At 73.2% G+C, this 112,120-nt stretch carries 103 protein-coding genes, 1 tRNA gene and 1 pseudogene (2 of these 105 only partly in view); 53 read left to right on the top strand and 52 right to left on the bottom strand.

The features are described from left to right. The 3 genes from ACFYMU_RS01315 to ACFYMU_RS01305 form a co-directional block, all read right to left on the bottom strand. Positions 1-27: the beginning of a DUF4232 domain-containing protein gene (locus ACFYMU_RS01315; protein ID WP_388366464.1), read on the bottom strand. The gene continues 504 nt to the left of window position 1, outside the view; 27 of the gene's 531 nt are visible here — the first part of the coding sequence; the start codon lies at positions 25-27; its stop codon lies off the left edge, out of view. Between the two features lie 72 nt (positions 28-99). Further along, the gene (locus tag ACFYMU_RS01310; protein WP_388366945.1) at positions 100-981 is read right to left on the bottom strand and encodes a universal stress protein; all 882 of its coding nucleotides are present in this window, start codon (positions 979-981) and stop codon (positions 100-102) included. Positions 982-1,116: 135 nt separating this feature from the next. Continuing rightward, entirely contained in the window at positions 1,117-2,004 is an 888-nt protein-coding gene (locus ACFYMU_RS01305; RefSeq protein ID WP_388366462.1) for a universal stress protein, read from the bottom strand. A 327-nt stretch (positions 2,005-2,331) separates the two neighbouring features. Between ACFYMU_RS01305 and ACFYMU_RS01300 the strand changes: the two genes are divergently transcribed. The 8 genes from ACFYMU_RS01300 (at position 2,332) to ACFYMU_RS01265 (ending at position 9,709) form a co-directional block, all read left to right on the top strand. Beyond that, on the top strand, positions 2,332-3,159 hold the full coding sequence (locus tag ACFYMU_RS01300; RefSeq protein ID WP_388366460.1) for a hypothetical protein: 828 nt from the start codon (positions 2,332-2,334) through the stop codon (positions 3,157-3,159). A 580-nt stretch (positions 3,160-3,739) separates the two neighbouring features. Further along, positions 3,740-4,396 carry a response regulator transcription factor gene (locus ACFYMU_RS01295; RefSeq protein ID WP_388366458.1) on the top strand — a complete coding sequence of 219 codons (657 nt, stop codon included), beginning with the start codon at positions 3,740-3,742 and terminating at the stop codon, positions 4,394-4,396. Next, entirely contained in the window at positions 4,393-5,763 is a 1,371-nt protein-coding gene (locus ACFYMU_RS01290; RefSeq protein WP_388366456.1) for a sensor histidine kinase, read from the top strand. Before ACFYMU_RS01295 ends, ACFYMU_RS01290 begins: the two co-directional genes overlap by 4 nt. 212 nt (positions 5,764-5,975) lie before the next feature. Beyond that, positions 5,976-6,407, top strand: coding sequence for a hypothetical protein (locus ACFYMU_RS01285; RefSeq protein WP_388366454.1), 432 nt, complete (start codon positions 5,976-5,978; stop codon positions 6,405-6,407). Continuing rightward, positions 6,404-7,420, top strand: a complete 1,017-nt coding sequence (locus ACFYMU_RS01280; RefSeq protein WP_388366452.1) for an FAD:protein FMN transferase — start codon at positions 6,404-6,406, stop codon at positions 7,418-7,420. The genes ACFYMU_RS01285 and ACFYMU_RS01280 overlap by 4 nt, the downstream gene beginning before the upstream one ends. Then, the gene (locus ACFYMU_RS01275; RefSeq protein ID WP_388366450.1) at positions 7,417-8,124 is read left to right on the top strand and encodes a ferric reductase-like transmembrane domain-containing protein; all 708 of its coding nucleotides are present in this window, start codon (positions 7,417-7,419) and stop codon (positions 8,122-8,124) included. Before ACFYMU_RS01280 ends, ACFYMU_RS01275 begins: the two co-directional genes overlap by 4 nt. After that, positions 8,121-9,464, top strand: coding sequence for an NADH-ubiquinone oxidoreductase-F iron-sulfur binding region domain-containing protein (locus ACFYMU_RS01270; RefSeq protein ID WP_388366449.1), 1,344 nt, complete (start codon positions 8,121-8,123; stop codon positions 9,462-9,464). The genes ACFYMU_RS01275 and ACFYMU_RS01270 overlap by 4 nt, the downstream gene beginning before the upstream one ends. After that, positions 9,461-9,709, top strand: coding sequence for a ferredoxin (locus tag ACFYMU_RS01265; RefSeq protein ID WP_388366448.1), 249 nt, complete (start codon positions 9,461-9,463; stop codon positions 9,707-9,709). Before ACFYMU_RS01270 ends, ACFYMU_RS01265 begins: the two co-directional genes overlap by 4 nt. Before the next feature lie 33 nt (positions 9,710-9,742). Here the strand turns inward: ACFYMU_RS01265 and ACFYMU_RS01260 are convergent, their stop codons facing one another. Next, on the bottom strand, positions 9,743-11,578 hold the full coding sequence (locus ACFYMU_RS01260) for a hypothetical protein (RefSeq protein ID WP_388366446.1): 1,836 nt from the start codon (positions 11,576-11,578) through the stop codon (positions 9,743-9,745). A 148-nt stretch (positions 11,579-11,726) separates the two neighbouring features. Between ACFYMU_RS01260 and ACFYMU_RS01255 the strand changes: the two genes are divergently transcribed. After that, a complete protein-coding gene (locus ACFYMU_RS01255; RefSeq protein WP_388366445.1) occupies positions 11,727-12,971 on the top strand; it encodes a protein kinase in 1,245 nt (414 codons plus the stop codon). Between the two features lie 116 nt (positions 12,972-13,087). Beyond that, on the top strand, positions 13,088-13,768 hold the full coding sequence (locus ACFYMU_RS01250) for a DUF6445 family protein (RefSeq protein ID WP_388366443.1): 681 nt from the start codon (positions 13,088-13,090) through the stop codon (positions 13,766-13,768). A 61-nt stretch (positions 13,769-13,829) separates the two neighbouring features. Here the strand turns inward: ACFYMU_RS01250 and ACFYMU_RS01245 are convergent, their stop codons facing one another. Together ACFYMU_RS01245 and ACFYMU_RS01240 are read right to left on the bottom strand one after the other, a co-directional pair. Next, positions 13,830-14,585, bottom strand: a complete 756-nt coding sequence (locus tag ACFYMU_RS01245) for a TIGR03943 family putative permease subunit (protein ID WP_388366441.1) — start codon at positions 14,583-14,585, stop codon at positions 13,830-13,832. Then, positions 14,582-15,607, bottom strand: a complete 1,026-nt coding sequence (locus ACFYMU_RS01240; RefSeq protein WP_388366440.1) for a permease — start codon at positions 15,605-15,607, stop codon at positions 14,582-14,584. Before ACFYMU_RS01240 ends, ACFYMU_RS01245 begins: the two co-directional genes overlap by 4 nt. Before the next feature lie 220 nt (positions 15,608-15,827). On the opposite strand from ACFYMU_RS01240, the gene ACFYMU_RS01235 reads away from it, so the two are divergent. The 7 genes from ACFYMU_RS01235 (at position 15,828) to ACFYMU_RS01205 (ending at position 25,948) form a co-directional block, all read left to right on the top strand. Next, positions 15,828-16,799 (top strand): ATP-binding protein, encoded by a 972-nt coding sequence (locus ACFYMU_RS01235; protein WP_388366438.1) that lies wholly within the window; start codon positions 15,828-15,830, stop codon positions 16,797-16,799. Positions 16,800-16,834: 35 nt separating this feature from the next. Next, positions 16,835-17,227 carry an SCO5389 family protein gene (locus ACFYMU_RS01230; protein WP_388366436.1) on the top strand — a complete coding sequence of 131 codons (393 nt, stop codon included), beginning with the start codon at positions 16,835-16,837 and terminating at the stop codon, positions 17,225-17,227. Between the two features lie 136 nt (positions 17,228-17,363). After that, positions 17,364-18,107 carry a DUF4142 domain-containing protein gene (locus ACFYMU_RS01225; protein ID WP_388366434.1) on the top strand — a complete coding sequence of 248 codons (744 nt, stop codon included), beginning with the start codon at positions 17,364-17,366 and terminating at the stop codon, positions 18,105-18,107. Between the two features lie 489 nt (positions 18,108-18,596). Continuing rightward, positions 18,597-20,642 (top strand): NAD(+) synthase, encoded by a 2,046-nt coding sequence (locus ACFYMU_RS01220; protein ID WP_388366432.1) that lies wholly within the window; start codon positions 18,597-18,599, stop codon positions 20,640-20,642. A gap of 621 nt (positions 20,643-21,263) precedes the next feature. After that, positions 21,264-22,424, top strand: coding sequence for a serine hydrolase domain-containing protein (locus ACFYMU_RS01215; protein WP_388366430.1), 1,161 nt, complete (start codon positions 21,264-21,266; stop codon positions 22,422-22,424). Then, complete coding sequence (locus ACFYMU_RS01210) at positions 22,421-24,019, top strand: alpha/beta fold hydrolase (protein ID WP_388366428.1); 1,599 nt, start codon at positions 22,421-22,423, stop codon at positions 24,017-24,019. Before ACFYMU_RS01215 ends, ACFYMU_RS01210 begins: the two co-directional genes overlap by 4 nt. An 84-nt stretch (positions 24,020-24,103) precedes the next feature. Then, positions 24,104-25,948, top strand: a complete 1,845-nt coding sequence (locus ACFYMU_RS01205; protein WP_388366426.1) for an alkyl/aryl-sulfatase — start codon at positions 24,104-24,106, stop codon at positions 25,946-25,948. 99 nt (positions 25,949-26,047) lie between these two features. Here the strand turns inward: ACFYMU_RS01205 and ACFYMU_RS01200 are convergent, their stop codons facing one another. Then, the gene (locus ACFYMU_RS01200) at positions 26,048-27,391 is read right to left on the bottom strand and encodes a tetratricopeptide repeat protein (RefSeq protein WP_388366424.1); all 1,344 of its coding nucleotides are present in this window, start codon (positions 27,389-27,391) and stop codon (positions 26,048-26,050) included. A 184-nt stretch (positions 27,392-27,575) separates the two neighbouring features. Here ACFYMU_RS01200 and ACFYMU_RS01195 point away from each other — a divergent pair, with 184 nt between their 5' ends. After that, positions 27,576-27,782 (top strand): hypothetical protein, encoded by a 207-nt coding sequence (locus tag ACFYMU_RS01195; protein WP_388366422.1) that lies wholly within the window; start codon positions 27,576-27,578, stop codon positions 27,780-27,782. Between the two features lie 106 nt (positions 27,783-27,888). On the opposite strand, the gene ACFYMU_RS01190 is transcribed toward ACFYMU_RS01195, so the two are convergent. The 3 genes from ACFYMU_RS01190 to ACFYMU_RS01180 form a co-directional block, all read right to left on the bottom strand. Further along, positions 27,889-29,094: a hypothetical protein gene (locus ACFYMU_RS01190; RefSeq protein ID WP_388366420.1), complete on the bottom strand. Its 1,206-nt coding sequence runs from the start codon at positions 29,092-29,094 to the stop codon at positions 27,889-27,891. 107 nt (positions 29,095-29,201) lie between these two features. After that, positions 29,202-30,323 carry a PP2C family protein-serine/threonine phosphatase gene (locus tag ACFYMU_RS01185; RefSeq protein ID WP_388366943.1) on the bottom strand — a complete coding sequence of 374 codons (1,122 nt, stop codon included), beginning with the start codon at positions 30,321-30,323 and terminating at the stop codon, positions 29,202-29,204. A gap of 277 nt (positions 30,324-30,600) precedes the next feature. After that, complete coding sequence (locus tag ACFYMU_RS01180) at positions 30,601-31,236, bottom strand: NAD(P)-dependent oxidoreductase (RefSeq protein WP_388366418.1); 636 nt, start codon at positions 31,234-31,236, stop codon at positions 30,601-30,603. A 106-nt stretch (positions 31,237-31,342) separates the two neighbouring features. On the opposite strand from ACFYMU_RS01180, the gene ACFYMU_RS01175 reads away from it, so the two are divergent. Together ACFYMU_RS01175 and ACFYMU_RS01170 are read left to right on the top strand one after the other, a co-directional pair. After that, positions 31,343-31,873, top strand: a complete 531-nt coding sequence (locus ACFYMU_RS01175) for a hypothetical protein (protein ID WP_388366416.1) — start codon at positions 31,343-31,345, stop codon at positions 31,871-31,873. A gap of 293 nt (positions 31,874-32,166) precedes the next feature. Next, the gene (locus ACFYMU_RS01170) at positions 32,167-33,066 is read left to right on the top strand and encodes a hypothetical protein (protein ID WP_388366414.1); all 900 of its coding nucleotides are present in this window, start codon (positions 32,167-32,169) and stop codon (positions 33,064-33,066) included. Here ACFYMU_RS01170 and ACFYMU_RS01165 read toward each other — a convergent pair. After that, complete coding sequence (locus ACFYMU_RS01165) at positions 32,981-34,321, bottom strand: PLP-dependent aminotransferase family protein (RefSeq protein WP_388366412.1); 1,341 nt, start codon at positions 34,319-34,321, stop codon at positions 32,981-32,983. The genes ACFYMU_RS01170 and ACFYMU_RS01165 overlap by 86 nt on opposite strands. A 115-nt stretch (positions 34,322-34,436) precedes the next feature. Between ACFYMU_RS01165 and ACFYMU_RS01160 the strand changes: the two genes are divergently transcribed. From ACFYMU_RS01160 to ACFYMU_RS01150, 3 genes are all read left to right on the top strand, one after another. Beyond that, positions 34,437-35,216, top strand: coding sequence for an alpha/beta fold hydrolase (locus ACFYMU_RS01160; protein ID WP_388366410.1), 780 nt, complete (start codon positions 34,437-34,439; stop codon positions 35,214-35,216). Between the two features lie 103 nt (positions 35,217-35,319). Continuing rightward, on the top strand, positions 35,320-35,739 hold the full coding sequence (locus ACFYMU_RS01155) for a hypothetical protein (protein WP_388366408.1): 420 nt from the start codon (positions 35,320-35,322) through the stop codon (positions 35,737-35,739). 133 nt (positions 35,740-35,872) lie between these two features. Next, the gene (locus ACFYMU_RS01150; protein WP_388366406.1) at positions 35,873-36,880 is read left to right on the top strand and encodes an endonuclease/exonuclease/phosphatase family protein; all 1,008 of its coding nucleotides are present in this window, start codon (positions 35,873-35,875) and stop codon (positions 36,878-36,880) included. Between the two features lie 120 nt (positions 36,881-37,000). Here ACFYMU_RS01150 and ACFYMU_RS01145 read toward each other — a convergent pair whose 3' ends face one another. Beyond that, a complete protein-coding gene (locus ACFYMU_RS01145; RefSeq protein WP_388366405.1) occupies positions 37,001-39,085 on the bottom strand; it encodes a PhoX family protein in 2,085 nt (694 codons plus the stop codon). Between the two features lie 312 nt (positions 39,086-39,397). On the opposite strand from ACFYMU_RS01145, the gene ACFYMU_RS01140 reads away from it, so the two are divergent. Next, a complete protein-coding gene (locus tag ACFYMU_RS01140; protein ID WP_388366403.1) occupies positions 39,398-41,335 on the top strand; it encodes a VWA domain-containing protein in 1,938 nt (645 codons plus the stop codon). Positions 41,336-41,522: 187 nt separating this feature from the next. Further along, a complete protein-coding gene (gene metG / locus ACFYMU_RS01135) occupies positions 41,523-43,238 on the top strand; it encodes a methionine--tRNA ligase (protein WP_388366401.1) in 1,716 nt (571 codons plus the stop codon). A 92-nt stretch (positions 43,239-43,330) separates the two neighbouring features. Here the strand turns inward: metG and ACFYMU_RS01130 are convergent, their stop codons facing one another. The 3 genes from ACFYMU_RS01130 to ACFYMU_RS01120 form a co-directional block, all read right to left on the bottom strand. After that, positions 43,331-43,951, bottom strand: a complete 621-nt coding sequence (locus tag ACFYMU_RS01130; RefSeq protein ID WP_388366399.1) for a hypothetical protein — start codon at positions 43,949-43,951, stop codon at positions 43,331-43,333. A gap of 85 nt (positions 43,952-44,036) precedes the next feature. Next, positions 44,037-44,246, bottom strand: coding sequence for a DUF397 domain-containing protein (locus tag ACFYMU_RS01125; protein ID WP_388366397.1), 210 nt, complete (start codon positions 44,244-44,246; stop codon positions 44,037-44,039). Further along, entirely contained in the window at positions 44,243-45,118 is an 876-nt protein-coding gene (locus ACFYMU_RS01120; protein ID WP_388366395.1) for a helix-turn-helix domain-containing protein, read from the bottom strand. Before ACFYMU_RS01120 ends, ACFYMU_RS01125 begins: the two co-directional genes overlap by 4 nt. Positions 45,119-45,276: 158 nt before the next feature. Between ACFYMU_RS01120 and ACFYMU_RS01115 the strand changes: the two genes are divergently transcribed. Beyond that, entirely contained in the window at positions 45,277-45,690 is a 414-nt protein-coding gene (locus ACFYMU_RS01115; protein ID WP_388366393.1) for an ATP-binding protein, read from the top strand. Next, entirely contained in the window at positions 45,690-45,872 is a 183-nt protein-coding gene (locus ACFYMU_RS01110; RefSeq protein WP_388366391.1) for a hypothetical protein, read from the top strand. Before ACFYMU_RS01115 ends, ACFYMU_RS01110 begins: the two co-directional genes overlap by 1 nt. A gap of 390 nt (positions 45,873-46,262) precedes the next feature. Here the strand turns inward: ACFYMU_RS01110 and ACFYMU_RS01105 are convergent, their stop codons facing one another. Continuing rightward, positions 46,263-46,997: a hypothetical protein gene (locus tag ACFYMU_RS01105; RefSeq protein WP_388366389.1), complete on the bottom strand. Its 735-nt coding sequence runs from the start codon at positions 46,995-46,997 to the stop codon at positions 46,263-46,265. A 457-nt stretch (positions 46,998-47,454) separates the two neighbouring features. Between ACFYMU_RS01105 and ACFYMU_RS01100 the strand changes: the two genes are divergently transcribed. The 3 genes from ACFYMU_RS01100 (at position 47,455) to ACFYMU_RS01090 (ending at position 49,970) form a co-directional block, all read left to right on the top strand. Then, on the top strand, positions 47,455-48,171 hold the full coding sequence (locus tag ACFYMU_RS01100) for a helix-turn-helix domain-containing protein (protein WP_388366387.1): 717 nt from the start codon (positions 47,455-47,457) through the stop codon (positions 48,169-48,171). Positions 48,172-48,220: 49 nt separating this feature from the next. Then, positions 48,221-48,832 (top strand): Uma2 family endonuclease, encoded by a 612-nt coding sequence (locus ACFYMU_RS01095; RefSeq protein ID WP_388366385.1) that lies wholly within the window; start codon positions 48,221-48,223, stop codon positions 48,830-48,832. A gap of 325 nt (positions 48,833-49,157) precedes the next feature. Further along, entirely contained in the window at positions 49,158-49,970 is an 813-nt protein-coding gene (locus tag ACFYMU_RS01090) for a class I SAM-dependent methyltransferase (protein WP_388366383.1), read from the top strand. 68 nt (positions 49,971-50,038) lie between these two features. Here ACFYMU_RS01090 and aspS read toward each other — a convergent pair whose 3' ends face one another. After that, a complete protein-coding gene (gene aspS / locus ACFYMU_RS01085) occupies positions 50,039-51,802 on the bottom strand; it encodes an aspartate--tRNA ligase (RefSeq protein ID WP_388366381.1) in 1,764 nt (587 codons plus the stop codon). Positions 51,803-52,040: 238 nt separating this feature from the next. Here aspS and ACFYMU_RS01080 point away from each other — a divergent pair, with 238 nt between their 5' ends. Next, positions 52,041-54,215: a SpoIIE family protein phosphatase gene (locus ACFYMU_RS01080; RefSeq protein ID WP_388366379.1), complete on the top strand. Its 2,175-nt coding sequence runs from the start codon at positions 52,041-52,043 to the stop codon at positions 54,213-54,215. Between the two features lie 105 nt (positions 54,216-54,320). Here the strand turns inward: ACFYMU_RS01080 and ACFYMU_RS01075 are convergent, their stop codons facing one another. From ACFYMU_RS01075 to ACFYMU_RS01065, 3 genes are all read right to left on the bottom strand, one after another. Then, positions 54,321-55,409 (bottom strand): AI-2E family transporter, encoded by a 1,089-nt coding sequence (locus ACFYMU_RS01075; RefSeq protein ID WP_388366377.1) that lies wholly within the window; start codon positions 55,407-55,409, stop codon positions 54,321-54,323. Between the two features lie 142 nt (positions 55,410-55,551). Then, on the bottom strand, positions 55,552-56,532 hold the full coding sequence (locus ACFYMU_RS01070; protein WP_388366376.1) for a pirin family protein: 981 nt from the start codon (positions 56,530-56,532) through the stop codon (positions 55,552-55,554). Positions 56,533-56,727: 195 nt separating this feature from the next. Beyond that, entirely contained in the window at positions 56,728-57,213 is a 486-nt protein-coding gene (locus ACFYMU_RS01065; protein ID WP_388366375.1) for an SseB family protein, read from the bottom strand. A gap of 140 nt (positions 57,214-57,353) precedes the next feature. On the opposite strand from ACFYMU_RS01065, the gene ACFYMU_RS01060 reads away from it, so the two are divergent. From ACFYMU_RS01060 to ACFYMU_RS01050, 3 genes are all read left to right on the top strand, one after another. Beyond that, complete coding sequence (locus ACFYMU_RS01060) at positions 57,354-59,195, top strand: acyl-CoA dehydrogenase (RefSeq protein WP_388366941.1); 1,842 nt, start codon at positions 57,354-57,356, stop codon at positions 59,193-59,195. Positions 59,196-59,291: 96 nt separating this feature from the next. Then, the gene (locus tag ACFYMU_RS01055) at positions 59,292-60,641 is read left to right on the top strand and encodes a M18 family aminopeptidase (protein WP_388366374.1); all 1,350 of its coding nucleotides are present in this window, start codon (positions 59,292-59,294) and stop codon (positions 60,639-60,641) included. A gap of 96 nt (positions 60,642-60,737) precedes the next feature. Continuing rightward, positions 60,738-60,983, top strand: a complete 246-nt coding sequence (locus ACFYMU_RS01050) for a DUF6458 family protein (RefSeq protein WP_388366372.1) — start codon at positions 60,738-60,740, stop codon at positions 60,981-60,983. A gap of 39 nt (positions 60,984-61,022) precedes the next feature. On the opposite strand, the gene ACFYMU_RS01045 is transcribed toward ACFYMU_RS01050, so the two are convergent. After that, positions 61,023-62,873 carry an NHL domain-containing thioredoxin family protein gene (locus tag ACFYMU_RS01045; protein WP_388366370.1) on the bottom strand — a complete coding sequence of 617 codons (1,851 nt, stop codon included), beginning with the start codon at positions 62,871-62,873 and terminating at the stop codon, positions 61,023-61,025. A 151-nt stretch (positions 62,874-63,024) separates the two neighbouring features. On the opposite strand from ACFYMU_RS01045, the gene ACFYMU_RS01040 reads away from it, so the two are divergent. Further along, positions 63,025-63,243, top strand: a complete 219-nt coding sequence (locus tag ACFYMU_RS01040) for a hypothetical protein (RefSeq protein WP_388366369.1) — start codon at positions 63,025-63,027, stop codon at positions 63,241-63,243. A gap of 125 nt (positions 63,244-63,368) precedes the next feature. On the opposite strand, the gene ACFYMU_RS01035 is transcribed toward ACFYMU_RS01040, so the two are convergent. Then, positions 63,369-63,824 (bottom strand): cupin domain-containing protein, encoded by a 456-nt coding sequence (locus tag ACFYMU_RS01035; protein WP_388366367.1) that lies wholly within the window; start codon positions 63,822-63,824, stop codon positions 63,369-63,371. A gap of 52 nt (positions 63,825-63,876) precedes the next feature. Here ACFYMU_RS01035 and ACFYMU_RS01030 point away from each other — a divergent pair, with 52 nt between their 5' ends. Further along, the gene (locus ACFYMU_RS01030; protein WP_388366365.1) at positions 63,877-64,875 is read left to right on the top strand and encodes a GlxA family transcriptional regulator; all 999 of its coding nucleotides are present in this window, start codon (positions 63,877-63,879) and stop codon (positions 64,873-64,875) included. After that, positions 64,872-65,366 (top strand): LURP-one-related/scramblase family protein, encoded by a 495-nt coding sequence (locus ACFYMU_RS01025; protein ID WP_388366363.1) that lies wholly within the window; start codon positions 64,872-64,874, stop codon positions 65,364-65,366. Before ACFYMU_RS01030 ends, ACFYMU_RS01025 begins: the two co-directional genes overlap by 4 nt. A 191-nt stretch (positions 65,367-65,557) precedes the next feature. Here the strand turns inward: ACFYMU_RS01025 and ACFYMU_RS01020 are convergent, their stop codons facing one another. After that, complete coding sequence (locus tag ACFYMU_RS01020) at positions 65,558-66,382, bottom strand: maleylpyruvate isomerase family mycothiol-dependent enzyme (RefSeq protein WP_388366362.1); 825 nt, start codon at positions 66,380-66,382, stop codon at positions 65,558-65,560. A 173-nt stretch (positions 66,383-66,555) separates the two neighbouring features. On the opposite strand from ACFYMU_RS01020, the gene ACFYMU_RS01015 reads away from it, so the two are divergent. Next, on the top strand, positions 66,556-67,350 hold the full coding sequence (locus ACFYMU_RS01015; RefSeq protein WP_388366360.1) for a carbon-nitrogen family hydrolase: 795 nt from the start codon (positions 66,556-66,558) through the stop codon (positions 67,348-67,350). A 317-nt stretch (positions 67,351-67,667) separates the two neighbouring features. On the opposite strand, the gene ACFYMU_RS01010 is transcribed toward ACFYMU_RS01015, so the two are convergent. Further along, a complete protein-coding gene (locus tag ACFYMU_RS01010; RefSeq protein WP_388366358.1) occupies positions 67,668-68,984 on the bottom strand; it encodes a nitrate/nitrite transporter in 1,317 nt (438 codons plus the stop codon). Further along, on the bottom strand, positions 68,981-69,676 hold the full coding sequence (locus ACFYMU_RS01005; protein WP_388366356.1) for a GntR family transcriptional regulator: 696 nt from the start codon (positions 69,674-69,676) through the stop codon (positions 68,981-68,983). Before ACFYMU_RS01005 ends, ACFYMU_RS01010 begins: the two co-directional genes overlap by 4 nt. Positions 69,677-69,882: 206 nt before the next feature. On the opposite strand from ACFYMU_RS01005, the gene ACFYMU_RS01000 reads away from it, so the two are divergent. Further along, on the top strand, positions 69,883-70,776 hold the full coding sequence (locus tag ACFYMU_RS01000; protein WP_388366354.1) for a D-alanyl-D-alanine carboxypeptidase family protein: 894 nt from the start codon (positions 69,883-69,885) through the stop codon (positions 70,774-70,776). An 84-nt stretch (positions 70,777-70,860) separates the two neighbouring features. Here the strand turns inward: ACFYMU_RS01000 and ACFYMU_RS00995 are convergent, their stop codons facing one another. The 3 genes from ACFYMU_RS00995 to pdhA (ACFYMU_RS00985) are packed head-to-tail and all read right to left on the bottom strand — an operon-like array spanning position 70,861 to position 74,444. Further along, complete coding sequence (locus ACFYMU_RS00995; protein ID WP_388366352.1) at positions 70,861-72,243, bottom strand: dihydrolipoamide acetyltransferase family protein; 1,383 nt, start codon at positions 72,241-72,243, stop codon at positions 70,861-70,863. A 10-nt stretch (positions 72,244-72,253) separates the two neighbouring features. Then, the gene (locus ACFYMU_RS00990) at positions 72,254-73,231 is read right to left on the bottom strand and encodes an alpha-ketoacid dehydrogenase subunit beta (RefSeq protein ID WP_388366350.1); all 978 of its coding nucleotides are present in this window, start codon (positions 73,229-73,231) and stop codon (positions 72,254-72,256) included. A gap of 1 nt (position 73,232) precedes the next feature. Continuing rightward, positions 73,233-74,444, bottom strand: coding sequence for a pyruvate dehydrogenase (acetyl-transferring) E1 component subunit alpha (gene pdhA / locus ACFYMU_RS00985; protein WP_388366349.1), 1,212 nt, complete (start codon positions 74,442-74,444; stop codon positions 73,233-73,235). A 577-nt stretch (positions 74,445-75,021) separates the two neighbouring features. Here pdhA (ACFYMU_RS00985) and ACFYMU_RS00980 point away from each other — a divergent pair. Continuing rightward, a complete protein-coding gene (locus ACFYMU_RS00980; protein ID WP_388366347.1) occupies positions 75,022-76,032 on the top strand; it encodes a phosphotransferase in 1,011 nt (336 codons plus the stop codon). Between the two features lie 9 nt (positions 76,033-76,041). Here the strand turns inward: ACFYMU_RS00980 and ACFYMU_RS00975 are convergent, their stop codons facing one another. Further along, complete coding sequence (locus tag ACFYMU_RS00975) at positions 76,042-77,586, bottom strand: protein kinase (protein ID WP_388366345.1); 1,545 nt, start codon at positions 77,584-77,586, stop codon at positions 76,042-76,044. 379 nt (positions 77,587-77,965) lie between these two features. Here ACFYMU_RS00975 and ACFYMU_RS00970 point away from each other — a divergent pair, with 379 nt between their 5' ends. Continuing rightward, positions 77,966-79,594, top strand: a complete 1,629-nt coding sequence (locus tag ACFYMU_RS00970; RefSeq protein WP_388366343.1) for a protein kinase — start codon at positions 77,966-77,968, stop codon at positions 79,592-79,594. Between the two features lie 71 nt (positions 79,595-79,665). On the opposite strand, the gene ACFYMU_RS00965 is transcribed toward ACFYMU_RS00970, so the two are convergent. Both ACFYMU_RS00965 and ACFYMU_RS00960 read right to left on the bottom strand, forming a co-directional pair. Then, the gene (locus ACFYMU_RS00965; RefSeq protein WP_388366341.1) at positions 79,666-80,211 is read right to left on the bottom strand and encodes a bacterial proteasome activator family protein; all 546 of its coding nucleotides are present in this window, start codon (positions 80,209-80,211) and stop codon (positions 79,666-79,668) included. A gap of 76 nt (positions 80,212-80,287) precedes the next feature. After that, positions 80,288-80,854 (bottom strand): PadR family transcriptional regulator, encoded by a 567-nt coding sequence (locus ACFYMU_RS00960; protein WP_388366339.1) that lies wholly within the window; start codon positions 80,852-80,854, stop codon positions 80,288-80,290. A gap of 1,078 nt (positions 80,855-81,932) precedes the next feature. Between ACFYMU_RS00960 and ACFYMU_RS00955 the strand changes: the two genes are divergently transcribed. After that, a complete protein-coding gene (locus tag ACFYMU_RS00955) occupies positions 81,933-82,220 on the top strand; it encodes a hypothetical protein (RefSeq protein WP_388366337.1) in 288 nt (95 codons plus the stop codon). A 61-nt stretch (positions 82,221-82,281) separates the two neighbouring features. Here the strand turns inward: ACFYMU_RS00955 and ACFYMU_RS00950 are convergent, their stop codons facing one another. The 7 genes from ACFYMU_RS00950 to pdhA (ACFYMU_RS00920) form a co-directional block, all read right to left on the bottom strand. Continuing rightward, complete coding sequence (locus tag ACFYMU_RS00950; protein WP_388366336.1) at positions 82,282-83,262, bottom strand: NAD(P)H-quinone oxidoreductase; 981 nt, start codon at positions 83,260-83,262, stop codon at positions 82,282-82,284. An 83-nt stretch (positions 83,263-83,345) separates the two neighbouring features. Beyond that, entirely contained in the window at positions 83,346-84,443 is a 1,098-nt protein-coding gene (locus ACFYMU_RS00945) for a potassium channel family protein (protein WP_388366334.1), read from the bottom strand. A gap of 35 nt (positions 84,444-84,478) precedes the next feature. Further along, positions 84,479-86,026 (bottom strand): molybdopterin molybdotransferase MoeA, encoded by a 1,548-nt coding sequence (locus ACFYMU_RS00940; RefSeq protein WP_388366332.1) that lies wholly within the window; start codon positions 86,024-86,026, stop codon positions 84,479-84,481. Beyond that, a complete protein-coding gene (locus ACFYMU_RS00935; protein ID WP_388366331.1) occupies positions 86,023-86,916 on the bottom strand; it encodes an NTP transferase domain-containing protein in 894 nt (297 codons plus the stop codon). The genes ACFYMU_RS00940 and ACFYMU_RS00935 overlap by 4 nt, the downstream gene beginning before the upstream one ends. Before the next feature lie 108 nt (positions 86,917-87,024). Then, positions 87,025-88,428 (bottom strand): dihydrolipoamide acetyltransferase family protein, encoded by a 1,404-nt coding sequence (locus ACFYMU_RS00930; RefSeq protein ID WP_388366329.1) that lies wholly within the window; start codon positions 88,426-88,428, stop codon positions 87,025-87,027. Further along, positions 88,428-89,432: an alpha-ketoacid dehydrogenase subunit beta gene (locus ACFYMU_RS00925; RefSeq protein WP_388366327.1), complete on the bottom strand. Its 1,005-nt coding sequence runs from the start codon at positions 89,430-89,432 to the stop codon at positions 88,428-88,430. Before ACFYMU_RS00925 ends, ACFYMU_RS00930 begins: the two co-directional genes overlap by 1 nt. Continuing rightward, on the bottom strand, positions 89,429-90,574 hold the full coding sequence (pdhA, locus tag ACFYMU_RS00920) for a pyruvate dehydrogenase (acetyl-transferring) E1 component subunit alpha (RefSeq protein ID WP_388366325.1): 1,146 nt from the start codon (positions 90,572-90,574) through the stop codon (positions 89,429-89,431). Before pdhA (ACFYMU_RS00920) ends, ACFYMU_RS00925 begins: the two co-directional genes overlap by 4 nt. 186 nt (positions 90,575-90,760) lie before the next feature. Between pdhA (ACFYMU_RS00920) and ACFYMU_RS00915 the strand changes: the two genes are divergently transcribed. After that, positions 90,761-91,246 (top strand): Lrp/AsnC family transcriptional regulator, encoded by a 486-nt coding sequence (locus ACFYMU_RS00915; RefSeq protein WP_388366939.1) that lies wholly within the window; start codon positions 90,761-90,763, stop codon positions 91,244-91,246. Between the two features lie 198 nt (positions 91,247-91,444). Here ACFYMU_RS00915 and ACFYMU_RS00910 read toward each other — a convergent pair whose 3' ends face one another. Beyond that, on the bottom strand, positions 91,445-92,035 hold the full coding sequence (locus ACFYMU_RS00910; protein ID WP_388366323.1) for a TetR/AcrR family transcriptional regulator: 591 nt from the start codon (positions 92,033-92,035) through the stop codon (positions 91,445-91,447). Then, on the bottom strand, positions 92,032-93,546 hold the full coding sequence (locus ACFYMU_RS00905; protein ID WP_388366322.1) for a 3-hydroxyacyl-CoA dehydrogenase: 1,515 nt from the start codon (positions 93,544-93,546) through the stop codon (positions 92,032-92,034). Before ACFYMU_RS00905 ends, ACFYMU_RS00910 begins: the two co-directional genes overlap by 4 nt. Before the next feature lie 226 nt (positions 93,547-93,772). Between ACFYMU_RS00905 and paaN the strand changes: the two genes are divergently transcribed. Continuing rightward, positions 93,773-95,464: a phenylacetic acid degradation protein PaaN gene (paaN, locus tag ACFYMU_RS00900; RefSeq protein ID WP_388366321.1), complete on the top strand. Its 1,692-nt coding sequence runs from the start codon at positions 93,773-93,775 to the stop codon at positions 95,462-95,464. 6 nt (positions 95,465-95,470) lie between these two features. Here the strand turns inward: paaN and ACFYMU_RS00895 are convergent, their stop codons facing one another. From ACFYMU_RS00895 to ACFYMU_RS00885, 3 genes are all read right to left on the bottom strand, one after another. Further along, positions 95,471-96,241: a TrmH family RNA methyltransferase gene (locus ACFYMU_RS00895; protein ID WP_388366319.1), complete on the bottom strand. Its 771-nt coding sequence runs from the start codon at positions 96,239-96,241 to the stop codon at positions 95,471-95,473. An 88-nt stretch (positions 96,242-96,329) separates the two neighbouring features. Continuing rightward, entirely contained in the window at positions 96,330-97,556 is a 1,227-nt protein-coding gene (locus tag ACFYMU_RS00890) for an HTTM domain-containing protein (protein WP_388366317.1), read from the bottom strand. After that, positions 97,556-98,434, bottom strand: a complete 879-nt coding sequence (locus ACFYMU_RS00885) for a DUF5819 family protein (protein WP_388366315.1) — start codon at positions 98,432-98,434, stop codon at positions 97,556-97,558. The genes ACFYMU_RS00890 and ACFYMU_RS00885 overlap by 1 nt, the downstream gene beginning before the upstream one ends. Positions 98,435-98,966: 532 nt before the next feature. On the opposite strand from ACFYMU_RS00885, the gene paaA reads away from it, so the two are divergent. The 6 genes from paaA (at position 98,967) to ACFYMU_RS00855 (ending at position 103,887) form a co-directional block, all read left to right on the top strand. Beyond that, on the top strand, positions 98,967-100,022 hold the full coding sequence (gene paaA / locus ACFYMU_RS00880) for a 1,2-phenylacetyl-CoA epoxidase subunit PaaA (RefSeq protein ID WP_388366313.1): 1,056 nt from the start codon (positions 98,967-98,969) through the stop codon (positions 100,020-100,022). Positions 100,023-100,024: 2 nt separating this feature from the next. Continuing rightward, entirely contained in the window at positions 100,025-100,312 is a 288-nt protein-coding gene (gene paaB, locus ACFYMU_RS00875) for a 1,2-phenylacetyl-CoA epoxidase subunit PaaB (protein ID WP_361654246.1), read from the top strand. After that, positions 100,309-101,028 (top strand): 1,2-phenylacetyl-CoA epoxidase subunit PaaC, encoded by a 720-nt coding sequence (gene paaC / locus ACFYMU_RS00870; RefSeq protein WP_388366310.1) that lies wholly within the window; start codon positions 100,309-100,311, stop codon positions 101,026-101,028. Before paaB ends, paaC begins: the two co-directional genes overlap by 4 nt. Further along, on the top strand, positions 101,022-101,564 hold the full coding sequence (gene paaD / locus ACFYMU_RS00865) for a 1,2-phenylacetyl-CoA epoxidase subunit PaaD (RefSeq protein WP_388366308.1): 543 nt from the start codon (positions 101,022-101,024) through the stop codon (positions 101,562-101,564). Before paaC ends, paaD begins: the two co-directional genes overlap by 7 nt. Continuing rightward, positions 101,564-102,628 carry a 2Fe-2S iron-sulfur cluster-binding protein gene (locus ACFYMU_RS00860; protein WP_388366306.1) on the top strand — a complete coding sequence of 355 codons (1,065 nt, stop codon included), beginning with the start codon at positions 101,564-101,566 and terminating at the stop codon, positions 102,626-102,628. The genes paaD and ACFYMU_RS00860 overlap by 1 nt, the downstream gene beginning before the upstream one ends. Positions 102,629-102,747: 119 nt before the next feature. Beyond that, positions 102,748-103,887, top strand: coding sequence for an acyl-CoA dehydrogenase family protein (locus tag ACFYMU_RS00855; RefSeq protein WP_388366304.1), 1,140 nt, complete (start codon positions 102,748-102,750; stop codon positions 103,885-103,887). 69 nt (positions 103,888-103,956) lie between these two features. On the opposite strand, the gene ACFYMU_RS00850 is transcribed toward ACFYMU_RS00855, so the two are convergent. The 5 genes from ACFYMU_RS00850 to ACFYMU_RS00830 form a co-directional block, all read right to left on the bottom strand. Continuing rightward, positions 103,957-104,286 carry a rhodanese-like domain-containing protein gene (locus ACFYMU_RS00850; RefSeq protein ID WP_388366938.1) on the bottom strand — a complete coding sequence of 110 codons (330 nt, stop codon included), beginning with the start codon at positions 104,284-104,286 and terminating at the stop codon, positions 103,957-103,959. 61 nt (positions 104,287-104,347) lie between these two features. Further along, positions 104,348-105,286: a hypothetical protein gene (locus tag ACFYMU_RS00845; RefSeq protein WP_388366302.1), complete on the bottom strand. Its 939-nt coding sequence runs from the start codon at positions 105,284-105,286 to the stop codon at positions 104,348-104,350. Positions 105,287-105,390: 104 nt separating this feature from the next. Further along, complete coding sequence (locus tag ACFYMU_RS00840) at positions 105,391-106,821, bottom strand: DUF2252 domain-containing protein (RefSeq protein ID WP_388366300.1); 1,431 nt, start codon at positions 106,819-106,821, stop codon at positions 105,391-105,393. Positions 106,822-107,063: 242 nt separating this feature from the next. Next, positions 107,064-107,567 (bottom strand): cysteine dioxygenase, encoded by a 504-nt coding sequence (locus tag ACFYMU_RS00835; RefSeq protein WP_388366298.1) that lies wholly within the window; start codon positions 107,565-107,567, stop codon positions 107,064-107,066. Positions 107,568-108,106: 539 nt separating this feature from the next. Beyond that, positions 108,107-108,691 (bottom strand): thioesterase domain-containing protein, encoded by a 585-nt coding sequence (locus ACFYMU_RS00830; RefSeq protein ID WP_388366296.1) that lies wholly within the window; start codon positions 108,689-108,691, stop codon positions 108,107-108,109. Positions 108,692-108,906: 215 nt separating this feature from the next. On the opposite strand from ACFYMU_RS00830, the pseudogene ACFYMU_RS00825 reads away from it, so the two are divergent. Continuing rightward, positions 108,907-109,184: pseudogene (locus ACFYMU_RS00825) on the top strand (TerD-family protein); the annotation flags it as partial. Between the two features lie 484 nt (positions 109,185-109,668). On the opposite strand, the gene ACFYMU_RS00820 reads toward ACFYMU_RS00825, so the two are convergent. The 3 genes from ACFYMU_RS00820 to ACFYMU_RS00810 are packed head-to-tail and all read right to left on the bottom strand — an operon-like array spanning position 109,669 to position 110,394. Further along, the gene (locus tag ACFYMU_RS00820; RefSeq protein WP_388366294.1) at positions 109,669-109,836 is read right to left on the bottom strand and encodes a hypothetical protein; all 168 of its coding nucleotides are present in this window, start codon (positions 109,834-109,836) and stop codon (positions 109,669-109,671) included. Between the two features lie 2 nt (positions 109,837-109,838). Continuing rightward, entirely contained in the window at positions 109,839-109,961 is a 123-nt protein-coding gene (locus ACFYMU_RS00815; RefSeq protein ID WP_388366293.1) for a hypothetical protein, read from the bottom strand. A gap of 28 nt (positions 109,962-109,989) precedes the next feature. Then, positions 109,990-110,394 (bottom strand): hypothetical protein, encoded by a 405-nt coding sequence (locus ACFYMU_RS00810; protein WP_388366291.1) that lies wholly within the window; start codon positions 110,392-110,394, stop codon positions 109,990-109,992. Between the two features lie 212 nt (positions 110,395-110,606). Here ACFYMU_RS00810 and ACFYMU_RS00805 point away from each other — a divergent pair, with 212 nt between their 5' ends. Then, on the top strand, positions 110,607-110,873 hold the full coding sequence (locus ACFYMU_RS00805; protein WP_388366290.1) for a hypothetical protein: 267 nt from the start codon (positions 110,607-110,609) through the stop codon (positions 110,871-110,873). A gap of 211 nt (positions 110,874-111,084) precedes the next feature. Here the strand turns inward: ACFYMU_RS00805 and ACFYMU_RS00800 are convergent. Further along, positions 111,085-111,171, bottom strand: a tRNA-Leu gene (locus ACFYMU_RS00800). A 503-nt stretch (positions 111,172-111,674) separates the two neighbouring features. On the opposite strand from ACFYMU_RS00800, the gene ACFYMU_RS00795 reads away from it, so the two are divergent. Next, positions 111,675-112,120 carry the 5' portion of an FhaA domain-containing protein gene (locus ACFYMU_RS00795; protein ID WP_388366288.1) on the top strand. Its footprint extends 400 nt past the window's final position, so only the first 446 of its 846 coding nucleotides appear in the window; it begins with the start codon at positions 111,675-111,677; the stop codon falls past the right edge of the window.

Here is a 112,120-nt window from a genome sequence, read left to right as displayed (position 1 = left end):
GGGTGCCGTCGCGGCGGTGCCGGTCACCGGCTCGGCGGCGTTCGGGCCCGGGATGTCCCGGGCCGTGTCTCGGCGGCACCGCCCCCTCGGAACCGGTGGTCACTCCGTGCCGCGGACCACCGTGACGGGGCAGTGGGCGTGGTGCAGGAGGGCCTGGCTGACGGAACCGAGCAGCAGGCCGGTGAAGCCGCCGCGGCCGCGCGCACCGGCCACGAGGAGCTGGGCCTCCCGGCTCGCGTCGATCAGGGCCGGCCGGATCCGGGAGCGCACCAGACGCGGCTCCACGGCGACCTGCGGGAAGCGCGCCCGCCAGGGCGACAGCGTCTCGTCCAGCAGCCGCTGCTCCGCCTCGCGGAGCTCGTCGATGTCCACGACCACCGAGCTCAGGGGGTCACCGGGGCCGTCATAGGCCCGCTCGCTCCAGGTGTTCCACACGTGCAACGCCAGCAGGGGCGCGGACCGCAGCGCGGCCTCGGCGAACGCGAACCCGACCGCCGCCTCGCCTGCGGGGGAGCCGTCGACCGCCAGCACCACCGGGCCGGCCGGCTCGGGGTGTTCGCGGACCACCATGAGGGGGCAGTGCCCGTGTGCGGCGAGATGCACCGCCGTCGAGCCCAGCAGCAGACCTCCGAAGCCCCCCAGGCCCCGGCTGCCGACCACGGCCAGCGCGGCCGTGCGCGACTCGATCTCCAGCACCATCAGCGGCTCGCCGACCACGACGGAGCGGCTGGTGACGACCTCGGGCGCGCAGGCGTACGCCCGGCGCTCGGCCTCGGCCAGCGTTCCCTCGACCATCGCCTCCAGGCCCTTCTCGCTGCGTGTCCACGGCGCCACCCCGGGCGGCACATGGGCGGCGGGCCAGCCGAAGGCGTGCACGATCCGCAGCTCGGCTTCCCGCAGCCGGGCCTCGCGGGCCGCGACCTCGACCGCTGCCAGACTGGACGCCGAGCCGTCGACACCCACGACCACCGGACCGCTCACTTCTGCCTCCACCAGTAGGTTCCTGTTCACGTCTGCCTGTGGTCCCCACCCTGTGGCCCGCGGCCCGGCACCGGCCAGGGGACCAGCAGGCCATGTCCGGGGCCACCCGGCCCTGCCTGCGGTGCGCCGCCGCGGTCAACGGTGCTCGTCCTCCCCGCGGACCACGGCGACCGGGCAGTGCGCGTGGTGCAGTACGGCCTGGCTCACGGACCCCAGCAGCAGGCCGGCGAACCCACCGCGGCCCCGGGCGCCCACCACCAGCAGCCGCGCCGCGCGGCTCGCCTCGATCAGGGCCTCACGGGTGGCGCCCCGCACCACCCGCTGCGTCACGGACACGTTCGGATAGCGCTCCCGCCGCCCGGCGAGCGTCTCGGCCAGCAGGCGCTCCTCGCCCTCGGCCAGCGCGCCCGGCTCGTTCGCGTAGGGCATCGACGCGTCCTGGGGCGGAGCCATGGGCGCGTTCCACGGGGTCCACGCGTGCAGGGCGTCGAGGCGGGCACCGTGGAGCGCGGCCTCGGCGAAGGCGAAGTCGACCGCCTTGTCGCCGGCCGCGGAGCCGTCCACGCCCACCACGATCGGGCCCGTCGCCTCCGGGTGCTCCCGCACCACCAGCACCGGGCAGCGGCCGTGCGCGGCCAGGTGCACCGCCGTCGACCCCACCAGCAGTCCGACGAAACCGCCCATGCCCCGGGACCCGACGACCACCAGCTCCGCCGCCCGCGACTGCTCCTCCAGCACCGTCAGCGGCTCACCGGTCACGACGCCACCGGTGACCTCCACCTCGGGCGCCACGGCCCTGGCACGTTCGACCGCCTCGGCGACCAGACGCTCGGTCATGTTCCGCAGCCCGCCCTCGGGCGGGCCCCACGACGACGGCCCCAGGGGCACGTGCAGCGCCGGCCACATGAACGCGTGGACCACCCGCAGCGCCGCGTCCCGCCGCCGTGCCTCCCCCGCCGCCACCTCGGCCGCGGCAAGGCTCGACGCCGAACCGTCCACCCCGACGACCACCAGACCGCCCATCGCGCCTCCTCGCGCCTCCTCGCGCCTTGTCGCGCCTTGTCGCGCCTTCTCGCTCGTCCCGGGCGTACCCGCCCTCCGGCCGGCGCGGCCGCACGGACCCGTCCCCACCCAGCGTCGGCCGCATCGGCGTGGCGCGCCACGCGACCGGGCGTCGCGAGGTCCGCGAGGAATCCGCGCAGGAGTGTCACAAGGGCTGCACACACCCTTGAGAAAGCCTCGTTAGCGTTGCTGGCCGCTAGCGTCGCCGGCCGCTCGATCCCACATGCGAACGTGACCGGACCCCGCGGCCGGGCGGGCCGACGGCATGTCAACTCAGGAAGACCAGTGATGGACTACTGCTCCTCATGTCGCCGCTATCTCAACGGCGCCCTGGTGTGTCCCGGATGCGGTGCCTACGCCCCGGACATCGCCCCGTCCGCCGTGGCGACGACGAGCGCGGGGGCGCAGTGGGAGTTCACGGCCCAGGACAAGTGGCAGGGCGGCCGTGTCCCTGCCGGGACGGCGGCCGGGGGTGGCGGTGAGGAGGCTCCCCGGGGCCCCGGCACCGAGGCGTCCGACGGGGGCACCGGTGCCCCGCCCGCGCCGCAGGGCCGGGCGGCCCGCCGACGCCAGTTGGCGCGGCTGAGGAAGAACCAGCGCCGGGCCGTGATCGCGACGGCCGTCGCACTCGTCGGGGGCGGACTGACCGTGGCCACGATGGGCCGCGACACCGCCGACCGGGCGCAGGCGGCCACGGCACCGCACGACACGAGCATGGGCGCCGCGGAGGAACAGGCGCTGGAGGACCCCGGCCCGCCGACGGCACCGCCCCGCACGCACCGGTCCGCGCACACCGCGCCCGCGCGCTCCACGCAGTCGCCCGCGGCCGGCGTCCCGCCCCGCGAGTCCGCCGTCCCGCACCGCACCGCCCCGGGCGGTGTCCGGCCGGCCGCGGCCGCCTCTCCCCGTGCCACGGCGACGTCCGTCCTGTCGCCCCAGGTCACCGCCCCGTCCGCGGGCGCCGCGGTGCCCGGCGACACCGCGACGGCGGCGCAGCAGGCCCCCGCGCCCGCTCCCACCGGCGGCACGAGCACCGGGACACCGTCGGCGAACCCCACGCCGGCGCCCACGTCCCCGTCGCAGATCTGTCTGCTCCACCTGGTCTGCCTCGGCTGACCGGGCCGCGCCCGGCCGCGCCCGGCCACGCCCGGCCACGCCGCCACGCCGCCACGCCGCCACGCCGCCACGCCGCCGCACGAGAAACGCCGCACGCGGCAGGAGGCACGCGGCAAGAGGCACAGCGGCCAGCGGCCAGCGGCCAGCGGCACACGCCACGGATACGGGGGCTGGGATGCGTCCGTCGGCCGAGAAGACGGCAGGCCGGACGGACGCACGGCCGCCGCGCCACCCGCGCAGCAACGGCCCCCGCCCATGGGCGGGCCCCTCTCACGGGCGCCCAGCCACTGTCCTGATCGGCGCCAGGAGTGGCATCCCGTGATCGACAGCCTTCCCGAACCACGACGGCCACCGGAAGGTGCCGATCGGCCCGTGCGTACGGGGCCTTCCGGCACCCCCTCGCCGCCTCCACGATGATCCGTCCGGCCCCCCGCACCAGGTGAGGGGACGAACGGCCCCTGCCGTCCGGCCCCGCGATCGGGGCAGGCTGAGGAGGAGAGTCGGGGCAGCGGACCGCACGGTCCGAAAGGCGGTCGCAGGCATGGCGGGGCAGGGCACGGGTTCGTCCGAGGAGACACGCGTGCTGGTCGTGGAGGACGACCGGGGCATCGCGGACTCGCTGGTGCGCGGACTGCGGCAGGCCGGGTACGCCGTCGAGGGCGTCCGCACCGGACGGGCGGCCCTGACGGCCGACACCCCCGATGTCGTCCTGCTCGACCTGGGGCTGCCCGACATGGACGGCGTCGAGGTGTGCCGGAGACTGCGCGCGCGGTCGGACGCGGCGATCATCGCGGTGACCGCGCGCGGCGAGGAGGCGGACCGGGTGGTGGCCCTGGACGAGGGCGCCGACGACTACCTGGTCAAGCCGTTCGGGCTGGCCGAACTGCTGGCGCGGATGCGGGCCGTGCTGCGGCGCAGGCGCCCGGCCGGGCCCGAGGTGCTGCGGCACGGGCCGCTGGTGCTCGACCTGCGGACCCGTCAGGTCTCCGTGGACGGCCGCCCGGTCACGCTGACGCCGAAGGAGTTCGGCATTCTGGAGTGCCTGGCCGCGGACCCGGGGCGGGTGGTGAGCCGGCAGCAGATCCTGGAACGCGCCTGGGACGCCCACTGGTACGGCCCCACGAAGGTGCTGGACGTGCATGTCGCGGCGCTGCGCCGCAAGCTCCGTGTGCCGGGCCTGGTCGAGACGGTCTACGGACACGGCTTCCGGCTCGGGGCGCCCCGGGAGCAGCCGTGAGCCGCCGGATCACCTGGACGCTCCTCGTTCTGACGACGGTGCTGCTGGTGCTGGCGGTGGTGCCGCTGGGCGTGTCGCTGACTGCCCGGGAGCGCGTGGCGTTCCGGGACAGCCAGCGGGCGGCCACCCGGGTGATCGCCGCGGCGGCCGAGGAGCACCTCTCCGACCACCGGCCGGCGACCGGCATGCGGCGGGAGATGGACGCCGCGGCCCGGGCGGGTGACTGCGTGGCCGTGTACGACGCCTCGGCGCGCCTGGTGGCGAGCACGGAGTGCACCGCGGCCCAGGGCGAGGAGGCGCGCGAACATGTCGCCGACGTGCTGTCCGGGCACGAGCCGGAGCCGCCGGAGCGCGAGGGACTGCTGCTGGCCGCGGAGCCGGCCGGCGAGGTCCGGCGGCCGGCGGGAGCCGTCGTCCTCGCCCGTTCCGCGGCCCCGCTCGACGCGCGGATCGCCGCGATCTGGGGCTGGTCCGCAGCGATCGGTGCCGCGGGGCTCGCCGCGTCGGTGCTGCTGTCCGTCCGCCTCGCCCGCTGGGTGAGCCGCCCCCTGTCCACGCTGGACGCCAGCGCCCGGCGGCTCGGTGAGGGCGCCCTCGACGAGCGGGCCGTCGTCGACGAAGGACCACCGGAGGTCCGCCGCCTGGCCGCCACGTTCAACGCCATGGCGGCCCGCACCGAGGCCCTGGTGCACGGTCACCGGGCCGTGATCGCCGACGTGTCCCACCAGTTGCGTACCCCGCTGGCGGCGCTGCGGCTGCGGCTCGACGTCCTCGCCGCGGGCGCCGAGGACGACACCGCGACGGAACTGGCCGCCGCCCAGGGGGAGATCGCGCGGCTGTCCCGGCTCGTCGACGGGCTGCTCGCGGTGGCGCGCGCCGAGCAGACGACGCCTCGCCCGACCGCCGTGCGGATCGACGACGTGGTGGCGGAGCGCGTGGCGGCCTGGTCGCCGGTGGCCGGGGAGCGGCATGTGCGTCTGACGGCGGACGCGGGTCCCGCCCTGTCCGCCTCGCTGGGCAGCGGTCATCTGGAGCAGATCCTCGACAACCTGATCGCCAACGCCCTGGACGCCGTCCCCGACGGCGGGAGCGTGACGATCGACCACCGGGCGCTCGGAGCCTCGGCCCTGGTGCGGGTCAGGGACGACGGTCCCGGGATGGACGCCGAGGCGAAGGCGGTGGCGTTCCGCCGGTTCGGCGATACGCGGGCCAGGGGCGCCGGCCTGGGCCTGGCCATCGTCCACCGGCTGGTCACCGTCAACGGCGGCACCGCACGCCTGGAGGACACCCCGGGCGGCGGGCTGACCGTCGTGCTGGAACTGCCGCTGCGGCAGGACGGCGGGCAGGGGCGGGCGGGCCGCCGGTGAACCGCTGAGGCCGGGCCCGGAACGGCGGGAGACCAGGAACGGCAAGGGAGCGGGAGCGTTAGGGAACCGGGAACGGCAGGCGGGGGCCGCCTCCCGGGCCGAGATCTTTACCGGTTCTGAAGAAGAGGTGAGCAGGATCCGGGGTGGCACGGGCACAGCCTGGAGGGGAACGCAGCCGAACCCGGGCCGCCGATCCACCAGGAGCCGCTGCCATGTCCTACCCGTCCTCCCCCTCGCCGTCCCCCGATTTCGGCCCGCCCGCCGCCCCGGCGCCCTCGGTGGACGCACGCGACCGCGGCGTACGGCGGCTTCGCGGCCTGACCCGGTGGATCACGGTCGCGGCGGTCGCCGGCGCCGCCGCGCTGGGCGCCGTCTACACCCATCTGCTGCCCGCGGGTTCGGCGTCACCCGCCGCCCCGGCCGGTCCGCCCGTGCCGAACCCCGCGGCACCGCCCGCCGCCTACGCGGACGACGACGAGCACGAGGAACACGGCGGTACGGGCGGCCACGAGGACGACGACGGCGACGAAGACGAGGGCACCGGCACCGGCACGGCCCCGGCCGCCCGGCCCGGCCTGCAGGCCCCGGCGCAGCCGCCCGCCCCCACGCGGCAGCAGCCCCACGCCACCACGGGGGCGTCATGACCGCCCCGGCCGGCGCGCCGTCCCGGGCACCCGCCGAGGTGGTCTTCCCGGCCCTGGGCACCACCGCGGTGCTGCTGGTGACCGACCCGCGGGGACTGCCGGCCGCGGAGGCCGTCCTGCGCGCCGAGCTGGCCGCCGTCGACAAGGCGTGCAGCCGCTTCCGGCCGGACTCCGAACTCAGCCGCGTGAACCTGGCCGCCGGCACCCCGGTGACGGTCGGCGAACGGTTCGCGGAGGCGCTCGAGGCCGCGCTCCGTGCCGCCCGCCTCACCGACGGCGCCGTCGACCCGACCGTCGGCCGGGCGATGAACGCGCTCGGCTACGACCGCACCTTCGCCTCCCTGCGCCCCGACGACGTCCGCCCCCTGCCGGTGGCCCGGCCCGCCCCCGGATGGCGCCGCATCGCCTGGGAACCGCGCACCGGGCGGCTGTGCCTGCCGCCGCACACACACCTCGACCTGGGCGCGACCGCGAAGGCCCTCGCCGCCGACCGCGCCGCCCGCTACGCCGCGGCCGCCGCAGGCTGCGGCGTCCTCGTCGGCCTCGGCGGCGATCTGGCGGTGGCCGGCCGGACGCCGGACGGCGGCTGGCGCATCGCCCTCGCCGACGACCACGCCCGGCCCGCCCCGGACGGCGGCCCCGCCGTGGCGGTGACCGGCGGTGGGCTCGCGACCTCCGGCGTCCGGGTGCGCACCTGGCGCCGGGCCGGGCGCACCCTGCACCACATCGTCGATCCGGCGACCGGCGAACCCGCCCCGCCCGTCTGGCGCACCGTCACCGTCGCGGCGGCCACCTGCGTGGACGCCAACGCGGCCGCCACGGCGGCGATCGTGCGGGGCGCAGGAGCCGTCGACTGGCTGCGCCGCACGGCGCTCCCCGCCCGGCTGGTGGACCTTCAGGGCAGCGTCGTACGCGTCGGCGGCTGGCCCCCCGACACCGCGACCGACACCGCGACCGACGCCGTCCCCGCCACGGGCCTCGACCGGCAGCCCACGCCCGGAGGCGCCCGATGACGACCACGGCTCCCCTGACGACCCTGGCCGCGGCCGGCAGCCCCCTGTGGTACGCCAGCCGCGCGGGCGGCACCGTCGCGCTGCTGCTGCTCACCGCCACCGTGGCGCTCGGCGTCGCCTCCGGGGGCCGGGCCGCGCCGCGCCGGGCCGGCCGCTTCGGGATCGGGCTGCTGCACCGCAACCTGTCCCTGCTCACGCTGGTGTTCCTCGCCGTGCACGTGGCCACCGCGGTGCTCGACCCGTTCGTCCATCTGGGGTGGGCGGTGTCCGTGGTCCCGTTCGGCGCCTCCTACCGTCCGCTCTGGCTCGGTCTCGGCACGGCCGCACTGGACCTGCTGCTGGCGGTCGCGGTCACCAGCGCGGTGCGGCTGCGGCTCGGGGCGCGCCGCTGGAAGGCCGTGCACTGGCTGTCCTACGCGGCCTGGCCGCTCGCCCTCTTCCACAGCGCCGGAACCGGCACCGACACCCGGCTGCCCCTCCAGCTGTGGCTCTACGCCGCATCCCTCGCCGCCGTCGTCGCGGCCGTGTGGTGGCGGCTGGCCACGGCCGGCCCGGGCCGGGTCGCCGGACGCCTCACCGCCGCCGTGGCCGCGGCGGCCGTACCGGTGCTGCTCACCGCCTTCCTCGCCACCGGGCCGCTGCAGCCCGGCTGGGCCCAGCGCGCCGCGACCACCGCGGCCGTGACGTTCGGAGGTGGACGATGAGCTTCCCCGCCCCGGCGTCCGCCGCGCCGCACCGCCGCGCGCCCGCTCCCGGCGACACCCCGACCCCCCGTCTGCTGGCCGGCTGGAGCGCCACCGGCCGGCCGGCCGCGCTGGAGGAGCACCTGGGCCGCTACGGGCCGCCCCCCGTCGCCGCGGCGACCGGCACCCGCACCTCCATGCCGCTGGTCCGCGCCGTGGAAGCGGCCGGGCTGACCGGCCGCGGCGGCGCCGGTTTCCCCACCGCCCGCAAGCTGTACGCGGTGGCGGAACGGCGGGGGCGCGCCGTGGTCGTCGTCAACGCCATGGAGAGCGAACCGGCCAGCCACAAGGACCGGTTCCTGCTCGCCGTCGCGCCCCATCTCGTCCTCGACGGCGCCGTGCTGGCCGCGGCCGCGGTCGGCGCCGACGTCGTCCACGTGTGCCTGCCGCGCGACCGCTCCGTCCAGCACCGGCAGTTGGACGCCGCGGTGGACGCCCGCCGGCGCGCCGGCCTCGACGGCGTCCCGGTGCGGCTGCACGCGCTTCCGCACTCCTACGTCTCCAGCGAGTCGACGTCGCTGGTGAGCTGGCTCAACGGAGGTCCGGCCCGTCCGCTGGGCAGCCCGCCGCGCAGCCATGAGCGCGGCGTCGCGCGGCGCCCCACACTGGTCCACAACGCCGAGACCCTGGCCCATCTGGCCCTCGTCGCCCGCTACGGCCCGGCCTGGTTCCGGCGGGCGGGCACCGCCGACGAGCCCGGCACCGTGCTCGTCACCGCCTCGGGCGCCGTCGGCGCGCCCGGTGTCCTGGAGGTCGCCCTCGGCACACCGCTCGGCACGGTCCTCGAACGCGCCGCAGGACCCACCGAGCCGCTGCGGGCGCTGCTGGTCGGCGGCTTCGCCGGCACCTGGCTCCCGGCGGAGCACCTGGACACCCCCCTGACCCGGCGCGACCTGGCGCCGCTGGGCGCGGCGCCCGGCGCCGGCGTGGTCGCCGCCCTGCCCGGCGGCGCCTGCGGGCTCGCCGAGACGGCCCGGATCCTCGGCTATCTGGCCGCGCACAGCGCCCGCCAGTGCGGCCCCTGCCGCCTCGGACTGCCCGCGGTGGCCGACGACTTCGGCGCGCTGGCCGCCGGGCGGGCCGACCGGGGGCTCCTGGCGCGGCTGCGCCACCGCACCGGTCTGCTGCCTGACCGGGGCGCCTGCCGCCATCCCGACGGCGCCGCCCGCCTCGCCGCATCGGCCCTGCGCTGCTTCGCCGACGACGTCGAGCACCATCTCGCCCACGGCGCCTGCGCCGCGGCCCGCCGGCCGCCCCTGCTCCCCGTACCACCCGCCACGCCCCCGGAGACATGGCGATGACCGACACCGACACCCGCACCCATCCCGGCGCCCACCCCCGCGGCCGCACCCTGCGCGTCGACCGCATCGCCTGCACGGGCCGCGGTCTGTGCGCCGAAGCCCTCCCCGAGCTCATCGACCTCGACGAGTGGGGCTATCCGATCCTCAAGGACACGGCCGTGCCCCCGCACCTGCGGGCTCACGCCCGCCGTGCCGTCGCCGCCTGCCCGGTGCTGGCCCTGCGCACGGACCGCGCCCGCCGCTGACCGAGGGCCCGGCGGCCACCGCCGGGTCCCGGCTCACAGGAACGCCGCGAGAACGACCATGACACCGAGCGCGAGCAGCAGCGGCCCCATCGGCAGCCCGCGCTCCCGCGACGGGCAGATCTCGGCGGGGCGCAGTTCCGGGTGCTTCCCGAGGGCGGTGATCTCGTCGGCCATCAGGGCGTACGAGGAAGGCCGCCGCCGCCGGCGTTCGAGCCACTGCACACCGAGTCCGCGCAGCTCCCAGGACTTCTCACCGGTGACCTGGATCCGGACGTCGCCCTCCCGGGTGCACACGACCGACCCCAGCCGCTCCCACGGCACGTGCCGCACCCGCCAGGCCCCGGCCAGCCACAGTCCCGAGCCGTCCACGGTGATCCGCCAGTTGAGCAGCGTGGCCGCCAGGTCGATCAGGGCGAGCAGGCCGAACAGCGGGGCGATGCTCCAGTCGAACCCCTCCGCCGCCACCGCGTCGGCCAGGAGCCGGACCCCGACCACCACGATCAGGGCGAAGGCCGCCCCGGCGACCCGGACGGCCGTGTCGGGGCCCCAGCGCTTCGGCCCGGCCGGAGGCCTGCGCGGCACGGCGGCCGGGTCGGCCGGGTCCCGGTCGGCGGACCCCGCGGGGATCGCCGGCAGAGGACCCCTGCCCGGCCGGGGCAGCCGTACCGGGGCGCAGGTGCGGATGAGCACCGGTACGCCGTCCGTCCGGGCCGTGCGGAAGCAGAGTTCCCCGCCCTCGTACGGGGCCCCGAACATGACGGCGTCGCGCACTCCCGTGTCGAGGAGGACCGGTTCGTCCTCGTCGTCGTGCGGATCCCCGAAGTCGGCGTACCAGGCGCCGGGTTCGTCCCCCGGGCCGAGCGCCGGCACGCAGACGCAGCTGAACAGCGGGGTGCCGGCCGCGGTGTCGTCGGCCGCGTACACCCAGGTGCGGCCGTCGTGGGCGACTCGTTCCCGTACCCGCAGGGCGGTCACGGGGGCATGGCGCAGGGCGGCCGAGCGGCGGCGGGCGAGGACGCCCACGGCCAGCAGCGAGAGCCCCGCAAGCCCGGTGGCCAGGGTCAGCAGCTGCCACCCGACGGGGTCGTAGGGCTCGGCGGCCAGCCGCCGCCATCCGCCGTCCTCCAGCACGGTCACGGTGGTTCCGGTGCCGTAGTCCTCGGAGTAGAAGGACGGGACCCGTACGGACCGCCCGTCCTCGGCGCGGACGCGCACCGACTCGTCGTCCCGGCCGGTCACCCTGGCCGTGACGCGGTCGGCCCCGGCCGCGTGCCGCTCGTCGGCGTGGACGTCGCGCAGGCCGAGCACGACCGCGCCCGCGGCCACGGCGCACAGGACCAGGCCGATGACGACGGGCAGCACCCCCCGGGTCGGCGGACCGGCCGGTGCCGGCAGCGGCCGCCGGGCGCCCGCGGCGCGCTCGGCGAGGAGGCGCTGCCGCCGCCGGGCGGTCAGCCGGCCGAGGGCCGCGGCCCAGCCGAGGGCGAGCGCCGCGAGCACCGCCAGGTTCGCGAGCCGCTCCGTCCCGCCGGCGGCCGGAAGTTCACCCGTCGCCACCATGGCCGCGAGAGCGGGCGCGGCGACCAGGACCAGCTCCGGCACGCGGGCGTACCAGTACAACAGTCCCAGGAAGAGACCCCATTGGGACATGCCGGACCAGTCGGGCCCGCAGGGGGCGGCGTCGCTGCACGCGGGAAGCGGTTCGGCCGCGACGGCCACGGCCACGGTGGCGGCCAGCGCCAGAACGGACCAGCCGGGCCGGGTCCAGGGGGCCGGCCGGCTCGCGGCCCATGCGGCGGCGTCGGCGGAGTCCCAGGCGGGGGCGTCCGCGACGGTGCCGGAAGGTATCGGAACGGGAGTGTCGGACACGCGAGGATTATGCGACCACGTCATCACTTCTCGTCCCTCTGGGGGGAGATGGTGATCGAACCGTGCCGCCGTACCAGTAGTCTGGGTGCGCCGCGGCATCCCACCATCATCCGCCCCGGCGGAGTCACGGCATGAGGATGAACAACAGGTGCTGATCGCGGGCCGGTACCAGCTGAACACCACCATCGGACGTGGCGCGATGGGCGAGGTCTGGCGTGCCTACGACCAGATGCTCGGCCGGCCCGTCGCCGTCAAACTGATGCTCGCCCAGGGCACCGACCCGACCGCGGAATCCCGTTTCCGCCTGGAGGCCCAGACCGCGGGCCGGCTCCATCACCCGCATGTCGTCGGCGTCCTCGACTTCGGGGAGCAGGACGGCCGGCTGTTCCTGGTGATGGAGCTGGTGGAGGGCGACAGCCTCGCCCGGGTGCTGTCCGACGACGGTCCGCTGCCCGCCGAACGGGTCGCGGCCATCGCCGCACAGGCGGCGGCCGGGCTCGCCGTCGCGCACGAGCAGGGCATCGTGCACCGGGACATCAAGCCGGGCAACCTCCTCCTGGACGCCAAGGGGGCAGTGAAGATCGGCGACTTCGGCATCGCCCGCTTCATGGACGACCCGTCGGGCGCGCTCACGGCGACCGGGCAGATCGTCGGTACGAGCCTGTACATCGCGCCCGAGCGGGCCCTGGGCAAGCCCGCGGGGCCGCCCAGCGACGTGTACTCGCTCGGCTGTGTGCTCTACCAACTCCTCACCGGGCAACCCCCGTTCCGGGCCGAGAGCCCGATCGCGATCCTGCACCACCATCTCGACACGCCGCCCGTCCCGCCGCGCGAGCTGGGGGCCGTGCTGCCGCCCGCCTTCGAGAACTACCTGCTCGGCCTGCTCGCCAAGCGGCCAGAGGACAGGCCCACCGCACGGCAGGCCGCCGACTGGTTCGCCACCGGCGCCTGGCGCGGCCGCCCCGAACCGCTTCCGGCCGCCGCCCCCGCGCCCCGGCACACGCCTCCGGCGGCCCCGGAAGCGCCGGTGTCGCCCCGCACGGGGCCGGGGCCGGCGACGACGTACAAGCTCCCCTCCGCGCCCGCGGCCCCCGGCCACCGGGCGGCCGGCCGCCAGCGGCCACCGGCGGGGGGACACCGGGAACGTCCTTCCGCGGGCAGGTATCAGGAGCGGCCTTCCACGGGGAGTCACCGGGAACGCCCGCCCGCCGGAAGTCGCCGGGAACGCCCGCCCGCGGGAGGGCACCGCGACCGCGCCTCCGCCGGCGCCCGGCGCGAACGGCCCTCGCTTCGCGCGCTCGTCACCCAGAGGCCGCGGGCGGTGGGGCTGGCCGCCGCGGCCGCGCTGTTCCTCGTCGCGATGCTCGTCGGCATGGCGATGTTCTCGCCCTGACGGCCCGCCGTCCCTCTTCCGTCCCCAGGGCACCGCCGTCCGGGGGATGTCGAGTTGACGGAAGATTGACCAGCTCAAGAGAGAACGCGGCAGACGCGAACTGTATGGTCACGCGCATGCCCCCACAGCCCCCACCTCCCTCACGCCTGCCCGTTCTTCCGTACCGCAAGCCCACACGCGGCCGCGACTACTGGGTCCTCGACGACGTGCTGCCCAACGTCGACGAGGTCAGGGCCCGGTGTCTGGCGGGGGACGACTGGACCAAGGGGTATCCGTACACGCAGGAGAGCTGGCCGGGGCTGCGGACCATGCCGGGGCTCGAACCGGGCGAACTGGACCGCGTGGAACGGCTGGTGCGCAAGGAGACGGGTGCGCGGCGGCTGTGGCAGGAGACGGCACCCGGCGGCGGCACCCTCAACCACAACTGCGTCCAGGTGGTCGGCAAGGACGAGGGGGAGCCGCGACCGCACACCGACTCGCGCGCGCTGTGCCGCTACGCCGCGGTGCTCTATCTCAGTCCCGACATCCCCAAGGACTGCGGCACCAGCTTCTACCGGCAGAACCTGCCGGGCGGGGTCCTCGGCGGCAACCTGGTGCAGGCCCCGCACACCAACCTGGTCGAGGCACTGGGCACGCGGTACGTACCGGCCGACGCGTTCGCCGAGGACCTCCGCGTGCCGCAGCGCTACAACCGGCTGCTCCTGTACAAGGCCAACATCATGCACAGTGCCACCGGTTACTGCGGCGCCACGCTGGAGGAGAAGCGCATGACGGCCGTGTTCTTCTGGATGGCCTGACCATTCGGAGGCCGGCCTCGGCCTCGGGCTCGGAGGGCGCCGAGGCCGAGGAGGGCGACGGTCAGCGCGGTGCGAGCGGAAGGGCGTCCGTGTACCCGTTCACGGGCCGGGGGACCCGCTCGACGGTACGGACGTCCAGCGCGACCGGCGCCGAGGCCGTGCCGAGGGTGCCGCCGGGGTGCCAGCGGCCGGTGACCGACACCCAGGTGTCGGCGGGGAGTTCGGGGCCCCCGTACATCCGCACCTTCACGGACTGCGCGTCCGCCGCGCAGCACGAGAGGATCAGCCGGGTCAGGTCCCAGCCGCCCTCCTTGCCGGGCGTGACGAAACCCGTCATCCGGATGGTGCGTCCCTGGACGGCCCGCGTGTGGTCCTGCTGCACCCGGGTGGTGAAGTCCGTGAGGGTCATGGGCAGCGGAGACGTCGCGGGCAGGGGGTCGAACCGCTCCTGGACGCGTACGGCCCTGGGGGCCTCGCGCGCGGCGGTGTAGGCGCCGAGGGCCGGGGGTGCGTAGAAGAGCAGGCTGAGCACCGGCAGGAGCAGCAGCCAGGCGATACGGGGAACCGCGGAGTGGTCGTGGTCGTGGTCGTGTGCGTGCCCGTCCGTGCCGCCGCCGTCACCGTCCTCGCTCCCGTTCCCCTCCCGGGCCGGCACCGCCCCCGCCACTCCCAGCACGAGCAGCAGCACCCCCGACGCGATCAGCAGCGGACGCAGCCCCTCCTTGACGTACCGCAGATACAGGTCGGTGAAGAGCGCGGCGTGCAGCAGACCGAGCCCGCTGAGGACGACCAGCGCCACTTGGGCGGAACGTTTCACAACAGGGCCCCTCCGATCAGCGCGCTGCAGACGATCGCGACCACGGCGGTCGCGGAGGAGAAGCGGAACGCGAAGGACCGGCCGAACGTGCCCGCCTGAAGGGCGATCAGCTTCAGGTCGACCATCGGCCCGATCACCATGAACGCCAGCCGCGCCACGGGCGAGAAGCCGGTGAGCGAGGCGGCCACGAACGCGTCGGCCTCCGAGCAGACCGCGAGGACCACGGCGAGGCCCGCCAGGAAGAGCACGGACAGCCAGGGCGAGCCGGAGAACGCGTCGAGCACCGAACGCGGAACCACCACGTTGAACGTGGCGGCGGCCATGGCGCCCAGGACCAGATAGCCGCCCGCGTGCAGGAAGTCGTGCTGGAAGCCGAGCCGGAACTCCCGCAGCCGGCTGTGTCCGGGCCGGTGCCCGGTGTGGCGCACGACCGGCCGCAGCCACTCCTCGCGCCCCAGCCAGAGCCACAGCCAGCCCATCACGGCGGCGGTGGCGAGCGAGGCCAGCAGCCGGGCCGCGACCATGGCCGGACTGCCGGGGAAGGCGATGGCCGTGGCGGTCAGCACGACCGGGTTGACGGCGGGCGCCGACAGCAGGAACGCGAACGCGGCGGCCGGGGTGACCCCGCGGCGGATCAGGCTGTTGGCGACCGGCACCGACGCGCACTCGCAGCCGGGCAGCACCACGCCTGCGATGCCCGCCACCGGGACCGCGAGCACGGGCCGCTTGGGCAGCGCGCGGCTGAACACGCCTGCCGGCACGAACGCGTTGATCGCGCCGGACAGGGCCGTGCCGAGCAGCAGGAACGGCAGCGCCTGCACCGTGACGGCGAGACAGACCGTCCGCCAGGCCGCGACCGCCGGGTCGTCGGGGCCCCGGACGGCCACGACGGTCACGGCGGAGGCGACCACGGGGAGCACGGCGAGGAGCGTCCAGGGCAGGGGTTTGGGGGGTATGGGCGCGTCGGCGGCGGCCGTGGGGGTCACGGCGACCGCCTGCGTCGGTTCATCCGTCTTCTGCATCCTCGCTCCGGATCATCGGATCGTCCGATCTGAACATAGCGGGCGCCGGTCCCGCGCTCATGACACCGCCACACCTCGCTTTATTAGCAATGGAATCCATTTCCATGTAGCGTGCGGGTTGCCGGAGGAGGCCGGCCGGCCCGCGAGGGCCGCCTCCTCGGGACGCCGCCTGCCGCGGGAAAGGCGGACCCACCCCCTCACCCCACCCAGGAGTCGATCCATGCGCGTCGCGTTCGTCGGGAAGGGCGGCAGCGGCAAGACCACCCTGTCCGCCCTCTTCGCCCAGCACGTGAGCCGTTCCGGCGCCCCCGTCGTGGCCGTCGACGGGGACATCAACCAGCACCTCGCCCACGCCCTCGGCCTCGACGAGGAGTTGTCCTTCCCCGCCCCTCCGCTCAGCTCCCGCATCGACGAGATCAAGGACTTCCTGCGGGGCACGAATCCGCGCATCGCCTCACGCGAGTCGATGATCAAGACCACTCCGCCCGGCCGCGGCTCCCGGCTGCTGCGCCCGCTCGGCGACGACGAGCTCCACGCCCGCCACGTCCACGAGGTGGGCGGCGTGCCGCTGATGGTGACCGGCGCCTTCGACGAGAGCGACCTCGGGGTGGCCTGCTACCACTCCAAGCTCGGCGCCGTCGAGCTGTACCTCAACCACCTCGTGGACGGCCCCGGCGAGTACGTCGTCGTCGACATGACCGCGGGCGCCGACGCCTTCGCCTCCGGCCTCTTCACCCGCTTCGACCTGACGTTCCTGGTCGTCGAACCGACCCGCAAGAGCGTCTCGGTGCACCGCCAGTACCGGGAGCACGCCGCCGAGTTCGGCGTCCCGATCGCCGTCGTCGGCAACAAGGTCACCGGCGAGGACGACCTGCTCTTCCTCAAGGAGCACGTGGGCGACGACCTGGTGGCCCACTGCGTGCAGTCCGACGTCGTCCGGGCCCGCGAACAGGGCCGCCCGCACGGCGAGCTGGAGGCCGACAACACCCGGGCGCTGCGCCGGCTGCGGGCCGCCGTCGACGCCCGCACCAAGGACTGGGACGCCTTCCAGGAGCACGCCGTCGCCCTCCATCTGCGCAACGCCGCCGCCTGGGCCGACCGGGCCACCGGCCACACCCTCGCCTCCCAGGTCGACCCGGGCTTCCGGCACGGCCCGGAGGCGCTGCGAGCCGCTCGACCCCTCACCCGGTGAACCACCGCACCCCCTCACAGACAGGACACCCCTACATGTCGCTCGACGTCTCCCCCCAACTGCTCGCCGAAGCCGAGTCGGGCCCGGTCCGGCAGGAGGACTTCGTGGAAACGGTCCGTACGTCCCTGCCGTACGCCTATGACCTGATCGCCCACCTGGCGGCCGAACTGCACGCCGGATCCGTCGAGTTCGCCGACAACCAGACCCCGCCGCCGTCGGAGACGGAGCGCGGGCAGCTCCTGCGGGCGCTGTCCAGCGACGCGATCCGGGGCAGCCTCGAGCGCCACTTCGAGGTGGCCCTCGCCTTCCAGAACTGCCACCGGGTGGCCGTCTTCCGCCCCGAGGACCGCGGCGGTGAGACCCACACCCGCTTCACGTCGCCGCGCGCGCAGATCCTCAACCAGTCACCGGAACTGCGCGACTGCTGACTCCCTCCCAGGACCGCCCCCGCGCGGCTCACGGTGTGACGACCCCCACACCGTGAGCCGCGGATTTTACCTGCGTAAGAGGATTTCGAACCTGTGGAGCCCGTACCTCTGGTCGTCGGAACAACCAGGAGGTGCCATGCGCATTTCGCGGAACGCGGCGGGAACGCTCTTCGTGGCGGGTGCCCTGACGCTGACGCTGACAGCGCTCGTCTATCCGTCGATGCTGGGCGTGCAGAAAGTCTCGAGCGCTCCGTCCCGCGTGATCGCCACCACCTCGTCGGGACCGCTGACCGAGGCGGACCGCGACTTCGTCGTCAAGGTGCGGGCCGCGGGCCTGTGGGAGTTCCCGTCCGGTGAACTGGCGCTGAAGAAGGGCACCACCCCGGCCGTGCGCACCGCAGGGCAGCACCTGGTCAACGGGCACGTCAACCTCGACACCACCTGCCGCAAGGTGGCCGCGCAGCTGGGCATCACCCTGCCGAACCAGCCGAGCCCCCAGCAGCAGGGCTTCGTGCAGACCCTGACCGCGGACTCCGGCAAGAAGTTCGACGAGGACCTGGCGAACATCCTGCGGGTGACCCACGGCCAGATCTTCCCGGCCATCGCCAACATCCGGGCCACCACGAAGAACACCCTGGTCCGGCAGCTGGCCGACCAGGCCAACGACACGGTCCTGGACCACATCACGGTGCTGGAGCAGACGGGCCTCGTGGACTTCGACCAGGTCCTGTTCCAGGAGACGACCCCGCCGAAGCTCCCGGGCAGCGACATGACCCCGCCGGCCCCGCAGCCCGGCGAGCCCACCGTGATCCTCTCCCCGCCGGCCGGCTTCACCCCGCCCCCGTCGGCGACGCCCTCGGCACAGCCCACCTTGGGCTGACGGCCGACGGCCCCGCGACCGGAGAAAAGCGGAGGAAAGCGGAAAAAAGCGGAGAAAAAGGTGGGCCCGGCGCTCACCGGGGGAATAGAGCGCCGGGCCCGTGGAGGATGGTCGAAGGGACGCCGGAGGCGTCGTACACGGATACGGGTCAGGCGGTTTCGTACGGTGACACGCGTCCCGCGCCAGGCATGAGGTTCCCCCTTGTCATACGCCCGCACCCGGACGCGGCGAAGGGCAGCACGAAGCAGCCGGGACCGCGGCCGGGAGGAACGCCGAAGAAAACGCCGGACTCACCGGTCATGTGAGTCACAGCTCGAGCACATAGTCGATCACCGGGCACTCAGTGTCAACCTCGTTGAATCCCTGACCATTTGGGGGTACGTCCTCCGGTTCCCCCGGACGCCTCGGGACTCCCGGCCGGCCGGTCACGGGCGTCGTGACCCCGGCGCTCCCCGCGAGGCACGGCCACCGGTTCCGTACCGTTCAGGTATGGACTTCTGGTCGATCTATGAACACGGCTTCGCGCGGATCGCGGCGTGCACCGGCCATGCCGCCATCGCCGACCCGCCCGCCAACGCGGAGGCGGTGCTGCGGCAGGCGCGCCGGTGCGCACAGCAGGGGGTCGCCGTCGCGGTCTTCCCGGAACTCTGCCTCACCGGCTATTCGATCGAGGACCTCCTCCTGCAGGACACGGTGCTCGACGAGGTGGAGGAGGCGCTCCGGACCGTGGTGGCCGGGTCGGCGGAGCTGATGACGGTGCTCGTCGTCGGCGCCCCGCTGCGCCACCGCCACCGGATCTACAACTGCGCGGTGATCGTCCACCGCGGCCGGATCCTCGGCGTCACCCCCAAGTCGTATCTGCCGACCTACCGGGAGTTCTACGAGCGGCGGCAGATCGCCGCGGGCGACGACGAGCGCGGCGGCTCGATCCTCGTCGGCGGGGCGGCCGTGCCGTTCGGCGTCGATCTGCTCTTCGCGGCGCAGGACGTCCCCGGCCTGGTGCTGCACGCGGAGATCTGCGAGGACATGTGGGTCCCGGTACCGCCGAGCACCGAGGCGGCGCTGGCCGGTGCGACCGTCCTCGCCAACCTCTCCGGCAGCCCGATCACGGTCGGCCGGGCCGAGGACCGGCGGCTGCTGTGCCGCTCGGCGTCCTCGCGCTGCCTCGCCGCCTACGTCTACGCGGCGGCCGGTCTCGGCGAGTCGACCACCGACCTGTCCTGGGACGGTCAGACCATGATCTACGAGAACGGCGTGCTGCTGGCCGAGACCGACCGCTTCCCGGTCGGCGACCAGTACGCGGTGGCCGACGTGGATCTCGGTCTGCTCCGGCAGGAGCGCCTGCGGACGGGCACCTTCGACGACAACCGCCGCACCCACGCCGCACGTACCGACGGCTTCCGGCAGGTGCCGTTCCGGCTCGACCCGCCGACGACGGACCTCGGGCTGCTGCGCCGGGTCGAGCGGTTCCCGTTCGTGCCGGCCGACCCCGCCCGACTGGCCCAGGACTGCTACGAGGCGTACCACATCCAGGTCGCGGGCCTGCAGCAGCGGCTGGCGTCGATCGGCGGTCCGAAGGTCGTCATCGGGGTGTCCGGCGGCCTGGACTCCACCCACGCGCTGATCGTCGCCGCCCGGGCGATGGACCGCGCCGGCCGCCCGCGCAGCGACATCCTGGCCTTCACCCTGCCCGGCTTCGCCACCAGCGAGCACACCAAGGACAACGCCCACAAGCTGATGCGCGCGCTCGGCGTCACCGCGGCCGAGCTGGACATCACACCGACCGCGCGGCTCATGCTCAAGGAGCTCGGCCACCCGTTCTCGGCCGGCGAGCCGGAGTACGACATCACCTTCGAGAACGTGCAGGCCGGGCTGCGCACCGACTATCTGTTCCGGCTGGCCAACCAGCGCGGGGGCATCGTGCTCGGCACCGGGGACCTGTCCGAACTGGCGCTCGGCTGGTGCACCTACGGGGTCGGCGACCAGATGAGCCACTACAACGTCAACTCCGGTGTGCCCAAGACGCTCATCCAGCACCTGATCCGCTGGGTCATCGACAGCGGGCAGTTCGGCGAGCAGACCGGCGAGACGCTGGCCGCGATCCTCGACACGGAGATCAGCCCGGAGCTCGTGCCGGGCGAGGAGATGCAGTCCACGGAGTCCAAGATCGGCCCGTACGCGCTGCACGACTTCACCCTCTTCCATGTGCTGCGCTACGGCTTCCGGCCGTCCAAGATCGCCTTCCTGGCCTGGCACGCGTGGCACGACCGGGACGCGGGCGCGTGGCCGCCCAACTTCCCCGAGCCCAAGAGGACGGCCTACGACCTGTCGGAGATCCGGCACTGGCTGGAGGTCTTCTGCCGCCGCTTCTTCGGGTTCGCGCAGTTCAAGCGGTCGGCCATGCCGAACGGGCCGAAGGTGTCGGCCGGCGGCTCCCTCTCGCCGCGCGGCGACTGGCGGGCTCCGTCCGACGGTACGGCGCGGGCCTGGCTGAGGGACCTCGCCCGCTGGGAGACGACCGGCACCGAAGGCTAGTGCCCCAACAGGCAACGTTCGCCCCGTCGCGACGCCCGGCACGCTCCCCCAAGCTCTTCGAGCAGGGGGGACCCCCACTCGCCGCACCGGCCGAAAGCCCACGTACGTCCAGTACGAGGACTTCCGGCCGGCACGCCGAGAGCACGCTCCCCCACTCTCGGCTCCGCTCGAGCGGGGGACCCCCACGACGCCGCTCCTTGACGGGCAAACGTTGCCTGCCGGGGCACTAGGTCCTGTCGGGAGGCTGCCCCCGTGCTGTACGGGGGCTGTCACCACTGCGAACCCACCTGCCTGCCGGTGTGTCCGTCCCCCGGCCCGTGCCTAGCGTGAAGAGGCATGGCGTTCTTACTCAGCAGACTGCCCCTCGGCCGTGCCTCACTCGCCCGCTCCCCGTCCGGCCGGTCCGCGGCGGACGGCCCGTCACCCGACCGGCCCGCGGCGGGCCGCCCCTCGCCCGGCCGGTCCACAACCGACCGCCCGTCAACCGACCGCTCGTCAACCGACCGCTCGTCAACGGACCGCTCGTCAACGGACCGCTCGTCGGCGGGCCGCTCGTCGGCGGGCCGCTCGTCGGCGGGCCGGTTCTGGTGGAACCGTGCCTCGTCCGGCAGGCGCGCGGGCGTGGCGGCCCTGGTCGGCGTCCTCGTGCTGGCCGTCGCCCCGGCGGCCGCCGCGCGGCCGCCGGCCCCGGGCCCCGGGACGCGCTGCGGCCCGCACGACGCGCTCCGGCAGGCCCTGCGCACCCTCACCACCCGCGACGGCATCGCCGGAGCCGCCGTCCTCGTCACCGACCCCGCCCCGGGCGCACCCTGCCGCCGCTGGACCGACGCCGTGGGAACGGCGGACCTGCGCACCGGCCGTCCCATGAACGCCACCGACCGGCTCCGCGTCGGCAGTGTCACCAAGACGTTCACCGCGACCATGGTCCTGCAACTCGCCGCCGAGCACCGCCTCTCCCTCGGCGCCCCCGTCGACCGCTATCTGCCGGGCCTGATCCGGGGGCACGGCCACGACGGCCGCCGGATCACCGTGCGGCAGCTCCTGCAGCACACCAGCGGGCTGCCCGACCACCTCGACGCGCCCGAGTGGGAACACCCCGAGCGGCTGCGGTACCGCCACCTGGAGCCGCGCGACCTGGTCGCCCGCGCCCTCGAACTCCCGCGCCCGCGGGGCACCTGGCACTACGCCACCACCAACTACCTCGTCGCGGGCCTGCTCGTCCGCGCGGTCACCGGCCACGACCCCGAGACGGAGATCACCCGCCGGATCATCCGGCCCCTGGGACTGCGCGACACGTACTGGCCGGGTGACGAGACCCGCATCCGGGGACCGCACTCGCGCAGTTACTTCACCGCGGACGGCCGCCGCGCCGACGGGACCGCCTGGAACATGACCTTCGGCGGTGTCGGCGGCGCCCTGGTCTCCTCCCCCGCCGACCTGGCGCGCTTCTCCACCGCGCTGCTCGGCGGCCGTCTGCTGCCCCCGGACCGGCTGGCCGAGATGCGGCGCACCGTGGCCGCCGATCCGGACCGGCTCTGGCCGGGCGCCCGCTACGGGCTGGGCCTGATCGCCGCCCCGCTGCGCTGCGGCGGCATGTGGTGGGGCCACGCCGGGACCGTGCCCGGCGGCCACCGCGCGCTGACCGCCGTCGGTCCCGGCGGCCGCGGTGTCTCCCTCGCGCTCAACGAGGTGCCGGCCACGCTCCAGGCCGAACAGGACTTCCTCGACATCGTCCAGACCGCCCTCTGCGAGGGCGTGTCCTCGGAAGGGACCCCCGCATGACCCGCTTCGAGCCCCTCGCCCGGTACGGCACCTCACCGTGGACCCGCTCACGCCGGCCGGCCCGGGGCGCCGCCGGACCGGCCGCCCTGTGCCTGGCCGCCGCCCTGGCCCTCACCGCGCTGCCCGCCGCGGCCGCCCCGGCCCGCGCCGCCGCCGACCCCCTCGCCCGCTACCACCACCAGCGGCTCACCTGGCAGAGCTGCGCGCTCGGCCCGGACGACGACACCGGCAGGCAGCTCGAGCAGGCGGGCGCCCGGTGCGCCGACGTCACCGTGCCGCTCGACTACGCCGCCCCCGAAGGCCGTACGATCACCGTCGCGATCTCCCGGATCCGGGCCACCGACACCGCCCACCGCGTCGGACCGCTGCTCCTCAACGGCGGCGGCCCCGGCGGGCAGACGCTCGGCGACCCGCCGTGGGTACGCGGCGCGCTGAAGGACGTCGGCGCCCGCTACGACATCGTCGGCGTCGACCCCCGCTTCGTCGGCCGCAGCACGCCGCTGGACTGCCGCTGGCCCACGGGCACCTCCTTCCGCGGCGCGGGCGCCGACCGCGCCGGGTTCGACCGCACGGCGGCCTTCTCCGCGGACCTGGCCCGCCGCTGCCGCCGCCACGCGGGCGACGTGCTGCCGTACGCCACCACCCGGAACACGGCGCGCGACATGGACGTCGTCCGCGCCGCGCTCGGTGCGCCGCGGATCTCCTACCTCGGCTACTCGTACGGCAGTTACCTCGGGCAGGTGTACGCCACGATGTTCCCCGGCCGCACCGACCGTGTCGTTCTCGACGGCGTGATCGACCCGCACCGCTACGGTCCGCGGCTGCTGCGCGGCACGGAGGCGGCGAACCGGCACGCACTGGCGGACTGGGCGGCCTGGGCCGCCGCCCGCGACTCCGCGTACGGGCTGGGCCGCACCCGGGGCGCGGTGCTGGCCGCCGTGGAGCACGTGCGGGCCGCCGCCGCGCGCTCCCCGCTGCGGCTGGGCCGTCACCGGGTGGACGAGCACACGCTGCCGATCGTCGTCTTCAACGGTCTCTCGCAGGACAACGACACCGCCTACGCCGACTTCGCACGGGCCGTGCGGGACCTGCGGAGCGCCGCCGACGGCCATCGGGTGACCCCCTCGCCGTGGCTCGCGGAAGCGCTCGGCTTCGTCCTGACCGGGAGCGAGTCCGCCTACGGCAGCGTGCAGTCCGCCATCCTCTGCGGCGACGTGGCGGTGCCGCACGACCCGGAGGTCTACCGGCACGACGTGCGGCGCGCCGGCCGCCGCGACCCGTTGTTCGGTCCCGTGGCGGCCGGCATCGGCCCGTGCGCCTTCTGGGAACCGCCGCGCGAGCGCCCGACCACGATCAGGAAGGACCTCCCCGCCCTGCTCGTCAACGCCACCGGCGATCCGCGCACCACCTACGAGGGCGCCCTGGCGGTGCGCCGCGGGTGGCCCGCATCGCGCCTGGTCACCCTCCGCCGCGCGGACCAGCACGCGGTCTTCGGGGTCTTCGGCAGCGCGTGCGCCGACACGACGGTCAACGCCTACTTCGCCACGGGCCGTCTTCCGGCCGCGGACGTCGTGTGCGTCCGGCCCTCCGGCTGAACCGGCGTCACCGGCCCCGGGCCCGGAGCCTCGAACGGTCCCCCACCGCTGGCCCCCGGCACTCCCCGCACGGAAGCTGGCCCCATGGACGCCCCGCCCCGTGACGGTCTGCCGCCCTTCGAGGACCGGACCGACTTCGACAACGCCGATCGCGGGTTCGTCGCCCCCCTCGCGCCCCGGGTGGTGACGACCGAGGACGGGCGCGTGGTGTGGGACGGGGACGCGTACGGGTTCCTGGACGCGGACCGTCCCGCCACCGCGCACCCCAGTCTGTGGCGGCAGTCGCAGCTGTGCGCGCGGCAGGGGCTGTACGAGGTGACCGAGGGCCTCTACCAGGTGCGCGGGCTCGACCTGGCCAACATGACGCTCGTCGAGGGCCACAGCGGCGTCGTCGTCGTCGACCCGCTCGTCTCCGCCGAGTGCGCGGCGGCCGCCCTCGCCGTCTACCGCAGGGAACGCGGCCCGCGGCCCGTCACCGGGCTGGTGTACACCCACTCCCATGTCGACCACTTCGGCGGCGCGCGCGGAGTGCTGCCGCGCGGCAGGGAGACGGGCGTGCCGATCCTCGCCCCCGTCGGCTTCCTGGAGGCGGCGGTCAGCGAGAACGTGTTCGCCGGGCCCGCGGTGGCCCGCCGCTCCGGGTTCGTGCACGGGGTGCGGCTGCCGAAGGCGCCCGACGGGCACATCGGCACGGGTCTCGGCACGATGCGGTCCGGCGGCACCGTCACCCTGCTGCCGCCGACCGTCGACATCACGCACACCGGGCAGACGGAGACCGTCGACGGTGTCCGGATGGTGTTCCAGCTGACGCCGGGCACCGAGGCGCCGGCCGAGATGAACTTCCTCTTCCCCGGGCAGCGCGCACTGTGCCTCGCCGAGAACGTCACGCACACCCAGCACAACATCCTGACCCTGCGCGGCGCCCTCGTCCGCGACGCCCGGGTCTGGTCCCGCTACCTCGACGAGGCCATCGACTTCTTCGGGGACGCCTACGACGTGGCCTTCGCCTCCCACCACTGGCCGACCTGGGGGCACGAGAACGTGGTGCGCCTGCTGGCGGAGCAGCGGGACCTGTACGCGTACCTGCACGACCAGACCCTGCGGCTGCTGAACAGCGGCCTGACCGGCCCGGAGATCGCCGAGGAGCTGCGGCTGCCGCCCGTCCTGGAGAACGCCTGGCACGCACGGGGCTACTACGGGTCCGTGAACCACAACGTCAAGGCCGTCTACCAGCGCTACATGGGCTGGTACGACGGCAACCCCGCCCACCTGTGGGAGCATCCGCCGGCCGAGCTCGCCAAACGGTACGTGGAGGTGGCGGGCGGGCCGGGGGCGATGCTCGCGGCGGCCCGACGGTACGCCGACGCCGGGGACCTGCGCTTCGCCGCCACCCTCCTCAACCACCTCGTCTTCGCCGACCCCGCCGACCAGGAGGCGAAGGAGGCGCTGGCCGGGGTGTACCGACGGCTGGGGCACGGGGCCGAGAGCGGATCCTGGCGGAACATCTATCTGACCGGAGCGCTGGAGCTGCGCACGGGCACGGGCGGGGCCGCCGTCGCCGCGGACACCGCCGAGATGACGTCGGCGCTCACCGTGAGCATGCTCCTCGACTCCATCGCGGTCCGCATCGACGGTCCGCGCGCGGCGAACGAGCCGCGGCTGATCATCGACCTGGTCGTGGTCGACGAAGAGCGGCGGCACCGGCTCAACCTGGAGCACGGCGCGCTCACCCATCGCAGCCTGCCGCTGCACCACATGCCCAAGCCGCACGCGGGCCTGACGCTCACCCTGACCCGCCCCGAGCTCCTGGGCCTGCTCTCGGGCAAGGGCCTCGCGGGCATCGAGACGGAGGGGGACCGGAGCCTGCTGAAACGGCTGTTCTCGTACGTGACGCAGCCGGAACGGGAGTTCGCGATCGTCACACCGTAGGAGCGCCGTGCGGGGCCGGTCGCGGGCGTGGTGCGCGGCGGAGGCGCGGATGGTGCGGGCGGCGCGGGCGGTGCGAGCGGTGCCGGCGGTGGCCGGTCCCTACAGCGGCGGTTGCGCCGGGGCCGGGCCCAGGGTCGTCGTGCCCGGGGCGGTGCGATGGCCGAGCCCCGTGCGGTACGCGTCCAGGGCCGCCTCCACCCGGCCGGTGCGGCGCAGCAGATCGCCGAGCAGCCGGCACAGGTCGGCCAGGTCGCCCGCCGCACCCGCCCGCTCCAGCAGACTCAGCGCGCGGACGTAGTGCTCCTCGGCGCTCTCCGTGTCGCGCGCGTCCTCCGCGATGATGCCGAGCAGGCGGTGCGCGGCGGCGGAGTGCACGGCGCCGCGCTCGGGCCCGATGTCGCCGAGCACCTCGTGCAGCAGGTCCGCCGCCTCGTCCGACTTGCCGCGCCGGTGCAGCACGTCCGCCAGCTCCACCGCCGCCTGGCTGCGGTAGAGGGCCGCCCGGGTCGCGGAGAGCATCGTCAGGGCCTCGCGCAACTCGTCCTCGGCCCGCGCCAGTTCGCCGTTCTGGGCGTACAGGTAGCCGCGCATCCAGTGGCAGTTGGCCAGCTCGGTGCGGATCTGGAGCTGCCGGTAGAGCTCGGCCGCCTTGGCGAGGGAGGTGTCCGCCTCCGCGATCCGGCCCTCCGCGATCAGCGTGCGCGCCACCGACCGGTGCATGCGCGCGACCAGCGCCGGATCCTTGACCTGGGGCGCGAGCGCCAGGGCGAACTCGGCCGCCTGGGCCGCTCGGGCGTGCGTGCCCATGTCCATGTACGGGCCTATGGCGCTCGCGTAGAGCAGCAGCAGGGCGTCCGGGTCGTGCATTCCTGAGCGGTTGAGCTCGTCGAGGGTGGACTCCAGCAGGTAGCAGGCGTAGCGGAGTTCACCGGCGAGGTAGTGGGAGACGGCGCGGCCGCGCAGCGCCGGGACGCGGCGGGGCAGGGGTGCGTCGCCCAGCCGCTCCTCCGCCCGCTCGAAGTACTGCCGTCCGGTCGCCAGGTCGCCCAGCTCCAGCGCACACTCGCCCAGCCCGAGCAGCGCGGCGGCCTGCTCGGCGACGAACCCGTGCGTCTCGGCCTCGCCCAGCAGTTCGCGGTACTGCTCGGCGGCGATCTCGGCCTCCCCGGTGGCGAGGGTGCGCTGCGCGTCGGTGAGCCTGAGCCGCAGACCGGTGGCGAGGTGGGCCGGGCGGCCGGTGGCCAGTTCGTCGAAGGCGACGCCGAGCCGGTCGGCGAGATGCCTCAGCGCCTCGTCGGAGGGCCGGACCCGGCCGGACTCCAGGGTGGAGATGTATGCGGGCGTGTAGGCGGGCTGGGCCAACTGCTTCTGGGTCAGGCCCCGTTCACGCCGCAGCCGCTGCACCCTGCGCCCGATGGTCTCCGGCTCGTCCCGATCCGCCATGCAGTTCATCATGCCAGTAAGCGCACTTGAGGGAGGCGCCTTACTGACATCACGTCAATGTCTTTCCACCGGTGCCGATCCGGTGGTTCGCCAGGCCCTCTTCCCGTCGGGCCGCTCCGGCGCCTAGGTTGGGAAGCACGTTAAGCGTGCTTAATCCGTCGCTGTCATTGCGAGGTCGGTTGCTGTGCTCGGACACTCTTCCGCGCGCCACGGACGCATCCCCGCGCGGTACCTCAGAGGACTCGGCGCGGCCGTCGTGGCCGTGGCCGCGCTGATCACAGCGGCCAACGCGGGTCCGGCGCGGGCCGCCGGGCCGGGGCCGGTCCGGCACGCCCAGCCCGCCCAGAGCGCCGAGCGGGTCCAGCCCGCCCAGCGGGAGGGCGCGCGATAGCGGCGTGTCCGGCGGACGAGTTTCCAGGACAGGTCCGGCGGCAGACCCCGCCCGGAACACCGACGCGATCAGGTTCCACGACCGGCTGGGGCCCGGGCGAAGTGCCCTACCCGGGCACGTGCTGGTCCTGCCGCAGTTCCTCCAGATGCCGCCGGACGTGCATGAGCGCGCCCTCGCGGCGGCCCGGCACCCGTTCGCGCAGGCCGGCCAGGGCGGGCCCCAGGGCGCGGGCCCGCGCCGCGTCGCGCATGCGGCCCCACTGGTGGTGGGCGCGGTCGACGGCCGCCTCGACCGCCGGATCCCCGGGGTCCTGGCCCGCCGAGAGCCGGGCGGCGGCGACCGCCATCCAGGTCTCGCAGCTGTGGCCGGCGTCCCCGGCGAGCATCGCCAGATCGGCGCGGACCTCCATCCAGTGCAGCGCCTCCTCGGAGCCGGCGCCGTGCTCCCGCGCCGCCGCCCGCTCCCACCGCGCGGCGAGCGCGGCCGCCTCCGTGTGCCGCCCGTCCTGGACGGCGGCCGTGAGCGCGGCGTGCGGGTCGGGTGGTGCGGGGGCGGCGGCCGAGGACGGCACGGGGGTGGCGAGGGCGGCGGGCCCGGACGGCTGCGGGGCCGCGGGGCCGCCGTGCGGGGAGGGCACGGCCCACGCCGGGGCGAGGATGACGTCCCCCTGGGGGCCGGCCTCCGCGTACACCCTGGTCAGCGTCTGGTGATGGAGCGTCGCCGGGTCCGGGCGGTGGCCGCTGCGCAGGATCGTCGCCAGGGCCTTCATGTAGGCCGGGGCCGCCAGCGCGCGGCGCGGTGGCGGCGGCGCGAGCCGGCCGTAGAGCGCGACCGACGGGCCGCAGTCCAGGAGGGGGGCGCCCACCGCTCGGTCGGAGCCGGGAGCTCGGGGGATGGTGTGCAGGTGCCGCCAGGTCTCCGGGTCGGCGTGCAGATCCGCGAACACCGTGGTCGTACCGGGCGGGCGCAGCCGCAGTTCCTCGCGGACCCAGGACCAGGGGAAGCCGGTGTAGCGGACCGTGGCGGGCGTGGTGCGGGCCAGCGCCAGGTGCGGCAGGTGCTGGCGGCGGTCGAGCTGCAGCTGCCCGGTGACGTACACCGTCAGCGGGCCGGGGGCGGCCGCCGCGGCGCGCAGCCGGGTGAGGACGGCCTGCGGCTCCAGCGGGTCGGCGAGTTCGACCACGTTCGCGGTGTCCGTCCCGGACAGCACCGGCGGGGCGACGGCCGCGAGCACCGGCAGCACGGAGGCCGCGTCCACCAGGCACCCCTTGCCCGCCGGAGAGGCCGCGAGGAGCAGCACGGTTCCGGGCATCGTTCCCTCCCCGATCGATCACGTACGTCAGCACCGTAACCGCTGCGCCTGCAAAGGGGCGACGGAGGAAGCGCAAACAGCCGCCGACGGCACGGGGGTTGTGCGCCTCAGCGGGTGGTGGCCGCGGGCCTGCGGCGCACCGCGAAGATCGTCGTGTCGTCCCCCAGGTGACCGCCGCAGTGGCGCAGGGTGCCGTCGCGGACGAGGCGCACCAGCCGGCCGGGCTCGGCGGCGCGCGGGTCCTCGGCGACCGCGCGGGCCACCTCCTGCCGCAGGGGGTAGAACTCCCCCTCCGCGTTGCGCGCCTCGCAGACCCCGTCCGTGACCAGCAGCAGCGTCTCGCCCGGCGCCAGCGGCACGCGCAGCGTGGGCGGCTGCCCGTCGGCCAGTTCGGCGAGGCCCAGCGGGAGGCCACCGCCGGGCGGCAGGGACCGTACTCCGTCGGCGGCGACCACCAGCGGCGGTTCGTGGCCGAAGTTGACGACCTCGATGTGCGTGGGGTCGGTGGGCGGGAAGCCGGCCAGCACGGCGGTGGCGAAACGGTCGTGCTCGTCGCGGCCGGCGTCCGCGCCGTAGTGGACGTGCCGCACCATCCTGGTCTCCAGCCGGTCGCCGATCGTCCGCAGGGCGGGCTCGTGGTAGGCCGCCTCGCGGAACGCGCCGAGCAGCGCCGCCGCGGCCTCGACCGCGCCGAGCCCCTTGCCCTGGACGTCGCCGAGCAGGATGCGGGTGCCGTGCGGCCCGGGCTGGATGTCGTAGAAGTCGCCGCCGACCCGGGCGACGCTGTCGGCGGCGAGGTAGACCGCGGCATGGTCGAGGCCGCCCCAGCCGGGCGGCAGCGGGCGCAGCACGGCGCGCCGGATGGTCTCGGCGATGTCCTGCATGTGCAGCATGCGCTGCTCCCCGCGCACCCGGACCGCGCAGGCCAGCACGGCCAGCACGCTGCCCACGACGACGAGGATGAAGTCCGGCAGCCCGATCTGGAACTGGTGCGGCCAGGCGTGGTCCTCGAGTTCGTAGGTGAGGACGGCCAGGAGGGCGATGACGATCGTGCCCCACAGCCCGCAGATCGCGGCGGCGATGCCGGGGACCAGCACGACCCAGGAGATGATCCGGAACCTGCCGGTGGTGTACCAGTCGACGGTGGCGATGGCGACGAGCAGCGCGAGCGGCGGCACCCAGGCGACGCTGTGCCCGCGCACCCGCAGCAGCTGCTGCCGCCGGCGCAGGGTGTCGGCGCGGGCGAGCCGGTCGCCGACCGAGGCGCGCGACGAGGTGTCCGGGGGCCGGCCGGGCCTGTCTCTCCCGGGGCCGGGGGGTGCGTACGCGGCGTCGGCCACCCCGTCCGGCGCCAGGTCGTCGGGGACGGATCCGGGGGGCAGCGGCCTGCCGCCCGGGCGCCCGAAGCCGCGCCGCCGACGTGCCGGTCCGCCCGGGCCGCCCGGGTTCTCCTCCGGCCCGGGGTGGAGCGGTCGCCTGGTGGGCACCTTGGCTGCCGTCCGTCCGTCAGTACGCGACCGACATGCGGGCGCGCGCATGGGCGCCCCGCTCCAACTCGTCGACGAACGCGACGGCGTAGTCCTCGGCGCTGATGCGGCTGGCGCCGTCCGCGTCGGTCAGCAGCCGGTCGCCGTCCACCCGGAACCTGCCCCTGCGCTCGCCGGGACCGATCTCGGCCGCCGGGGAGACATACGTCCAGTCCAGGTCGTCGACGCCGCGGTAGTACTCCAGGACCGCCCGGTGGGCGAGCGCCTCCGCCCGGTACGCCTCGGGGAAGCCCGGTTGCTCGCACAGCTCCTCGCCCGGTGCGACCTCCAGGCTGCCCGCGCCGCCGACCACCACGAGCCGCCGCACCCCGGCGTCGCGCGTGCCCCGCACGAGGGAGCGGTTGAGGGTGCGGAACGGCTCGTCGGGGTCGGAGCCGTTCCGCGGTGGTGCGCACGCGCTGGCCACCGCGTCCGCCCCCGCCGCCAGGGCGGCGACCTTCGCCGGGTCCGAGGCGTCCGCCGCGGCGGCGGTCACGCCGGGCACCGGTGAGCGACCGGACCGGCTCACGGCCGTGACCCGGTGTCCGCGCTGTGCCGCCTCCGCGGCGATCCGGCTGCCCAGCATTCCCGTCGCCCCGAACAGCACGATCCTCATGAGCCCCAGCGAAACACGGCCCCGGGGGCCGCGCATCCCGACTTGCCGACCGCCCCGGCCAGGTGTGCGCTGGTGAACGGGGGCGAGGAGAGAGAGGAGTGCTCCCATGGTTCATGCGGCACCCCCGGCACGGACCACCGCGCACATGCCCGTCACCACCGCCGGCACGCCCGTCACGGCCTACCGGCCGCCGGACGTCTTCGACCGGCGCGCGCACATGGTGGCGAGGGTGGCGGGGTCCGTCCTGCTCGGGCTCGTCTACGGCTACTGGGCCGCGGCCAACCGGCGTTCCGGCGGCCCCATCACCGGCTGGAACGTGTTGTTCGGCCTCGTGTGCGCGGTGGTGTTCGCGGCGCTGTGCATCGGGATGCTGCGGGTGGCGCCGAGGCTGGCACGCGGGGCCCACGCGCTGCTGTGGGCGGTGTTCACGGGCATCGCGCTCGGCTTCCTGTACAGCCAGACAGGACAGAGCGTGCTGCGCTCCTGCGGTCTCGCGCTCGCGGTCGCCGCGGCCGTGTTCCTGTTCGACTACTACCGCTACTACACACCGCGGTCCGCGCGACGCCGGGCGGACACACCTCGGTCCACGCGACGACGGGCGGACACACCGCGGTCCACGGGACGACACGCGGGCTGACCTCCGGTCACCCGCCCCTGCGGCGCACGAGGCCCCGGCGCGACGGCCCACGACGACGCCCGGGGCCTCGTGCGTCTCCCTCACTCACCCGCCGCCCGGGCGGCGGTCCCGGGAGCCGGCCGAGGAACTCTCCCACCACCAGGTAACACCCGTTCGGGGGAACGCTCCACCGGAGCGTGCGCCCGGGCGGCGGCAGGGGCCGCGGCCGCCGTCCGCACCGCAGGGCTCGTCATATCCACCCATTTGCAGGCCATAGGGTCGCCCATGGCGTCCGGGCGCGTTTCCCTGGTGGCGTGTCTCGACGTGTCAGGGGCGTCCTCGCCGCCGTGCTGGTCGGCCTCGCGTGTCTGCTCGCACCGCTCGGCGCGCTCGCCGCGTGGGCCAAGTACGGCATCGAGGACGGCGCCCGCTACGCCGCCACCACCGCCCCGCTCGCCTCCGACGACCAGGTCCGGGACGCCGTCGCCGGCGCCATCACCGACGGCATCATGCGCGAGGTGCACGTCGGCCCGCCCCTGCGCGGCTCCGTGCACGCCTTCGTCCACGAGGCGGTGCGCTCGTTCACCGGCACCCCGGCGTTCCGCACCGCCTGGGCCACCGCGAACCTCAGCGCCCACGACGCCGTCATGCGCGCCCTGCACGGCGACGGCGACCGCCCGGTCACCGTCGACCTCGCCCCCGCCGCCGAACGCATGAAACGGCAACTCGCCCACGAGCACGTGCCGTTCGCCGGCCGCATCCCGGTCGCACACACGGAGATCACCCTGCTGCAGTCGGAGGACCTGGAAAAGCTCCGGAAGGGGTTCCACGTGCTCGAAGTCGCCGGTTTCTGGCTTCCCGTCACCGCGGTCTGCCTCGCCCTGGCCGGTATCGCGCTGTCCGTGTGCCGCCGCCGGGCCGTGCTGGCGACCGGGCTCGGCACGGCGCTGGGGGCGGCACTGCTGGGCGTCGCGATCGCGGTGGGCCGCCGGATGACGCTCGACGGGCTTCCCGAGGACGTCTCGCACCCGGCCGCGGCCGCGATCTACGACACGCTCACCGAGACGCTCCGCACCGCGTCCTGGCTGCTGCTGGCGCTCGGCCTCGCGGTCGCCCTGGCCGCCTGGCTCACGGGTGTGCACGCGCGACGGCGGCGAGCGTCCGCAGGGCCCGCTCCAGTTCCGGGAGAGGGGCCGACGCGAGCCCGAGCCTGACGCAGTCCGGGGCGGCGCCGTCCGCACCGCGGTCGCCGGCCGCGAAGGCCGGTCCCGGCGTCACCGCGATGCCCCGCCGCGCCGCGGCCGCCGCGAACACGTCCGCGCGCCAGGGCCGCGGCAGCCGCCACCACGCGTAGTAGACCCGCGGATCGGCGCGCACGGCGAAGCCGTCCAGGTGCCGCGCCACCAACCGCTGCCGCGCCGCCGCGTCCGCCCGTTTCGCCTCCACCAGGCGCGCCACGGTCCCGTCCCCGATCCACCGCACGGCCGCCTCCAGGGCGAAGCTGCCCGCCGTCCATCCGCCCGACCGCAGCGCCGCGGCCGTCTGCCCGCCGCGCCCCTCGGGCACCACCAGGAACCCGACGGTGAGGCCGGGCGCGACCCGTTTGGACAGCCCGTCGACGACGTAGGTGCGTTCGGGCGCGCACACCGCCAGGGGCTCCCCGCTCTCCGGCCCGCACAGGAACGACCAGATGCGGTCCTCGACGACGGGCAGCCGCAGGTCCCGTACCGTGTCGGCCAGTTGCCGCCTGCGTTCCGGGCCCGTCGGCGCCGACGTCGGATTGTGCAGCGTCGGCTGGACGTACACCGCCGACAGCGGCGCCGAGCGGTGCGCCGCGGCGAGCGCGTCCGGGCGCAGTCCCTGCTCGTCCATGGCGAGCGGGACCAGCACGATGCCCAGGCGGGCCGCGATCTCCTTGACCAGCGGATAGGTCAGCTGTTCGACGCCGACGCGGCCCCCGGGCCGCACCAGGGCGGCGAGGGCGCCCGCGATGGCCTGCCGTGCGTTGCCCGCGAACAGCAGCCGGTCCGGTGCGGGCCGCCAGCCGCCGGCGGCGAGGAGCCCGGCGGCCGCCTCGCGCGCGGCCGACGTTCCCGCGGCGGCGGCCGGCCGGGTCGCCTCGGTCAGCACGTCGGGCCGCAGCAGCGGCGCAAGACCGGCCGCCAGCAGCTCCGACTGGCCCGGCACGGACGGGTAGTTGAGCTCCATGTTGATCTGCGCCGTCGTCGCCGGTTCGGCGAGCGCCTGCCCCGAGGGCACCGGCGAGGCCCGTACGAAGGTGCCGCGCCCGACCTCGCCCACCACCAGCCCGCGCCGCACGAGTTCGGCGTACACCCGCCCCGCCGTCGAGGCCGCGATGCCGTGCCGCCGTGCGAACAGCCGCTGCGGCGGCAGCCGTTCACCGGGCCCCGGCCGCCCGGCGGCGATCTCCGCGGCGATCCGGTCGGCGATGTGCCGGTAGTCCCCCATCAGCCCTCCGTCGTCCCGTCCTCGGGTTCCCCCCGGATGCCGTCGAATGCCCCGGATTGCACCGAGAGCAAAGATCTTATTGCACCGAGCAGAGGGCCCGCCTAGGGTCATGCCCATGGCACCCTTCCTCGCATACGAGGACAAAGGCACCGGTACCGGCCGGCTGCCCCTCGTCCTGGTCCACGGCCACCCCTTCGACCGCACGATGTGGGCCCCGCAGCTCACCGGGTTCGCGCGCACGCGCCGCGTGATCGCCCCCGACCTGCGCGGCTACGGCGCCTCCCCCGTCGTCCCCGGGGTCACCCCGCTGTCGGAGTTCGCCGACGACATCGCGGCGCTCCTCGACGACCTCGGGGTGGACCGCTTCGTCCTCGCGGGGCTCTCCATGGGCGGCCAGATCGCCATGGAGTGCTGGGCCCGGTTCCCGCACCGGATCGCCGGTCTGGTCCTCGCGGACACCTTCCCCCAGCCGGAGACCGAGGAGGGCAGGCAGGCCCGGTACGCCATGGCGGAGCGACTGCTGCGCGAGGGCATGCACGGCTACGCCGACGAGGTGCTGTACCGGATGGTCGCCCCCTACGCCGACGCCGACGTGGCGGCACACGTCCACCGGATGATGACGGCGACACCCCCGCAGGGCGCGGCGGCCGCCCTGCGCGGCCGGGCGCAGCGGCCCGACTACCGCGACCTGCTCACCCGCGTGACGGTCCCGGCCCTGGTGGTGGTCGGCGAGGACGACACGTACACGCCGGTGGCGGACGCGGAGGCCCTGCACGCGGCGCTGCCCGACGCGACGCTGCACGTCGTCGCGGGCGCGGCCCACCTGCCGAACCTGGAGCGGCCGGAGGAGTTCGACAAGGCGCTGGCGGAATTCCTGGAGCGCCTGGACGCCTGACGCACGCACCCGCGGTCACCCGTTCGGCTCAGGCCACCGGGCGCGTCACCCGTCCGCGGGGTGAACCTTCGGGTGAACGTCCCGTCCCGAGGAGGCGACCCCCATGGTCCAGCACACCGCACCCACCCCCCACCCGAAGCACGCCGCGTGGACGACCGGCGGCACGGCGTTCGCCGGGGTCCTGATGATGGTCGGCGGCATCATCGGCGTGCTGAACGGCATCGCGGGCATCGCCACGAACAACGTCTACGTCCGCGTCGGCAGCTACCTGTACGAGTTCAACCTCACCACCTGGGGCTGGATCCACCTGGTCGTGGGCGCCCTGGTGGCCCTCACGGGCTGGGGCGTGCTCCAGGGCATGGAGTGGGCCCGCTGGGCAGGCGTGGGCCTGGCGGCCCTGTACATGATCCTCTACTTCATGTTCCTGCCGTACGCCCCGGTCTGGTCGGTCATCGCCATCGCGATCGGCGCCTTCGTGATCTGGGCCCTGGTGACGCCGGAACGCACCACGGCGGCACGGTAGCCCCCTGCCGGCCCCGGCGGCGGCCCTCGGCCCGACAGCCGGGGGCCGCCGCTGCGGCAACCGTTCCTTCCCGTCCGCCCGTCCTTGGGGGAGGATCGGGCACCCGGTCCACGGAGGGGAAGGCGGCCGGCGCGTGGACACCGCGACCACGGAACGGACCGACCCGGCCGACACCCGGAGCCGCTCCCGGGCACGGACCGCGGGGGGCTGGTTCGCCTGCCTGCTGCTCGCCGGGGTGAGCGCCGTCGTCGGCTGCCGTGCCGCCGACACCGACGCGCGCACGCCCGTCCCGCAACTGCTCGCGTTCCTGCCCTGGCTGCTCGCGCCCACCGCTCTCGCCCTGCTCCTCGCCCTGCTCGCCCGCTGGCGCGCCGGCATGGTCTGGGGTCTCCTCGCCCTCGCCGCCCTCGCCTGGTTCGCCGAGCCGTACGGCAGGACCGACGATCCCACCGGCACCGCCCTCGCCGAGTTCCGGGTGATGACCTCCAACGTGGAGGTCGGCCGCGGCACGGACGCCCTCGTGCGCGCCGTCCGCCGCGAGCGGCCCGACGTCGTGTTCGTCGAGGAGTGCGAGCACCACTGCTCCGCCGCCCTGCGGCGTGCCTTCGGCGGCACGGACGGCGGCTACCCGTACCGGCGGGCCGTGGACGGCGGCGGCTCCGACGGCTCGCTCGTCCTCAGCCGGTTCCCGCTCCGGGCAGCGCCCGGGGTACCCGGCACCATGGGCATGCCCGGGGCCGTCGCCGACGTCCACGGCCACGCCGTACGGCTCCAGCTCGCCCATCCCACGCCCCCGCTCCCCGGCCGGGTGTCCCTGTGGCGACGCGAGCTGGGGGCGCTGCGCGCCTGGGCGGCGGCCGGGAGCGACACCTCCACGGTCCTCGCCGGCGACTTCAACGCCTCCCAGGACCACGCCGCCTTCCGCCGCATCCTCGACACCGGCCTGCGCGACGCCGCCCGCCTCGCCGACGCCGCCCGTACGCCCTCGTGGCCCGCCAGGACGGCGCCGGCGTTCGGGGCCCAGATCGACCACGTCCTCGTCTCCCGGGACTTCTCCGCGAACTCGGCCCGCTTCCTGGACATCGCCGGCACCGATCACCGCGCCCTGGTCGTCGACATCACCCTCCACCGGCGCGACTGAGCCCCCGACGGGGCACGGCGACGGGGCACGGCGACGGGGCACGGTGACGGGGGCGCCGTCCTGACGGACGACGCCCCCGCTGTCGTGGCACCTGATACCGCTGGACCCCGCCAGATCCCGCTAGACCCCGATGTCGCGGCCGTCGGCACGCCACACGGCGACCACGGCGGGGCGGACGATCTTCCCGGGGCCGTCGGGCCAGGTGCTGGCCGGCGTCTCCACCGTGGCGCCGTCGACCTCACCCGGGTGCTGCACGGCCACCAGCACCCGGCGGTCCTGGACGAGGGGGCCGCAGGTCTCGGCGCCGGTGGGCACGGTCAGGAACTGCTTGAGTTCACCGCGCCGTTCGCCGCGTGTGGCGACGCCGAAGAGGCCGTCGTGCGAACCGAGCTGGTTGCCGTCCGTGGAGATCCACAGGTTGCCGTGCGGGTCGAAGGCCACGTTGTCCGGGCAGGAGATGGGGCTGACCCGGTCCTTGGGGAACCCCGCGAAGTAGGTGGCGGGGTCGGCGGGGTCACCGGCGACGAGGAACAGCGACCAGGCGAACACGGTGGACTCCGGCCGGTTGCGCCCCTCGGTGAGTTCCAGGATGTGGCCGTGCTTGTTGGCGTTGCGCGGGTTGGCCTCGTCGGCGGGCGCCTGTCCGCTCAGACCGCGCTTGGTGTTGTTGGTGAGGGCGACGTACACCTTGCCGGTGTGCGGGGAGGGCTGGATGTCCTCGGGCCGGTCCATCTTGGTCGCCCCTGCCTTGTCGGCGGCGAGCCGCGTGAACACGAAGACCTCTTCCGCGCTCATGCCCTCGACGTGCGACACCGCCCCGTGCGCGGTGGCGGTGGCCAGCGGGATCCAGGTGCCGGAACCGTCGAACTCCCCGTCGCCCGGGAGCTTTCCGCTCCCGTCGATGTCGGAGGCGGGCGAGTCGCCGGTGAGCCGGGCCACGTAGAGAGTCCCCTCGTCGAGCAGCGAGAGGTTGTGCTCGCGCACGGCGCGGGAGCCTCCGTGCCGCATCCGCTTGCTGCCGACGAACTTGTAGAAGTAGTCGAACCGCTCGTCGTCGCCGGAGTAGACGACCGGCCGCCCGTCATCGGTGAGCCTGACGGTCGCGGCCTCGTGCTTGAACCGGCCGAGGGCGGTGTGCTTGCGGGGCGTGGAGTGCGGGTCGTACGGGTCGAACTCCACGACGTACCCGAAGCGGTGCGCCTCGTTGGGCTCCTGGGCCAGGTCGAAGCGGCGGTCGAACCGCTCCCACTTGCGCTCGGTGGCGGACGTGCCGATGCCGTACCGCTTGTCGGTGGCTCGGCTGCCGTTCGCGAAGTACTGGTTGAAGTTCTCCTCGCCGTGCAGGGTGGTGCCCCACGGGGTGGTGCCGCCGGAGCAGTTGTTGAGGGTACCGAGGACCTTGCGGCCGGTCGGGTCGGCGGAGGTCTTCAGGAGGTCGGACCCGGCGGCGGGCCCGGTGAGGCGGAACTCGCTGGTGGCGGTGATGCGGCGGTTGAGGGGGTGGCGCGGCACGGCCGTGAGGCGGCCGGTGCACTCGTCCTCCTCGACGACCACGGCGGCCAGGCCGTGGGCGGCCCACGCCACCTCGACCTGCTGCCGGGTGGGGTTCTCGGGGTCGTAGCCCCGGAACATGATCACTTCGTCGGTGTACTCGTGATTGGCCACGAGGAGCTGCCGACGCCGCTCGCCCGGGAGCGGGAGCAGGGCGAGGAAGTCGTTGTTGTACCCGAACTGGCCGGCCTGGGCGGCGGCGGTCTGGTTCTCCGGGTCGAAGGCGGGGGCGCCGCGCAGGATCGGGTCGCCCCAGCGGATGACGACGTTCTGGCGGTAGCCGTCGGGGACGGTGACGGCGTCGGCGGTGTTGGGGGCGACGGGGTCGAAGCGGAGGCCGCGGGCGGCGCCGGTGCGGGAGGAGGTGGCGGCCTGCGCCCGCCCGCCGGCGGCCGCGGTGGCGGCCCGTGCCTGCGGGGCCTTGGCGACGGCGGCGGCACCGGTGGCGGCGGCGACGGTGACGACGGCCGCGGCGCGGAGGGCGGAACGGCGGCTGAGGGCTCCGGCGATGACGTCACCGACGTAGTCGTTGGAGCTGGTGTTGGGCACCTCGTGGAAACAGGCGTCGCCGCACCGGAAGCGACAGGTCAGGGCGGACCGCCCGCCGGGGTGCGCGGCGGACGGCGTTCCGATCAATGGCAGTTGCTTGCGCACTTTGCTCTCCCCATACGATCCCTTGGCGTGGACGTGACGCTAGGCGCATGGGCGAGCGGACGCTGGGCGAATGAGTGAACTGTAGGTGAACCAGGGGAATCCGTAAGGACGTTGAGGTACCCCACCGGCGTGGCGTGAGCTGCGGAAGTGGACCGTTCGGTCACGGTGTGGGCGACGGAGGCTGCGCGGTCTTGACATCGGGCGTGTCCGATGATTGAACCCTCCCCAAGATCGGCACCTGTGGCCGCTAACCTTACGTGTCCGTCCTGGCCAGGGATTGACGGGCATCACCTCATGCGAAGGGTTGCGCACATGGGCATTCTCACTCTCCTGCGGAACGCGTTCGGCCGCTCACGCAAGGGTCGCACCGCCGAGGGGGAGCCCTCGCGCGAGACGGCCACGGACACGACGTCCACGGAGGCGACGGTTCCGGCTCCGGCGACGGAGCCCGCCGAGTCGGCCTCGTCGGCCGAGATCCCGGCACAGTCGTCCGGCCGGACGGACGAGCACGACCTGGTGGCGGCGGCGTTCGACAACGTGACCGTACCCAGGCAGGCGACCCCCGGGACGGCGGAGCCCGCACCCGAGCCGGAGGCCGAGCCGGAGGCCGAGCCGGCTGCGGAGGCGGAGCCGGTCGCCGAGACCACGGCGGAGGCAGAGCCGGAGCCGGTCGCCGAGGCAGAGGCGGAGCCGGCTGCCGAGGCAACCCCGGAGCCGGCCACCGAGACGACCGTGGAGGCCGTCCCCGAACCCGAGCCGGAGGCCGAAGCCGCACCGGAAGCGGAACCGGAGCCGGAGCCGGCCCCCGAGGCCGAAGCGGAGACCGCACCCGAGCCGGAGCCCGCCGCCGACGCGACCCCGGAGGCAACCCCGGAGCCGGAGGCCGCGCCCGAGCCGGCCGCCGAGGTGACTCCGGAGGCAGCTGCCGAACCGGCCGACGAGGTGGCGCCCGAGCCGGAGCCCGAGACGGTCGAGCAGCCCGAACCGGAGCCGGTGGCGGCCGAGGCGGAGCCGGTCGCCGAGACGACCACCGAAGCCGCCCCGGAACCGACGACCGAGGCCGCGCCGGAACCGGAGCCGGCCCCCGAGGCCGAGGCGGAGCCGGAGCCGGTCGCCGAGGCGACCGTGGAGGCAGCCTCGGAGCCGGAGGCCGAGGCGACCCCCGAACCCCAGCCGGAGGCCGAAGCCACCCCGGAACCGACGGCCGAGGCCGCACCGGAGCCGACTCCCGAGGCCGAAGCGGAGACCGCACCCGAGCCGGAGCCCGCCGCCGAACCGACCCCGGAAGCAACCCCGGAGCCGGAGGCCGAGGCGACCCCCGAACCCCAGCCGGAGGCCGAAGCCGCACCGGAAGCGGAACCGGAGCCGGAGCCGACCCCCGAACCGACAGCCGCACCCGAATCCGAAATCGACCCCGACCCCGAGCCCGCCCCCGCCCCCGAGCCCGAGCCCGAGGCGCTCGTCGCCGACGACCCGGCGCCCGCGCAGGTGGAGGAGCCGGCCCCCGCGGCGGCGGAAGACCCGACCCCCGCCCAGGCGGACGACCCCGCGGACGACCCCGCGGACGACCCCGCGGACGACCCCGAGCCCGCCCTGACGCTCGCCGGCCTGAAGTCCCGCGCCCCCGGCCTGGCCACCGCCTACAACGCCGCGGCCACCGTCCTCGACCAGCGCGGCCTCACCGGCGCCCGCGCCAAGGTGTACCTGGTCCTGGACCGCTCGGCGTCCATGCGCCCGTACTACAAGGACGGCTCGGCCCAGGCCCTCGGCGAGCAGGCCCTCGCGCTGGCCGCGCACCTCGACCCCGAGGCCACGGTCCACGTCGTCTTCTTCTCCACCGAACTCGACGGCACCGGCGAGCTGACCCTCACCGACCACGAGAACAAGATCGACGAGCTGCACGCGTCCCTCGGCCGCATGGGCCGCACCAGCTACCACGTCGCGGTGGAGGCCGTGGCCGCCCACCACCGGCAGTCGCAGGACCCGGCCCTGCCCGCCCTGGTGATCTTCCAGACGGACGGCGCGCCGGACGCGAAGACCCCCGCCACCCAGTCGCTGACGGAGGCCGCGAAGAACCACCCGGCGCTCTTCTTCTCCTTCGTCGCCTTCGGCGACCCGGAGAACAAGGCGTTCGACTACCTCCGCAAGCTGAAGCCGGACAACACGTCCCACTTCCTGGCCGGCGAGACCCCGCGCGAGCTGACGGACACGGAGGTCTACGAGGGAGTCCTGGCGGCCTGGCGCCCGTAACCGCCGTACCCGCCGTACCCGCCGTACCGCCGCACCCGGCGCATCCACGCCGCCCGCTTCTCACCCCGTAAAACGGGAAGCGGGCGGCGTACCCGTGTCGGCTACGATTTCAAGGTTCGTAAACGACGAAGACGACCAGAAAACCGGCCGCCCGTCACCCCGCGTAGCGACTTGGGAGCAGCCCCCGATGGCTCGACACCTCATCACCAGCGCCCTTCCGTACATCAACGGGATCAAGCACCTGGGCAACATGGTGGGGTCCATGCTCCCGGCGGACGTCCACTCCCGCTATCTGCGCCAGCGCGGCCACGACGTCCTCTACATCTGCGCGACGGACGAGCACGGCACCCCGGCCGAACTCGCGGCGAAGGAGCTGGGCCTGCCGGTCGACGAGTTCTGCGCCCAGGCGCACGACGCGCAGAAGGCGGTGTACGACGGCTTCAACCTGGCCTTCGACTACTTCGGCCGCAGCTCGTCCCCGCAGAACCGAGAGATCACGCAGGAGATCGCCCGCGAGCTCAAGGCGAACGGGTTCATCGAGGAGCGGGCCATCCGCCAGGTGTACTCCAACACCGACGGCCGCTTCCTGCCCGACCGGTACATCATCGGCACCTGCCCGCACTGCGGCTACGACAAGGCGCGCGGCGACCAGTGCGAGAACTGCACGCGGGTCCTGGACCCGACCGACCTCATCGACCCGCGCTCCGCGATCAGCGGCAGCAGCGATCTGGAGGTCCGCGAGACCAAGCACCTCTTCCTGCTGCAGTCGGCGCTGGCGGGCGAGGTCGAGGCATGGGTGGACGAGCGCGCCGACGCCTGGCCGGTGCTGGCCTCCTCGATCGCCCGCAAGTGGCTCACCGAGGGCCTGCACGACCGGGCGATCACCCGTGACCTGGACTGGGGCGTCCCGGTCCCGGCCGACGCCTGGCCGGAGCTGGCCGCCGAGGGCAAGGTCTTCTACGTCTGGTTCGACGCCCCGATCGAGTACATCGGCGCCACGAAGGAGTGGGCGGACCAGGACCCGGAGAACCGGGACTGGCGTTCGTGGTGGTGGGAGTCGGACGCGGACGTCCACTACACGCAGTTCATGGGCAAGGACAACGTGCCCTTCCACAGCGTGATGTTCCCGGCGACCCTGCTGGGCACCCGCGCGCCGTGGAAGAAGGTCGACGTCATCAAGGCGTTCAACTGGCTCAACTACTACGGCGGCAAGTTCTCCACGTCCCAGAAGCGCGGCGTCTTCACGCACGACGCGCTGGAGATCCTCCCGGCCGACTACTGGCGCTACTTCATGATGGCGAACGCGCCGGAGTCCGACGACTCCTCCTTCACCTGGGAGCACTTCACGGCCACGGTGAACAAGGACCTGGCGGACACGCTCGGCAACTTCGTCAACCGCGTGCTGTCCTTCTCCCGCAAGCGCTTCGGCGACGCGGTCCCGGAGGGCGGCGAGCCGGGCGAGGCCGAGGCGAAGCTCGGCACGGAGATCGCGCGCCTCCTCGCGGAGTACGAGGAGCACATGGAGGCCATCCAGTTCCGCAAGGCGGCGGCCGCGCTGCGCGCCCTGTGGTCGGCGGGCAACTCCTACCTGGAGGAGAAGGCCCCCTGGCTGGAGATCAAGACCAACAAGGAGGGCGCGGCCCTCACCCTGCGCACGGCGATGAACCTGATCCACCTCTACGCGGTGGTCTCGGAGCCCTTCATCCCCACCACCTCGGCGGCGATGCGCGCGGCGTTCGACCTGAAGGACGACACGGCGACGTGGGTGACGGAGCAGGAGGCGAAGTCCCTCACCACCGTCGGCCCGGGCACCCCCTTCACGGTCCCGCCGGTCCTCTTCGCCAAGCTCACGGACGAGGACCTGGAGAACTACAAGGAGCGCTTCGGCGGCACGGAGGCGTAGGGCGGCGCAGGGTGCGACCCCTCGCGCGCGCAGGCCCGGAAACACGTCGTTCCCGGGCCTGCGCCAGTCCTCGAGGGCGTCGGCAGGGGGGCTCAGGCGGTGGGCGGGTCCAGCTGCGGCTCCAGTCGCACCTCGGTCACGCTGACGCCCTCCGGAGCGCCGAACGCCTCGACCATCACGCCCAGGTAGGTACCGGTGACCTCCACGGCCAGGTGGTCGGACCCCACGCGCAGGTCGATCCTCGCCACGGGCTCGCCCGAGAAGTCCGGCATGCGGTGGATCCGCGCCGCCGGGTAGCGCAGGCTCACCAGCTTCTGCTGCATCTCCTCGTACGTGGCCGTGTCCGTGCCCGAGAACGCCCTGCCGATGCGCAGCGCGTGCCGCTCGGCGGCGCACTCCTCCTCCGCGGTCAGCGGCACCTCGTCGACCAGGACGGGCAGGGTGGAATCGGGGGGCGGCTCCGTGGCCGCGGTGCCGGCCGCGGAAGGCGCTGCCACATCGCCGGCGCTGCTGAAGACGTCCGGAGCGCAACTCTGCAGGATGAGGTCCTCCAGCTCAAGGAACCGCGTCTCCGCATCGTCGCCGCTCACCGCGGCGACGCCGACCGCGGAGGTCTGATCGGCGGTGGCGCTCTGCGCGCCGAAGCCGCCCAGGACGACGACGCCGCCGAGCACGGCCACCAGTAAGGACTTCGGGAGAAAGTTCGATCGCATGTCCGTACCATGCGGGTTGCCGATCACCGTCCGCATGAGTACCCGTACCCAGCCCACCGGGTATGAGGCGGGGTAGTCGGAGTGTTCAGAGTCCCGACGCGTGTGTCACGAAGACGGCCCAAGCGTCTGAGGTGAGCGCGAGCTGAGGGCCTCCTATGTTCTTGGAGTCACGGACGTGTACCACGCGGGGGGCAGTGGCGATCTCGATGCAGTCGTTGCCGTCACCGCTGCTGCTGTAGCTGCTCTTGAACCAGACGAGCTCAGAAGGGTCGGGGCGGGTGGAGGTGCCGATCATGTCTCTCCAAGCATCTGCTCGATGAGGGCCCGCGACTCCCGGGGCGTGAGAGCCTGCGCCCGGATCATGCCATAGCGCAGTTCGAGGATCCTGAGCTGCTTCGGCTCGGACACCGGGCGGCCGCTGAACGCGCCTTCGGAGCGCCCGACCGCCGTGCCGTCCGGAAACTTGAGCACCTCGATCAACCCGCCTGTGCCGAAGTGATCCTCGCAGTCGGTCGGCATCACCTGGATCGACACGTTCCGCAACTGTCCGAGTTCCAGGAAGCGTTCGAGTTGCCGCCGCCAGACCATTCTGCCCCCGACCGGGCGGCGCAGGGTCACCTCTTCCTGGACAAAACTGAGAGTCGGTGCTGGTGACCGCTCGAAGATCGCACGGCGGGCCATCCGAGCTGCCACCATGCGTTCCGTCTCCTCATCCGAGTAGCTCGGAAGCCATGCATCGAAGAGCGCCCGCATGTGCTCCTCGGTCTGCAACAAGCCGTGGATGTTGTGGTTGCTGTACAGCGCCGCCTCAACCGCCTGCGCCTCCAACCTGGCCAGTTCCCGAACCTTCTTCGGATACCGGACCCTCTTCACGTCCTCCCAGGTCGCCGCGATGAGCCCACCCGCCCCCAGCACCTCGTCGGCCTTGTCCAGGTACTCCTGCCGGGGAATCCGCTTCCCGGCCTCGACCTTGTAGACCAGGTCCTCCCCGTACCCGACCGCCACGGCGAAGTCGGCGGCCCGCATCCCCACCGCCTCCCGCCGCAGCCTCAACTGCCGCCCCACGGTGGTGATCACGGCCACCCCCCACTCGTCCTCCGGGTCCACCTCCCACCCCGGCTCGTCCGCCTCGCTCCCGAGCCGCCGCACCTCTCCGTCGACCGACATCCGCACCCTCCGTCGTACGCGTGCCACCGTGCCGCAACGCCGTTGCCCGTAGGCCCGGTTCAGACAGTCCGGACAGCAGCCGACAACCCCCGGACAGTCACCCTACGTATCAGCGCTGTCACTGTTCACCGTAGGCACGTGCGGCCACGCTCGGTCCCGTGAACAGCGAAAAGTCCACCCAACTTCTCTCTCCCACCGCTCATTTCAGCGTGCTCCTGTCACCCACGCCCCGCGGCGCCCGCCTCGCCCGGCTCCTCGCCACGGACTGGATGCGCACCCGCGACCTGCCGCACCGCGTCGCCGAGCTCAGCGTGAACGCCGCCACCCACGCGCGACTCCCCGGACGCGACTTCCGCCTCGCCCTCCTGCACTGCCGCGCAGCCCTCCGCATCGAGGTCACGGACACCCGCGGCGACGACCTCCCGCACCGCCGCCGGCCCGCCCCCGACGCCGAGTCCGGACGCGGCCTGCTCCTCGTCGAGGCCCTCGCCGACCGCTGGGGGGTGAAGCTCGGACCAGTTCCCCGCAAGACCGTGTGGGCGGAGCTCGACCTGCCGCAGGCGCGTACGTGATGCCCGCTCTCCCGCGCACCAAGGCCCACGGGTCCCGGAACGACGCCTTCGTGGTCGACGGCGCACCGGTCGGTGGCGGCTGGCGGCCCGTGCTGGAGGGCAACGCCACCGTCGTGTACCAGGCCGAGCTGGATCCCGCCGTACTGCTCGGTGACGGTCCTGTGGAGTCACCGGTGAAGTGAACATGGCGGAAATCGGCGCGTTCGCCGAGCTCAGCCGGGAAACATGAAGGTGTTGCACGACGCGGAAATCAACCCGACCGAGGTCTGACCACCACCGCCCTGTCTCCCCGGCTCCCGTCCGTGGCCGGGAGCCGCAGCACGACCCCGTCGCGCGGTCCCGGTCCGGCTCGCCGCCCCGGCAAAACAGGCCGCACCCGGCGTTCCGGGCCTCCGACGCTGACGCACCCGCGGGAAACCCGGGTATTGGTGGGTTCGTCCCGCTCACGCCCTCGAAAATGCCTGGTCACGGCCCCCAGGCCTGGCACGAACCCACCAATTGTCGGTCCCGGGCGGCGGCCGCGGCCCTCCGCTTCCCCGGACGGCGCATCCTCGTGCGGTACCGCAGTACCTTCAGCACCCGCCTTCCACCGACGCCGCCTCGGGCGGGGCGTAGTGGCTCAGGTAGTCCCGCAGCTCGGGCTCCAGCCCGGACAGATCGGCGCCCTGGACCGTGTACCAGATCCGGTTCTCCACCCAGAAACGGTAGGCGAACTCCTCGAACGTCGGCGCGCACCAGCCGATCGCGCGCCGGTGCGCCTCACGGTGGCGGCTCGCCTCGTCGCCGCTCTTCTCCTCCCCGTCCGCCTTCCGGGCGGCGTACTCCTCGTAGTCGACGCCGGAGAACACCACGAACGTCTCGCCCGAGGGGCGGAGGTAGAGGTACCAGAACACGCAGTCCTGCTGGTCGCGCAGGAAGCGGACGAGGCGGGCGCCGTCCTCCACCGGGCTGGGCAGCGGGTCGGATATGTCGCTCCAGCACGCGGTCACCGAGACCTGGTCCAGGCGGTCGTGCAGGTTCGCCGCCGTCTGGAAGGCCACGAAGTCGCCGGGCAGCGTGAGGCCGAGGGCGGACAGGCTCTCGGCCAGACGGCCGAGCCGGTCGGCCTGCTCCGGCTCGGGGCTGCCGACGCCGCCGAGCCAGTCGAAGGAGCCCGTGAACCTGCCGGGGTCCAGCGGCGGGACGCTCTCGTGGGGATAGACCTCGTAGGTGCCGCCGCACGGACGGAACCTGCCGAGGTCGCTGGCGTACCACGCGGCCTGGAAACCGGTCGGCGACATGGTGAGCTGCAGTTCGTTGTCGGACATGGGAGCCTCCTGGGGCCTTTGCGCTGAACCGGTGTCAGCTTGGCACCCGCCACTGACAATGCCTCGGGCTCACCGTCCCGGTCCTGCGGCCGTCGGGCCGGGCCCCCGGAGAGCGTGCGGGCGGACATCGGCCCACCGCTCGCGCGAACAGCGGAAACGGCACACGCACCGGAGCGCGACCGCGTGTGCTCCGGTGCCGTCGGCGGTCTTCCCCAAGAAACACAAGAGGGAAAGAAACCACACCGAGCCCCACCTCTCCCGCCCCCGGCGCACGCTCACTCCCGCGGGTGAACATCACCAACCGAGCTGGATGCGTCGCCGGTTGCCTGCCCTACGCTCAGCGCAACGCAGCACAACACCACGCGGCACGGCACAACCCCAGACATGCAACGGCCCTCGCCGGGACGGGCAATCCCACTGCGAGGGCCTGACCACCAAGGAAGCCAGAACCTTCCCGATGGACACCCGAAACACTAGCGTGCGCCCGCACGCCCGGTCCCGTAACGGCGGGAAAAACCACCCCTACCGGCGGACCCGGGGCACGCGTGCGGACGCGCACCCCGGCGGCGTCATCCACGACAACACCCGCCACACCACCCGCTTCACGGTGATCGGCAACCACCTCGCCCAGCACCCCGAGTTGTCCGCCCTGGCCATCGGGCCGGCGGTGCACATCCAGTCGCTGCCCGCCGGCACCCCCGTCGACATCAAGACCCTGGCCGCCCGCTTCCCCGAGGGCCCCACCCGGATCGCCGCCGCCCTGCGCGAACTGGAGACCCACGGCTACCTGCGCCGCACCCGCGAACGCACCGCCGGCGGCCGGATCGTCACCCGCACCGTCTCCTGCAACCAGCCGGGCCGCCACCACGACCCCGACCCCGACCGGGACCCCGAGCGCGGCCCCGACCGCGCCCCGTCCGAAGCGGCACCGCCCAGGCCCCCGGCCCGCCGCCCGGCCGCCGCCCCGCAGCGGCAACCCGCCCGCCGCCCGGCCGCCCTCCTGGCCCACCGCCTCACCGCCCGGCTCCCACCCCTGCCGCCGTTCCGCACCCCCGAACCGCCACCGGACGTCCCGTACCCCCTCGTGAACTGCGACGGCTGCGACCGCGCCTTCCGCGGGCCCGTCGGCGGTCGCTGCCACGACTGCCGATCCCTTCCTCCGGAGGCCGCCTAGCATGAACGTGACGATCCTTGCCCCCGGGCACAAACGAGGAGCGAGCGCCATGACCATCGCCTCGGACGGCGCGCAGCAGGGCGCCCCCCGCCGCTACCGAGCCATGAGGGACTTCCTCCAGTCCATGGACGACACCCTCCCCGGCAAGTTCGAGATCACCAAAGAAGGGATCGTCCACGACATGATGTCGCCCGTCGGCCGCCATGAGCTGACCGCACTGCGGCTCCGGAAGCGCCTGGAGAAGGCGATGCCGGAAGAGATCGTGGCCCACACGGGTGAACCCGACGTGGAGGACGAACCCGAAGGCGTCATGCGCCGCCCCGACATCATGGTGATCGCCGAAGCGGACATGGACGTCGAGGGATCCATCGATCCGCGTACGATCGTCGCCGCCGTCGAGGTCGTCTCCCGCTCCAACCCGGACAACGACTGGGTCACCAAGATGCGGGACTACCCCCTGATGGGCGTCCCCGTCTACGCGGTCTTCGACCCCCGCACCGGCACCGGCACCGTCCTCACCGACATCCACGCCACCCCCGACGGCCCCCGCTACGCCACGCGCAAGGACTTCGTCTACGGCGAGGACGTCACCATCGCCGACTGGACCATCTCCACCAAGGACCTGCCGCGCTACGAAAGCGAGACCGACGAGCAGCCATGAGCCCCGCCAGTCGGCCTTCCTGTCCCACCGCCCCGGCGTACGGCCTCCATCTCCGCCGTCGCTACCTCCGCCTCGCGGCGCACTGGCCCTGGACCGACGTGATCACCGATGGCGGTCACACGAAAAGCGACCCGGAACCGACCGTCGGTTCCGGGCCACCCCTGTTGCCGGGGCCGACGTCTCGTCCACCGCGCCGACGCACCCGTCCGACGGTCAGAAAATCATTTCCACGGATCCGGAATTCGGCACGGGCTGGATGGGTGAATCGCAGCACCCGGCATCAGGAAGCCGGGCTTCGGAAGGGACCCTGGAATATCGTCCCGGTATGGCCGAAGTTCTGCACAATCCTACCATCGGGCAGCTTCAAGAGCGTGCACATGGGGACGGACATGATTACACGAAAGGGTCCCCGCATATCCGGCATCACCAAATTCGTGAGCGCGTGATTTCGGGTGTGCACGCCCTCGTGGGCGAGGTCATCGAGCGGAACGGCCGGTGCCGGGTGCTCGAGGTCGGCGCCGGTCACGGGACCTTCACCGACCACCTGGTGGCGGCCGGGGCGGAGGTCCAGGTGACAGAGATGAGCGCTCCCAGCGCGGCCGTCCTTCGGCACCGGTTCCGCAACAACCCCCGGGTCACCGTCCTGCACGACCCCGACGGCAAGGAGATCTTCCGCTCGGAACCGCTCGATGCGGTGGTCTGCATCTCGGTGCTGCACCATGTCCCGGATTACCTGGGCGCCGTCAGGCATTCCATTGAGCGCATTGCCGCGGGGGGGGCCTTCTTCAGCATTCAGGACCCTTTGTGGTATCCGCGCAGGTCCGGGCTCTCCATGAACCTGGATCGCGGCGCATATTTGCTGTGGCGGCTCGGCCAGGGCGAATGGCGCCGCGGTCTGGCCACACGGGTACGTCGACTGCGCGGTCGCTACGACGAGAGCAACGAGGCGGACATGTCGGAGTACCACGTCGTCCGGAACGGGGTGGACGAGGTGGCTCTGCACGCCCTGCTTCAAGCGGCCTTCCACGAGGTGGAGTTGCAGAGTTACTGGTCGACGCAGGCGGGGGCGCTGCAGACGCTGGGGGAACGCTTCGCTCCCCCGACCACCTTCGGGCTGCTCGCACGAAACCGCCGTTGAACAGCGGAGGGCGGCCCGGAAGCGATGCCGGTCCCGGGCCGCCCTCTGCTGTTCTCCGGTAGGCGCGCCTACTTCGGCTGCGGCTTGCGCACCGACAGGTGCAGTTCCCTCAGGCGCTCCTCCGGCAGCTCCGTCGGGGCGCCCATCATCAGGTCCTGGGCGTTGCCGTTGAGCGGGAAGGCGATCGTCTCGCGGATGTTCGGCTCGTCGGCCAGGAGCATCACGATGCGGTCGATGCCCGGCGCGATGCCGCCGTGCGGCGGGGCGCCGAAGCGCAGGGCGCGGAGCATGCCCGCGAACTCGCGCTCCACCGTCTCGTTGTCGTAGCCGGCGATGTTGAACGCCTTGAGCATGATGTCCGGCTCGTGGTTCCGGATGGCACCGGAGGACAGCTCCACGCCGTTGCAGACGATGTCGTACTGCCAGGCCAGGATGTCCAGCGGGTCCTGCGTCCGCAGGGCCTCCATGCCGCCCTGCGGCATCGAGAAGGGGTTGTGCGAGAAGTCGATCTTCCCCGTGTCCTCGTCCTTCTCGAACATCGGGAAGTCGACGATCCAGCAGAAGCGGAAGACGCCCTCCTCGAAGTGGCCGGCCCGCTTGGCCGCCTCCACCCGGACCGCGCCCATGATCTTCGAGACCTCGTCGAACCCGCCCGCGCCGAAGAACACCGCGTGACCGGCGGCGAGGGACAGCCGCTTCGTCAGCTCCGCGACGTTCTCCTCCGTCAGGAACTTCGCGATCGGGCCGCTCAGCGCGCCGTCCTCGCCGACCCTCACCCACGCGAGGCCCTTCGCGCCCTGCTCCACCGCGTACTCGCCGAGCTGGTCGAAGAACCGGCGGGGCTGCGACGCGGTGTCCGGCACCGGCAGGGCCCGTACGTGCCTGCCCGCGAACGCCTTGAACTCCGAGCCGTCGAAGACGTCGGTGACGTCGACCAGCTCCAGCTGGGCCCGCAGGTCCGGCTTGTCCGAGCCGTACTTGAGCATCGCCTCGCGGAAGGGGACGCGGGGGAAGGGGGACGTGACATGACGGCCGCCCCCGAACTCCTCGAAGATCTCCGTCATCAGCCGCTCGATCGGCTGGAACACGTCCTCCTGCTCGACGAAGGACAGCTCCACGTCGAGCTGGTAGAACTCGCCCGGCGAACGGTCCGCGCGGGCGTCCTCGTCGCGGAAGCAGGGCGCGATCTGGAAGTAGCGGTCGAAGCCGGAGATCATCAGCAGCTGCTTGAACTGCTGCGGGGCCTGCGGCAGCGCATAGAACTTGCCCGCGTTCAGCCGGGAGGGGACCACGAAGTCGCGGGCGCCCTCCGGGGACGTCGCCGTCAGGATCGGGGTCGCCATCTCGTTGAAGCCCATCGCCGCCATCTTGTGGCGGATCGCCGAGATCACGGCCGTGCGCAGCATGATGTTGCGGTGCATGCGCTCGCGGCGCAGGTCGAGGAAGCGGTACTCGAGGCGCCGCTCCTCGTTCACCCCGTCCTCGGTGTTGATCGTGAAGGGGAGCGGGGCGGCCGCGCCGAGCAGCTCGACCTCGCCCACCAGGATCTCGATCTCGCCCGTGGGCAGGTCCGGGTTCACGTTGTCGGCGCCGCGGGAGACGACCTTGCCGTCGACGCGGACGGTGGACTCCTTGGAGACGGCGTCCAGCGCCTCGTAGGCGGCCGTGCCGGGGTGGGCGACCAACTGGGTGATGCCGTAGTGGTCGCGCAGATCGATGAAGAGGATGCCGCCCAGGTCGCGCCGATTGTGCAGCCAGCCGCTCAGCCGGACGTCGCTGCCGACGTCAGAGGCGCGGAGCTCGCCGCAGGTGTGGGACCTGTACCGATGCATCGTCGTTCATCCAGTCTTCGCGGATCGGGGTTTGTCCGGGGTCGCTCACCCCGGTGCGCCCGGGCGGGCACGGCCCGGACCTACCAAGCGTACCGGCCGCCCCAAGATCGCCTCCCCACCATTTCGGCGGAGCTCCTCTCCTCTCGACGGGGCTCCACTATCGTGGTCAACAGGTTCGAATTGGTACTTTTCTCACCTTCAGTGGCACGCCTCGATCACCTCTTCTTACAGTGGGACAATGCGCACTGGTGAGCCCCTGCCCGCCGTGGGGGACGTCCTGGCCACGCTCGCGACCGGGGTGTGGCGCTGGGACCACGCCGCCGGACTCGTCACCCTGGACGCCGAGGCCGCACGGCTGCTGGGGCTGCCCCCGGAGGCGACGACGCTCACGGAGGCGGGGCTGCGGGCCCGGTTCCACCCCGTCGACTGGAACGAGGTCGACGGGGTCGTCCAGCTCGCCCTGGCCGAGGGCACCATCGCCGAGATCCGGATGCGGATCATGGACGCGCACGGGCGCGTGGTCCGTACCGTACGCAGCCGCTCCAAGCCGTCGATGGACCCGCAGACCGGGGCGTATGTGCTGGTCGGGACGCTCCAGGAGGTCACCGAGCCCTCCCCGGACGCCGCCGCGCGCGCCCCGGTCACCGGCGACTGGCGCCGCTCCCGGGAGGCGTTCCTGCTGGACGCGGGGCGCGCGCTGGCCGAGGCGCGTTCCACGGCCGAGGTGCTGCGGGTGGCGGCGGGGCTGTCCATGCCCGGCTTCTCGCCGGACGGCCTCGCGGTCTTCGGGGCCGACGGCGACCGGCTGACGGTCATCGGCCACCACGGCCAGAAGCCGGGCGAGGAGGGTCCCTTCACACACATGTCGCTGGACACGGACTACCCGGCCGCCGAGGTCGTCCGCACCGGCCGCGCCGTGTACCTGTCCTCGCCCATGGAGTACAAGGCCCGTTACCCGGTCTCCTGGCCGCTCGCCGCGCACTTCGGCCGGCAGTCCTGGGCGTTCCTGCCGCTCACGGCGTCGGGCCGCACGATGGGCGCGTGGATGGCGGCCTTCACCTACCCGGTCACCTTCACGCCCGACGAGCGCTCCGTGCTGACCACGGTCGCCCGGATGCTCGCCCAGGCCCTGTCCCGGGCCACCACCGCCGAGACGGAGCGGGAGCTGACGGAGGGGCTCCAGCGCTCGATGCTGCCCGTGCTCGGCCCGGAGATCCCCGGCATGACCGTGGCCGCGCGCTACATACCGACCGGCGGCGGGCTCCAGGTGGGCGGCGACTGGTACGACATGATCCAGCTGCCGGGAGGGGGCCGCTTCGCGCTCACCATCGGCGACGTGCAGGGACACGACGTGCGCGCCGCGGGCCTCATGGGCCAGCTGCGGATAGCCCTGCGGGCGTACGCCGCGGAGGGCCACCCCCCGGACGCGGTCCTCTCCCGCGCCTCACGCTTCCTGCACGGCATGACCTACGGCGCGGACGGCGGCGACCTGCGCTTCGCGACCTGCCTGTACGCCGAGGTGGACCCGGCGGCCGGCACGCTGGAGATCGCCCGCGCGGGCCACCCCGACCCCGCGATCCGCATGGCGGACCGGACCGTGCTGCTGCGGCCGACCGCGGGCGGGCTGCCGCTCGGCATCGACCCGGACGCGGACTATCCGACCACCCGGCTCCTCCTGGAGCCCGGCGAGACCATGCTGATCTGCACGGACGGCCTGATCGAGACAGGCGGGCACGACCTGGACACCGGCTGGCGGCGGATCCGCCGGATCCTGGAGGAGCACGACGGCGACATCGAGGAACTGGCCGACGCACTGGTCCAGGCCGTGCACGGACCCTCTTCGCACCACGCCACCGGGCCGCTGACCGACCGGCGCGAGGACGACATAGCCCTGCTGCTGCTCAGCCGGTCGGGCGAGCCGGCCGGCGGCACGGTCACCCCCGTGCGCCCGGCCGTGCGCCGCCTGGCCCTGACCGTCGCGCAGGCCGAGCCCGAGCGCATCGCCGGTGCCCGGCAGCAGGTGCGCGAGCTGCTGCACGACTGGTCCTCCGAGGACCAGCTGGACTCGGCGGTGCTCCTGGTCTCCGAGGTGCTCACGAACGTCCTCGTCCACACCGACACCGACGCGCTCCTCGTCGCCGAGGTCGCCGGCGAGCCCAGCGGCATGGACGGCGAGGGCGGGCGCCGGCTGCGCGTGGAGGTCACGGACGCGAGCGACGACCTCCCCCACAAGCGGCGGCCGGGCGAGCTCGCCTCCTCCGGGCGCGGGCTGATCCTCGTCGAGCTGCTCGCGGACGCCTGGGGCGTGGAACCGCGGGGCGAGGGCAAGAGCATCTGGTTCGAGCTGCACGAGGAACCCCCGAAGAGGGAGCCCGAGGACGACCTGCGCATGGCTGCCGTGCAGCTGCGATGAGAGGCTCCGGCCCGCCCCACACCTCTGCCGGCGCCCCCTCCTCGCGCCCTCCGGCCCGCCTCACGCGCCCGGCGGCTCCCCCTCCGCCCACGACTCCGGCCCGCCTCACGCGCCCGGCGGCTCTCCCTCCGCGCGCGACTGCGGCCGCGCCGCGCCCTCCCCGTCGCCGGTCCCGTACCGCACCCGCACCTCGTGCGCGACGCCGAACGCCGCCGCCGTCAGCGGCACCGCCAGCAGCATGCCGAGGATCCCGGCGACCGACGCCCCCGCCGTGAGCGCCAGCAACACGGCCGCCGGGTGCATCTGCACGGTCCGGCTCTGCACCATCGGCTGCAGCACGTGCCCTTCCAGGACCTGCACGGCGACCACCACCCCGAGCGCCCACAGCGCGATGACGAACCCGCGGTCCGCCAAGGCAACCAGGACCGCCACCGCGCCGGAGATGAAGGCGCCGAGGTAGGGGATGTAGGCGCCGACGAACACGATGGCGCCGAGCCCCACCGCGCCCGGGACGCGCAGGATCAGCAGTCCCACGGCGATGCAGGTCGCGTCGATCAGGGCGATGAGCGTGGTCCCGCGCATGAACCCCTCGACCGCCGCGAAGGCGCGCCGCGCCATGATCTCCACGGTGTCGGCGGTGCCGCGCGGGGCGAGGGAGCGCAGCACGTCCGCGGCCCGGTGGGAGTCGCGCAGGAAGAAGAAGACGAGCAGCAGGGCCAGCACGGCCATGGCGACGGTCTCGCCCACGACGCTGACCCCGCTGATGACGTTGGAGGCGGCGGTCCCGCCGAACCTGCCGAGCAACTGCCTGGAGTTGGAGGCCAGGTCGTCCAGCGAGGTGCCGGCCGCCCCGAAGTGCTCCGCGAGGGACGTCGCGGCCCGTTTGAGCGAGGAGACGATCTGGTCGCCGTTGTCGACGAGCGCGGCGACCACGATGTACACGGCCCCGCCGACGACGGCCACGACGGCGATGCAGGTGACCCCGGCGGCGAGCGACCGGTGCACCCCGACCCGTACCAGCCGCCGGTGCAGCGGTCCGAGGAGCGCCGTCCCGAGCAGCGCGAGCAGCACGGGCACGACGGCCGTGCGCAACTGTCCGCACAGCCGGATCGCGACCCAGCCGACCCCCGCCACCAGCAGGACGACGACGCACCAGGCGGCAAGCCGGCGTACGGGGTCGGGGAGGAGCTGCACGCCTCCAGCCGACCACGCCGGGGGCGTGCTGTCCTGCGCGGACGGCCCGCCCGGGTGACACAGTGTCAGCACCCGGCGACCCCCGGCGGCCCCGGCGACCCCCGGCGGCCCCGGCGGCCCCGGCGATCCCCGGCGGCCCCGGTCAGGCGTCCTGGGGGCCGCCCTCGGTCATCCCGTGGACCGCGGGGACGGTCCCCATCCGGCCCTTCTGGAAGTCCTCGAACGCCTGCTGGAGCTCCTCTTGGGTGTTCATCACGAACGGGCCGTAGTGCGCCATCGGTTCACGGATCGGCTGTCCGCCCAGCAGCAGGACCTCCAGGTCCGGCGTGTGGGAGTCCTGCTTGTCGTCCGCCCGGACGGTCAGCGACGATCCGGCGCCGAACACGGCGGTCTGGCCGACGTGGACCGGGCGCCGCCCGGTGCCCACGCTGCCGCGGCCGGCCAGGACGTACGCCAGGCCGTTGAAGTCCTCGCGCCAGGGCAGCGTGACCTCCGCGCCCGGCGCCACCGTGGCGTGGACCAGGGTGATCGGCGTGTGCGTGATGCCGGGGCCCTTGTGACCGTCCAGCTCACCGGCGATGACGCGCAGCAGCGCGCCGCCGTCGGGCGTGGTCAGCAGCTGGACCTGGCCACCGCGGATGTCCTGGTAGCGCGGGGCCATCATCTTGTCCTCGGCGGGGAGGTTGACCCAGAGCTGGATGCCGTGGAAGAGGCCGCCGGACATCACGAGCGACTCCGGCGGGGCCTCGATGTGCAGCAGTCCCGAGCCCGCGGTCATCCACTGGGTGTCGCCGTTGGTGATGGTGCCGCCGCCGCCGTGGCTGTCCTGGTGGTCGAAGATCCCGTCGATGATGTAGGTGACGGTCTCGAAGCCACGGTGGGGGTGCCAGGGGGTGCCCTTCGGCTCGCCCGGCGCGTACTCCACCTCGCCCATCTGGTCCATCATGATGAACGGGTCGAGGTGGCGGTAGTGGATCCCGGCGAACGCGCGGCGGACCGGGAAGCCCTCGCCCTCGAAGCCGCTGGGCGCGGTCGTGACACCGAGCACGGGACGGGCCACGGCGTCGGCCGGCGCTGCCACACGGGGAAGGGTCAGCGGGTTCTCGACGGTCACTGCAGGCATGTCGGTACCTCCTTGTGCTCCCACATTAGTTGACGGTTGAACTTTCTGCCACCTCGGAACACAGAAAGCCCGGAGGGCATTCCCTCCGGGCTTCGACCGCGCCCGCACGGGGCGCGTGGTGGCGTACCGGGCCGCACAGGGGCGTCTAGTGCCGTGACCGCGACAGCCTTACCCTCGCCGCATCGCGTGACCGCACTAGCCGTACATCCGCCGCATCGCGAACTCGACCATCTGTTCGACCGCCTTCGCGTCGAACACCATCCGGTGCTCCCCCTCCATGTCCAGGACGAACCCGTACCCGGTCGGCAGCAGGTCGATCACCTCGGCTCCGGTGATCACGAAGTACTTGGACTCCTTGCCCGCGTACCGGCGCAGCTCCTTGAGCGTGGTGAACATCGGGATCACGGGCTGCTGGGTGTTGTGCAGCGCGAGGAAGCCGGGGGTGTCGCCGCGGGGGCAGTACACCTTGGACGTGGCGAAGATCTGCTGGAAGTCCTCGGCCGACATCGACCCCGTGGTGAAGGCGCGGACCGCGTCCGCGAGCGACGGCGGCGACGGCTCGGGGTAGAGCGGCGGCTGCTGACCGTAACCGCCGGGCATCTGATCGCCCGGCATCGCCCCGGGCATCTGCTGCTGCGGCTGGGCGTACTGCTGCGCACCCGTGTTCTGGTAGCCGTACATGCCCTAAAGAGTAGTGGGCCACATATGGGCCATCAGGGGTTGATTCTTATTACCGACGGGTAGCATCATCGGAGCTACTTGTTGGTACGTCAACATGCGAGGAGTCAGTGCCTCGCCGATCCCTCTACGGAGCCGTCGCCATGGGGCACTACAAGTCGAATCTCCGCGACATCGAGTTCAACCTCTTCGAGGTGCTCGGGCGCGACACGCTGTACGGCACCGGCCCGTTCGCGGAGATGGACACGGACACCGCCAAGAGCATCCTCGAGGAGCTCGCCCGCCTCGCGGAGAACGAGCTGGCCGAGTCCTTCGCGGACGCCGACCGCAACCCTCCGGTCTTCGACCCCGAGACGAACACCGCGCCGATGCCGGAGTCCTTCAAGAAGAGCTACAAGGCCTTCATGGACTCCGAGTACTGGCGCCTCGGCCTGCCCGAGGAGGTCGGCGGGACCACCGCGCCGCCGTCCCTGATCTGGGCCTACGCCGAACTGATCCTCGGCTCGAACCCGGCCATCTGGATGTACTCGTCCGGCCCGGCGTTCGCCCGCATCCTCTTCGACGAGGGCAACGATGTCCAGAGGAAGATCGCCGAGATAGCCGTCGAGAAGACCTGGGGCTCCACCATGGTGCTCACCGAGCCGGACGCCGGCTCGGACGTCGGTGCCGGGCGCACCAGGGCGATCCGGCAGGAGGACGGCTCCTGGCACATCGAGGGCGTGAAGCGCTTCATCACCTCCGGCGAGCACGACATGGAGGAGAACATCCTCCACTACGTGCTGGCGCGCCCCGAGGGCGCCGGCCCCGGCACCAAGGGCCTGTCCCTGTTCCTCGTCCCGAAGTACCTCTTCGACTTCGAGACCGGCGAGCTGGGCGAGCGCAACGGCGTGTACGCCACGAACGTCGAGCACAAGATGGGCCTGAAGGCGTCCAACACCTGCGAGATGACCTTCGGCGACCGCCACCCGGCCAAGGGCTGGCTGATCGGCGACAAGCACGACGGCATCCGCCAGATGTTCCGCATCATCGAGTTCGCCCGCATGATGGTCGGCACGAAGGCGATCTCCACGCTGTCCACCGGCTACCTGAACGCGCTGGAGTACGCGAAGGAGCGCGTCCAGGGTCCGGATCTGGCCAACTTCATGGACAAGACCGCGCCCAAGGTCACCATCACGCACCACCCCGACGTGCGCCGCTCCCTGATGACGCAGAAGGCGTACGCCGAGGGCATGCGCGCCCTCGTCCTCTACACCGCCTCCGTCCAGGACACCATCGCGGTCAAGGAGGCGACCGGCGAGGACGCCTCCACCGAGCACGCCCTCAACGACCTGCTCCTGCCGATCGTCAAGGGCTACGGCTCCGAGAAGGGCTACGAGCAGCTCGCCCAGTCGCTGCAGACCTTCGGCGGCTCCGGCTTCCTGCAGGAGTACCCGATCGAGCAGTACATCCGCGACGCCAAGATCGACACCCTGTACGAGGGCACCACCGCGATCCAGGGCCAGGACTTCTTCTTCCGGAAGATCGTCCGCAACCAGGGCGCCGCGCTGAACTCGCTCGCGGAGGACATCAAGAAGTTCCTGGCGCTCGGCACCGGCGGCGAGGAGCTGGCCGCGGCCCGCGAGCACCTGGCCAAGGCGGCCGTGGAGCTGGAGGCCATCGTCGGCCTGATGCTGACCGACCTCGCCGCCACCGAGCAGGACGTCAAGAACATCTACAAGGTGGGCCTGAACACCACCCGCCTGCTGCTGGCCTCCGGAGACGTGGTCGTCGGCTACCTGCTGCTGAAGGGCGCCGCGGTCGCCGCCGAGAAGCTGGCGACGGCCTCCGCCAAGACCGTGCCTTCCAAGGACGTGGCGTTCTACCAGGGCAAGATCGCGGCCGCGAAGTTCTTCGCGGCCAACGTCCTGCCGGGTGTCACCCTGGCCCGCAAGGTGTCCGAGGGTGTGGACCTGGACCTCATGGAGCTGGACGAGGCCGCCTTCTAGGCCCCTCCGTCCGGTTGGCCCAACCTCCACATCCCCCTTACGAGGGCCCGCTCCCATCGCCGGGAGCGGGCCCTCGTCCGTCGTTAAGGTGAACCCATGAGCACAAGCGCCCGCCCGTCTCACGCCGCCGCGCCCCCCAGGAGCGCTGCGCGCGCCCCCTTCTCCTTCGACCGCGGCCACACCGACGACCTCCTGTCCTTCCTCGCGGCGAGCCCGTCCCCGTACCACGCGGCGGCGAACGCCGCCGAGCGGCTGGAGAAGGCCGGCTTCCGGCAGGTCGCCGAGACGGACGCATGGGACGGGACCAGCGGCGGCCGGTACGTGCTGCGCGGGGGCGCGATCATCGCCTGGTACGTCCCCGAGGGCGCCGACCCGCACACGCCCTTCCGGATCGTGGGGGCCCACACCGACTCCCCGAACCTTCGGGTGAAGCCGCGCCCGGACAGCGGCGCGCACGGCTGGCGGCAGATCGCGGTGGAGATCTACGGCGGCCCGCTGCTCAACTCGTGGCTGGACCGCGATCTCGGCCTCTCCGGGCGGCTGTCCCTGCGCGACGGCTCGACGCGTCTGGTGAACGTCGACCGGCCGCTGCTGCGCGTACCGCAGCTGGCCGTCCACCTCGACCGCTCGGTCTCCTCGGAGGGGCTGAAGCTGGACAAGCAGCGCCACCTCCAGCCGGTGTGGGGGCTCGGCGACGACGTGCGGGACGGCGACCTGATCGCGTTCCTGGAGGAGGAGCTGGGACTGGCCGCGGGTGAGGTGACGGGCTGGGACCTGATGACGCACTCCGTCGAGCCGCCGGCCTACCTGGGCCGCGACAAGGAGCTGGTGGCGGGCCCGCGCATGGACAACCTGCTGTCGGTGCACGCGTCCGTCGCGGCGCTGGTGGCCGTGACCGCCTCCGACACCTCCCTGTCGTACATTCCGGTCCTCGCGGCCTTCGACCACGAGGAGAACGGCTCCCAGTCGGACACCGGCGCCGACGGTCCACTGCTCGGATCGGTGCTGGAGCGCTCGGTGTTCGCACGCGGCGGCTCCTACGAGGACCGGGCGCGGGCCTTCGCGGGTGCCGTCTGCCTCTCCTCCGACACCGGGCACGCCGTCCACCCCAACTACGCCGAGCGGCACGACCCGACGCACCACCCCCGCGCCGACGGCGGCCCGATCCTCAAGGTCAACGTCAACAACCGCTACGCCACGGACGGTTCGGGCCGGGCGATCTTCGCGGCGGCCTGCGAGAAGGCGGACGTGCCGTTCCAGTCCTTCGTCTCCAACAACGCGATGCCCTGCGGCACGACCATCGGCCCCATCACCGCGGCCCGCCACGGCATCAAGACGGTCGACATCGGAGCGGCGATCCTGTCGATGCACAGCGCCCGTGAACTGTGCGGCGCCAAGGACCCGTACCTGCTGGCGAACGCGCTCGCCGCGTTCCTGGCGGGCTGAGCCCCGACGCCCGCCCGCCGCACCGCATGCCCTCCGCCGCGCCGGGTACCCGGAACCGGGCCCGGAAGGACCGGACCCACAGGGAGGGCAGGACTCATGGGCCTCGGCGGATGCATCATCCTGATCGCCGTGGGAGCAATCCTCGCGTTCGCGACCGACTGGCACATGAACGGCGTCAACCTGCACCTGGTGGGCGTCATCTTCATGATCGTCGGGCTGATCGGAGTCGCGACCTTCAGCAGCATCTACCGCCGGAGGCGGGTGGTGGTACCGCCCACTCCGGTGATCGACGAGGAACGGCACCACCACCGGGACGGCTACGGCGGCGGGTACGGGATCTGACACGGGATCCGCCCCCGCTCCGGCGCCGCCCCGGTGGCCCTACTCCGTGTCCATGCCCGCCAGCACCAGCGGAAGCCGCGTCACACCGCCTTCCGTGAGCCGGACCGGAACGCCCCAGTCCTGCTGGTGGACATGGCATGCCGGGTACTCGTTCGCCCCCACGGCGAAGCCGCCGTCGGACGAGGTGTCGTCGCAGGACGCCGCCATCGCCGAGACGTGCAGAACGCCCTCCGGTACGGACGGGTCCAGCTCCAGCTCGCGTGTCAGGTCGGTGCCCGCGCCCTCGCCCCGGAGCAGCAACTCGGGCGGGGTCGAGGACACCAGCAGACGGGTCGACGGACCGTAGCGCGAGTCCAGCTTCTGGCCGGCCGGCGCCTGGAAGACCACGTCCAACCGAAGCCGGCCGGGCGCCACTTCGGTCGCGGCGCGCCGGGTGCGGTGGGCGACCGAGGCGACCCGCACCGCCTCCTCCGGCAGCCGCAGCCGGGTCAGCCGGTGCCGGGCCGACTCCACGACCACGATGTCCGCGCCGTCCAGCACGGCGTCCGACGGCTCCCGCAGGTCCGTCGCCAGGGTGGTCACCTCGTCCGTCGCCGGGTCGTACCGCCGCAGCGCGTGGTTGTAGGTGTCGCTGACCGCCACCGAGCCGTCCGGCAGCGCGGTCACGCCCAGCGGATGCTGGAGCAGGGCCTGTCCGGCCGCGCCGTCGCGGTGACCGAAGTCGAACAGGCCCGTGCCGACCGCCGTGCGGACCGCGCCGTCCCGGTCCACCCAGCGCAGGGCGCTCGTCTCGGAGTCCGCCAGCCACAGACGCTCCCCGTCGGCCGACACCGCGAGTCCCGACGGCTGCGCGAACCACGCCTCACCGCCCGGGCCGTCCACCAGTCCCTCGTTCGTGGTGCCTGCCGCCACCGCGACCGCGGCCGTCCGCGGGTCGTACGTCCACAGCTGGTGCACACCCGCCATGGCGATCCACACCCGGCCGCCGAAGACCGCCACGTCCCACGGCGAGGAGAGGTCCACCTCCCGGGCGGGACCGGACGTGGGCGAGCCCTGCCACCACTGCCTGCCGGTGCCCGCGAGCGTGGTGACCTCACCGGTCGCCAGGTCCACGCGGCGCAGCGCGTGGTTCACCGTGTCCGCGACGGCCACCGCGCCCTCCTCCAGCAGCGCCAGGCCCTGCGGCTCGTTGAAGCCCGCCGCCTCCGCCGGGCCGTCCACGAGGCCCCGTACGCCCGAACCGATGCGGCGCACGACCGTCTCGCCGTCCACCGCCAGCTCCACCAGCTGATGCCGCGTGGTGTCGCTGACCAGGAAGGTCCCCGTCGGAAGCAGAAGCGCCTTGCCGGGGAAGCGGAGGGTCGTGGGCTCGGGCTCCGGCGCCACGTACGGGCCGTCGCCACGGCGCAGCGTGCCCTTCGCCGCGTGCTCCTCCTCCAGCTCCTCGACGAGCCGCGCTATCGCATGCGCGTGGCCCTCGCCCGCGTGCTGGGCCACCACGTACCCCTCAGGGTCGATGACGACGAGGGTCGGCCAGGCCCGGACGGCATACTGCTTCCAGGTCGCGAGCTCCGGGTCGTCGAGCACCGGGTGCTCCACGCCGTACCGCTCCACCGCGTCCACCACCGCGTGGTGATCCGCCTCGTGGACGAACTTCGGAGAATGCACGCCGATGATCACCACGGTGTCGCGGTGCTTCTCCTCCAGCTCGCGCAACTCGTCCAGGACATGCAGGCAGTTGACGCAGCAGAACGTCCAAAAATCCAAGATCAATATGCGGCCTCGGAAGTCGGCGAGCCTCAGGTCCTTGCCGCCGGTGTTGATCCAGCCCCCCTTGCCGATCAGCTCGGGGGCGCGGATGCGGACGCGACGCGTCGGGGAGTCGTTCATGGCTCAAGGGTGCCATCCGGGGCCGGACGGCCGGAGAGCCTGTGGACAACTTCGGTGACGCTGTGTACCCGGGCCCGTACCGGATGCGCACGGGCCCTCGCGGAGGGATGCTCGACGCAGACAGGGGGGCCGTTGCAAGGGAGCAGTACCAATGCCACGAGACATCGACGACCAGCCGCGCAGCCGGGACCGGGCACGCGAGCACGGCGAGATCACCGGCGGCGAGACGCGCGACCGGGACGAGCGGGACCCTGCCGTGGGCGGCTCCGGCCCGGCGGAGGACACGCGGAGGTCCGGCGTGCGCCGTGAGCGCGACGACCGGCGCTCGACGTGGGACCACGACGAGGACGTGCAGGAGGGCTACCGCTAGGCGCCTCGTCTCCGTCCGGGCCCCCGCGGCGTTGCGGGGGTCCCGGACGGCCGCGGGGGTCCCGGTGGTGCGGGGGTCTCGGTGGTGCGGGGGACCTGCCGGCGCTCCCGGCGCCGGGGGCGCGCTCAGGAGAGGGCGTGTCCCGTGGTGGCGTCCACGTGGTCGGGGACCTCCTCGTGGCGGTCGCCCACCGTCATGGTGCCGGTGGGCTCGAACATCAGGATCGACGCTCCGGCCGGCGCGGACGGCTTGTGCTCCGTGCCGCGCGGGACCGTGAAGACCGAGCCCCTGGGCAGCGTGACGGTGCGCTCGCCGGACGCCTCGCGCAGCCCGATCCGCAGTTCGCCGTCGAGGACGAGGAAGAACTCGTCGGTGTGGTCGTGCGTGTGCCACAGGTGCTCGCCCTCGACCTTGGCGACGCGTACGTCGTAGTCGTTGACGGCGGTGACGATGCGGGGGCTCCACAGGTCGGTGAAGGAGGCGAGGGCCGCTGCGAGGGAGACGGCGTCCTTCGGGCCGTCGGGGGTCGGGCCGTCAGGGGTCGTGGACCGGGTGGGTTCGGCGGGTTCATGGTGTTCCATGCAGGCATCGTGCGGGGTGCCCGCACTCCCGGACGAGTGCTAGAAATCGCGTATGCCGCAAGGATCCTCTCAGGCGCGCCCCGTGCACCGCGTGGTCCTCGTCGTCGACGAGAACTCCAACCCCTTCGAGATGAGCTGCGCCATCGAGGTCTTCGGGCTGAGGCGCCCCGAACTCGGCCGGGAGCTGTACGACTTCCGGCTGTGTGCGGCCGCGCCCAGGACCCGGATGCGCGACGGCTTCTTCACTCTCACCGAGGTCGCGGGGCTCGACGCGGCCGACGACGCGGACACGCTGATCGTGCCGAACCGGCCCGACACCGACAGCCCGCGCTCCCGGGAGGTCCTGGACGCCGTACGCCGGGCTCACGCGCGGGGCGCGCGGTTGATCGGCTTCTGCTCCGGCGCGTTCACCATCGCGGAGGCGGGCCTGCTCGACGGGCGGCGGGCGGCCTGCCATTGGATGTGGGCCGAGTCGTTCCGGGCGCGCTTCCCCCGGGTCCGGCTGGAACCGGACGTGCTGTTCGTGGACGACGGCGACATCCTCACCGCCTCCGGCAGCGCCTCGGCGCTCGACCTCGGGCTGCATGTCGTACGCCGCGACCACGGCGCCGAGATCGCCAACGCCGTCTCCCGGCGACTGGTCTTCGCCGCGCACCGTGACGGCGGACAGCGGCAGTTCGTGGAGCGGCCCGTGCCCGATGTGCCGGACGAGTCGCTCGCGCCCCTGCTGGCCTGGGCCCAGGAGCGCCTGGGCGAACCCCTCACCGTCGGCGACCTCGCGGCGCGCGCCGCGGTGAGCCCCGCCACGCTGCACCGGCGCTTCCAGGCCCAGCTCGGCACGACCCCGCTGGCCTGGCTGACCGGGGAGCGGGTCGCCCTCGCCTGCCGGCTGATCGAACGCGGCGAGGAGCGGATCGACGTGGTCGCCGCGCGCAGCGGCCTGGGCACGGCCGCCAATCTGCGGATGCGGCTGCGCCGCGAGACGGGACTCAGCCCGTCGGCCTATCGGCGGCGTTTCGGGCCGGGCACCGGGGAAGCCCTGGTCGTATGAGATTCCTCGTACGCGACCGGCTCCTCGGCTTCGGTGACGACTACTGGATCGAGGACCAGCACGGCAACAAGGTCTTCCTGGTCGACGGCAAGGCCATGCGACTGCGGGACACGTTCGAACTGAAGGACACCCAGGGGCGTGTCCTGATCGACATCCATCAGAAGATGTTCGCCCTGCGCGACACGATGGTCATCGAGCGCGGCGGCGACCCGCTGGCCACCATCAGGCGCAAGCGCCTGTCCCTGCTGCGCAATCACTACCGCGTCTCGCTGGTGGACGGCACGGAACTCGACGTCAGCGGCAAGATCCTGGACCGTGAGTTCGCCGTCGAGTACGACGGGGAACTGCTCGCGCAGATCTCCCGGCGCTGGCTCCACGTCCGCGAGACCTACGGCGTCGACATCGTGCGCGACGACGTGGAGCCGTCGCTGCTGATCGCGGTGGCGGTGTGCGTGATCCATCTGGCGGAGAAGGAGCACCGTGAGGACTGACCGCCGTGGTGCGGCGGTGGTGCGACCCTGATGCGGCCGTGGTGCGGGACGCCCGGGCCCGAGGCGGGCGCCGGGGCCCCGGCGTCCGAGGGTGCTCGCCGTCCCGGCGCCCTGCGGGCGGCCGCCCGAGCGGCCCGCGACCGGTACGTCCCCACGGGCGGACGTCCCTCGCCGCCGCTACGGCGTCACCGCTACGGCGTCACCGCGAACGACGCCAGGATCGCCGCCGTCAGCTCCGGCTCCCCCTCCGCCTTGATGCGGTCCGCCACGGCGTCCGCGGTGACCCGGCCGCAGGCGAGGCGGACGTACGTCTCCCAGTCGAGCGTCAGCGAGACCGACGGGCCCAGCGAGGGCGCGCCGTCGATGGAGCCGCGGCCCTCCGCGTCGACGCGGACCGTGCGCATGAACTCGACCGGGCCGTGGACGTCGAAGACGACCGCCGAACCGGGGGGCGCACCCGCGTCCTTGGCGACGACCTTCGGCAGCGCGGCGAGCAGCTGGTCCCGGGCGATGAGCGCGCCCGGCGAGTCCAGGTTGCCCGGCCGGCCCAGCGTCGTGCGCAGGTCCTGCTCGTGCACCCACACGTCGAACGCGCGGATCCGCATGGCCTCTTCGAGGGTCTGCTCGGTGCCGAGCGGGCCGCGCACCTTGGCGCCCGGGTCCCGCGACTCGTTCCGCAGCTGGCGGTTGCGGCGGATGATCGTGTACTCCAGTTCGGACGTCATCTCCGGCGCGGTGTGGTGGCGGCGGACGTCGACCTGCATCTCCATGTAGCGCTGGTGCTCGTTGGTGACGTGGAACAGGTCCCGCGGGAGGGTGTGGATCGGGCGCGGGTCGCCGAGCATCTCGCAGTCCAGGCCGATGACGTGCGAGACCACGTCGCGTACGGACCAGCCGGGGCAGGGTGTGCGCCGGTTCCACTCGCCTTCCACGAGCGGCTGGACCAGCTCGGATATCGCTTCGATCGAGTGGGTCCAGGCGTCGGCGTAGGGCTGGAGGGTGGGATGCAGACTCACGGAACGGGACCCCTCGGCGGTCGGTGCACGGGCGGTGGTGATAGTGGCGGGAGGCGGCTGTCGGCGGGTGTCTTGGGAGGTTAAGTTACGCTGCTGCGAGGCACCCCGGCAGTGCTTTCGTGTGACGATCGTAGGCCCGTGGACGACGGCTCGAATTCCAGGACGGTGGTAGTGTGCGCGCCTCCCTGATCCAGATGCGGGTGGACCCGGACGAATCGGTTGATTCCCGAAGGCGGCGAGCGGCTTCGCTCGTGCGGGATCAAGCCGGAGTCGATCTGGTGGTGCTGCCCGAGCTGTGGACGACCGGCGCGTTCGCCTACGAGGACTTCGGGAGCGAGGCCGAGCCGCTCGAGGGGCCGACGCACGAGGCGATGGCGAAGGCCGCGGGCGACGCGGGCGTGTGGCTGCACGCCGGATCGATCCCCGAACGGGACCCTGACGGTCCCCTCTACAACACGTCTCTCGTCTTCTCCCCCTCCGGCGGGCTGGCCGCCGCCTACCGCAAGATCCACCGCTTCGGCTTCGACAAGGGCGAGGCCGTCCTGATGGGCGCGGGCACCGAGCCGGTGACCGTGCGTCTGCCGGAGACGACCGTCGGCCTGGCCACCTGCTACGACCTCCGCTTCCCCGAGCTCTTCCGCTCGCTCGTGGACGCGGGGGCCGAGACGCTCGTGGTCCCGGCGGGCTGGCCGGAGCGCCGCCGGTCCCACTGGACGCTGCTGGCCCGGGCCCGGGCGGTCGAGAACCAGGCGTACGTCCTTGCCTGTGGAACGGCCGGGACGCACGCGGGGGTTCCGCAGGCGGGTCACTCGATCGTGGTGGATCCGTGGGGCGAGATCCTCGCGGAGGCGGGCGCCGACGAGGAGGTCCTCACGGTGGAGTTCGACCCGGCGAGGGTCGCCACCACGCGGGAGCAGTTCCCGGCGCTGAAGGACCGGGTGCTGGGGCTGGAGCGCCCGCGGCGCTGACGGGCCGCCCGCCCGGCCCGGGACACCCGCGTGACCGGCGCCCCACCGACCGGCGCCCCGTCCGACCCCACGGCACCCGTAGCCCCCACAGGGGGCCCGCCGCGCCGAGCCCGCGGCACCCCGCCCGACCGGCCGACGCGCCCAGCCCCGCGGCACCCGCCCAGCCCCGCGGCACCCGCCCAGCCCCGCGGCACCCGCCCGGCTCCGCAGCACCCGCCCGGCCCGCGCCCCGACCGGACCCACGGCACCCGTCGCCCACAGGGGCCCGCCGCGCCGGGCCCGCGCGCCGGGTCCCGTACAGGCTCCCCGGCCCGCCCCTAGACCGGTACGTGCACCGTCTCCACCCGGCTCGCCACCAGCCGCTCCCGTTCCCTGCGCGCGGCCTGTTCCCGCAGCCGCAGGATCTGGCTGAGCCCCAGCGCCTGGAGGACGAACACCGCGGAGAAGGCCACGGTGTAGTCGCCGCCCGTGGCGTCCAGCAGCACACCGATCGCCAGCAGCGTCGTCATGGAGGCGACGAAACCGCCCATGTTGGTGATGCCGGAGGCCGTGCCCTGACGCTCCGGCGGATTCGCGGGGCGCGCGAAGTCGAAGCCGATCATGGAGGCGGGGCCGCAGGCGCCGAGCACCACGCACAGCGTGATCAGCAGCGACATCGGCGCGTGCCGGTCCGGATAGGCGAGCGTGAGCGCCCACAGCACCGCCGTCACGCCGATCGTGCCGAGCACCAGCGGCAGCCGCGCCGCGTGGTGCCGGGCGACGATCTGCCCGTACACCAGGCCGACGACCATGTTCGACAGTACGACGAGGGTGAGGAGTTCACCGGCCGTCGCCTGCGACAGGCCCTGCGCCTGCACGAGGAACGGCAGGCCCCACAGGAGCAGGAACACCATCGCCGGGAACTGGGTGGTGAAGTGCACCCACATGCCCAGGCGCGTGCCGGGCTCCTTCCAGGACGCCACGATCTGGCGCCGTACATAGGCCGATCCGTGGTGCAGGTACGGCTCCGGCTCGTACCCCTCGGGGTGGTCCTTCAGGAAGAGCAGAAGCAGGACGAGCACGACGGCCCCGGCGAGCGTGCTGCCGCCGAACGCCGCCGTCCAGCCCATCCCGTGCAGCAGCCGGGTCAGTACGAGCGTGGAGACCAGGTTGCCCGCCATGCCGACCAGGCCGGCGAGCTGAGCGACCAGGGGGCCGCGCCGCGCCGGGAACCAGCGGGTGCCCAGCCGTAGCACGCTGATGAAGGTCATCGCGTCACCGCAGCCGAGCAGGGCCCGCGAGGCGAGCGCCGTGCCGTACGACGGGGACAACGCGAACCCCAGCTGTCCGGCCGTGAAGAGGACGGCGCCCATGGCCAGCACCCTCTTGGTGCCGAGCCGGTCCACCAGCAGGCCGACCGGTATCTGCATGCCCGCGTAGACGAGGAGTTGGAGGATCGAGAAGGTGGACAGGGCGGAGGCGTGGACGTGGAAGCGCTCCACCGCGTCGAGTCCCGCCACGCCCAGCGACGTGCGGAAGATGACGGCGACGAAGTAGACCGAGACGCCTGTGGCCCACACGGCGACGGCGCGCCGGCCGCCCGGTGGATCGCCCGGCAGGGACACGGCACGGGAACCGGCGGACCGGGAGGTCATCGCACCTCACCCCGCGCCAGGTGGGAGAACCAGCTGACGTGCCGGTGGACGATGTCGACGGCCGCCTCGGCGTCGCCGGAGCGCAGCGCCCCGAGGATCTCCTCGTGCTCGTTGAGCGTCTTGGCGATCCGGTCGGGGTGCGAGTGCATGACGGCCACCCCCATCCGCAACTGGCGGTCGCGGAGCTGGTCGTACAGACGGGAGAGGATCTCGTTGCCGCCGCTGCGCACGATCTCGGCGTGGAACGTGCGGTCGGTGACCGCCGCCCCGGCCAGATCCCCGGCCGCGGCCTGCTGCTTCTGCCGCGCGAGCAGTTCCTCGAGGCGGGCGATCAGCCCGGGTGGCGCGGGTACGGCCTTGCGCGCCGTGTGCTCCTCGACGAGCTGGCGCGTCTCGACGACGTCCGCGATCTCCTGGACGGAGACGGGCAGGACGAGGGCGCCCTTCTTCGGGTAGAGCCTGATCAGCCCCTCGACCTCGAGTCGGAGCAGCGCCTCGCGCACCGGCGTCCGTGAGACGCCGACCGCCTCGGCCAGCTCCCCCTCGGTGAGCAGCGTGCCGCCCTCGTAACGGCGCTCCAGGACGCCCTGTTTGACGTGCGCGTACACGCGGTCGGCCGCGGGGGGCTGCTTGGCGGGCGGCCGCTCGGGAGCGGCGGCGGGGGCAGGGGCGGCGGACGGCGCTGAGGGCATGCGCACATCATAGATACAACACGTACGCATACCGAGAAGCGTCCATCATCCGGACCGGCACCCCCCTCGTCACATTCGTTGCCGCGACCGTGCATCCATTTGCGCTTCCCGGGTGTCTTCATCAGAAGGCGGTCCATTCATCCGACCGCTCTCCAGGGGCATTTGGATGCATTCAGTGCATCAGAGACGCAATCGGAGCGTTCAACTTGACTACCGGTATTAAGGGCGTGCGCGTTCGCAGAGCAGCCGCAGCAGCGGTCACCACCGCAGCCGTGCTCACCTCCGTCGCCCTCACCGCGGGACCCGCGCAGGCCGTCACGAAGCCCTCGATCACCGCCAAGGGCGGGTTCGTGATGAACAACGGCACCGGCAAGAGCCTGTTCACCAAGGCAGCGGACACCAAGCTGTCCACCGGCTCCACCACCAAGATCATGACCGCCAAGGTGGTGCTGTCGCAGTCGAACCTGAACCTGGACGCGAAGGTCACGATCCAGAAGGCGTACAGCGACTACGTCGTCGCGAACAACGCCTCCCAGGCCCACCTGATCGTCGGCGACAAGGTCACCGTCCGCCAGCTGCTGTACGGGCTGATGCTGCCCTCCGGCTGCGACGCGGCCTACGCGCTCGCGGACAAGTTCGGTTCCGGCTCCACGCGCGCCGCCCGCGTGAAGTCGTTCATCGGCAAGATGAACAGCGCCACCCGGAGCCTCGGCCTGACGCACACGCACTTCGACTCGTTCGACGGCATCGGCAACGGCAACAACTACTCGACGCCCCGCGATCTGACGAAGATCGCGAGCAGCGCCATGAAGAACTCCACCTTCCGCGCGGTCGTGAAGACGCAGTCCACGAAGCAGAAGGTGACCACCAAGAGCGGCGGCTACCGCTACTACAACTGGACCAACACCAACCCGCTGCTCGGCAACTACAGCGGCGCCATCGGCGTGAAGACGGGTTCCGGCCCGGAGGCGAAGTACTGCCTGGTCTTCGCGGCGACCCGCAACGGCAAGACGATCATCGGCACGGTCCTGGCGTCCACGTCGGTGGCCAACCGCACGGCGGACGCGAAGAAGCTGCTGAACTACGGCTTCGCCGTCTGATCCCGGCACGGCAGCACGAAGGGGCCGGCCGCTGGACCCCGAGTCCGGCGGCCGGCCCCTTCGCCGTACCTGCGCCCCTGAGTGCTACGCCCAGGTGATCAGGCGCTTCGGGCGCTCCAGGACGGCGGCGACGTCCGCCAGGACCTTCGAGCCCAGCTCGCCGTCCACCAGGCGGTGGTCGAAGCTGAGCGCCAGGGTCGTGACCTGGCGCGGCTTGACCTTGCCCTTGTGCACCCACGGCTGGAGCTTGATGGCGCCGACCGCGAGGATCGCCGACTCGCCCGGGTTGAGGATGGGCGTGCCGGTGTCGACGCCGAACACACCCACGTTGGTGATGGTGATCGTGCCGCCCTGCATGGCCGCCGGTGACGTCCTGCCCTCACGGGCGGTGGCCACCAACTCGCCCAGCGCCTCGGCCAGCTGCGGCAGCGTCTTCTCGTGCGCGTCCTTGATGTTCGGCACGATCAGACCGCGCGGGGTCGCCGCCGCGATGCCCAGGTTCACGTAGTGCTTGCGGACGATCTCCTGGTTGGCCTCGTCCCAGGACGCGTTGACGTCCGGGTTCCGCTTGACGGCCACCAGCAGCGCCTTGGCGATGAGGAGCAGCGGGTTGACGCGCAGACCCTGCAGGTCCTTGTCCTGCTTGAGCTCCTCGACCAGCCTCATCGTGCGCGTCACGTCGACCGTCACGAACTCCGTGACGTGCGGTGCGGTGAACGCCGACCCGGCCACGGCCTGCGCCGTGGCCTTGCGGACGCCCTTGACGGGGACACGGGTCTCGCGTCCGCTGTCGTACGTCACCACGGGCGCCGGCGCGGCGACGGCGGCGGGCGCCTCGGGGGCCGAGGGGACCGTCACCGCCGCGTGCACGTCCTCCCGCGTGATGATCCCGTCCGGACCCGACGGCGTCACCGTCGCCAGGTCGACGCCCAGGTCCTTGGCGAGCTTGCGCACCGGCGGCTTCGCCAGCGGGCGCGTCTGCCCGCCATGGCCGTTCAGGTCGCCCTCGGCCGGCGCGGGCACGTGCGGGGGCTCCTCCACGGGCGCCGTCGCCGTCTTGCGGGGGCGGCGCCTCGTCGAGGTCTCCGCGACGCCGTAGCCGACGAGGACGGGTTTGCGGCCCTCCCGCGCGGGCTTCTCCTCGGCCGCGGGCTCCGGGGCCGCAGCCGTCCCGGCGGGCGCGGCCGCCTCCCCGGCGGGGGCGCCCCCGGTGACGTCCACCGCGATGATCGGGGTGCCCACGTCCACCGTGGTGCCCTCGGGGAAGCGCAGTTCGCGGACCACTCCGTCGTAGGGGATGGGCAGTTCGACGGCCGCCTTCGCGGTCTCCACCTCGCAGACGACCTGCCCGTCGGTGACGGAGTCACCGGGCTGCACGTACCACTTGAGGATCTCGGCCTCGGTCAGTCCCTCGCCCACGTCGGGCATCTTGAACTCACGCACGGACGCCTCAGTCATCGTCGTCACGACCCTCTCCTCAGTACGCCAGGGCGCGGTCGACGGCGTCGAGCACCCGGTCCAGCCCCGGCAGGTACTCCTCCTCCAGCCGCGCCGGCGGGTACGGGGCGTGATAGCCGCCCACCCGCAGCACGGGCGCCTCCAGGTGGTAGAAGCACCGCTCCGCGATACGGGCGGCGATCTCCGCGCCCGAGCCGAAGAACACCGGCGCCTCGTGCACCACGACCAGGCGGCGGGTCTTCTCCACCGACGCCTGAAGGGTGTCGAAGTCGAGCGGGGAGACCGAGCGCAGGTCCAGCACCTCCAGGGACCTGCCCTCCTCCTGGGCGGCGGCCGCGGCCTCCTGGCACACCTTCACCATCGGACCGTAGGCGGCGAGCGTCAGGTCCGTGCCCTCGCGCACCACGCGCGCCTTGTGCAGGGGTCCGGGGATGGCCTCCGGGTTGACCTCGGCCTTGTCCCAGTACCGCCGCTTCGGCTCGAAGAAGATCACCGGGTCGTCGCTCTGGATCGCCTGCTGCATCATCCAGTAGGCGTCCGACGCGTTCGACGGGGAGACCACCTTCAGGCCGGCCACGTGCGCGAACAGCGCCTCGGGCGACTCGCTGTGGTGCTCGACGGCCCCGATGCCGCCGCCGTACGGGATGCGGACGACGACGGGGAGCTTGACCGTGCCCAGGGAGCGTGCGTGCATCTTCGCCAGCTGCGTGACGATCTGGTCGTACGCCGGGAACACGAAGCCGTCGAACTGGATCTCGACGACCGGGCGGTACCCGCGCAGGGCGAGGCCGATCGCCGTGCCGACGATGCCCGACTCGGCGAGCGGGGTGTCGATGACCCGCTCCTCGCCGAAGTCCTTCTGCAGGCCGTCGGTGACGCGGAAGACGCCACCGAGCTTGCCCACGTCCTCGCCCATCACCAGGACCTTGGGGTCCGACTCCAGGGCCTTGCGCAGCGACTCGTTGATCGCCTTGGCGAGCGCCATCTTCTCGGCCATGTCAGCGTCCCCCTTCTCCCACGGCGAAGCCGCTGTCGGACTCGGTCGCGAACGACGCCTGGTAGGCGGCGAACTGGGCCCGCTCCTCGTCGACGAGCGCATGCCCGTCCGCGTACACGTTCTCGAAGATCGCGAAGTGGTCCGGGTCCGGCATGGCGCGGACCGCTTCGCGCACTCGCCTTCCCAACGCCTCGCTCTCCGCCTCGAGTTCCGCGAAGAATGCCTCGTCCGCGTGGTGCGACGCCGCGAGGTACGCGCGCAGGCGGGCGATCGGGTCCTTCGCCTCCCAGGCGGCCCGCTCGTCGTCGTGGCGGTAGCGGGTCGGGTCGTCGGAGGTGGTGTGGGCGCCCATGCGGTACGTGAACGCCTCGACCAGGGTCGGGCCCTCGCCGTTGCGCGCCCGCTCCAGCGCCCACTTGGTGACGGCCAGGCAGGCCAGGACGTCGTTGCCGTCCACGCGCACTCCGGGGAAGCCGAAGCCCTGCGCGCGCTGGTAGAGCGGCACGCGGGTCTGCTTCTCGGTGGGCTCGGAGATCGCCCACTGGTTGTTCTGGCAGAAGAAGACGACCGGGGCGTTGTAGACCGCGGCAAAGGTGAACGACTCGGCGACGTCGCCCTGGCTGGAGGCGCCGTCGCCGAAGTACGCGATCACGGCGGAGTCGGCACCGTCCTTGGCGACGCCCATGGCGTAACCGGTGGCGTGCAGCGTCTGCGAGCCGATGACGATCGTGTAGAGGTGGAAGTTGTTGCTGTTCGGGTCCCAGCCGCCGTTGTTCACGCCGCGGAACATGCCGAGCAGATTGGTGGGGTCGACCCCGCGGCACCAGGCGACGCCGTGCTCGCGGTAGGTCGGGAAGACGTAGTCCTCGTCGTTCAGGGCCCGGCCCGAGCCGATCTGGGCTGCCTCCTGACCGAGCAGGGAGGCCCACAGGCCCAGCTCGCCCTGGCGCTGCAGGGCGGTGGCCTCGGCGTCGAAGCGGCGGGTCAGCACCATGTCCCGGTACAGACCGCGGAGCTGCTCGGGGGTGATGTCCTCGATGTACGAGTCGTACGCGGTGTTCTCGGTCCGCAGGCCCTCGGGTGTCAGCAACTGGACGAGGTCCGGCTGCGATCCCTTCCCGGGCGTCGTGCGAGTGGTGCGCTTGGTGCCGGTGGTGCCGGCCTTTCCAGCGCTGCGTCGCGGCTTGCGCGCGGCAGTGCTCTCCACGGTCACGTGTGCTCCTCCGTCGGTCCGGCCCCCGGGTTCGCCGGGTGCCTGGGGTCCCCTCAGCCCGTTCCGGGCCTTGGGGAGCGGCTCGCCTGCAGCTCACGGACGCACAGGGTGGGTGCGGCTCGTTCGAGACAGACGTGACAGGTGCCCCGGCGAGCGCCCTGCAACAGGCACGTTACCCAGTGCTCCACATTTCTGTGAAACCCCTCCTGACCTGGGATTTTGCTTGGATTTCCAAGTAAATCGAGTAAGTCGGGAACAGGTGCTGGTCACAGCCTTGCAGGGGGCCGGAACAACGGCACGTTATCCCGCTCACCTGGAGCACGGGAAGACATCATCCGGTGTCGCACCGCCGGCGGCCCGCCGCCCCGACGGACCGCGCCCCCGACCGCCACGCACGGTCGATCGCTCTGCACGCGGCGTGACCGGAGTGCACGCTCCGTGACCGGTCCGCGCGCCCTGCGATCACGTTCGGGAACAGGATGTGACCGATTGCGACTGTGTGTCACAAACCGCAGCTCACAGGCCCGGCTCGTGCCCTAACCTCTGCCGCGTGCCGCGCTCTTCTGTACCACCCCCCGTGTATCACGCGCCCCCCGTGAGCGCCCTCCTCCGCCAGTACACCGCCGGGTCCCCGCTGGCCTGCGACCCCGTCGAGCAGGAGCTGCTCAACCGCGGCTACCGGCTCCGCACGACGCGCGGCCGCTACTTCCTCAAGCACCACTTCGACCCGGAGACCGCCGCCCCCGCGGCGATCGCGCGCCAGCACCGCGCCACCCGGCGACTGGCCGACCTCGGCGTTCCGGTGGCGCCGCCGCTGGCCCGCCGGGACGGCCGCACCGTCGCGGTCGTCGGCGGCCACGCGTACGCCCTGTACCCATGGGTCGAGGGACGGCACCGGCACGGCGGCCAGCTCACGACGGAGCAGTGCGGACGGCTGGGGGCGCTCCTGGGGGTGGTGCACGCCGGCCTGGAGCGGGTCATGCCGTACTCCCGCACCCGGTCCGCGCCCGGCGCGCGCTCCGAGAGCGCCGACCCCACCGACACCTTCGCGCTCATCGACGCCCTGCTGCGCCGGGTCCGCCGGCACCGGCCCGCCGACGCCTTCGACGAACTGGCCCGCCACCGTCTGCTGGAGCGGCGGGCGCTGCTGCGGCGGCACGCGCACCGGCGGCCGCCGCGCGGGGGCCCCGTGGGGTGGGTGCACGGCGACTTCCACCCTTTCAACCTGCTCTATCGGGGAGACGCGCCCGCCGCGATCGTCGACTGGGACCGCCTCGGCGTGCAGCCCCGCGCGGAGGAGGCGGTGCGGGCGGCGGCGATCTTCTTCGTACGCCCCGCCGGCGCGCTCGATCTCGCGAAGGTACGGTCCTACGCGCGCGCGTACCGCCGGGCCGCGGGCGCCACATCCGGCGAACTCGCCGCCGCCGTCCACCGGGTGTGGTGGGAGCGGCTCAACGACTTCTGGATGCTGCGCTGGCGCTACGAGCGCGGCGACACCCGCACGGACTCCCAGTTCCCCGCGGCCTCGGCCCTGGCCGTGTGGTGGACGCGCGAGTACGACGCGGTGTGCGAGGCCTTCACCTGTTGAGCCCCGGGGTCAGGGAAGCTGCGAGCCGGCCGTGGTGGCGGGCGCCGACGTCGGGTCGGTGCCGCCGCCCGTGGGCGAGCCCGTCGGCTGGTCGGTGGGCGTCTGGGTGGGCTGGTCGGTCGGCTGGTCCGGCGTCGTGGACTCCTGGGTCGGCGGCTCGCTGTAGCTCTGGGACGGCGTGTACGAGGGCGTGTACTCCGACCCACCGCCGGTGTCCGTGCTGTCGCTCGGGGACGACTCGGTGGCCTGGTCCGTCGGCGTCTCGCTGGACCGCTTGTTCTCCTGGGACTCCGTGGGGGTGGGCGACTGGGTGGTGCCGGCGCCGCCGCCCTTCCCACCGGTGTTCTGGAGTGCCAGTGCGACGCCCGCGGCGATGGCGACGACCGCGAGGACCGCGAGGATCCACAGCTTGCCGCGGCCGCTGCCCCGGTTGCCGTGCCCCTCGAAGCCGCCGTCGTCCCCGGAGCCGTAACCCGTGGGCAGGATCGGCTGCGGGATCTGGGTGGTGCCCGAGGAGTCCCCGGGGTGCGGCAGCACCGTGGTGCCGGCGAGGCCCGCCGCCGGTGTGTGCCGGCCCTCGTGCATCTCCACGGGACCGGTGTTCCAGGTGCCGGTGTGGCCACCCTGGTCGTACAGCATCTGCAGCGCGTACTGGACCAGCCCGCGCATCTCCTCGGCGGTCTGGAACCGGTCGTCCGGCTCCTTCGCGAGCGAGCGCATCACGAGGCCGTCCAGCTCCGGCGGACATCCGTCCGAGGTCCGGGACGGCGGCGCCGGGATGTCCTGGACGTGCTGGTAGACCACGGACAGCGGTGTCTCGCCGACGAACGGGGGCCGCAGCGCCAGCAGTTCGTACAGCAGGCAGCCCGTCGCATACAGGTCGGAACGGTGGTCGACGGCCTTGCCGAGCGCCTGCTCCGGGGAGAGGTACTGCGGCGTGCCCATGACCATGCCGGTCTGCGTCATCGTGGTGGACGCCCCGTGCAGGGCGCGCGCGATGCCGAAGTCCATCACCTTCACGGCGCCGTTGTCGGTGATGATGACGTTCGCGGGCTTGATGTCGCGGTGCACGATGCCGTGCTGGTGCGAGTAGGCCAGCGCCTCCAGGACGCCCGAGACGATGATGAGGGCCTGCTCGGGTCCGGGCGCCTCGGCGTTGAGCAGCAGATCGCGGATCGTACGGCCTTCGACCAGCTCCATCACGATGTACGGCACCGACTGGCCGCCCACGTGGTCCTCGCCCGAGTCGTACACCGCGACGATCGCATGGTGGTTGAGTCCGGCCACCGACTGGGCCTCGCGCGTGAACCGGGCCTTGGAGACCGGGTCCTCGGCGAGGTCGGACCGCAGCAGCTTGACCGCGACCGTCCGGCCCAGACGCACGTCCTCGGCCGCGAACACCTCTGCCATGCCGCCCCGGCCGAGTCTGTGGGTGAGCCGGTACCGGCCGTCCCCGACCAGTCCGCCGTTGCCCCATGTCTCCGGCGCGTCCGACATCCCGCCGCCAGTCGCCTCGGGGTCGGACGGGCCCTGGGCGCGCTGCGTCTGTGCCATCGGTCCTCGCCGTCGTTTCTGCCCGCGGTCCGCGCGGTGGTTGGTACGGTCTCCGACGGTCCACGCTACAGGCTTCGCGCGAGGCCCCGTTCCGAGATGGGGTCGAGATGGACGGGCCATCAAACCCGGTGCGGGGTCCCACGTGCAAATCCTGTGCACCGGCGGTACGTGCCCTGTAACGCTTCCGCGACTCTTCTTTCGCGTACGGTCACGGAACGGGCACCGAGCTTGACGTGTCACTGTGCTGGGGCAGACTTGGCCGGGAATAGGCCAGTCGATCACGGAACCTCGCTGTCGATCGCCGAAGCCACGGGACTTGGATCACGGACCGCGGGAGCACGGTCAGCCGCTGCCGCCGTGCCGATGGGGGACGCAGAAGATGAGCCAGGACGGCGCACAGGGCTGGTACGCGGGGCGATCGGTCGCCGGCGGCCGCTACCAGTTGCGCGACTTGCTCGGCGAGGGCGGCATGGCCTCGGTGCATCTCGCGTACGACACGGTGCTCGACCGTCAGGTCGCGATCAAGACACTCCACACCGAACTCGGGCGTGAGCAGGCGTTCCGGGAGCGGTTCCGCCGCGAGGCGCAGTCGGTGGCGAAGCTCACCCACACCAACATCGTCTCGGTCTTCGACACCGGCGAGGACGAGATCGACGGGATGACGACCCCGTACATCGTCATGGAGTACATCGAGGGCAAGCCGCTCGGCTCCGTCCTCGACGCGGACATCCGGCAGTACGGAGCGATGCCCGCCGACAAGGCGCTGAAGGTCACCGCGGACGTGCTGGCGGCCCTGGAGATCAGCCACGAAATGGGCCTGGTCCACCGGGACATCAAGCCGGGCAACGTGATGGTGACGAAGCGGAACGTCATCAAGGTGATGGACTTCGGCATCGCCCGCGCCATGCAGTCCGGCGTCACCTCGATGACGCAGACGGGCATGGTGGTCGGCACACCCCAGTACCTGTCGCCGGAACAGGCCCTCGGCCGGGGGGTGGACGCCCGCTCCGACCTGTACTCGGTCGGCATCATGCTCTTCCAACTCGTCACCGGGCGGCTGCCGTTCGAGGCGGACTCGCCGCTGGCGATCGCATACGCACACGTGCAGGAGGAGCCGGTCGCCCCCTCCTCCGTCAACCGTGCGCTGCCGCCCGCGGTGGACGCGCTCGTCGCCCGCGCGCTGAAGAAGAACCCGAACGAGCGCTTCCCGAACGCCGAGGCGATGCGCGACGAGTGCCTGCGCGTGGCGGCGTCCTTCACGGCCGCCGCACCGAGCATCGTGCCGGGCGTGCAGACGTCGAGCGGCGCCGGGGTGAGCTCCGCGGTCTTCCCGCCGGTCGACCAGTCGGCGCCGGTGCCGCCCGGGCCCGTGCAGACGCCCTACCAGCCCGGTCCGTACGGCAGCCCGACGCCCGCGCCGCCCCAGTCGCCCGCGTACGGCTACCCGCAGCAGGGCGGCTACGCGACACCGCAGCCGACCGCCGCGTACGCGCCCCAGCAGTCCGCGGCGACCCCGCCGCCGTACACCATCTCCCCGCAGTCCGCTGCGTCCACGCACGGCGGCCCGGGCAGGAAGAACAACCGCGCGGTGATCATCGGTTCGATCGTGGTCGCGCTGGTCGCGATCGGCGGCGTGATCATCGCGCTCTCGCTGAACGGCAAGGACTCCGGGGGCGGCGGCAGCAGCTCCAGCACCTCCCCTTCGGTGGTCGCGGGTCACAAGGGCCCCGACACCACGAAGACGATCGAGACGACGAAGTGCACGGAGCCGGAGAAGTCGTACAACGACCCGGAGAAGATCCGGGTTCCGGACTTCACCTACAAGTACCTCGGCTCGGTGAAGAGCTGCTTCCAGGCCGCGGGATGGCAGATGAAGATCACGCCCGTCGACGAGAACACCTGGGGCCAGGACATGATCACGGACCAGTTCCCGTCGGCCGGCACGGACGTCGACCCGAAGAACATGCCGGAGATCGAGCTCAAGGTGTCGTCCGGCAACCCCTCGTGAACCGTCCCTGATCCACTGCGCGGGGCCCGGCACCATTGTGGTGCCGGGCCCCGCGCACGACCGGCCTCGGCTTACAGGTACGGGCCGCCCGTGCGGCCGCCCGCACGGCGGTCCTCCTCGCCCTCGGGCACCCCGACACCCGGCGGGAGGGCGCGGCGCATCTGCTCCAGCTGGGCCCGCGCCGCCATCTGCTGGGCGAACAGGGTGGTCTGGATCCCGTGGAAGAGGCCCTCCAGCCAGCCCACCAGCTGGGCCTGGGCGATACGCAGTTCCGCGTCGCTCGGAATCGTCTCGTCGGTGAAGGGCAGGGAGATCCGCTCGAGCTCCTCCACGAGTTCGGGAGCGAGGCCGTCCTCCAGCTCCTTCACCGAGCTGGCGTGGATCTCCTTCAGACGCTGACGGCTCGCCTCGTCGAGCGGAGCGGCACGCACCTCCTCCAGCAGCTGCTTGATCATGCTGCCGATGCGCATGACCTTCGCCGGCTGCTCCACCTGTTCCGTGACCGGGACCTCGCGGGAGTCGTCGTCTGCGGTGCCGCCGAGAGCCATCCCGTCCTGGCCCACGACCAGGATCTTCTGGGGGTTCTCCGACGACCTGTCGTTCCTCGGCATCTCCATGGCGTCATTGTCTCGCACCCGGATGCCGCATCACCCGGATGCCCCACCGGAAGTGCTCGACGGGTGTCCGCCGGCCTCAGACAGACCCCGGAGGGGGCTGCGCCGCCGCGGTCCCGGCGAGGCGCTGCAGTCTGACCACGCAGTGGTCGAGCCAGAGGAGCTCGGCCTCCGTGTGCAGCACCAGCTGTTCCAGGACCAGCAGCCGGGCGACCTCGTCCTGGTGGGCGGGGGGCTCGGCGAGGGCCTCGCACCGCAGCCGGGTGTACTCCCGCAGCGCCTCCCTCAGATGCCGGCGCTGCACGTCGACCACGGCCCGCACGTCGACCGAGGGCGCGCCGAAGGCCATGGCCAGTTTGATCACCAGCGCGTCGCGCGGCGGGCTCGTGCGTTCCACCGGACGGGCGTACCAGTCGCGCAGTTCGTCGCGCCCGGCGTCGCTGATCGCGTACACCACCCGCCCCTTCGGATCCCGGCCCTCCTGGACGACCAGCCCGTCGCGCTCCAGCCGGGCCAGGGCCGTGCAGACCTGCCCGATGTCCAGCCTCCACACGTCTCCGGTACGCGCCTCCAGCTCGGCGCGCAGCCCGGCGCCGTGGCGGGAACTCCGCTCCAGCAGCGCCAGCAGACCGTGGCGTATCGACATGCCGGTATCTGTAGCGGGTGGACCGGGGGAGTGCCAGTCGGGCCGCAGAGGTGGCGACGCGGTCGGCGGGGCGGGCGGAGGCAAGGGGCGGACGGAGCGGACGGGACGGACGGGCGGGGCGGGACGGGCGGGGCGGACGGGGCGGGGCGGACGGGACGGACAGGACGGGACGGGCGGGGCGGGACGGGCGGGGCGGGGCGGACGGGACGGGACGGGGCGGACGGGACGGGGCGGACGGGACGGGTGGACGGGACGGGTGGACGGGACGGGTGGACGGGACGGGTGGACGGGACGGGTGGCCGAGATGCCGGGCGCCGGGGTCCGTGTGACGCTGGTGCCGTTGATCTTGCCGCCCCGAGCACCGGAGGGGGTCACGCGCTTGACTCCATGGCTCCGCACACCGATCGCGGTCCGCACGCTCCGTGCGGCCGTCCTGCCGCCGGTCCTCACGACGACGGCCGTCCTCGGCACGTTCGGCATGTCCACCGCCTACGGGACCGGGCCCGATCACGACCTCCGGCCCGCCTCGTACGCCGTTCGGCCCCCTTACGCCGCCCGGTCCGGCCAGTCCCCTCCGTCCGGCCGGACCGCTCGCTCCGGCCGGCCCCCTCAGGTCCGTCACGCCGCTCAGCCGGCCCGCGGCACACGGCCCGCGCGCGCGGTTGCTCCCCTGGCCGGTCCCGCCTCCGGTCCCGCCTCCGGCCCTGCCGCCGGTCCCGGCCGTCACGCGGCCGCGGCGTGGACGGACGCCACCTGGATCGCGCACGACGTGATGCGTCCCCCGGCACCCCCGGCCCCGTCCCACGGCTCCCGGCACACGGCGCCCGTCACGGCACCGTCCGGCGGCCCCGGGCCCCGGGAGCCCGCCCGGCACCCGCGCATATCCCACCTGGAGCACACCGCGTCCGGCTCCTCGGCTCATCGCTCCGGCTCCTCGGAGCATCGCTCCGCCCGGAAACGCTCCGCCGCCCACCCCTCCGCCGAGCGGCCCTCGGCCGGCCCCTCGAGCGCCGGAAGCCGGGCCGGAGAGGGACGGATACGGCCCGGCAGGCCCGACCTGGATCCGGAGACGGAGAGCGTGGAGGACGAGCCGACCCATCCGGACGAGGATCCGGCGGTCCCGGACCGGACGCCGCGACCCGCGGACCACGGCACCGGGACCCCCGACCCGGACAGCGACGCCTCCGTCGGGCCGGACGGCCTCGCGGCGACCTCCCCGGCCCCCCGGCAGCGCTCCGCGGGACCGGCCCGGCAGGCCGTCGCCTCGGAACCCGTGGTGGAGATACTGCCCCTCGGCAGCGGCCTGATACTCGTCGGCCTCGGTCTCGCGATCGCCCTCCTCGCCCTGCGACTGCGCAGGGAGTAGCCGAAGGCCACGCCGGGACGGTCCGCGCGATGCCCGGACGGCCCGCACGACGGCGGCACGCTCAGGGCACCACCAGCAGCACCTTCCCGACGTGCCCGCTCTCGTCCAGCACCCGGTGGGCCGTGGCCGCGTCGTCCATCGGAAGTTCCCGGTCGACGACCGGGCGGACATGCCCGGAGCCGATCAACGGCCACACGTGCTCCCGTACCGCCGCCACGATCGACGCCTTCTCACCCAGCGGCCGCGCCCGGAGCGAGGTCGCCGTGATCGCCGCCTGCTTCCGCAGCAGCGTGTTGATGTTCAGCTCGCCCTTCACCCCGCCCTGCAGGCCGATGACCGCGAGTCGGCCGTTCACCGCGAGCGCCCGCACATTCCGGTCCAGGTACTTCGCGCCCATGTTGTCGAGGATGACGTCCGCGCCCGCCCCGGCGGTGGCCCGCTGGATCTCCTCCACGAAGTCCTGCTCGCGGTAGTTGATCAGCACGTCGGCACCCAGCTCGGCGCAGTGGTCCAGCTTCTCCTTGGTGCCGGCCGTGACCGCGACCTTGGCGCCCACCGCCTTGGCCAGCTGGATCGCCATCGTGCCGATGCCGCTGGATCCGCCGTGCACGAGCAGCGTCTCCCCGGGACGCAGGTGGGCGATCATGAACACGTTCGACCAGACCGTGCAGGTCACCTCGGGCAGGGCCGCCGCCTGCCGCACATCGAGGCCCTCGGGCACGGGCAGCAGCTGCCCGGCCGGGACGGCGACCTTCTCGGCATACCCGCCGCCCGAGAGCAGCGCGCACACCTCGTCGCCGACGGTCCATCCCGAGACGCCGGGGCCCAGTGCGGCGATCCGACCGGAACATTCGAGCCCGGGGTAGGGGGAGGCACCGGGCGGCGGGCTGTAGAGGCCCTGCCGCTGGAGGAGGTCGGCGCGGTTGACGGCGCTGGCCACCACGTCGACCAGCACCTCGCCCTCGGCGGGTACGGGATCGGGGACCTCGGTCCACACCAACGCCTCGGGCCCGCCGGGTTCAGCAATCGTGATCGCGTACATGAGGGGGACGCTACTCCTCACGGTGGGCCGGGAGCGGACCGCACAGGCCCGGTGCCGGGGGCGGCTCCGCCTCGGTCGCCGTCTCAGTCCTGTGGCAGCGGGCGGGTGTGCGGCGCCACCGGTGTGCCCGGCGAGGCCCGCACGATCGTGATCAGACGGTCCGTCACCTGGAGCGTGCCGACGGCCGGATCGTCGTAGCCGAGGACCCGGTGCCCGCGCAGCACACTCACCACGAGGTCGTCCGTCTCCCGCACCCCGCGCCCCACCTCGGCCTTGGTGACGGGCCGCTCGACGAGGTCGAGGCCGCTGCCCTGGTGGATGAGGTCCTCCATCACCATGCCGGCGGCCGGGCTGAGCACGGAGAGACCGAGGAGCCGCCCGGCGGCACTGGCACTGGTGATCACGACGTCCGCGCCGGACTGCCGCAGCAGCGGCGCGTTCTCCTCCTCCCGCACCGCCACCACGATCTTCGCCGCACGGTTGAGCCGGCGGGCGGTCAGTGTGGCCAGGACGGCGGTGTCGTCCCGCTGCGTGGCGATGATGATCTGCCGTGCCCTCTGCGCCTCGGCGCGCCGCAGCACCTCGCTGCGGGTCGCGTCGCCCACGACGCCCGCGTATCCGTCGGCCGTCGCCGCGTCCACGGCCGGTGGGTGGGGATCGACCACCACGACCTGCTCCTTCTTCAGACCGGTCGCGCACACGGTCTGGATCGCCGACCGTCCCTTGGTCCCGAATCCGATGACGACGGTGTGATCCCTCAAGGCCGCCCTCCAGCGGTTCTGCCGCCACTCCTCCCGGGTGCGTTCGGTGAGGACCTCGAGAGTGGTGCCGACCAGGATGATCAGGAACAGCACGCGCAGGGGCGTGACGAGGAAGATGTTGGTGAGCCGAGCGGAGTCGCTGACCGGGGTGATGTCGCCGTAACCGGTCGTCGAGAGGGTGACGGTCGCGTAGTAGAAGGAGTCGAGCAGGTCGACACCGTCTCCCGCGCTGTCGTTGTAGCCCTCACGGTCGGCCCAGACGATCAGGGCGGTGGCGACGAGGACGAAAAGGGCCACCGTCAGCCGTTTGGCGACCTGTCGGAGCGGACGCTCCACGATCCTGCGTGGAAGCTTCACCCGGCGGGTGACGAGGTGCTCGTCCGGTCGGCGGGCGATCCCGTCCCGGCCCGGAAGTTTCACGTGAAACACTCCCCGTCCTCGCTCACCGTGCCCGGCTACCCGGCCAACGCCCAGGGAAGGTCCAGGAGTTCCAGTTCCTGACCGGGGCGGGCGCCCCCCGGCGGCACTACCGCGAGGGCATCGGCGGCGGCGATGCCACGCAGCATGGCGGGCCCGTTGTAGTGCAGCGGCACGACGCTGTCGGCCCCCACGGCGACGGGGATGAGCCGGGTGTCGTACGGGTGACCGTGGGCGGAGCCCCCCAGCGGCAGCGCATACGGCTCCGGGGCCGCCCGGCCGGCGAGGACGCGCAGCAGCGGCTCGGCGAGCGTGAGCAGCCCGGAGACGGCCGCGAGGGGGTTGCCGGGCAGGCCGACGAGGTGCTGGTCCTCGCGGGTGCGGGCGAGGAGCATGGGGTGGCCGGGGCGCACCTTCACCCCGTCGACCAGGAGTTCCGCGTCGACGCGGCGCAGGGTGGGGTGGACGTGGTCCACGGGACCCGCGGCCGTGCCGCCGGTGGTGACGATCAGGTCGGCCGCCGACGTCCTGACCGCGTCGAGCAGCGCATCGGCGTCGTCGCCGAGCCTGCGCACGGCCACCACCTCCGCACCGAGCGCGCGCAGCCACGGTGGCAGCATCGGGCCGAGGGCGTCCCGGATCAGCCCCTCCTTGGGCAGTCCCTCGGTGAGCAGCTCGTCGCCGAGGACCAGGACATCGACACGAGGACGGGGCACCACGCGCAGGGTGTCGTACCCCGCGGCCGCGGCGAGCCCGAGCACCGCCGGGGAGACCTGAATGCCCGGGGGCAGCAACTGGTCGCCCGTGTGGCACTCCTGGCCCCGCGGCCGGATGTCCTGCCCGGGCACGACGGCGGCATGCAGCCGCCCCTTGTCGTCGATGCGTCCGTGTTCGCTGCGCAGGACGGCGGTGGTGTCCGCGGGGATGCGGGCGCCGGTGGCGATCCGCACGGCGACGCCGTCGTCGAGCGCCGTCGGCTCCGCCTGCCCGGCGAGGACGCCTTCTTCCCGCACGTCCCAGGGCCCGGGACCGGCGACCGCCCAGCCGTCCATGGCCGAGGTGTCGAAGGAGGGGAGATCGGTGAGGGCGGTGAGGGGCGCGGCGAGCACCAGGCCGAGGGCGGCGTCCAGGGGGACGGCCGCGGGTTCCCGACGGGGCGCCGAGCGCGCGGCACGTTCGGCGATGGCGCGGGCGTCGGGCCAGGGGGTCGCCCGGTGGCGGGCGTGGCGCCCCGAGCCGGGTGGGGCGGAGGAAGCGGTGGTGGAAGAAGCCGTGGCGGAAGAAGCGGTGTCCGCCGGGCGGTCCTGGACGGGGTCCTGGGCGCCGAGGCCATGCCGAGAGCGGGAGCCGGAGCGGGAGCCAGCGGCACGCGGGTCCGGGTCCCGTACGAGGGCCAGGGCCTCTTCCAGGGCCGCGTCGTCCCGGTCCCCCGTGTCCCGGTCCGCCTCGTCCCGGCCCCCGGGACCGTGGGCGGGGCGGGCCTCCCGCGGACCGTCGCGCCGACCGCCGTCATCGGTCGTGCCCGGCGCCTCCTGCCTGTCGCGTCGCTCGGTGTCCAGGCGTCCCGGGACGCGCCGCCCGGTCATCCGGCGTCCGGCTCGGCCTCGGTCCGGGCGGTATCCTCGTCCGCCCAGCGCAGGGCCAGCGCGGCTGCCTTGCGGGCGGCCTCGGCGACCGCCTCGGGCCCGCCCTCGGCCTGCGCGGCGGCGTAGCCGACGAGGAACGTCGTCAGCGGGGCCGCGGGGCGGGCGACGCCGTGCGCGGCGTCACGAGCGAGGTCGAGGAGGACGCCGGTGTCGACGTCGAGGTCGATGCCCAGCTCGTCCTTGACTGCGGAAATCCATTCATCCAACACGTGCCCATGCTCCCTGATGCGTGATCGGGCGGTGGCGATGTCGTCCCAGGTGTCGCAGTCGAAGGACGCGACGGGATCGGAGATACGGGTGAGATCGAGCCCCGCGACCAGGCGCCGCAGCGGAAGACCGGTGAGCCCGGCGTGCTCGGTGGACAGCCGCCCCAGCTCGCGGCGCAGCGCAGCGCCGCGGTAGGCGGCGACGAGGGGCTGGTCGCGCCCCTCGGGATCGGTGAGCAGCACACCGTCGGAGCCGCTCGCCCGCAGGCCGCCCAGCAGCCGGCGCACCGTTCCCTCCCGCAGGAACGGCAGATCGGCGGAGAGCACGACGACGTATGCCGCCGTGGTCCGCCTCAGGCCCGCGTCGAGCGCGGCGACCGGTCCCGCGCCGGGCGGCTCCTCGCGGGCCCAGGTCACGGGGCGCGCGGTGGGCCGGGGATCGGCCACGACGACCGTGTCGGCCGCGCCCGCGCAGGCGGTCAGCACCCGGTCGAGCAGCGCCCGACCGCCGACGCGCACGCCCGGTTTGTCGACCCCGCCGAGCCGCCGGGCGGCACCGCCGGCGAGCACGACGGCGTCGTACCGGTCGGCGCGGGGGTCGCCGGGCGACTCGTACGCGGTCATGCCCCCGAGTATGGGCGCCGCCCGGATCGATGCCACCCCCGGGGGGGCGCCGACGGCCGGGCGCGCGGGTCTCCTCGCCGTCTCGCCGGGCCTCCCGCGCGGCCCCGCTCAGAGCGTGCGGAGCAGCACCGCCGGCCGTTCCACGCAGTCCGCCACATACCGCAGGAACCCGCCCGCGGTGCCGCCGTCGCACACCCGGTGGTCGAAGGTGAGCGAGAGCTGCGCGACCTGCCTGACCGCCAGTTCGCCCTCGTGCACCCAGGGCCTGGGGACGATGCGTCCGACGCCGAGCATGGCCGCCTCGGGGTGGTTGATGATCGGGGTGGAGCCGTCGACGCCGAACACCCCGTAGTTGTTGAGCGTGAACGTGCCCCCGGTGAGCTCCCCGGGGGTGAGGGTCCCGGCGCGCGCGGCTTCGGTCAGCCGCGCGAACTCCGCGCTCAGCGACTCGGCGTCCCGCGCCTGCGCGTCCCGTACCACGGGCACGACCAGCCCCCGGTCGGTCTGCGCGGCGAACCCGAGGTGCACCTGGTCCAGCCGGACGATCTCCCTGGCCTCCACGTCCACGGTGGAGTTGAGCTCGGGGAAGCGGGCGAGCGCGGCGGTGCAGATGCGGGCCAGCAGCGCGAGCAGGGAGATCTTGGGGCCTCCGGTCGCGTTCATCGCCGCCCGCGCGTGCAGGAGTTCCGTCGCATCGGCGTCGACCCAGCAGGTCGCGTCCGGGATCTCCCGCCGGCTGCGGGAGAGCTTGTCGGCGACCGCTCCGCGAACGCCCCTGAGGGGTATGCGGGTGCCCCTGGTGGCCGCCCCGCGCGCCTGGGGCGCCGCCTCGCCGCTGGACACCGCTGCCGCCGTGGGCGCCGGTGTCCCGGTCGTGTCCGTGCGCGCGGCCGTGGCCCGCAGAGCGTCCTCCACATCGGCCCGCAGGATCAGCCCGTCGGGCCCGGAACCCGCCAGCTGCCGGAGGTCCACGCCGTGGTCGCGGGCGAGCCTGCGGACCAGTGGGGAGATCACCGGAATCGGGCCGCCGGAGCGCTCGGGGGCGGCCCCGTGGCGTGTGCGGACCGCGGCAGCGGCCGTCGTCGCCCCGGTGGCGTCCACCGGGGACGCCCCGGACCCGGCCTCGGCCTCGGCCTCGCGCGGCGGGACGTCCGCGGGCCGTGCGCCGGGACGGGTCGGCCGCACCCGCCGGCGCCGGGCGGGGGCCGCCGAGGTGCCGTACCCGACCAGGACGTTCCCGGAGGACTCCTCGGCCGGCTCCGCGGGGGCCCCGACGGCCACCGTCAACAGCGGTGCCCCCACGGGCAGTTCGGTACCCTCCTCGCCGAAGCGGGCCGTGACCACGCCGCCGTAGGGGCACGGCACCTCGACCATCGCCTTGGCGGTCTCCACCTCGACGACCGGCTGATCGACGCTGACGACGTCCCCGACCTGCACCAGCCAGCGGACGATCTCCGCCTCGGTGAGGCCCTCCCCGAGGTCGGGCAGCCGGAACTCCAGGACCTGGGCCATCAGCTCTCCGCCTCCCATTGCAGGTGCCCCACGGCGTCCAGGATCCGGTCGACGCCCGGCAGATGGTGCCGTTCGAGCATCGGCGCGGGGTACGGGATGTCGAATCCGGCCACCCGCAGCACCGGAGCCTCCAGAAAGTGGAAGCAGCGCTCCATGACGCGTGCCGCGATCTCCCCGCCCGGGCCCCCGAAGCCGGTCGACTCGTGCACCACCACGGCCCGGCCCGTGCGGCGCACGGAGGCCGTCACCGTCTCGTCGTCGAAGGGCACCAGGGTGCGCAGATCGACGACCTCCAGGTCCCAGCCCTCGGTACGGGCGGCTTCGGCCGCCTCCAGGCAGACCGGCACCGAGGGGCCGTACGTGATCAGGGTGGCGCTGCGGCCCGTGCGCCGCACCACGGCCCGGCCGATCGGCTCCACGGCCTCGGGCTCCTCCGGGTTCCAGGAGTCCTTCGACCAGTACAGCCGCTTGGGCTCGAGGAAGACGACCGGGTCGTCGGAGGCGATGGAGGCACGCAGCAGTCCGTAGGCATCGGCGACCGTGGCGGGTGTGACGACATGGAGGCCCGGAGTCGCCATGTAGTACGCCTCGGAGGAGTCGCTGTGGTGCTCGACGCCGCCGATGCCTCCCCCGTAGGGGACCCTGATCGTCAGGGGCAGCGGCATCGCGCCGCGTGTGCGGTTGCGCATGCGGGAGACATGGCTGACCAGCTGCTCGAACGCCGGGTAGGCGAACGCGTCGAACTGCATCTCCACGACCGGCCTGAGCCCGTACATCGCCATGCCGACGGCCGTGCCGAGGATGCCCGCCTCGGCGAGCGGTGTGTCGGTGCAGCGGTCCTCGCCGAACTCCTCGGCGAGCCCGTCGGTGACCCGGAAGACACCGCCGAGCGTGCCGACGTCCTCGCCCATCACGTGCACGGACGGGTCGGCGGCCATCGCGTCGCGCAGGGCACGCGTGAGGGCCTGCGCCATGGTGGCCGGCTTGAGTGCGACGGTCGTCATCGTCCGGCTCCTTCCGGTCCGGCGGCCCCGGCCTGCAGTTCGGCCCGCAGCTGGGCTTCCTGTTCGAGGAGTTGGGGGGTGGGCCGGGCGTACACGTGGGCGAAGAGATCCATGGGGTCGAGCGCCGGGTCCTGGTTCATCCGCGCCCGCAGGTCCGCCGCCATCGCCTCGGCGTCCTCGCGCGCGGCCCGTATCCCGTCCTCGTCGAGCAGGCCGCGGTCCGTCAGCTCCCGTTCCAGCAGTTGCACCGGGTCGTGGGCGCGCCACGCCGCTACCTCGGCGTCGGTGCGGTAGCGGGTCGCGTCGTCGGCGTTGGTATGGGCGTCGAGACGGTAGGTCACCGCCTCGACGAGCGTGGGACCGTCGCCCGCGCGGGCATGACGCACGGCGTCGGCGAGGACCTCGTGCACGGCAGCCGCGTCGTTGCCGTCGACCAGGCGGCCCGGCATGCCGTAGCCGACGGCCTTGTGGGCCAGGGTGGGCGCCGCGGTCTGCTTGGCGAGCGGCACGGAGATGGCGAAGCCGTTGTTCTGGACGAGGAAGACGACCGGCGCCCGCCAGACGGCGGCGAAGTTCAGGGCCTCGTGGAAGTCGCCCTCGCTGGTGCCGCCGTCGCCCACCATCGCGAGCGCGACCACGTCGTCGCCCTTCAGACGCGCGGCGTGCGCAAGACCCACCGCGTGCGGGAGCTGGGTGGCGAGCGGGGTGGACAGCGGCGCCACGCGGTGCGCGTGCGGGTCGTATCCGGTGTGCCAGTCGCCGCGCAGCAGGGTCAGGGCCTGGACGGGGGCGACGCCGCGGGCGACGACCGCGAGCGTGTCGCGGTAGCTGGGGAAGAGCCAGTCGCGCTCCTCGAGGACGAGCGCGGCGGCGACCTGGCAGGCTTCCTGACCGGTGCTGGAGGGGTAGACGGCCAGGCGGCCCTGCTTGGTGAGGGCCGTTGCCTGCGCGTTGTACCGGCGGCCGCGCACCAGCTGCGTGTACAGCCGGCGCAGCAGCTCGGGGTCGGCCTCGGCGGCCGCCTCGGTGCCGAGGACGCGGTACGGCTGTGCGTCGGGCAGCAGCGGAGCGGGGTCGGTACGGGGCTGCCAGGCGGGCGGCGGGGTCGGCTGGTGGGCGCCCCGCTGCTCCATGACCGTCATGACGGCACCTCCTCGTGGGAGCGGCTTCAGGCGCCACGGTTTGATGCGCCTCACCAACCGATTGTTCGGTCGTCGGCACATTTTGGCTACAGGCGGCTCCAGGCTGTGGACAAACGGTTCTCCACAACCTGAGATGTACGCAGTACGTCCATGGTAGGAAGGCGGGGGCGCATGGCACCTGAACAAATGGCCGAGCCGACGGAGCACGGCCCCGCCCTGCCGCCCCCACGCGCCCTCGACGCCATCGACCGCGACATCCTCCAGATACTCCAAGCGGACGGCCGCGCCTCGATACGCTCGGTCTCCGAGCGTGTCCACGTCTCACGCGCCAACGCCTACGCGCGGATCAACCGGCTCATCGAGGACGGTGTGATCCGCGGCTTCGGGGCCCGGGTGAACCACGAACGCGCCGGTCAGGGCACCTCGGCGTACATCACCCTGAAAATCGTGCAGAACTCCTGGCGCGCGGTCCGCGAGCAGCTGCGCATGCTCCCGGGCGCCTCCCACATCGCTCTGGTGGGCGGCGACTTCGACGTACTCCTGCTGGTCCACACCCCCGACAACAGGGCGCTGCGCGAGCTGGTCCTCACCCGGCTCCAGGCGATACCGGAGGTGCTCAGCACCCGCACGCTGCTGGTGTTCGAGGAGGAGGACCTGGAGCCGGAGGGCTGACGCCGGAGAACCCGGGACCGGGGGCCGGGGGCCGGGACCGGGGCCCAGGGCCGGGAGGCCAAGCCCTGAGGGCCGCGAGCAGGAGGGAGCACCGGTGGGCCCGCGCGGGAGACCCGCACCAGGAGTGCCGGTCGCACGACCACCCCCACAGGGAGAGCCGGTCGTACCTCGCGGCGCGGAAACCCGGCGCCGGCCGGCTCAGTGGTCCCCGCGCAACCCCGAGAAGGTCAACCGCACGACCGCGTCGGCCACTTCGCGCTCCCCCATGCCGCGCCCGTCCGGCCGGTACCACTCCACGACGGAGTTGATCATTCCGAAGACCAGCCGCGTCGCGAGCCGCACCTCCACGTCCGCGCGCACGTCACCGTCGGCGGCCGCGGCCTTGAGCAGTTCGGCGACCCGGTGGTCGAACTCGCGGCGCCGCTCCAGCGCCCACCGCTCGGTGCCGGTGTTGCCGCGCACGCGCAGCAGCAGCGTCACATACGGCAGCTCGGCCATGAGCACCTCGACCATGCGCCGTACGACGTACTCCAGCCGGTCCCTGGCGCGCCCCACGCACGCGTGCTCCTCGTCGAGGATCGCGAAGAGGCCGTCCAACGCCCGGCTGACGGCGCGGCGCAGCAGTTCCTCCTTGCCCGAGACATGGTGGTAGATCGACGACTTGGAGATGCCGGCCGCCTTGGAGAGGTGCTCCATGGACGTGCCGTCGTAGCCGCGCTCGTTGAACACCTGCACGGCCACGGAGAGCAGGCTCTCCGGCGTGTACGTGTCGCGCCTGGCGGTGGTCATGAGGTGCCCTCCCGCTTCTCGGAGGCGTGCGCGCGCCGGTACAGGGCGAGGGACGGGGCGTAGCGCCCGGAGGGGTCGCGCGCGTGCAGGTTGTCCAGCAGGTCGTGGGCCCAGCCGCGGCCGAGCCTGCGGCTCCATTCGAACGGCCCGAGGGGATAGTTGACCCCCAGGCGCATCGCGGTGTCGATGTCCTCCTCGGTGGCCACGCCCTTGGCGACGGCGTCGTGCGCCAGGTCGACGATCCTGGCCACGGTGCGGGCGACGATCAGGCCGGGCACGTCCCCGATGACACTGACCTTCTTGCCGAGCGCCTGGAAGAGCCCCGTGGCCTCGGCGAGGGCCCGCGGCGAGGTGTCCTGGGAGGCGGACAGGGCGACGCGGGTCGCCCTGCGGTAGTCGAGCGCCAGGTCGAAGTACACGACGTCGCGGAACTCGACGGAGGTCTGGCCGTCGGCGAGGACCAGCCGGCCGCCACCGGGCAGCACCAGACAGGTGCCCTCGTCCTCGTCGTCCTCACGGACGCCGATGCCTGCCTCGGCGATGAGCTGGAGGAGTTCGGCGGCGGGCCCCAGGTCGCCCTCGGCGACCACGTACGCGGGTGGCCGCGCCGTCTCCGCGGTGTGCGGCTCGGACCGCTCGGCGCCGTCCGCGTAGCCGTACCAGCCCTGTCCGGTCTTGCGGCCGAGCCGGCCCGACTCGACGAGCCTGCGCTGCGCGAGCGAGGGGGTGAAGCGCACGTCCTGGAAGAAGGACTCCCACACCGAGCGGGTGACGGACTCGTTGACGTCCTGACCGATCAGGTCCGTCAGCTCGAACGCCCCCATGCGAAAGCCCCCCGACTCGCGCAGGACCGCGTCGATGGTGGCGGGGTCGGCGGCCTGTGCCTCGTACACGGCGAGGGCCTCCGCGTAGAAGGGCCGCGCGATCCGGTTGACGATGAAGCCCGGGGTGTCCGCGCAGGCCACCGGGGTCTTGCCCCAGGCGCGGGCCGTCTCGTACGCGCGCGTGGCCGACGTGACGTCGGTGGCGAAGCCGGAGACGACCTCCACGAGCGGCATCAGCGGGGCGGGGTTGAAGAAGTGCAGGCCGACGAACCGGCCCGCGTTGCGCAGGGCGCCGCCGATGGCGGTGACGGACAGGGACGAGGTGTTGGTGGCGAGGAGGCAGTCGTCGCCGACGACGTCCTCCAGCTCCCGCAGCAGCTGCTGCTTCACGTCCAGGCGCTCCACGACGGCCTCGACGACGAGGGAGCAGTCCGCGAGCTCCGCCGGACTCCCGGCGGGCACGAGGCGGGCGCGGGCCGCGTCCCGCTCGGCCTCGGTGAGCCGGTCCTTCTCGACGAGCCGGTCGAGGCGGGCACCGATCGCGTCGGCCGCCTCCTGGGCACGGCCGGGGAGGGCGTCGTACATCCGTACGGGGTGGCCCGCGACCAGCGCGACCTGGGCGATGCCCTGACCCATGGTGCCGCTGCCCACGACGGCCACGGGGCTGCTGAGGTCGAGTGCTGTCATGTTCGCGATCCTCCCGCACGGCGCTCTCCACAGATGCGGCGGACCCCCTTGTCCCGACCGATCGTTCGGTTACTCTAACTCTGTCCGCCCACCCACCGCCCGCCCACCGCCTGCCCGTCGCCCCGCCCCGCTCCGCACGAGGCGCTCCGGCGCCGCACCCCCGGATTCAATCCTGCCCAGGTCACGAGCTCAAGGGAGAGCTCACGAGACGAGGAGTTGGTCCCGCATGGCCGCCGAACTCACCGCGCACCAGCTGATCGCCCAGCACCGGCCCACCCTGGACAAGGCGCTGGAAGCGATCCGCACGCGGGCGTACTGGTCCCCGCACCCCGAGCACCCCAAGGCGTACGGGGAGAGCGGCAGTCAGGACGCGGCGGCGGGCAAGGCCGCCTTCGACGCCCTCCTGGGCAGCCGTCTCGACCTCGGCCAGCCCGGCACGGACGACTGGACGGGCGGCGAGGTGTCGCCTTACGGGATCGAGCTGGGGATCACCTATCCCCACGCGGACCTCGACGTGCTGCTGCCCGCCATGCGCGCGGGTCAGGGAGCGTGGCGCGACGCGGGCGCGGAGATGCGCGCGGTGGTGTGCCTGGAGATCCTCAAGCGGATCAGCGACCGGACGCACGAGTTCGCGCACGCCGTCATGCACACCAGCGGCCAGGCCTTCATGATGGCGTTTCAGGCGGGCGGCCCGCACGCGCAGGACCGCGGCCTGGAGGCGGTGGCCTACGCGTACGTGGAGCAGGTCCGCACGCCCGACGCCGCGGAGTGGACCAAGCCGCAGGGCAAGCGCGACCCCCTGGCGCTCACCAAGACGTTCAAGCCGGTCCCGCGGGGCGTCGCCCTGGTCATCGGCTGCAACACCTTCCCGACGTGGAACGGCTACCCGGGCCTGTTCGCGTCCCTCGCCACCGGCAACGCGGTCCTGGTCAAGCCCCATCCGCGCGCGGTGCTGCCGCTCGCGCTGACCGTGCAGGCGGCCCGCCAGGTGCTCGCCGAGGCGGGCTTCGACCCGAACCTGGTGGCGCTGGCCGCCGAACGCCCGGGCGAGGGCATCGCCAAGACGCTGGCGGTGCGCCCCGAGATCCGGATCATCGACTACACGGGCTCGACCGCGTTCGGCGACTGGCTGGAGACCCATGCCCGCCAGGCGCAGGTCTACACGGAGAAGGCCGGCGTCAACACGGTCGTCGTGGACTCGACCGACGACTACAAGGGAATGCTGTCGAACCTGGCGTTCTCCCTGTCGCTGTACAGCGGCCAGATGTGCACCACCCCGCAGAACCTCCTGATCCCGCGGGACGGCATCACCACGGACCAGGGCCCGAAGTCGTACGACGAGGTGGTCGCCGACCTCGCGCGGTCGGTCAGCGGGCTCCTGGGCGACGACGCCCGCGCGAACGCGCTGCTGGGCGCGATCGTGAACCCGGACGTCACGGCACGTCTGGAGGCGGCGGCCGGTCTCGGCGAGATCGCCCTGGCCTCCCGGGAGGTCACCAACCCGGACTTCCCCCGGGCGGTCGTGCGCACGCCGGTGATCGTGAAGCTCGACGGCGCGAAGCCGGACGCGGAGGCCGCCTACATGAGCGAGTGCTTCGGCCCGGTCTCCTTCGCCGTCGCGGTGGACTCCGCCCAGGACGCGGTGGAGTTGCTGCGTCGGACCATCAGGGACAAGGGCGCGATGACCGTCGGCGCCCACACCACCTCGCAGGAGGTGGAGCAGGCCGTCGAGGAGGTCTGCCTGGAGGAGTGCGCGCAGCTCTCGCTCAACCTGACCGGCGGGGTGTACGTCAACCAGACGGCTGCCTTCTCCGACTTCCACGGCTCCGGTGGCAACCCCGCGGCGAACGCGGCCCTGTGCGACGGGGCGTTCGTGGCGAACCGCTTCCGGGTGGTGGAGGTGCGCCGGGAGGCGTAGCACGCCTCAGGCGGGTGCGCCCCCGGTGGCGCTCCAGTGGTACAGCGCCATGGCCACACTGGTCGCGAGGTTGTAGCTGGAGACCTGGGGGCGCATCGGCAGGGACACCAGGTGGTCGGTGCGGGCGCGGAGGCCGGCGGACAGGCCGGTGCGCTCGGAGCCGAACGCGAGCACGGCGTCGTCCGGCAGCTTCGTCCCGCGGATGTCCTCGCCCTCCGGGTCCAGCGCGAAGAGCGGACCCGGAGGCAGCTCGTCCACGCTCAGCCGCTCCACGACGGTCGCGAAGTGGAGCCCGGCGGCGCCGCGGACGACCGTGGGATGCCAGGGGTCGAGGGTGCCGGTCGTGACCACTCCGGTCGCGCCGAACCCGGCCGCGAGCCGGATCACCGCCCCCGCGTTGCCGAGGTTGCGCGGATGGTCGAGGACGACCACGGGAGCCGTGCGCGGCAGGTGCCGGAGCGTCTCCAGGCCGGCCTCGCGAGAGGGGCGCACCGCGAGGGCGGCGACGCCGGTGGGGTGCGGGCGGGGCACGAGGGACCGGTACGCGGCCTCGGGGACCTCCCTCAGCTGGGCGTCCAGGACCTCGCGTACGTCGGGGGCGAGGTCGTCGGCCAGAGTGAGCGCGGCCGACCGGTCGGTGGTGACGGCGACCGGCACGCGGGCGTGGAAGCGCAGGGCGTGCTTGAGTGCGTGGAAGCCGTCGAGCAGGACACAGCTCCCGGCGAGCCTGCGCCAGGTGCTCAGCGGGTCGGCGGTGCTGGGGGGCGCGTCCGTCATGCGGTGCAGCCTATGTGCGGGGCGGGCCCGGCGGCCTGCGCGGGCCGGCGCGGCCGGCGCGGGCCTCCTCGCCGAGCCCGGGCACCGCTCACGCCGTCGAGCGGACGTGCGAGGGCTCGGCGGCGTCCTCAGGGGGCGGCTGGGGCCCGCGCGGGCCCGGCAGCGCCGGGCGGGCGCCGCGTCGCCCGAGCAGCCGTCCGCGCCCGCGTGCCACCCAGCCGCCCAGCCACAGCAGGAAGGACGTCGGCAGGAACACCGAGTCGGCGGCGATCATCGCGAGCGAGAAGAACGGAAGCCCGAGGACCACGGCGATCACCGCGTGCTCGGTCATCATGAACGCCAGCAGGACGTTCTTGGCACGCCGGTTCAGCAGGGTGAAGGGGAACGCCACCTGCGCGGCGACCGTCCCGTACGTCACCAGCAGCACCATCGTGCCGTGCGCGGACAGCAGCCCGGACAGGGCGGGCCAGGGCGAGAAGTAGTCGAGGTGGAGCGGGTAGTAGACGGCCGTGCCGTCCTGCCAGCGCGACCCCTGGATCTTGTACCAGCCGGCGGTCGAGTAGATGAGACACGCCTCGGCCATGATCACGAGCAGGGCGGCGCCGTGGACGAGGTTCGCGACGACGTCCAGCAGGATGCGGGGCTCCGTGCGAGGGCCTCGCCGGCCGACGTACCACCACAGGCCCTGCACCGCCCACAGCCCCCAGAACACGGCCGTCCAGCTGCCGTCCAGCCGGCCCGCGCCCGTCGCCACGGCCAGCGCGAGACCGAGCGTTCCCCACAGGGTGGGACCTGTCCGGTCGGGTCCGGGACGCTCTCCGCGCGCGTGCGCCGCGCTCTCGCGCCGGGCCCGCCGCCCGTCCAGCGACCACACCCGCCCGCAGCGCGTGAACACCAGGTAGACGGCCATCAGATGGATGACGTTGTCGCCGCCGTCGCCCATGAAGACGCTGCGGTTCTGCAGCGACAGCACGCCCACCATGAACAGCACGGACATCGTGCGGGTGCGCCAGCCGACGAGCAGCAGCGCGCTGGAGAGCACGGCCAGGGCGTAGACCGTCTCGAACCACACCCGGCTCTCGGACCACATCAGGATCGTGAAGGCGTGATTGTCCGCGATGAGCCGCTGGGCCAGATCCCAGCTCCACGGCCCGTCGGGCCCGTACATCTCCCGGCGGTGCGGGAACTCACGCAGCAGGAACAGCAGCCAGGTACCGGCGAAGCCGATCCGGACGACGGCGCTCTGGTACGGGCCGAGGGGGGCCTCGGTGACGCGGGCGACGGCCCGGGAGACCGACAGGGCGAACCGGTTCATCAGTCGCTCGCCCCCGCCCGCTCGCCCCGCGGGACGGACCACCAGGGCAGCTGGCGGTACTCGGGCGCGCCGGAGACCTTCTCGTCGCTCCACTCGGGAGGCGGCACGTTCGTCGTACGGGAGCGGACCTGCACGCGGTCCACGGTCTCGCCGCGGCCGGCCGGGTGCTCACTGCCGAGGCGCAGTGCGACGACGCGGCGCAGATACTCCTCGGACAGGGCTCCGCGCAGTCCCACGGGCCGGTTCTCACCGTCGTGCGAGGCGGTGTAGAAGTCCCAGGCGCGGCGCAGTTCGTTCTGACGGGTGTGGCTGGGCAGCAGATGGCCGTCGATGGCGGCGCCGTCGAGTGCGGACAGGTCGTACCAGCCGGTCGTCCGCTCCCCGCCGTCCACGGTGCGCACCTCGGCGCGCACCTGGACGTCGATGTTCTGCTGCAGCGGGTTGGGGGCGAACAGCTTCCAGTTCTGCTCGAACTCCGGGTAGATCCAGTCGTCGATCGCCTCGCCGTGTCTCCTGGTCACGGTGTTCGCGGGCGCGACGTGCAGGAAGACCATCCCGAGGTGGACGCACGCGGCGACCGCGACGACCGCGAGCGCCAGCGCGGCGGCGATCTGGTAGCGCAGGGAGAGCGCGGCGATGCCGGTGGCGGGGGCCGGCTCCGGAGCCCCCTCGGGGGACCTGCCGGGGGCGGACGGAGGACCGGGCGAGGCGGGATCGTCCGCGGCCCTGCCGCCCGCGTCCCCCGGCCCGGTGGACTCGCCGGGCCCCGGATCCTCGGGGACGTCCCCCGCGGCGCCCTCGGGCAGGGGGGAGACCGGACCGTCGGAGCCGTCCGGCCGCTCCTGCCGGACCTCCGGTCCCTCGTCGTACGCGTCCATCCCGCCCCGTCTCCCGAGCCTTCCGTGTTCCGATGCCACCCGACGCGGCCCGGCACCGCGCCAGCCGTGCCATGCCGTGCCGTGCCATGCCGCCCGTCGCCGTGCGGACGGCCTGCGGCACGGTGCGACGGGCCTGCGCCGCGCGCGGCCGAGACCAGCCGTGCGACGCCTTGCGACGCCGTGCGACGCCTTGCGACGCCGTCCTGCGCCGTCCGACGCAGCCGAGGCGGTCCGAGACCGACGGCCCGGTGCGCCCGGCGCCGGGCCGTGCGGACCGCATCACCCGTTCGCAGCACACATCGCGGTCGCACGGAACGGTACTCAGCCTCACGCGCCCCGCACAGCCCGGTGCCCGTACAACCCGGTCGGCACGGCGGTCGGGGGCGGTGGTCGGCGGCGGTCCGCGGCGGCGGTCGGCAGCGGCTCGGAGGTTGTCCACAGCGGTTGACACCTTACGGCGCCTCGTCTCACCATTGAATCGACACGGACCGAACGATCGGTCGGGAGACGGCGAGGGATCCAGGGGGCCCGCATGGCGACGGCAGCAGCGCAGCGGACGGGGCGCGCGGACGGCACGGCAGAGGCGGACGCGGCGGCGTACGAGGCCGTCTTCGACGCGGCCATCGCCGCCGACGAGCGCATCGAGCCGCGCGACTGGATGCCGGACGCCTACCGCACGACCCTGGTCCGGCAGATCGCCCAGCACGCCCACTCCGAGATCATCGGCATGCAGCCGGAGGCCAACTGGATCACGCGAGCGCCCTCGCTGCGCCGCAAGGCGATCCTGATGGCCAAGATCCAGGACGAGGCGGGCCACGGGCTGTACCTGTACAGCGCGGCGGAAACGCTCGGCACCAGCCGCGACGAGTTGCTCGACAAACTCCACGCGGGCCGCCAGAAGTACTCATCGATCTTCAACTACCCCACCCTGACCTGGGCGGACGTCGGCGCCATCGGCTGGCTGGTGGACGGTGCCGCGATCACCAACCAGGTCCCCCTGTGCCGCTGCTCCTACGGGCCGTACGCCCGTGCGATGGTGCGCATCTGCAAGGAGGAGTCCTTCCACCAGCGCCAGGGATACGAGCTGCTGATGGCCCTGAGCAAGGGCACGCCCGAGCAGCACGCCATGGCCCAGGACGCGGTCGACCGCTGGTGGTGGCCGTCCCTGATGATGTTCGGCCCGCCCGACGACGAGTCGGCACACTCCGCGCAGTCGATGGACTGGAAGATCAAGCGGCACTCGAACGACGAGCTGCGCCAGCGCTTCGTGGACGCCGGCGTCCCCCAGGCGGAGTCGCTCGGCCTGACGCTCCCCGACCCCGATCTGAAGTGGAACGAGGAGCGGGGGCACTACGACTTCGGCCCGATCGACTGGACGGAGTTCTGGGAGGTCATCAAGGGGAACGGCCCCTGCAACGAGCAGCGGATGACCCAGCGCAGGAAGGCCCACGACGAGGGCGCGTGGGTGCGGGAGGCCGCCGCGGCCCACGCGGCGAAGCACAAGGGCACCACGGGCGCGGGCGAGGGGCCCGCGCACCGGGCCGGTGGACCGTCGGCGCGGCAGGCCGGCGAGAGCGGAGAGGCGTGAGGATGACGACCGAAGAGTGGCCGCTGTGGGAGGTCTTCGTGCGCTCGCGCCGTGGGCTCTCGCACACGCACGCGGGCAGCCTGCACGCCCCGGACGCCGAGCTGGCCCTGCGCAACGCGCGTGACCTGTACACCCGGCGCGGCGAGGGCGTCTCGATCTGGGTCGTGCCGTCCGCCGCGATCACCGCGTCCTCGCCGGACGAGAAGGACCCCTTCTTCGAACCGGCCGCCGACAAGCCGTACCGGCATCCGACGTTCTACGACATCCCGGAGGGAGTGAAGCACCTGTGACCGTCACCGTGCACACCGCGGCCGCCCTGGCCCTCGGCGACGACGCCCTGGTGCTCTCGCACCGCCTGGGGGAGTGGGCGGGCCACGCGCCGGCGCTCGAGGAGGAGGTCGCCCTCGCCAACATCGCCCTGGACCTGCTGGGCCAGGCCCGGGTGCTGCTGTCCATGGCCGGCGACGAGGACGAGCTGGCCTACCTCCGCGAGGAGCGCGCCTTCCGCAACCTCCAGCTGGTGGAACAGCCGAACGGCGACTTCGCCCACACCATCGCCCGCCAGTTGTACTTCTCCACCTACCAGCGGCTGCTGTACTCCCAGCTGGCCGCCGGGCAGAGCGAGTTCGCGGGCCTCGCGGCGAAGGCGGTCAAGGAGGTCGTCTACCACCAGGACCACGCCGAGCAGTGGACGCTGCGCCTCGGTGACGGCACGGACGTCAGCCATGAGCGGATGCAGCGCGCGTGCGAGGCGCTGTGGCGGTTCACCGGGGAGATGTTCGAGCCGGTCGAAGGCGTCGACGTGGACTGGGCGGGCCTGCGGGCCGCCTGGCTGGACTCGCTGGGCGACGTCATGCGCCGGGCCACCCTGGAGCTCCCCCAGGGGCCGCAGTCCGGTGCGTGGAAGGCGGGCGCCGGGCGGCAGGGCCTGCACACCGAGCCCTTCGGACGGATACTCGCCGAGATGCAGCATCTGCACCGCAGTCATCCGGGGGCGTCATGGTGACGGCCACGACTCTGGAGGAGGAGCTGCGCCGGCTCGCCGGCTCCGTCCCCGACCCCGAGATTCCCGCCCTCACCCTGGAGGACCTGGGCGTGGTGCGGGCGGTCCACGCGCGCGGCACGGACGCGGTGGAGGTCGAACTGACCCCGACGTACACCGGCTGCCCGGCCGTCGAGGCCATGTCCTCGGACATAGAGCGGGTCCTGCACGAGCACGGGGTACGGGACGTCGTCGTGCGCAAGGTGCTCACCCCGCCCTGGTCGACGGACGACATCACCGACGAAGGGCGCCGCAAGCTGCAGGAGATCGGGATAGCACCGCCCCGTGTGCGGCACCGGCAGGCATCCGGGCCGGTGACCGTGGAGCTGGGCCCGACCCGGACGGCCGTCGGCGCCCCCGAGTCCACCGCACCGGTGCGCTGCCCGCACTGCGGGTCTTCCGAGACCGAGCTGCTGAGCCGTTTCTCCTCCACCGCGTGCAAGGCGCTGCGCCGCTGCCTGGACTGCCGCGAACCGTTCGACCACTTCAAGGAGTTGTGATGGCGCGCTTCCACCCGCTCCCGGTGGCCGCGGTCGACCGGCTCACCGACGACTCCGTGGCCCTGACCTTCGCCGTGCCGCCCGCACTGCGCGAGGAGTACCGCTACGTACCCGGTCAGCACCTCGCCCTGCGCCGCGTCGCCGACGGCACGGAGGTACGGCGCACCTACTCGATCTGCTCCCCCGCGCCGGCACCGGACGAGGAGGGCCCGCGCACACTGCGCGTCGGTGTGCGGCTGGTCGAGGGCGGTGCGTTCTCCGGCTACGCGCTCAAGGAGATCGCCGTCGGCGACGAACTGGAGGTGATGACGCCGGCCGGACGTTTCACACTGGAGCCCGCGCCCGGGCTGTACGCGGCGGTGGTCGGCGGCAGCGGCATCACACCGGTGCTGTCGATCGTGGCCACCCTGCTCGCCCGGGAACCGTCGGCGCGGTTCTGTCTCCTGCGCAGCGACCGCACGTCCGCCTCGACGATGTTCCTGGAGGAGGTGGCCGACCTGAAGGACCGCTTCCCCGAGCGGTTCCAGCTGGTCACGGCGCTCTCCCGGGAGGAGCAGCAGGCGGGGCTGCCCTCCGGACGGCTCGACCGGGAGCGGCTGGCGCAACTGCTGCCGGCGCTGCTGCCGGTGGACAAGGTCACGGGCTGGTTCCTGTGCGGGCCGTACGGACTGGTGCAGTCGGCGGAGCGGGCGCTGCGCGGGCTCGGGGTGCCGCGCACACGCGTCCACGAGGAGATCTTCCACGTGGACGACGGGACCGTGGCAGCGCCGTCGGTACCGGCACCGGCGCACAGCACGGTGACCGCTCGGCTCGACGGGCGCGGCGGGAGCTGGCCGGTCCAGGACGGGGAGTCCCTGCTGGAGACGGTGCTGCGCAACCGGGCCGACGCGCCCTATGCCTGCAAGGGAGGAGTGTGCGGGACCTGCCGGGCCTTCCTGGTCTCGGGCGAGGTGCGGATGGACCGCAACTTCGCGCTGGAACCGGAGGAGACGGAGGCGGGCTACGTCCTGGCGTGCCAGTCGCACCCGGTCACGGAGACGGTGGAGCTGGACTTCGACCGGTGAGGGGGCGCCCTCGGCCGGCGGTTTCCTTCCGAGGGCCGACGGCGGGGCGTTCCCTTCTTGTAGAACCTGTTCTATCTTGACGCTCCGTCAGATCACCGGATCCGCCAGGAGGACAGGCCGTGGACTTCACCTTCAGCGAGGAGCAGCAGGCGGCGGCCGAGGCGGCGAGGGCCGTGTTCGCCGGGGTCGCGCCGGACGGGGTGCCCAGCCCCGCGCTGGCCACGGGCGCCGTCGCCGATGACTTCGACCGGTCGCTGTGGGCACGGCTCGCGGGCGCGGACCTGCTGAGCCTGCTGCTGGACCCCGGGCACGGCGGGGCGGGGCTGGACGCCATCGCCCTCTGCCTGGTGCTGCGGGAGTCCGCGAAGGTGCTGGCCCGCGTGCCGTTGCTGGAGAACACGGCGGCGGCGCTCACCGTACAGACCCACGGGACAGCGGAGGTGAAGGAGGAGATCCTCGCTCGGGCGGGCAGCGGGGACCTGGTGCTCACGGTCGCCGCGCACGGCCGGACCGGGCACGACCCCGCCGAACTCGCGGTGGCCGCACGGCAGGACGCCGACGGCGCCTGGGTACTGGACGGGATGCAGACGGCGGTTCCGTGGGCGTACGACGCCGATGTCGTCCTCGTCCCGGCGCACGCCGAGGGCTCGGGCCGCGCCGTCCTCGCGCTGGTGCCACGGGTGCAGGAAGGCGTCGTCCTGGCCGAGCAGATCTCCACCACGGGAGAGCGGCTCGCGGAACTCCGGCTGGAGTCGGCACGGATCGCGGGCCGGTACGTGCTCGACGCCGACGGGGCCTGGGAGTCGCTGCGTCTGCTGCTCGCCACCGGGACGTGCGCGCTCGCGCTCGGCCTGGGCGAGGGCGTGCTGAGGATGACGAGCGAGTACGCGGGCAAGCGGGAGCAGTTCGGGTACCCGATCGCGACGTTCCAGGCGGTCGCCGTGCAGGCCGCCGACCGGTACATCGACCTGCGCGCCATGGAGGCCACGCTCTGGCAGGCCGCGTGGCGGATCAGCTCGGGGGCGGCGGGCGCGCTGCCGGCGGCCGGGGACGTGGCGGTGGCGAAGATCTGGGCGTCGGAGGGAGTACGGCGGGTGGTGCAGACCGCGCAGCACCTGCACGGGGGCTTCGGCGCCGACACCGACTACCCCCTGCACCGGTACCACGCCTGGGCCAAGCACCTGGAACTGTCGCTCGACCCCGCGCCGGCGCACGAGGAGGCCCTGGGAGACCTGCTGGCGGCGCATCCGCTGGGGTGAGCGGGAAGGAACCACCGGGCCCGGGCCGCGCCCGGTCCCGGCGTGGGACCAGCCGGTCCCCGCGTGGGACTACAGGACGAAGCCGGGCTCGCCCTCGGCGTCCACGACCGGACGGCCCGCGGCGGCCCAGAGCTGCATGCCGCCGTCGACATTGACCGCGTCGACGCCCTGCTGGACCAGGTACATGGCGACCTGGGCCGAGCGGCCACCGGAGCGGCAGATCACATGGACCCGGCCGTCCTGCGGCGCCGCCTCCGTGAACTCGCCGTACCGCGCCACGAACTCCCCGAGGGGGATGTGCAGGGCCCCCGCGGCGTGGCCCGCCCGCCACTCCTCGTCCTCGCGGACGTCCAGCAGGAAGTCGTCGTCCTCGAGGTCCGCGACCTCGACCGTGGGCACACCGGCTCCGAAATGCATGGTGCGACGCTACCCGACGTCGCCGCGGACGACACCGCCCGGATCAGCCGCGCAACGCCTGCAGCTCGGCTTGCTTCTCCGCGACCTGGGCCAGCAGCTGCTCCGCGATCTCGTCGAGGAGGCTGTCGGGGTCGTCGGGGGCGAGCCGGAGCATCGAGCCGATCGCGCTCTCCTCCAGCTCCCGGGCCACGAGGGTGAGCATCTCCTTGCGCTGGGCGAGCCATTCGAGGCGGGCGTACAGCTCCTCGGCCGGGCTCGGCCTGCGCTCCGCGGGCACGGGTCCCGCGGCCCATTCGGCGGAGAGTTCGCGCAGCAGGGCCTCGTCGCCGCGGGCGTACGCGGCGTTGACCCGGGTGATGAACTCCTCGCGCCGCTTGCGTTCGCCCTCGTCCTGGGCGAGGTCCGGATGGGCCTTGCGGGCGAGCTCGCGATACAGCTTCCGGGCCCCCTCGCTGGGGCGGACGCGCGGCGGGGTCCGTACGGGCTGGTCCGTCAGCATGGCCTGGGCCTCCGGGAACAGTCCGTCGGAGTCCATCCAGCCGTGGAACAGCTCCTCGACGCCCGGCATCGGCATGACCCGGGCGCGTGCCTCATGGGCGCGGCGCATGTCCTCGGGATCGCCGGAGAGGGCGGCCCGCACCTCCGCGATGTCCGCCTCCAGCTCGTCGAGGCGGGTGTACATCGGTCCCAGCTTCTGGTGGTGCAGCCGTGAGAAGTTCTCGATCTCGATGCGGAAGGTGTCCACGGCTATCTCGTACTCGATCAACGCCTGCTCGGCGGCCCGCACGGCCCGCTCCAGCCGCTCCTCGGGCCGCCCCCCGGCCGCGGCGCCTTCCACGCCGGTACCGGCGGCTTCTCCGGCCCCGGCGTCACCGGCCGTACCGGCCCCGCTGCCCGCGGGTACATGGGCTCCGGTGCCCTCTGCGGCCGGCTCCCCGGCGGCGGACACGGACTCGCTCTGCTCGGCTTCGGGCGTCGTCACCGGACCAGCGTAAGACACGCGGCGGGGCCGGCCCCGTCCCTCCTGTGCCGCAGCCGGCGGCCCGGGGGCCGCCCCCCTGCTGCCCTCCCCTGCCCCCTTCCCTCTCAGACCCCCGTCTCCGCCGCGATCCGGCCACCGCGCACCGCGGCCACCAGCTCCGCGTGGTCCGCCTCCGTGCGGTCCGCGTAGGTCACGGCGAACGTGGCGATCGCCTCGTCCAGCTCCTCGTTCTTGCCGCAGTAACCGGAGATCAGGCGCGGGTCGGCGCTGTGGGCGTGGGCGCGGGCCAGCAGCGCCCCGGTCATGCGGGCGTAGTCGTCGATCTGGTCGGCGGCCAGGGCCGCGGGGTCGACGCTGCCCTTGCGGTTGCGGAACTGCCGCACCTGGTAGGGGTGCCCCTCGACCGACGTCCAGCCGAGCAGGATGTCACTGACCACCTGCATGCGCTTCTGGCCCAGGACGACCCGGCGGCCCTCGTGCCCCACCTTCGGCGCCGGGTGACCGAGCGTGGCCAGATGGGGGAGCAGCGCGGAGGGACGGGCCTCCTTGACCTGGAGGATCAGCGGCTCGCCGCGGTGGTCGATGAGCAGCACCACGTACGAGCGGGTGCCCACGCTGCCCGTGCCGACCACGCGGAACGCCACGTCGTGCACGGCGTACCGGGCCAGCAGCGGAAGGCGGTCCTCCGACAGCGTCGTCAGATACTCCTCCAGCGACGCCGCGACCGCAGCCGCCTCCGCGTCCGGTATGCGGCGCAGCACGGGCGGCGCGTCCACGAAGCGGCGCCCGCCGTCCCCGGACGGTTCCGTCGACTTCGCCGCGAACCGTCCGCTCGTGTTGGCCCGCGCCTTCTCGGAGACCCGCTCCAGCGTGCCGAGCAGATCGTGGGCGTCCGCGTGGGAGACGAGTTCCTCGTCCGCGATCGCGTTCCACGCCTCCAGTGCCGGGAGCCTCGCCAGCAGGCGCATGGTGCGCCGGTACGCGCCCACGCCGTCCCGCGCCGCGGCCCGGCACGTGTCCTCGTCGGCCCCGGCCTCGCGGCCGGCGAGCACCAGGGACGCGGCGAGGCGTTTCAGGTCCCACTCCCAGGGGCCGTGCACCGTCTCGTCGAAGTCGTTCAGGTCGATGATCAGGCCGCCGCGCGCGTCGCCGTACAGGCCGAAGTTCGCGGCGTGGGCGTCACCGCAGAGCTGGGCGCCTATCCCCGTCACCGGGGTGCGCGCGAGGTCGTAGGCCATGAGCCCCGCCGATCCGCGCAGGAACGCGAAGGGGGTGGCCGCCATCCTGCCGACGCGTATCGGCGTGAGCTCGGGGATCCGGCCGCTGTTGGACTCCTCGACCGCGGTGACCGCGTCCGGGCGGCCGGCGTCCACGACGACCTCGGCGTGCGCCCGGCGCCGCACCCCGGCGCGCAGCGCCTTGCCCTCCTCCTTGGGCGAGCCGTGCGCGGCCCGTCGCGCGAAGCCCCGCACCTCCGAGATCCTGGCCGCCTGCCGCGGCGTCGCCGCCCCGGCCCCTGCACCCGCGTCGGTCATGCCGACCGCCTCCCCCGCTGTCCACGCAGCCGTACGAACATCAACTGCGCATGACCGTACATCCGGCGACGGGAGCGGCGTCAGCCCCTGTGGACAACTCCCCGGCGGTGGCGGAACCGCCCGGCTCCAGGACCACTTCCCGGGCCTCCCCACGGGGTGCGCGGCACACGTCGCGCACCCCGGAGGGTCCTTGCTCCCGCGCGTTCGGCCGGGTCACCCCGTGGCGGCGGGTACGCCCCGGGTCAGGCGGTCACCGGACCCGAACGCGCGTGCGCCTCGCACTGCGGGGTGGTGTGGGTCGGCATCTCGGTCAGGCCCGGGTAGTAGACGTGCAGGCTCACCGCCGGCTCCAGCGCGTCGTTGACGACCTGGTGCACGTACCCCGGCGCGAACACCCGCTGCGCGCCCGCGCCGAGCACGCGCCGTCCGTTCGGCGTCCGCTCGGTCAGGGTGCCTTGCAGCACGGTCAGCACCCCGGAGGAGCGGCCGTGACCGTGCAGCCCGCTGCCCTGCCCCGGCACCCAGGACAGCAGCCACACCTGGTAGCCGTGCCCCGTGCGCAGGCGGTGGTACCAGCGCGTCGTGGCGTCGTACCGCACGAGGTGCTCCCACTGGGAGCGGTCGGCGGCGACGGAGCGGGCCAGACCGGCGAACTCCGCGACGGTGACCGGGTGCTCGCGCGGCGGCTGCAGCAGGTGCGGGACTTCGAGGATGTCGCCGGCGATCTGGAGGTCGCTGTCGCTCACCTACCGACCGCCCGGCTCGCGCAGAGCCCTTCCGCGTCGGTCCCGACGGCCGTCGCGGACTCCGGGGCACGGCCCGTTGCCGGCAGGCTCCCGGGGACGGCGGCAGGGGTGCGGGCCGTGAGCGGACCGTCGTCCCAGGACATCAGGTGGGCACAGCACCGGGGAAGCATCAGGCCGGGGGCCTCTGTCGTGTTCATCACTGGTCCTTTCGACCGGGTCGGTTGATCGGGGCGATCGGGCGTTCCACGACCGCTGCCGGCCGCCGCGCGGCGGCCGGCAGCGCGGCGCGGACCGTGTCCAGCAGCGCGGTCCGCGTCCGAGGTCTCCGGTGCGGTAGAGGCGCAGGCCGGTCTCCGGGTGGACGATGAAACTGGCCTTCGTCTTGGCCTCGTCGCGCAGATAGCCCCCGGCGCCGGCCTCGCCGCCGGTGCCGAGCAGTGTCGTGTGGACGGCACCGCCGACGGTGCCGTCCACCGTTCTGGTACTGCTCGACGCGAGTGCACCGCAGGCCCGTGTGCTTCAGGCACTGGGGCGCGCCGTCACGGCGGTCGGCCAGGCACCCGCGGGCACCGTGCTCGCCTGCGAGGTCCACCTCGTGGGCGGGGCCGACTTCGAGCCGTCCCGTTCGCCCCTCGCCGCTGTCGTCGAGACGCTCGACCCTGGTACGGTCCTCGGTCTCGAACGCCTGCTGCCAGCTCAGGTCGAACCCACGGTCGTGGAACCGCGGGCCGAGCTCGCGCGGGACCCCGCGCCCGCCGTGCCGGCCGTGTTCCGGGTCGACGAGCTCCCTCTGGAGGAGTACCGCGGCCGACGGCCTGCGGACGGACGGTCCCGCCACTCCGGGCGATCTCGTGGACGTCAACGACCGCTTCGGTGTCGGGGCGGACGATCGGCGTACCGGACATCGCGCCGGACACCAACTTCTTCGGACTCGGCGGGCATTCCCTGCTCGCGGCGCAGTGTTCGAACGCCAGAAGAGCGCCAATGCTGTGCCCGAAGAGTGCGTAGGGGACGTCGAGTTCGCCCGCCGGCGCGGTGGCGAGCGCCTCGACGAGCGGTGGGGCGGGGATCGTCTCCGGCGCGCTGTCGAGGTGGCGGATGTCGGCGCACCGACTCAGCAACACCGCTACCGCCGCCTTCCTTCGGTCCCGTCCTGATCCTCCTGGCCGGCTCGCCGTCGCCTCCTGGCTTCTTGGACTCAGCCTGGGCGACGGTCGCGGCTTGGCGGCCTGACTCCGTCGAAGGGCCCAGGGCCTGCTGAGGAGGCATCAAGTAGTGACGAACGGCACATACTTGAGTGTGCGAGGAGGTCTCGCGGTGACCTGACGGGAGCAGCACGGTGAGCGGTGTCGGCGAGGGGCTGGGCAAGGTAGAGGTGAGGCTCCGGTGGGACCCAAGTCCGTACGGGGAGCCGCCCCGACATCTCGACATCATCGCCGCGACCTACGCGCTGGACGCTCCCCACGGCCGACCGGTGTACGTCGTCCACTACGAGAGCCGATCGCCCGACGGCACCCGTTCGGTGACCTGTCCAACGCCGGGGTGGTCGTCGTCGAGGGATACCGGCAACTGCTGGCTAACGACTTCAGCCAGGTGCCCGACGCCACGGCGACGACCCCGACCACGGCGACGACGACAGGACTCATGACAGTGCCCCCAGACACGTAGCACCCCGAAGGGGGCTGGAAAGGCCCCGCGAGGGGTCCGGCTGGAGGGTGAGGCGGAAGCCGCGGCGATCGCGGCCAAAGGCAGTCACAGCCCTCGCCGCCGAGCCAGGTCACGAGCGGCTCCGCGGCACCGAGGTGGACGGAGCGACAGGCATCCCTGGTGCCTCGTCGGTGGCTTCCCCGGACTGTGACGTGGTCGTGTTGCCTTCTTCCCTCGGTCCGCCTGCTGCCCCGGGCCGGATCACCGTGACGACCACCGCGATCACTGCGACGGCACCGGCGATGCGGCCGACCCGACGGCGCCGAGCACGACTGTCCATGTCGCGCCAGGCGGCCCGCCACACCGAAGCAGGCCCGTGACTGGCTCGGCGCTCTCGCCCACGCCGCGGCGCACGCCGACGCCTGCGGGCGCCCCGCCAAGGCCGAACATCTGCTCACCCCAAGGGGCAGCCGGTGCGGCGTGTGACGAGCGGCTCGATCTCCTCGATCAGCCTGGAGCCGGCCACTTCGTCGCGGATCTCGGCAGCTTCGAGGTCGGGCACGAGAGCGCGCTGGGAGCGCAGGCGGGCGATACGGGTGTGGCGTGCGAGGCGGCTGGTCATGGTCAGAACTCATTGAGCGCGGCGGCGGCCTGGCCGGGGGAGAGGTTGCGGACGTGGGGCAGGACCCGGTCGATGGAGCGCAGGGTGGTCAGGCCTGCAGCGGCCATCAGGGTGGGCAGGTGCATGCGGGCTTCGATGGCGTCGACGAGTCGGCTACGACGCCTCCGGCTGGGCGGGCTCGGCGTCGGCGAGCCGGCTCAGCCGGTCGCCCGCGACCCCAGCCGCAACGGCGTCCCCCTGCCCGACGGCTCCGCCGACCCCGACGTCGTACCGGCCTTGGTCATCGCCTTCTCCGTCGACAAGCCCAGCCACCGCCCCGGCCACGTCTCCGTCGAGGCCCTCCAGCAGATCGACGACAGCCTCCCGCCCGGCTCCCTGGCAGGCGACCGCGCCCACAACGACCAGAAGCCGGAGAACTTCCAGCTCCCCGTCCGCGCCATGGGCTACGAGCCCGTCTACGACTACGCGAAGGACCAGCTCGGCGTCCAGGCCGGCTTCATCCGCGCCCGAGCCGCCTGCCTCTTCATGCCCAAGCAGCGGCCCGGCGCCGAAGGCCACCGCCGCGTAATGTGCCCCGCCGAGGCCAACCGGACCCGGTGCCCTCTCAAGGCCCACACCCTCGGCCGCGGCATCCAGCTGCCCCTCGTCGACCCCGCCCCCAGCCCCGCGGGCTCACCCCGTGCTGCAGCCAGAGGACCGTCACTGTCCCGCCGGAAGCCGGCGCCGACCTCGGGCAGCCCCTCCAGTACGGCTCCGCAGCCTGGCAGCGCGTGTACTTCCGGCTGCGCGACAGCGTCGAAGGCATCAACGGCTACGCCAAGGATCCCCTCTACGAGCGCCTCGAAGACGCCGACACCCGCCGGATCCGAGGCATCGCCGCCCAGACCCTCCTGCTGGCCTTCCAGCTGGCCCATGCCAACCGCCGCAAGCTCAGGGCCCGGGCCAATTCGATCGCCCTCCACGACGACGGACCGCGCCGCCGGCCCACCCGCCGTCGCAAGACCGAGGCCCTGGGCACCTGGACTCCCAAGGGCTAGGTCACCCAGCCCTGACCCCTGAGACCTTCACCACAAGCCCCCCGTAGCCCACCCGACCAACGAAGATCCACACCCGAAAACGGGACCGCCGACGGCCTCGAGCCGTCGGCGGTCCACGTGTTTCTTCCCACACAAAGCGGAACGGGCGGCATCGTGATCACGATGCCGCCCGTTCCGTCGGTACGTCAGGAGCACTTTCGTCGGTGCTCCCTGGTGCGCGAGGGGGGAGTTGAACCCCCACGCCCTTGCGGGCACTGGAACCTGAATCCAGCGCGTCTGCCTATTCCGCCACCCGCGCATTGGGTGTGTCTTCCGGCGTCTCCGCTTGCGGCGTCGGCGCCTTCCGACATCCAGAACATTAGCACGCGGGGCAGGGTGGGTTCACATCCCTTTCCCACCCGCCGGCCCGCCCCCGCGGACCACCGTCCGACCGGCCTTCCGGCCCGCCCCGGCAGCGGCCCCGTCCCGGCCCCGCCGGCCCGCTCCGGAACGTCTCGACCTGTGCCGGTTCACGTATCAACCTCGTACCGGTGAGGCCCGTCTCCCCAGGAGGCGGGCAAGGTGCACAGTCAGGTGCGGGACACTGGTCTTCGGCCACCTCTACGATCCATGCCAGGAGAACGACCGGGGACCGTGTCCGGGAGGAGTTCGAAGGGGTCCTCCGGAGGGAACTCCGGAGGCGTCGACACCCGTCGACGGGGCCGACAGGGGGAACCAGCCGATTTTCCGGCGCGTGGATACGATCAGTAAGCAGTACCAGGTAAGCAGTACGCAGGACGGCAACGACGGAGGAGGTGCCTCATGGGAGTCCTGAAGCGTTTCGAGCAGCGTCTCGAAGGTCTGGTCAACGGCACCTTCGCCAAAGTGTTCAAATCCGAGGTCCAGCCCGTGGAGATCGCCGGTGCGCTCCAGCGGGAGTGCGACAACAACGCGACCATCTGGAACCGCGACCGGACGGTCGTCCCCAACGACTTCATCGTGGAGCTGAGCGCACCGGACTACGAGCGTCTCAGTCCCTACTCCGGCCAGCTCGGCGACGAGCTCGCCGGCATGGTGCGCGACTACGCCAAGCAGCAGCGCTACACCTTCATGGGCCCCATCAAGGTCCACCTGGAGAAGGCGAACGACCTCGACACCGGCCTGTACCGGGTGCGCAGCCGTACGCTCGCCTCCTCCACCGACCAGCAGGCTCCCACGCCCGCCCCGGCCGGGCGCCAGGGCCCCGGCGGCTACGGCTACCCGCCCGC

Origin of the sequence: Streptomyces sp. NPDC007264 (genome assembly GCF_042869095.1) — a bacterium.
In the GTDB taxonomy this organism is placed as follows: Bacteria; Actinomycetota; Actinomycetes; order Streptomycetales; family Streptomycetaceae; genus Streptomyces.
This window is presented reverse-complemented; position numbering and strand designations above follow the sequence as displayed.

Bases quoted from the DNA above. Each gene is read 5' to 3' on its own strand.
- ACFYMU_RS00975 (WP_388366345.1), bottom strand. From the start codon at position 77,586: ATGGCACAGACGCAGCGCGCCCAGGGCCCGTCCGACCCCGAGGCGACT.
- ACFYMU_RS01055 (WP_388366374.1), top strand. From the start codon at position 59,292: ATGAGCACAAGCGCCCGCCCGTCTCACGCCGCCGCGCCCCCCAGGAGC.
- aspS (WP_388366381.1), bottom strand. From the start codon at position 51,802: ATGCATCGGTACAGGTCCCACACCTGCGGCGAGCTCCGCGCCTCTGAC.
- ACFYMU_RS01105 (WP_388366389.1), bottom strand. From the start codon at position 46,997: ATGTCCGACAACGAACTGCAGCTCACCATGTCGCCGACCGGTTTCCAG.
- ACFYMU_RS00960 (WP_388366339.1), bottom strand. From the start codon at position 80,854: ATGTCGATACGCCACGGTCTGCTGGCGCTGCTGGAGCGGAGTTCCCGC.
- pdhA (WP_388366325.1), bottom strand. From the start codon at position 90,574: ATGACGGTCATGGAGCAGCGGGGCGCCCACCAGCCGACCCCGCCGCCC.
- ACFYMU_RS01275 (WP_388366450.1), top strand. From the start codon at position 7,417: ATGACGACCACGGCTCCCCTGACGACCCTGGCCGCGGCCGGCAGCCCC.
- ACFYMU_RS01200 (WP_388366424.1), bottom strand. From the start codon at position 27,391: ATGGCGGATCGGGACGAGCCGGAGACCATCGGGCGCAGGGTGCAGCGG.
- ACFYMU_RS01180 (WP_388366418.1), bottom strand. From the start codon at position 31,236: ATGAGGATCGTGCTGTTCGGGGCGACGGGAATGCTGGGCAGCCGGATC.
- ACFYMU_RS00890 (WP_388366317.1), bottom strand. From the start codon at position 97,556: ATGAACCGGTTCGCCCTGTCGGTCTCCCGGGCCGTCGCCCGCGTCACC.
- ACFYMU_RS01125 (WP_388366397.1), bottom strand. From the start codon at position 44,246: ATGATCGGCACCTCCACCCGCCCCGACCCTTCTGAGCTCGTCTGGTTC.
- ACFYMU_RS00950 (WP_388366336.1), bottom strand. From the start codon at position 83,262: ATGTACGCGATCACGATTGCTGAACCCGGCGGGCCCGAGGCGTTGGTG.
- ACFYMU_RS01040 (WP_388366369.1), top strand. From the start codon at position 63,025: ATGCCACGAGACATCGACGACCAGCCGCGCAGCCGGGACCGGGCACGC.
- ACFYMU_RS01090 (WP_388366383.1), top strand. From the start codon at position 49,158: ATGGCCGAAGTTCTGCACAATCCTACCATCGGGCAGCTTCAAGAGCGT.
- ACFYMU_RS01005 (WP_388366356.1), bottom strand. From the start codon at position 69,676: ATGCCCTCAGCGCCGTCCGCCGCCCCTGCCCCCGCCGCCGCTCCCGAG.
- ACFYMU_RS01155 (WP_388366408.1), top strand. From the start codon at position 35,320: ATGGTCCAGCACACCGCACCCACCCCCCACCCGAAGCACGCCGCGTGG.
- ACFYMU_RS01070 (WP_388366376.1), bottom strand. From the start codon at position 56,532: ATGCCTGCAGTGACCGTCGAGAACCCGCTGACCCTTCCCCGTGTGGCA.
- ACFYMU_RS01305 (WP_388366462.1), bottom strand. From the start codon at position 2,004: ATGGGCGGTCTGGTGGTCGTCGGGGTGGACGGTTCGGCGTCGAGCCTT.
- ACFYMU_RS01220 (WP_388366432.1), top strand. From the start codon at position 18,597: ATGGACTTCTGGTCGATCTATGAACACGGCTTCGCGCGGATCGCGGCG.
- ACFYMU_RS00915 (WP_388366939.1), top strand. From the start codon at position 90,761: ATGGCCGAGCCGACGGAGCACGGCCCCGCCCTGCCGCCCCCACGCGCC.
- ACFYMU_RS01270 (WP_388366449.1), top strand. From the start codon at position 8,121: ATGAGCTTCCCCGCCCCGGCGTCCGCCGCGCCGCACCGCCGCGCGCCC.
- ACFYMU_RS01050 (WP_388366372.1), top strand. From the start codon at position 60,738: ATGGGCCTCGGCGGATGCATCATCCTGATCGCCGTGGGAGCAATCCTC.
- ACFYMU_RS00860 (WP_388366306.1), top strand. From the start codon at position 101,564: ATGGCGCGCTTCCACCCGCTCCCGGTGGCCGCGGTCGACCGGCTCACC.
- ACFYMU_RS01030 (WP_388366365.1), top strand. From the start codon at position 63,877: ATGCCGCAAGGATCCTCTCAGGCGCGCCCCGTGCACCGCGTGGTCCTC.
- ACFYMU_RS01045 (WP_388366370.1), bottom strand. From the start codon at position 62,873: ATGAACGACTCCCCGACGCGTCGCGTCCGCATCCGCGCCCCCGAGCTG.
- ACFYMU_RS01110 (WP_388366391.1), top strand. From the start codon at position 45,690: ATGCCCGCTCTCCCGCGCACCAAGGCCCACGGGTCCCGGAACGACGCC.
- ACFYMU_RS01235 (WP_388366438.1), top strand. From the start codon at position 15,828: ATGCGCGTCGCGTTCGTCGGGAAGGGCGGCAGCGGCAAGACCACCCTG.
- ACFYMU_RS01060 (WP_388366941.1), top strand. From the start codon at position 57,354: ATGGGGCACTACAAGTCGAATCTCCGCGACATCGAGTTCAACCTCTTC.
- ACFYMU_RS00895 (WP_388366319.1), bottom strand. From the start codon at position 96,241: ATGACGGACGCGCCCCCCAGCACCGCCGACCCGCTGAGCACCTGGCGC.
- paaN (WP_388366321.1), top strand. From the start codon at position 93,773: ATGGCCGCCGAACTCACCGCGCACCAGCTGATCGCCCAGCACCGGCCC.
- ACFYMU_RS00940 (WP_388366332.1), bottom strand. From the start codon at position 86,026: ATGACCGGGCGGCGCGTCCCGGGACGCCTGGACACCGAGCGACGCGAC.
- ACFYMU_RS01230 (WP_388366436.1), top strand. From the start codon at position 16,835: ATGTCGCTCGACGTCTCCCCCCAACTGCTCGCCGAAGCCGAGTCGGGC.
- ACFYMU_RS00885 (WP_388366315.1), bottom strand. From the start codon at position 98,434: ATGGACGCGTACGACGAGGGACCGGAGGTCCGGCAGGAGCGGCCGGAC.
- paaB (WP_361654246.1), top strand. From the start codon at position 100,025: ATGACGACCGAAGAGTGGCCGCTGTGGGAGGTCTTCGTGCGCTCGCGC.
- ACFYMU_RS00820 (WP_388366294.1), bottom strand. From the start codon at position 109,836: ATGACCAGCCGCCTCGCACGCCACACCCGTATCGCCCGCCTGCGCTCC.
- ACFYMU_RS01160 (WP_388366410.1), top strand. From the start codon at position 34,437: ATGGCACCCTTCCTCGCATACGAGGACAAAGGCACCGGTACCGGCCGG.
- ACFYMU_RS01190 (WP_388366420.1), bottom strand. From the start codon at position 29,094: ATGCCCGGAACCGTGCTGCTCCTCGCGGCCTCTCCGGCGGGCAAGGGG.
- ACFYMU_RS01265 (WP_388366448.1), top strand. From the start codon at position 9,461: ATGACCGACACCGACACCCGCACCCATCCCGGCGCCCACCCCCGCGGC.
- ACFYMU_RS00910 (WP_388366323.1), bottom strand. From the start codon at position 92,035: ATGACCACCGCCAGGCGCGACACGTACACGCCGGAGAGCCTGCTCTCC.
- ACFYMU_RS00905 (WP_388366322.1), bottom strand. From the start codon at position 93,546: ATGACAGCACTCGACCTCAGCAGCCCCGTGGCCGTCGTGGGCAGCGGC.
- ACFYMU_RS00970 (WP_388366343.1), top strand. From the start codon at position 77,966: ATGAGCCAGGACGGCGCACAGGGCTGGTACGCGGGGCGATCGGTCGCC.
- ACFYMU_RS01210 (WP_388366428.1), top strand. From the start codon at position 22,421: ATGACCCGCTTCGAGCCCCTCGCCCGGTACGGCACCTCACCGTGGACC.
- ACFYMU_RS01240 (WP_388366440.1), bottom strand. From the start codon at position 15,607: ATGCAGAAGACGGATGAACCGACGCAGGCGGTCGCCGTGACCCCCACG.
- ACFYMU_RS01205 (WP_388366426.1), top strand. From the start codon at position 24,104: ATGGACGCCCCGCCCCGTGACGGTCTGCCGCCCTTCGAGGACCGGACC.
- paaD (WP_388366308.1), top strand. From the start codon at position 101,022: ATGGTGACGGCCACGACTCTGGAGGAGGAGCTGCGCCGGCTCGCCGGC.
- ACFYMU_RS01100 (WP_388366387.1), top strand. From the start codon at position 47,455: ATGGACACCCGAAACACTAGCGTGCGCCCGCACGCCCGGTCCCGTAAC.
- ACFYMU_RS01120 (WP_388366395.1), bottom strand. From the start codon at position 45,118: ATGTCGGTCGACGGAGAGGTGCGGCGGCTCGGGAGCGAGGCGGACGAG.
- ACFYMU_RS01225 (WP_388366434.1), top strand. From the start codon at position 17,364: ATGCGCATTTCGCGGAACGCGGCGGGAACGCTCTTCGTGGCGGGTGCC.
- ACFYMU_RS01130 (WP_388366399.1), bottom strand. From the start codon at position 43,951: ATGCGATCGAACTTTCTCCCGAAGTCCTTACTGGTGGCCGTGCTCGGC.
- ACFYMU_RS00935 (WP_388366331.1), bottom strand. From the start codon at position 86,916: ATGACCGCGTACGAGTCGCCCGGCGACCCCCGCGCCGACCGGTACGAC.
- ACFYMU_RS01065 (WP_388366375.1), bottom strand. From the start codon at position 57,213: ATGTACGGCTACCAGAACACGGGTGCGCAGCAGTACGCCCAGCCGCAG.
- metG (WP_388366401.1), top strand. From the start codon at position 41,523: ATGGCTCGACACCTCATCACCAGCGCCCTTCCGTACATCAACGGGATC.
- ACFYMU_RS01165 (WP_388366412.1), bottom strand. From the start codon at position 34,321: ATGGGGGACTACCGGCACATCGCCGACCGGATCGCCGCGGAGATCGCC.
- ACFYMU_RS00840 (WP_388366300.1), bottom strand. From the start codon at position 106,821: ATGACCGACGCGGGTGCAGGGGCCGGGGCGGCGACGCCGCGGCAGGCG.
- ACFYMU_RS01280 (WP_388366452.1), top strand. From the start codon at position 6,404: ATGACCGCCCCGGCCGGCGCGCCGTCCCGGGCACCCGCCGAGGTGGTC.
- ACFYMU_RS00990 (WP_388366350.1), bottom strand. From the start codon at position 73,231: ATGGCCGAGAAGATGGCGCTCGCCAAGGCGATCAACGAGTCGCTGCGC.
- ACFYMU_RS01285 (WP_388366454.1), top strand. From the start codon at position 5,976: ATGTCCTACCCGTCCTCCCCCTCGCCGTCCCCCGATTTCGGCCCGCCC.
- ACFYMU_RS00930 (WP_388366329.1), bottom strand. From the start codon at position 88,428: ATGGCCCAGGTCCTGGAGTTCCGGCTGCCCGACCTCGGGGAGGGCCTC.
- ACFYMU_RS01010 (WP_388366358.1), bottom strand. From the start codon at position 68,984: ATGACCTCCCGGTCCGCCGGTTCCCGTGCCGTGTCCCTGCCGGGCGAT.
- ACFYMU_RS00815 (WP_388366293.1), bottom strand. From the start codon at position 109,961: ATGCACCTGCCCACCCTGATGGCCGCTGCAGGCCTGACCACCCTGCGC.
- ACFYMU_RS01095 (WP_388366385.1), top strand. From the start codon at position 48,221: ATGACCATCGCCTCGGACGGCGCGCAGCAGGGCGCCCCCCGCCGCTAC.
- ACFYMU_RS00925 (WP_388366327.1), bottom strand. From the start codon at position 89,432: ATGACGACCGTCGCACTCAAGCCGGCCACCATGGCGCAGGCCCTCACG.
- ACFYMU_RS01140 (WP_388366403.1), top strand. From the start codon at position 39,398: ATGGGCATTCTCACTCTCCTGCGGAACGCGTTCGGCCGCTCACGCAAG.
- ACFYMU_RS01175 (WP_388366416.1), top strand. From the start codon at position 31,343: ATGGTTCATGCGGCACCCCCGGCACGGACCACCGCGCACATGCCCGTC.
- paaA (WP_388366313.1), top strand. From the start codon at position 98,967: ATGGCGACGGCAGCAGCGCAGCGGACGGGGCGCGCGGACGGCACGGCA.
- ACFYMU_RS01035 (WP_388366367.1), bottom strand. From the start codon at position 63,824: ATGGAACACCATGAACCCGCCGAACCCACCCGGTCCACGACCCCTGAC.
- ACFYMU_RS01300 (WP_388366460.1), top strand. From the start codon at position 2,332: ATGGACTACTGCTCCTCATGTCGCCGCTATCTCAACGGCGCCCTGGTG.
- ACFYMU_RS01025 (WP_388366363.1), top strand. From the start codon at position 64,872: ATGAGATTCCTCGTACGCGACCGGCTCCTCGGCTTCGGTGACGACTAC.
- ACFYMU_RS01250 (WP_388366443.1), top strand. From the start codon at position 13,088: ATGCCCCCACAGCCCCCACCTCCCTCACGCCTGCCCGTTCTTCCGTAC.
- ACFYMU_RS01080 (WP_388366379.1), top strand. From the start codon at position 52,041: ATGCGCACTGGTGAGCCCCTGCCCGCCGTGGGGGACGTCCTGGCCACG.
- ACFYMU_RS00965 (WP_388366341.1), bottom strand. From the start codon at position 80,211: ATGGAGATGCCGAGGAACGACAGGTCGTCGGAGAACCCCCAGAAGATC.